Below are 115,343 nucleotides of genomic sequence, written 5' to 3'. Positions count from 1 at the left end.
CAGGCCCCTGACGGCTGCGGAGTGGAAGACCCTGCTGGAATCCGAAGGTTTCGAGGTCGACTGGATCGGCATGGCACCGATGGCCTTGCTGGATGTACGACGCAATGTCGCCGACGAAGGAATAGTCGGGGTGCTGCGAATACTCAGGAACCTGATACGAGACAAGCAGGCGCGTGAACGTGTGATAACGATGAAACGCGCCTTCACCCAATACCGACAGCATATGAACGGCATCGCGGTAGTCGCGCATAAACGATAGGCGTAATACGTACATCAGAGAAAGGGACATCATGAGCGAAAACCACAGGCATCCACACGCACAGGACGAGGAAACATCCTCGACCGGAACAGAACATGCCAAGACTGCACAGACCGTGGGCGGGTCCGAGGCCGTGGAACTCGGCTTCATCCCCGATGTGCGCACGCTAATCAAGGTGCAGGACGAGGCCACGGTCTCTCGGACCATCATGCAGCAACAGGGCGGGAACGTGGTCTTGTTCTCCTTCGACGCAGGCCAGGAACTCAGCGAGCACACGGCGGCCATGCCGGTATTCGTACAGACGATTTCAGGTCATCTCGAAGTCACCGGCTCCGGCGAGACCGTCGATCTGCTCCCAGGCGGACTCGTGTATTTCCCTACACGCCTGCCTCATGCCGTCAAGGCCGTGGAACCCTCCATCATGATGCTGACGATGATTACACCGGCACGCGCTGCAGCTAAGGCACAGTGAGGACGCAGTGAACGACCACATAACACTGCACGCCAGGGATATCCGGTTTCCCCATCCGTGGCGTGCGCATAAGGGCAGAATATGATAACTGCACTAAAAGGACAGCAATTTGGCAATAATCCACCGAAAAAGCTGTCCTTTTAGTGCAGTTATCGCAGTTCAGCCCAGCAACCACTCCTTGACCACAGCGGGGTCGGCATTCATCGAATAGAGGACCTGTGATATCCGCTCCCGCACGGCGGCATCCTGGCCATCGGACCAACAGACGCCGTTAGGATGGTCTGAGGCTATCGGGCACCATCGGTATTGCCCCTGCCTCATATTGGCCACAGGCACCCAGTCGATGCGGTTGACACGCCAAGTACCCTCGGCCCCCCGCTTTCCCGCGAACTGAATACGGGCCGTAATGCCCTGATTGTTGACCACCCGGCTCTGGGGCGCACTCACGGTGACCGCATTGCCCAGACCATAGATAATCCAAGTGCCGTGATAATACTCGACCGGCTGTACGCAATGGCATCCCGCACCGTAAATCACATCGAAGGCTCCGGTATCGGCAAGCTCATGCGCTTCGGACACCTGCCATGAGTCGGCGTAATCGATGTACTCCTGCAATGAGTGCATGGCCATGGCCACCACATCGGCCCCTTGACTGCGAGCCTTGTGAGCCTTGTCCACTGCGCGTTGAATGTCGGCATCATGCTCGGGTTCACCCGATGCCCGAAGCCTGTCGATGCGCCAATCCGTATCGGCAACCATGCCGTTGAGCGACACCGTGCCGGTGACAAGACCGAGCTTTCCGCCGCCGGTCGGCGAATCAATCACCAGAGGTTCCAAGGATTCCTCCTGTGTGAGATACGACCCCGTTTGAGCTATGCCGTGCGAGGCAAGTTCCTGATGGAGCCGTTCAATACCCGCCAATCCCTGGTCCCAGGAATGATTCGTCGCGTGGGTGCAGGCCTTGTAGCCGATACGCGCGGCACTGTCCACCACTTCCGGCGGAATGGCGAACACCGGATACCCTGCATACGGGCCGCCGCGCTTAGCAATTGGCGTTTCGAATTCGCAGACGGCTATATCGGATGATTGGATGTAGGGCTTCATCCCTTCGAAGAGCGGATCGAAATTAAACGCCGTGCCGTCCTTGGCCGCGGTATTTGCGCCGGCGAAGTTGTTCCAAAGGTTCGGATGGAATAGCAAATCCCCGTTCACCATCACCGATATGCAGTCAGTGTCGGGGCAATCAGGGGCGTTGCCCGGATGTCTGAGCACCGGGTCCGGAGCATCTGACGGGCGGTTAAGAGACTCGTGATCCGGCTCCGCCAGCGATGAACCCTGTTGCTGCGACAGTCCGCCACCGGAACGTTGAGAAAAGAATAAGTAGAAGACGAGAGTCGCTATACAGGCAGCTAGGATGACGGACACGGTGATGATTCCGACGATTATCTTGGCCCGAGATATGCGATTACGCTCTGAAACAGCGGCATGCTCTGGTGAATGTCGTCGCCTGACCATAACTGACGTCACTTTCCGGTGGGAAGCCCCGTTTGTGTAGGGATTTATCTATGAACCCGAGTCTACGCCCGGGCCACGCTTGAAATTTCAACGAGCAGTCGCGGTGTCTATTCCAGAATCCCTACACAAACGGCGTTAACTCCCTCATTTCGGCAGAACGTGCCTTCTCCATGAGGGTTTGATAATCAATCCCCGACCATGTGCGTACACCAGCAATGCGCAGGCCACAGCACCGAGCAACACCACCGGCACGATGCTGGCCTCCAAACCGAATTGCCCTCCGGTCAGTATTTCCGGCCCGGACCAGCGAGACACCAACCATGATTGCTGTTCGCCGGTACCGGAAACGACGGAACCGAACACCGGCCCCTGCATAATGTTCCACATCATATGCAGACCGATGCACCACCATAGGGAACGGGTGACGATGTAGATCGCGCCGAACAGCAGACCCGCCTCGATGGCTATGGCGGTGGCACCCCACAGGGTTCCGTCCTGATTCCCGAGATGCATGAATCCGAACAACGCCGCGGAAATAACGATGGCCACCCACGAGCCAAGCCATTCTTCCAGAAGGCGCAGCACTATGCCACGCATGATAATCTCCTCGGCGATACCCGCAGTGAGCCCCAATGTGAGCAAATCCAGCCAAGGATTGTATGAGGTGTCAACCGAGATGATGCGGTAGCTGCCCAGGAGAGCAAGAACCAGGACGCACAATGCCAGACTGAACGACCCCATGGCGCCCCCGCGAAGCAGCCCACCCAAGCGTCCAGGCGCCAACTCGTACGGGATACGTCGCCTCTCCATGAATACGACCACGACAAGATAGGCCATTACAGCGGCAAACAACTCTCCGACAACGGAGATGACCATCACCACGCGATTGGATGTCAACGTCGACGTATCCCCAGCCAATAGGTCATCAATGAAAGCAGGTTCTGCCACGGATGCCACCAGCACGCCTAAAACGCTGATAATGGTCATACCGGCAGCAAGAATCGCCAGGAACACCACTGCACGCAGCGCAATGTTCAACCTGACCCGCTCCCCTCTCTGACCTGAACGTCGAGGATGGTCTTCAGTGAGCATATCCTCATCGCGGAGACGAACGTCGTCCCCGAATATTCCTTGGATAAGCTTGGTGTGCATACTTTGACTCCTTGGCCGGCGATTCGAGTACTGCGACTTCACGCTGAGCAGCGGCACAGGCGAGACGCGGTGGAAGGATTATTCTTCGGCCTCCAAGGCAGCGAGTTGGGTGCGGGCCTTGTGAAGCTTGGCGTAGATCTCGTTGCGTTGCGTCGGATTCTTTGCACGGGCATGGTCTTTGGTGAGTTTGGCGTCCAGAGCACGCAACTCGGCGATGCTCTCTCGTCTGGCGATGCGCTGGTCGAGATTCTGATACTGGGATTTCTCAGACTCGGAGGAACCGAGTATCGCCTGAGCGTTCAAACTCTCCCAGATCTGCTCAATCGTGTCACCGTGAAGCGTCAGCCGGGTGTCGCTCGCCGCCTTCCACTCCCCCACAAACACGGTGTTCTGCTGGACGTGACCGGCTCTGCCAGGGCGTGCGCGCCGCACCGCGAGGGCGCACTCCTCGACGCCTTCATGGATGCTGACGCAGACGAAGAGGATACCCGAGGGTCGCAGTTTGGCGATGTGCTCAAGCGCGTCGACAGGCACGGTCCTGGTGTTCAACAGCACCCCGATGATGAGAATCTCCTTGAGCCGACCTTCGGATGGGGTTCCGGTATTGGAGGCGTTCAGCACGCCGAGGACCGTAATCTCCTTGATGTCATTGACCAAACGCTGCTTGAGTCCTGAAGACACGGGAGTTTTGGCATAGAACATCTGTTTGGGGAGGGAGGCCTTGCTCTCCGGCACTTCAGCCTGCTGGGGAAGACCCAGACTCGATGCGGATATCGAAGCACATGATGCAACTGCCATAGTCCACCTACCTTGTTCGAGGATTGCGAAATATCCGCAAGAACTACTTCCATCCTAACCGCAAACACAGTGTGCGATCTGAGCGAAGCCCACCTCAGACGGCTGGCACACCTCGCTGATGAGATAACTGCACTAAAAGGACAGCAATGTAGCGATAATTTCTCCGAAAAGCTGTCCTTTTAGTGCAGTTATTGTATTCCCGCCTTACCGGACAGTCAGAGGAAGGAAGAATCCGTGAAAACAGGAATCCCGGCAGGGCATATATGCCACTACCGGGATTCAATACCGCGGAGACGAGGAGATTCGAACTCCTGGACCACTTGCGTGATCAACACCTTAGCAGGGTGCCCCTTTCGGCCACTCAGGCACGTCTCCATCACGCCAGCTTATCAGCGAGCGCAACAGCATATTACACTACCAGCATGCGTGGATGGAATCACCCATAGCGCTGAAACAACATGAGCAAGTATGGAAATCGGCAGGTTCTCAGCGTGTCGTAGCACACTGGTCATGAGTGCGACAGTTCATCTCACGCAGTCACTACGCAATCCGACGTTTAGGATGGAGTCATGAGCAACACACCTAGACTGGCCGCAGCCAAACGTGACTGGGGCCATGACGACAGCGGCTGTCATGTGTTGCACATCGATATGGATGCCTTTTTTGCGTCGTGCGAAGTGGCCCGGCACACAGAACTCAAAGGAAAACCGGTCATCATCGGTACCGGTACGCGCTCGGTTGTCAGCGCCGCAAGCTACGAGGCACGCCCCTATGGCATCAACTCCACCATGCCCGTCTCCCGGGCACGCCACCTGTGCCCTCAGGGGATATTCCTTCCCGTTGATATGCGGTATTACCGTGAGATGTCTCGAAGGATATTCAGCGAGGTGTTCGCCAGAATCACCGACAATATCGAACAGGTATCGGTCGATGAGGGCTATATGGACGTTTCCGCAGCGTTGCAGCAGTGGTCCGGCCCGCGCGCCATCGGCGCATGGATACGGCAGCGCGTTTCGGAACAATTCCATGTGACCTGCTCCGTCGGTATCGCCGCCAACAAGCTCGTAGCCAAAATGGCCTCCACGAATGCCAAACCGGACGGCATGCTGCTGATACCCGTATCCATGCACGCCGCATTCGTACAGATGATGCCCCTGCGAGGTATACCCGGAATCGGCCCCTCCCTTGAAAAAAGACTCTCCCAGTGGGGCATCGGCGATGTGGCCGAGCTCGCCAAACTCGATGAGAAAGAGGTCAACCGAGTGGTGGGCTCAAGCACTCTCGGGCATCACCTCTTTCTGGCGGCCCGAGGGCAGGATGAACGCACCCTGAGCACGAAAGCCCGGGAAAAATCCATCGGTGCCGAACGTACTTTTGCGCAGGACACCACCGACCCCAAGACGGTCACCACCCTGCTTCGGCAATGCAGCGACGACGTCGCCTCCTCCTTGCGGAAACACGCCCTGCTGGCACGAACCATCACCGTGAAACTCCGCTTCGCTGACCTGAGCTATGCGACGAAAGCCCATACCCTGGAACGTCCGGTCGATACGGCAAGTGCGATATACCCCGAGGCGATGGAACTCTTCCGACAGATGTTCGCGGAAAACAACGCCACTGATGGAGATTCCTCGGCAAGCCCCTTTCCCGCACTCCCCCGTGCGGTCAGACTCGCGGGCGTGAGCGTATCCGGGCTGAGCAAATCCGATGAAACACCAATCCAACTCACCATCGAGGATTTGATGCCCAAGGAAACAGCGGATGGCACACGTCCGGAACGCTTATCAGAAGCCGAACGAACGCTCGATACCATCAGAAAACGCTACGGCAAGAACGCGGTGCATCTCGGTCTTTGAACCAGATAACTGCACTAAAAGGACAGCTTTGCCGAGAAATTATTACCCCATTGCTGTCCTTTTAGTGCAGTTATCCTATTACCGAACACTCCTGCCCGTCAGGGCGTCACGCCGACAGACGTTCGGCGGCCGCAGCAATCGACTCGTCGCTGGCTGTCACCGAGAATCGCAGAAAATGCCAGTCACCGTAGAATTCGCCCGGACTCGGGACGATTCCCAGCGCGGCCAGGTTATGCATATCATCCCAGCAGTCATCGCCGAGCGCCCTGACCCAGATATACAAACCGCCTTCAGGCATGCGGGCATCATAGCCGTATGCGCTCAATGCCTTCGTCAAGGAATGCAGACGGGCACGATAGCGCCCGATCTGGTCCAGCACACTCTCGCCATCACCCAAAGCGGCGGTCATGGCCGCCTGAACCGGACCGGGAATAATCAGACCTATCTGCTTGCGATAACGTGTCATCGCGGAGACAAGGCGCTCGTCACCTGCGATAAGCGCAGTGCGATACCCTGCCATATTCGACTGTTTACTCAGTGAATACAGGCACAACACGGATTCCGCGTTCCCGCCGCAGACATCATCATCCAGAATGCACGGCGTCGTCTTCGGGGAGCTCTCGGAATCGGCAGAACCCCGCCAATCCATCCTGGCATAGCATTCATCCGAAAGCACCACGGCACCTATCGAACGCGCGGCACGCACGATGCCGCGCAACTGTTCGGAAGTCAGCACCCTGCCCGTAGGATTGCTCGGGGAATTGACCCAAATGGCCCTGACACCCGGAACGTTGACCCAACTGTCCACATCAGCCACATCATCGACCTTGACGACAGCTGCACCCGATATCTGGGTGCCGATTTCATACGTGGGGTATGAGACACGTGGCTGGACCACCACGTCGCCTTCGCCGCAGTGCAGCAGCGCCGCCATCAACGCCACGGCCTCCTTTGAACCCACCGTAGGCACCACCGAAGCGCCGATTCCGCTGAGGTCAACGCCTCTGACGGTGAGGAACCACTGGCGAACAGCCTCGCGCAACGCTTCGGTGCCGATGGTGGCCGGGTATCCGTGCGCGTTGCCGTCATTGGCTGCAGCACTCAAGGCCAGACGCACCGACTGTGGCACCTCGTCAACCGGAGAGCCGACGGAAAAATCCAGGACATCGCCGAACTGCGCCGCCGCATCCCGGTATTGCTGGACGCGAGACCAGTCGTAGGGCGTGCTGAAGGTCATCAATCCCAAGGTTCGACCCTACCTAACTTGTCTCGGAACGCACAGGGCACCACCGCCGTCTGCACATGTGATGTATAAGGTGACGTTCACATTTTCACCTTCAGATTCCTACATTCAGAACGTCGGGTTCAGGAAGCCTTGTTCTGAGGTGGCAGAGCCGCTACGCGTGCGGGGTCGTGGTCGATGGGTCCGGCTCCTGCGGCACCGCCCAGGTCGCCGACCTCGTTGAAGTACTCGACCGCGGCATCGGTATACCACGTCCACTCCTCCGGAACATCATCCTCGTAGAAGATGGCCTCGGTCGGGCAGACAGGCTCGCAGGCACCGCAGTCCACACACTCGTTAGGGTTGATGTAGAGAGAACGCGGGCCCTCGTAGATGCAATCCACCGGGCACTCATCCACGCAGGCTTTGTCCTTGACATCCACGCACGGCTCTGCAATCACATATGGCATAACAGCCTCCCCTCTCAGTCATTCCCGACGACTTCCGGTCCGAATCGGCGCTGCTGCCGACCGGTCCTATTCGGGCGAACACTGTCAGACTACCGCTTCCGCGAGACGCTTCAAGACTATTCGGCAGCGTCACCAGCGGTCGTCGGCAGGGCACCATCGAGCTCGTCACGCCCCAAGCGCGAATGACGATAGGAGTACCCGAAATAGATGGCGAATCCGATGGCTAGCCAAACTACGAATCGCAGCCAGGTGAGCACCGTGAGATTGAGCATCAACCATAGGCAGGCCAGCGCGACCAGCATCGGAATCCAAGGATTCCCGGGCATCTTGAAGGAGCGATGCAGATCAGGGCGCTTACGTCTCATAATCGGGACGGACACCGCGACGAGAGTGAATGCGGAAAGCGTGCCGATATTCACCATGTCGGACAGGACATCCACCTTGAAGCATGCGGCGACGACGGCCACGACAATGCCGCCGACAATCTGAATCTTGGCAGGGGTGCCATGCGAACCGGTCGTCGAAAAGCTGCGTGGCAGCAGGCCGTCACGGCTCATGGCGAACACGATGCGCGTCAGACCGAGCAGCAGCACCATCACCACCGTGGTCAACCCGACGACGATGCCGAAGGAAATAATCTTCGCCGCCCACGTCGCCCCGACCAATTCGAAACCGGTGGCCAGTGACGGACTGTCCGCCTTGGCAAGCTGCTTGTACGACACCATCCCCGTCGTCACGACTGCCACCAGCACATACATGACCGTCACCAGGCACATTCCCATGAAAATCCCTCGCGGCACGGTGCGATGCGGGTCCTTGGCCTCTTCGGAGGCCGTGGCGACAACATCAAAGCCCACGAAGGCGAAGAACACCAGAGCAGCTCCGGAGAGAATTCCCGGAACGCCGTACATACTGGGAGCCATTCCGGTACCCCACTGCCATAGCGGCTCACCGAATACTCCGGACACGGCGCCCTTGGCCGCAGCTGCCGGTTGAGCCGGAGGGATGAAGGGCTGATAGTTACTGGATTTCACATAGAAGAAACCGACGATGATGACGAAGAACACGATGGCGATTTTCAAGATGGTCAGCGCACCGTCCACACGCGCGGACAACTTCGTGCCAAGGACCAGCAGCACGGTGAAAAAGGTCACGATGATAATCGGGGCCACATCGATGTGGAACGACCCCCAGACGATATTGGTATTGAAATCTATGCCCACAAGATGCAGCAGCTCATTGAGATACACCCCCCAATACTTGGAAATCACCGAGCTGGCCATCAGCATTTCCAGAATCAGGTCCCAACCGATAATCCAGGCGATGATTTCACCGACCGTCGTGTAGGTGAAGGTGTATGCGGAGCCCGCAACCGGGAGCATCGAGGCGAATTCCGCGTAGCACATCACCGCCGCTCCGCACACCACGCCGGCGATGATGAAACTCAGAATCACCGCCGGGCCCGCGTGGAAGGCTGCCGCCTGAGCACCCACGGAGAAGATGCCCGCCCCCACGGCAACGGCCACTCCCATAACCGCCATATCCCAAGCGTTCAGCGTACGTTTCAACGTACGTCCGGTTTCGGCGGTTTCGGCGAGTGTCTGTTCGACGGATTTGGTTCTGAAAATGCTCATGCTGCCCCCACAACGATCTGCACATTAGAAGCGGCGGGGTACGACATCAATCTCAGCGCTGGCGGACCACACGACAGCGGCTCAGCGGTCATGGCGGTCGACGGGCGTCCAAGGAACGGTGAATCCTCACGCAACTGTTAACAGCATCACATTCTAATACGGCATCAAGGATTCGGCCATATTCGATATATGACTCTTGTGCGACGTCTCAGTACGCGAGGCTCCCATGCAAAGGCACCGTACGAAAAATCACATTCGTACGGTGCCTGTATCGGGCGATTACCGCGAAGCCGGGAACCATCGCAGAAAGCCCATATGGGCGAGGTTCGTATCAGGACGTGCTGCCGCCGACATCTCCACCCTGGCCGCCGTCACTGCCCGCGCTACCTGGGTTTCCTGCTCCGCCGTCACTGCCGGCATTACCACCATTACCGCTCTGCCCGCCAGCTCCGTCTCCGCCCTGACCTCCATCGCTTCCGGCAGTACCGGTGCTACCTGAGTTGCCGGAACTGCCATCACTTCCCGAACTGCCATCACTGCCGGAGTTGCCGCTATTGCCGCTATTGCCGCCTTGTCCGCTGCCGCGTTGGCCATACCCGTTGCCGCCGCCCATCTGAGGCATGTTGCCCTGATCGGACTGCTGCGTACCACCGCCTGACACCGACGACACAATCAGGCCTCCTGCAAGGCCGCCGACGAGACCACATAACAGAGCCACCACGCTGATGGCGCCTATCACCGTGAGTTTGACCCCCTGCCAGGTACGCGCGGTCTTCGCCTTCGATGCGGCGGCAGCTGGTCCTGGCATTGGGCCGGAGGCCGAAAACTGGGGTTGGCCATTCCAATTGCCCTGTTGACCCGATGAGGGCCGACCCTGTGGCTGCTGGTACACATACCCGGCATTGGCGTTGGGGGATTGCGCCGTTTGACTACGTTGGGGCTGTTGGTACTGCGAATCGTTCGCTTCTGAGTAATCACCCTGGGGCTGGGCCATCGTAACCCTTGGGGAATTGTGCACCGGGAAATTCGCGCCGGTTCCACCTTGAGAGGACTGAGATGACGGTGCAGCAGCCTGTTGCGGTGCATGTTCCGTCTGCTCATTCACTGCTGGTTGCACGACAGTGCCGTCGTCGTCATTTGGAGGTGTCGGATTTGGTCTGCCATTGGATGAGGCATTGGGTGTGCCATTTGCTCTTGCGTCGGTCATTCTAAGTCCTTTCGTCAGCCAATAACGTCTATTACAGCGTTCATGGCTTGCGAATTGCTGTGCTGACTCTGAGGGGCTCCATACATCCTACATGGGTTATCCGTAAGATAGTCTGGGCAAGAGCTGAGCATCTGGAAGCGTTCTCTCAGATAGCGATGCCACCCACCAGCACAGGTTCGGGAACCAATCTGACACCGAATTTCGATTCGACACCGTCGCGTACTGCGACAGCCAAATCAAGAATCTGCGAGCATGACGCATCTCCCCTATTGGTCAGCGCCAAGGTGTGCACGGTCGACAAGGAAGCCCGAGCACCTTCGTACAGCGCGAATCCCTTCCGAAACCCGGCATGATCAATCAGCCAGGCAGCCGAGGTCTTCACTCCCGCCGAGCCGTCCGGCAGCTTCGCCGGAAAACGAGGCGCTTCGAGCGGCAGCAATGCCGCCTGCGTTTGAGAGAGCACCGGATTCATGAAAAAGCTGCCGCAACTGCATCTGTTGCGATCCCATGAGCCGGAGCCGGAAGCGGTGAACCGCTCCAGCGCCGACAGGGCTTGGGCGATATTCTCCGAACGCCGCATCGACTGCATCCATTGCTTCCGATAGCGGTGAGGGTCCTCAAGCATGCCCTTGGCTGCCCTCACTGCGAGCACCTGGTCGCGCAGCAGTTGAGTGGAAACCCTCTCACCGATATCCACGCGCAGCGCACGAGCCAGTTGGTCGAAGGCGACGACACCGGTGTCGCTGTGCCGCAGGGCGAAACTCACCGACAACACCACATATCTGGGCGTTGGAAAATAAGGATTCCCCTGACCCGCCACATTGCCCGCCGAAGCGTACATGCTGCGTTTCAGGGCCGAAGTCCGATACCCGAAACCCATATCCTCGGAGGAGAGCGTACGGACGACCTTGCTCTCCCTGTCCCAGACTTCGACGGCGAAAACGCTCGTGGCGACTTCCTGACCATAAGCGCCGATATTCTGTACCACCGACGCACCGACCGTTCCCGGAATACCGGACAGGCCCTCGATGCCTTCCAGACCAATCTGGATGCTGAAGGCGACCAGGTCATCCCAATTCGTACCGGCATCCGCAGAGATGTGCACCGTGGTGTCGCCACCCTCGACGGGCGCGGCCTCGTCCAGCACCACAATCTCCTGACGTGCATCACGAACCACGATGCCGTCGAAATCCGCATCAGCGACGAGCATATTCGAACCACCGCCGATGACGCACAAGGGGACGCCCTTGCCATCGGCATCCTCGACCGCTTCGATGATGCCTACACGGCTCGTCGGCTGTTCAAAACGTGCGATACGGCCTCCGACACCGATGGTGGTGAGATCCGCGAAAGAAGGTGAGGTAGTCATGGGCTACAGCATAACTCGAATACGAAAAAACCCGACCGAAGTCGGGCTTGTTGTGCGTTGCGCTCCGCGAGTTTCAGCGGGTTTCGCGGTGAACCGTCTGCTTGCCGCAACGTGGGCAGAACTTGTTGAGCTCAAGACGATCCGGAGTGTTACGACGGTTCTTCGTCGTGATGTAGTTGCGCTCTTTGCACACGGTGCACGCCAGCGTTACGCCTGGACGAATATCTGCGGCTTTTGCCATGGTTCACCTCTGTAGTCGTACCTCATCGACTCTTTGCCGATGATTGTAGCGAGGGAGAGACTCGAACTCTCGACCTTACGATTATGAGTCGTACGCTCTAGCCAGCTGAGCTACCCCGCCATAGAGCCTCGAGTGAGAATCGGACTCACGACCTCTTCCTTACCAAGGAAGTGCTCTACCACTGAGCTATCGAGGCGTGGCGGATAGTGGATTCGAACCACTGAAGCATTACGCGGCTGATTTACAGTCAGCTCCCTTTGACCGCTTGGGAAATCCGCCATGCCGCATCCAACCTAAGCCAAAAACGGCAACTTCGTTATCTTGCCACGCTTTCCCATATTCCGCAAGTCGTGGACTCGCCGTGTCGCGGAGAGGTTGACGAAGAGCCGAAGCCGAGCGTGTACGGAACGGCTAGTCGTCCTCAATCCTAAGAGTCAATCGCGCAGCGCTGTTATCGGAACGACGCAAACTCCATCGGGACGGGTATATGCATACGCGGTCATACCGCATACGACGCAGAGCACCGACGGCGGGGTTGCTCGCGGGTCGTCCTGCATGTCGCGCTGCAAGGCCAGGAGCTTCGACGCAGCTTCATCGATTTGATGAGCACCCAACTTGATTTCTATGGCTGCCCATCGACCGTCGGGCACGGTGACGACGGCGTCGATTTCACGGCCCCGACCATCACGGTAATGATATAGCTCTCCCCCTGCGCACTGCGCATAAACCCGCAGGTCACGCTCGCACATGGCCTCGAACAGAAACCCGAAGGTGTTCAAATCGTCAGTAAGCGTCTCCGCCGTCACCCCCAGGGCTGCTGCAGCCAGCGAGGGGTCTGCCAGATGTCGTTTGGGCATTTTTCCCACGCGCACCGAAGAACGCATATTGGGGTTGAATGCCGGCTGGTCATCGATGAGAAACAGACGCCGCAGAGACTCAAGATAATCCGCTATGGTTTTTTCGTCGATTGTCTCGTCGTCATACTCCTGCATATCGTTTTTCAATGTCCTGTTGCTGGCGACGGTGGATTCGTTCCTCGCCAACGAGCGCAGCAGCATCGCTACCCTGTGAGGGCTACGGCTCACGCCGTCAATCCTGCTGATGTCATCGTGTGCCACTGCATAGAGGTAGCCTTCAGACACCTCGTGCGCGGCACTCTGCGACAGCCCAATTGCCCCTGGCCATCCGCCCCTGATGACCTGCTCAATCAGACTGCTTAACTCAACTTCACCGGTTGCACGCGCCTCAAGGGGACCATCAAACACGGCAGCAAGAGATACTTCGCCGCTGGATTCCCCGGATTCAAACAGCGACATAGGGCGCATTCTCGTTACGCCGATACGCCCTGCCCCGCTATGCAGCACCCCTTTGAAATTTGGTGTTGATGAACCGGTGAGGATGTACTTGCCACGCTGTGCCGACTCATCTACCGCGAACCTCACCGCATCCCACAGCGCAGGTACTTCCTGCCATTCGTCAATGACCCTCGGGGCTTCTCCTCTCAGCACCAGTGCCGGGTCGAGTTGTGCCGCACGCCTGTTCTGGAAATTCCCGGCGGGGTCTCCGATGTACACCACGCTGTTGCCGTGATTCAGAGCGGTCCAGGTCTTGCCGCACCATTTCGGCCCATCGACCGCCACAGCACCGAATGCAACGAGCATGTCGTCGATTTTGACGTCAACAAGTCGGCTTCGATACCCTTTACGCCTCATGCTCATTGCAGAAACTCTCCCTATTCCGCCATTTTCCGTGAATTTACTCCGTACTTTTCCTTCATTTTACTCCTGGGAATTCCTCACTGGAATTCCGTTATTTTCCGTCCTCCTGGTTTGGATTGGCCGTTGCCCGACAAATTCAGGAAGCAGCCGGCTCGACACAGTTCAAGGTTTCGCTGTGCATCATCACCAGCCACCGCCATTCCTATGAATCTCGACCGGTCAAAGCATCAAAACGCGATACCCACTCGGCAGCACACCAGTGCCGTTTTCCGGTCTGTAGACCATCCCGGCTGGACCAGACATGTCCGCTCGTGCCACCTAGTCCTGTTCTCTCAACAGGTGTTCTTACTGTCTGTTTCCTTTACCCAGTCACATCTATCCAGTCACATCTACCCAGTCCCCACCACACAGTCCCGGAGGGTATGGAAAAGGTCTGGAACCGAAGACATCCGGTTCCAGACCTTCCAGTAACTTCCGTGGTCAAGCATGACCTCAGAGCAGTCAGGACTTCCTAGAAGTCCCAATCGTCGTCGTCGGTTTCGACGGCCTTGCCCATCACATAGCTCGAACCGGAGCCGGAGAAGAAATCGTGGTTCTCGTCGGCGTTCGGGCTCAACGAGGCGATGATGGCGGGATTCACATCAGTGGTGTCAGATGGGAAGAGCGCAGGGTATCCGAGATTCATCAGCGCCTTGTTGCCGTTGTATCGCAGGAATTTCTCGACATCCTCGACCAGTCCGACGCCTTCATACAGGCTCCGGGTGTATTCCACCTCATTGTCGTAGAGGTCGCTGAGCAGCTCGTAGGTGTAGTCGCTCATCACCTGACGCTCGGAATCGGAAACCTTCTCCAGGCCCTTCTGATACTTGTAACCGATGTAATAGCCATGAACGGCCTCATCGCGGATAATCAGACGAATCACGTCGGCGGTATTGGTCAGCATGGCGTGGCTGGAGAAATACATCGGCAGATAGAAGCCCGAGTAGAACAGGAAAGACTCCAGCAGCGTGGAGGCGACCTTGCGCTTGAGCGGATTGTCACCCTCGTAATAGTCGAGGACAATCTGCGCCTTCTTCTGCAGGAACTCGTTCTCCTCGCTCCACGCGAACGCGCCGTCAATCTCCTTCGTGGAGGCCAGGGTGGAGAAAATCGAAGAATAGGACTTCGCATGCACAGACTCCATGAAGGAGATGTTCGTGTACACGGCTTCCTCATGAGGCGTCAAGGCATCAGGAATCAGCGATACCGCGCCGACGGTGCCCTGGATGGTGTCAAGCAGCGTCAGACCGGTGAACACGCGCATCGTCAGCGTATGCTCGTCATCGCTCATCTTCTGCCAGCTCGGAATGTCGTTACTCACGGGGACCTTCTCCGGCAGCCAGAAATTGCCGGTCAGGCGATCCCAGACCTCAAGGTCCTTCTCATCTTCCAAACGGTTCCAATTGATGGCCGAAACCCGGTCAATCAACTTCAACGGTTGCCTCGGCACTGAAACAGGTACCATAATCTTCCTTCCATCACGTATGTTGACCGGCGCAGCACCCAACCGTGCGCACGGAATCTATCTACAAATCTCAAAAAGAGATAACTGCACTAAAAGTACAGCTTTTTGAGCAGATTTTCACGATTTTGCTGTCCTTTTAGTGCAGTTATCTCGGTGTGGGCGATCGCGCGCGAAAAGTTGCGTTTCCCAGTAGCCTCGTGTGGCGATCGCTTCGCGATCCTTCGCGCCCTTGGCGGGCGCTCACTGTAGCTACGCACAGCCCACAGGGCTGTGCGCTTCACGCGCGATCACAGCCATGATCGCCTTCGCGCCCTTGGCGGGCGCTCACTGTAGCTACGCACAGCCCACCGGGCTGTGCGCTTCACGCTACAGCATGCAGCTTACGCAGCCTTCTACTTCGGTGCCTTCGAGAGCCTGCTGGCGGATGCGGATGTAGTAGAGGGTTTTGATGCCCTTGCGCCATGCGTAGATCTGGGCCTTGTTCAGGTCACGGGTCGTTGCAGTGGACGGGAAGAACAAGGTCAGGGACAAACCCTGATCCACATGCTGCGTCGCCTCGGCGTAGGTGTCGACAATTTTCTGCCAGCCGATTTCGTAAGCGTCCTCGAAGTATTCGAGGTTCTCGTTGGTCATGTACGGCGCCGGGTAATACACCCGCCCCAACTTGCCTTCCTTACGAATCTCAATCTTGGAGGCAATCGGATGAATCGAGCTTGTGGAGTGGTTGATGTAGCTTATCGAACCCGTCGGCGGCACGGCCTGAAGATTCTGATTGTAGATGCCGTCCTTGAGGATCTGGTCTCGCAATTCCTCCCAATCCTGCACGCTCGGAATCTCGATGCCCTTCTCGGCGAAGAGCTCACGAACACGCTCGGTCTTCGGTTCAAGCGAACGACGCCCGTCAGTGTACTTGTCGAAGTAGTTGCCCTGTCCGGCAGGCTTTGCGTAATCCGAAGCCGGGAAGCTCTTGAACGCCGTTCCCTTCTCCACGGCGAGGCTGTGGGATGCCTTGTACGCATGGAAGGCGACCGTCATGAAGTACATATCGGTGAAGTCAAGGCCTTCCGGCGAACCGTAGTGAATCCCCTCGCGAGCGAGGAAACCATGAAGATTCATCTGTCCCAGACCGATTGCATGGCCTTCGTCATTGCCGCGGCGGATGGAAGGAACGGCATCGATGCTGGTATGCTCCGCAACGGAGGTCAAGGCTCGTATGGCGGTCTCCACGGTGTCTGCCAGACCGTTGTCGACGGCTTTGGCGATGTTCAGCGACCCAAGGTTACAGGAGATATCCCGCCCGACATGGGAATACGTCAAATCCTCGTTGTACTTGCTCGGTTCCTGCACCTGCAGAATCTCTGAGCACAGGTTGCTCATCGTGATGCGTCCGTCAATCGGGTTGGCCTTGTTCACCGTGTCTTCGAAGAGAATGTACGGATAGCCGGATTCGAACTGAATCTCCGCGATGGTCATGAAGAATTCTCGGGCGTCGATGTAGCTCTTGCGGATGCGGTCGTCGGCCACCATCGCGTCATAGTTCTCGGAAATCGGGATGTCCGAGAAGGGCTTGCCATACACGCGCTCGACATCGTACGGGCTGAACAGCGCCATGGGCTTGCGCTGCTTGGCGAGCTCGAAGGTGATGTCGGGAATGACCACGCCCAGGGAAAGCGACTTGATGCGAATCTTCTCGTCGGCGTTCTCACGCTTGGTATCCAGAAAACGCATCACATCGGGGTGATGGGCGGAGATATAGACCGCGCCAGCACCCTGCCTGGCTCCGAGCTGATTGGCGTAAGAGAAGGAATCCTCGAGCAGCTTCATCACGGGGATCACACCGGAGGACTGGTTTTCGATGTGCTTGATAGGGGCGCCCAGCTCGCGAAGGTTGCTGAGCAGCAAGGCCACGCCGCCGCCACGCTTGGAAAGCTGGAGTGCCGCGTTGATGCCGCGCGAGATGGACTCCATATTGTCTTCGAGCCTCACCAGGAAGCAGCTCACGGGCTCGCCGCGCTGTGCCTTCCCGAGATTCAGGAAGGTCGGTGTCGCGGGCTGGAAGCTGCCGGAGATGATCTCGTCGGCGTATTTGATGGCCATATCCTCATCACCGGCGGCCAGCTCAAGAGCGACCGCGACGCTGCGCTGAGGGAAATCCTCGAGATACTGCTTGCCGTCGAAGGTCTTGAGCGCATACGAGGAATAGAACTTGAAAGCACCGAGGAAGGTGTCGAACTCAAAGTCCAGCGACTGAGCGTGGGCGTAGATTCTATCGAGGAACTCCGCCGAATACTCGCCGAAAACCTTGGGATTGTAATACTGGTTGTCCACAAGGAACGCGATGCGTTCTGCGGTCGAGGCGAAGGACTTCGTATGCTGCTGCACATGACCGTGCACATATTCGCGCTCGGCGGCCTGATCCTTGTCGAACTGAATGCGACCATTCTCGTCGTAAAGATTGAGCATGGCGTTCAAGGAATGATAATCATGGGCGGAATCGTAGGTCTCCTCCCCCGTGTTATCAAGGCTCAAAGCCGTGTTGTCGATTGCAGTCATCTGCGTTCCCCTTCATTTGTGCCAAGCACGTTGGCGATCCAACAGCAGTTCGATGATGCACGCCGCTTGCTGCGGAACGCACCCTGTCATTAACGATTTCTCATACCACCCCGGCGCCCGGGGCGTTCGGCCTATTGCGTTCGGCCTATTGCCGGTGTCTAGTCGCGATGATTCAGGAAGAAATCGCGCATGCCGTTTCTTACCTTCGTCTCATCCTCCTTCGTGCCCATCAACTCGAAGTAGTACAGGAAAGGCACCTTGCATTTGCGAGCCACGATATCCCCAGCAGCGCAGAAGGCGTCTCCGAAGTTCGTGTTTCCTGACGCGACCACTCCGCGTATCCCCGCGCGATTGTCCGGGTCGTTCAGGAATTTCCTGACCTGAACAGGCACCGCCTTCTTGGCGTTCCCGCCACCATAGGTCGGCACCATCAGCACATACGGCTCGCTCACATGCAGGTCGCCCTGCGAACGCCTCAGCGGTATGCGATAGACATTGATGCCCTCGTCCTGCAGATGACAGTTGGCAACGAACCTCGCCGTGTTCTCCGATGCTGACGAGAAGTACACGATGGCGCCGATCTTCTCGCCCTCTGCCACATGTTCAGGAACGCTCTCCTGCAACTGCGCGGCGGCGACCTCACTCATATTGTTCCTCCTCAGCACTCTTCACGTGAATGCAGAAACCACTATATCTAGTTTCTGATTGTAAAGCGCAAACTATATGTAGTGTTTTATGTGGCGTATATCACACTATTGTCATTTGACCGGGAGTGCAACTTTGAGATGACCACTGCATCAAAAGGAGCTCTTCTCATTTTGGTATGTAAGGACCCGATACGATAACTGCGCTAAAAGGACAGCTTTTCGGAGAAATTATTACCACATTGCTGTCCTTTTAGCGCAGTTATCGCATTGAACGCTCAGTCGACGAGCGCTTTGGAATGTGTGAGAGCAAACACCTGCGCGCAAACGGCGATGACCAGGTCATTGGCCTCGTGTTCGCCGATAGTGATGCGGATACCTTCACCGGAGAACACCCGAACCGACAGTCCGGCCTTCTCGAAGTATCCGGCGATGACGTCGGTCCGTTCCCCCAACTGCAGCCAGAAGAAATTCGCGTTCGGAACGGGAATTCTCCAGCCCTGCCCGCGTAACGTTTCGATGACACGGGCACGCTCGGCGATAAGGGCATCCACGCGTTCCGACAGCTCGTCGTACGCATCCAGGCTCGCCACCGCGGCAACCTGAGCCGCCGCAGACACTCCGAAAGGCAGAGCGACTTTGCGCATTCCGTCAATGACATCCTCTGGCCCGATGGCATACCCTATACGCAGACCGGCCAATCCGTAGGCCTTGGAGAAAGTCTGCGCCACGACCACATTCGGAAACTCCCTGAACAAATCCATACCCACGCATGTATCCGGGTCGGTGTTGAACTGGACATACGCCTCGTCAATCAGCACCAGCACATCTTGCGGTACCGCCGCAAGCAGTCTGCGCACATCGGCATCACTGACCGAAGTCGACGTGGGATTGTTGGGGTTGTTCACAATCACCAAACGGGTCCGGTCATTGACGGCCGCGATCATCGCATCAATGTCGTGGGCGCCTTCCGGCGTCAGTGGAACCTGCACGCTTTCGGCTCCGGCGGTGGTCACGATTATGGGGTATGCCTCAAAGCTTCGCCATGGGTATACGACTTCATCGCCTTTGCCTGCCACGAGATTCACCAGCTGGGTAATGACTTCCGTGGAACCGCATCCGAGTTGGATGTTCTCCGGGCGGACTCCGGTTTCCGCGGCCAGACGCTCCACGACAGCCCACCCCCGCATATCAGGGTATCGGTTGATGCGAGCCAGGGCCTGGTCGGCTATGGCCTGGCGAACACTCGGCAAAGGAGCATATGGATTCTCGTTGCTTGAAATCTTGAAGCTCCTGCGCCCTTCCACCTGCGGCGCAGGCTTGCCCTGCTTGTATGACGGAAGCGTATCGATGACCTGACGATGTCTGAAAACCATGCCTCTATCCTAAGCCGAAATTCAGCCGTGTCGCATATGCCCCCTGCGTCATCGAACGCCCGACAGGGGAACATCCGACCAAGCTTTCGATTGTGTAGGGATTCGCCAGTACAAAGCTGGCTCATGCTCCCTGAAATGGCGGAATGACGGTAGACGTATCCGGCCAGAATACCCAGACTGCGCAGCAATCCCTACACAAACGGCATCCGACCTTGCCGAAGCACTCGATTTGCGAGCGCGTCGGCAGTGCGGCTGTGCCGGCTGCATCGACTGCATCGGGTATTCGTTTTTTCCTATTACGCACTCAAGAAGGTTGGAAAATCAAGGAATTCGCCGCAAACGGCTCTGATGCGACGCACCTCTCGCTGTGGTAAGCATGGGTCATGGCTTCATCCTTCACACATCAGGGCATCACCCGCGACCATCATGAACTCGGTTTCTCAACGCGTTCCATCCATCTGGGGAATGGTACGGATGCGGAAACCGGTGCCATCCGCCGTCCCATCACCTTGGCCAATGCCTACTCGCTGCCGGATGACCCCTCCGACATCAATTGGTCGAGTTCAGACACCAACCTGTACACGCGCAATGGTCATCCGAACCAACGCTATCTCGAAGCGAAAATCGCGAATCTCGAAGGCAGCGAGGATGCGGTGGTCCTCGCTTCCGGCGTGGCGGCGCTGTCGGCGACATTCACCACCGTGCTCAACCGCGGAGACCACGCCATTTTCTCCGACACCACCTATATCGCCGCCTATCGGCTACTGGAACAGATACTCCCCGAGAAATACGGCATCGAGACCAGCATCGTCGACAGCTCCGACCCGGGGAACGTCGCGGCGCAGATTCGTCCCAACACCCGCCTCATCCATATCGAGACGCCCGCGAACCCGACACTGAAGGTTTCGGATATCGCCGCCATCGCCAAACTGACGCATCAGGCCGACCACGAGATTCTGCTCAGCGTGGACAACACCTTCAACACCCCTTTCAACGTTCGGCCGCTTGACCTTGGCGCCGATATCGTCATCGAAAGCCTGACGAAATACATCAACGGCCACGGTGATGCCCTCGGCGGTTCGATTGCTACGCGCAAGGAGCTCACGGAGCAGATACGCTTCACCGCGCAAGTGAATTACGGTGGAATCATCAGCCCCTTCAATGCCTGGCTCATCAATCGCGGTTCCGTGACCCTGCCGCTGAGAATGAGACAGCACAATGCCTCGGCACAGGCCATAGCCGAGCATCTGCAAGCCCACCCGGCCGTGCGCTTCGTCGCATACCCCGGTCTGCCCTCGCACCCGCATCATCAGGTGGCCGCCTCTCAGCTTTCCAGACCGGATTCCGGCTTCGGAGGCGTGCTGAGTTTCGGCCTTCATACCGACCATGCCGGGCATAACCGTTTCGTGAGCAAACTCAATATCGTGACTTCGGCGGTTTCGCTGGGTCATGACGAGAGTCTCATCGTGTTTCTCGGCGAGGACGACGAACGGCAGTATCTGTATCCGGAGGTCTTTCACCAGGGTTTCCTGAGATTCGCGGTCGGTCTGGAAGACACGGATGACCTCATCAACGATCTCGACCAGGCCATCGAGAATGCGGATATCTGAGAGACGGCGATACCACTTCACGATTCCACTTCAACGGAACAACGATTTCGGCAGCAGCCACGCGCGTATTCGGAAGAAGCCGGTCGTTGCCCACCAATGCCGGTGAAGCAGCCGGGAGGTGATTCTCCCCAGCAGCACCTCGACATCCTCGCGCGACGGCAACGGGGCCGAGGTATGGGAGACCGAAGTTTGGGAGACCGAAGAGCAGTCGACCGAGATAGCGCTGGCGGCGTGTTCATCGTAGGAGGGCTGCTTTGCTCCGCCGCCTTCATCCGACGCTCCTCTTCCTGTCGAGAAGGTGCCCTGCACCGCCCCACCTGCTATTGCGAGCAGGAGTCGCGCGTGTTTGGCACCCTCTGTTTCATCGGCATCGAACAAATCGGACAGTTCCCGCGCGAAGGCGATATCGCTGAGAGTATCGGGGAAGTCCAAGCCCGCGTCGATGGCCGTATCCACAATCTCCAGCCAGAGAGCCGACCAGACCCGCGTAACCACGATATCGTCCCCATGACCACCCTCGGGTGTGCTGATACCAGCAGCGGTCTCATCCGACGCACCGGTGCCGGATTGCGTTCCCCAATCGGACCCCAAGGCGGCGTCCAGCAGACGATACCGTCGTCGTCTTCTGCGGCACCGCAACAAGGCCGGAGTCGCAAGCAACAGCCCTGACAACATCACGGCAACGGCGATGCCCAGGGATGTGAACAGCGGGCTCAGGTCCCGATTGCCTTGCGAGGATGATGCCGAGTCGTCGCTCGAAGCGGACGAGGTGTTCGAATCCCCACTTTCCGACACGCTCGGAGCGGCAGAAGAACTTGAGGTCGAAGGAATCGGGGTCTGACTCTGCGCGGGCGAACTCTGATTCGACGAGGATGCATCCGTCGTGGAATCGGCTGTGCCGGAGTCATCGGATGCGGCCGGTGTGACATCGAAGGGCACCCAGCCGATGCCGTCGATATAGGTCTCGACCCATGCGTGCAGCTGTTTTTCAGCTACGGCGTAGGTGCCGTCGCCGACGCTTTGCCCCGGCGTGTAGCCGAGCACCATTCGCGTCGACAGCCCCATGCCCCTGCCGAGCACGGCGAGCGCGGAGGCATAATGCACGCAATACCCGGATTTGCTGCGTAGGAACTCCCCCACCATCGTCATATTGTCTCGGCCATTGCCATCGGGCTCATTCAAGGAGTAGACGAAATCAGGTTGTTTGAAATAGTCGACCAGATATTTCATGGCGGCCAGCTGGCTTGCCGCATCGGCTCCGTCTGTAGGAACCCCCTGACTTCTGGCCTGGCTGATAACCGACCGCACACTGCTGGGCAATGCCGTGGGCAGCGTGCCGTATATGGAGCTCAACCGCCTGCCCGTTCCCGTGTCGTCGCCGATACGCGGGTCCATTGTGGCCAAGGATTCGCTGCTGCCGGAGGAACCGTCGAGCGAATCGGCATTGGTAGCCAACCATACCTTCCGCTTGGCGATGGTCTGCTGCAACTCGTCTATTCTGCCGAAATCCGTGATATTGCCGACCGGCTTGATGTATAGGCTCTGCACACGATATCGCATACCCGACCATGTGCTTTCCTCGTCGCTGCGGTATGCGCCATCCACATTCCTGTGCCAGTTGCCGTCACGGGCGTCTCCGGAATACAGGAGCACTTCGCCGCTTACGGGAAGGTAGCGGGTCCTCAGAGCATTGATGGTGATTGTGGCGTCAAGGACATACCGGCTGGAATCCTGCGACGAGCGGATGAATCGTTGGGATGCGTCATTCGGATCGTTGGCGACGAGATATTTCATCAGCGGTGTGACCCACAGGATGTCGGCATCGTCACCGCCTCCAAGGAGATACCCGTCACCGACCTGAGTGAAATCACCGCCATAGGATGAGGAACGGTTCATGTCTACGGATACTGGCGCACCGAAGGACCATGTATCACCGTCGAATCTGTCCAGTGTCGACAGGCGCGTATATACCGCCGCAGGAGCCCGGTAGGTCAGCGCCGTGGCGTTGGAGCCTTCCTGAAGACCTCGCTTGAGATCGACCATCGGATTGATTGTTCCACTCGAGAAGAGTCCTGCACTGGGCACGATGGGGATGGACACCGCCTGCGCCACGACCAGCATCGGAGCCAGCACGGCGATGCTCAGTGCCGCCACGACAGCGGAAAGCAGCATCGGGGCAGGGAAGGCGATGCGAATGGCCGACGTGCTCCACAGCAGTATCACTCCGGCAAGTATCACCAGAGCTATCGAGGTCGTCTGCGTCGCCTCCCCCGTGACCTGATACGTTGTCGCCATCAGCACGACGGTCATCAGCGCCACGGCCGGCGCGCAACGAAACTGCACCAGCATGATGCGCATCAGCACCATAAGGACCGCCGCCGCCACGATGATCAGCGCATCCGCCTCGGCATTCACATCCACCGGAGGATACTGGGCATATACATGCGAGAATCCTCTGACCATGACATCCCAGAGCGTGGTGGTCACCGGCTCCCAATCCTCTGCCACTTCCCCCGCGCCGACGGTCACCTGCTGGGTGTGGGGGATGAACAGCCAGTAACCCCTGACCTGGTGAACACGAATCATCACCGTAAGCAGAGCCAGAAGCATGACCGCCGCGCAGCAGACGAAGGCCCTCACCAGAGATTGCGCCTGTCTGCGCATGCACCGTCCCACGTCAATCGCGATAACAGCGAATCCGCCCGACAGGAAGTACGGCCACCACGCCTCCTGCCCGTCGAATACACCACCCATCGTTCGGATGGTCACCCAGGCGAGCACCCCGAGGCAGGCTATGGTCGTCAAGGTCTTGACGACGTCGAATCCCCGTTCCGACGGTCTCCGTTCCGACGGAGGACGGTTATCGCTGAGGTCCCCGGAAGAAGGGGCCGCCTTCATATCGCCCGAATGTTTGGAACCTTGTTCTGCGGAACGCCCGCCGACCAGAGCGGGAGCATACCCCTCGTCGTCCATGTCCGGCAGCGCAATCACCTCGGCATCGGGTGCGCTTACGGGGTGCAGTATCCGATAACCACTGCGTTGGCCCGAGGACGCCATCATCGTGGCGACATCGTCCTCCGGGCTCGTGCTCACCATGCTTATCACGGGATGGGGAATCGTATTGTCTCTGAAGGCTCGGATGACGTCCGGCAACGATGCCCAAGGCACCGGAGCCTCAACATCAGCGGACCGAGGATGGTGCACAGCCGCCAACTGGCGCAATATCGGCATCGTTTCGCGATAGATGCCGGTACCGTCCGAATACATCATGGCATCGGAACGCGGCATGGATGAGTGCAGATGAGCGAGCAGCTCGATAACGCAGGATTCCAGGTCAGCATCCGCCGGGTCCAGAAGCCATAGGGTGTCGGCCGATTGCTCCTGCATGCTTTCCCTGGTCATCAGCTCACCACGATGTGCCGTGTATTTCCATGCAATCATCCGTGGGGAATCACCGTATTCGTAATTCCTCACTCCGCTCATGCTCTGATGGTCCCCCGCTGCAAGAGCCGAAGGAAGCTTGGTCGTTTTGTCGGCCGCATACCCCACATCGGGAAGCAGCACCATCTCGTCTCCACTGCGGGCGATGTTCCTGCGCGCCTTCCACAGGCCGAAGGGGTCGCTCCATGTGACCATCAACGATTCCAGGCGGAACAGTCCTCGCGTTCGGGGCAAGGTCGCATGGAAGCGTGCGACGACCCTCCCCCGATGGTCGAGCCGCACCCACTGCTCCGCAAGTGGCATGTCGCGAGGCAGCAGCAGACGCCGCAGCAGTCCACCCCGTCGAACATCCAGGCGGAACCGTGGATTGAAATCATCGAGAGTACTCACCAAAGAGGGTGCGAATATCAGCCACTGCACCATGGTGAGCACACCGGACAGCAACAACGCGAATATCATGGCTGTGGACGCCGCCAGCAACACCCTATCGTCGAAGGACAATCCGAAAACCATGCAGGCGACGGCGACGATCGACAGCACCGCAGCGGCCAACGTGGGGCGGAACATCTGCCGTCGTCGGCCAAACCGCCGCGACATCCGAATCCCTCGCCCCATCATCGTCGCTCACCTCCTGAACAGGGAGAACGGCTTCGCATGCCCATCGCGTTCACGCGCCGCACTGGGTATCGCGAGCTGTGAAAGCACCCTGTCCACGATTCCTCTGCGGCGTTCGAGCGCTGAAGACCCTCGAGAATCCTTGACAATCAGCCGATGTGCAAGCACGGGCTGAGCCAAGGCCACCACATCGTCAGGAGTCACATAATCGCGGTCATGCACCAGTGCTCGCGCCTTCGCCATGGAAGCCAACGCGAAGCCCGCTCGCGGCGAGGCTCCGAGGACAATCTCATCATCGTGCCTGGTACGGTTCAGTATTGCCACGATGTAGTCGGCAATCTCCGGAGCGACAAATACCCTCGCGGACCGGGCTCTCAGTTCGCGCACATCCTCCAGAGCGCAAACGGCTTCGAGACCATTCAGCGGGTCCTCCCCCGAGACTCTCGCTATCGCACGGCTTTCGACGTCAGCCGGCGGATACCCCATGCTCGTGCAGGCGGTGAAACGATCCAACTGAGCCTCGGGAAGGGGATATGTGCCCTCGAGCTCGACAGGGTTCTGAGTCGCTATGACGATGAAGGGCTCGGGCAAGGTGTAGGTGTTCCCGTCCACGCTCACATTGCCTTCGCCCATGGCTTCAAGCATGGCCGACTGCGTTTTGGGATTCGCACGATTCACCTCGTCCGCAATGACGACGTTGGCGAACAGCGGCCCTTCACGGAACACGAACTCCTGTGAACGCTGGTCGAAAATACTCACGCCGGTCAGATCGCTCGGTAGCATATCCGGCGTGAACTGTATGCGATTGGCATCACCGGATATGGCTTTGGCAAGAGCCTTGGCCATGGTGGTCTTGCCCACTCCCGGCACATCCTCCAGAAGCAGATGCCCACCCGCACAGATTGTGGTCACGGCAAGCTCGATAACCGCCTGCGGGCAGGACAGCACAGTGTCAAGCGCGTTGACCAGACGGTTCGCCAGATGGCCTGTTTCCATATCAATCCCCCGCAATGCACGCATCGGATGCCCCGACATCTGCCCTTATTCTACGCAATGACCCCGTCGAAAGCCTTACGGCAATCAACGGGGTCATCGGCAACATTGCTGTGCTATGCATCTGACCGGCAACGGTCTGCACCGTGCCGGGAATCGCGCATACCAGCGGAATCTTCCGCCGTCGTCCGCGCGATAAGGAAGCTAGTTCAGCACGGCCAGAACGTCGCGTGCAGAGACGATCAGGTAATCCTCGCCCTGATAGCGAACTTCGGTGCCGCCGTACTTGGAGTACAGCACCTTGTCGCCTTCCTTGACATCGACGGGAACGCGCTCGCCCTTATCGTCGCGACGTCCAGGCCCCACGGCAAGCACTTCGCCCTGCTGCGGCTTTTCCTTGGCGGTGTCGGGGATGACCAGACCTGAAGCGGTCGTGGTCTCGGCAGCTGCCTGCTTGATGACAATCTTGTCTTCCAACGGTGTGAGTGAGATCGACACTGTGGACCTCCTCTTTCTTATAAGAGAATCGATTATTTCCGCGCCAGAGCAGCGTCGAGAGGCTGACGGGACACTCCACGGATGTTCTGTTGCGCTACAGGTCATGGTAGCGCGTAATTAGCACTCTGCCAACTTGAGTGCTAATGCTTTCGCTCACCGAGAGCACGGTCCGAGGGGATACGTGCCCGGTGCCGTGACGCGGCGCTCAAGAATCGAAGCCCGAGCATCACTCCTGCAGAAATTCCTGCAGACACAGCGTCAACGAGGCCTTCGCCCAATTCAATGGCGCTATGGGACTCGGGACCGCCCAGGTGAAGACCTTCCCGTCATCATGCCGGGCAACGATGCGGTTATAGCTTTCTGGCAGCAAATCCGGTCCGACGGGTTTGCCGTCAGCCGAAACCATGCCATCGCCGGTGATTTGCCCTAGAGCACGGTTCAGATGCCTCACTGCCGCCTCGCGAAGCATCACCGGTGACATCGAGGCACCTGCAGGCAGGCCGGTCCGCATACCGTCGGCTTCCATCTCCTTGGCGACCACCAGACAGCACGTGGCGTACCACGAGTCGAAGAACCACTCGGCTTCGGTTCCCCGCACGAACTCGGCCTCGCGTTTGGCATGACTTTCCGGATCGGCATCCGGTTTGATGTCGTGCCACCAGAAATTCGCCGATTGATAGGTGTCGTGAAGATAACGCCTGATACCGAAATCCCCGATAAGGGAGCCGACTATCTGCAGGATGTGCAGCTCTTCAGCAAGATTGAGCTCCTTCGGCCTGCAAGGATAAATCAGTGACAGCAAAGCCGCATCAGCCTGACGATACCTGGCGTCTTCCACCGGATAATCCGGTGATTCGCCGCCCATGCGGAGTTGACGATGAAGGACCTCGTTCCCTTCCACGATAAGCGTCGAGATGGACTCTGCGTCCGCAAGACCCTCCAGATGCAGAGCGGATACTACAGCCCCATACGCCCGTGCCAGGGAACTCCGCTCTTGACGTGCCGGTGATTGGTGCTCGACCACCGCTCCGCCCAGCAGAGCACGCAAGTCCTCAAGCGCCGACACCACAATGCCTATGGAGGACGTATTGCGTCTGGGCTGCTCCTCCCATGCGCCGGAATCCTCCATCTCCTGAAATTTCACCGCATGGAGGTAGGCGACGAGGCGCACAAGACCCGCAAGACGTGAATTCAGCGCTGGATGGGCGGCCGCGTCCCGCGTCGAAGCGGATGGCGCGTCATTTTCGGAGCATGCCTTCGAGCCCGGCACGGGGACAGGCACCGACAGCTCATCAAGCGTGACTGAGCCGTCTCGGAGCGCATGGACGCTGGCGGCGATTACCAATCCAAGTGCGTCGTTCTGCTTGTGGGTCCAGGGTTGGGCTTCACCGTGCTCCGTCACATCCGCATAGTCCGGCGACTGAGCGTCAAAGCGGATGTGGACGGCATTCATCGAGCCGACGGGCTCGGGCATATCGAGCAGTTCCGGTCTTGCGATGACCCGGTCCATACGCTCGGACTGCGAAGCCAGATACGACAGCTGCGTCAACAGGACGGCTTTGGCGTCCTGTTCCCTGCCCGCTTCAGCAGCAAGCGCGTAGTACCCCCAGATGGAATCTCTGACCCAGACCGCATCATAGTTGGTTGCGGAAGCCTCGTCCTGCGAATCGAAGGATGCGGCGTTGATGAAAGTCCCCCATGGTTGTTCGACAACCTGAATACGGCGAATACCCGCGGTTTTGGAAAGCAGGACGGCAATATCGGATTGCGAATACTCCGCGCGCAGAAGCGTTGCCATCCCCGCGTTGTGAATCCTCACACGGTACTGGTCATGGGAGCCGGCCATTGCTTCATCGCCAACTGCCTGGGATGGGATCAGCACATCCCTGCCCACCGGAACGACCCCATTATCCAAAGCCTTTGCAAAGGCACCGAAATCCGAATACATTCCGCTCCAATCGTCGCTCGACACTGTGCACCGCCGACCGTATCGTCTAACCGTTCCAGCGAATAACCGTTCTCCATGCCGTCATTGGCAGGCCACATGGCCACATATACCTACGAGAATAGCAATATGGGCTTGCAGAGGCCCCCCATGCGAATATGTAGGGATTTCATCGAATGTAACACCACTACGTCAACAGAAGTGTTGGCATGCCAACACTTCTGATACCCACCGGCTGCATTGGCGCCGTCAATCCCTACACAAACGTGGCAGGAACCACCGATTGACCTCAGGACCTGCTTCGGCGAGCAAGAATGGATTCAAGATTGACTCCCAAGGAGTCCGAAGTCTGTTCAGGCGCATCGACAGCGGCATGTGATTCGGCTTCATGGAAACCCGAGGCATCCTTTGGAACCTCATCGTCTGCATCGCGTTTCGCAGATGCACTCTGCGAATCTTTCCCACTTGCGCTCTCACGGGAACCATGCTGCGGTGCCGATACGGCTTCCTTCGGCACAGCGGTGGCAACTTGACGAACGGACTTTATCTCAAGGCTTTCGACTTCCTCGGCCGGTACAGGCTCCTTGCCGCGGGCCTCTCCAAGAGAGAATGAAATCAAATCCTGAGCGGCAGCCATTTCGAAGGCATCGAGAGCCGGCGAGGGTGAAATCCTGCTGAGTTCGTTGGTAGCGTCAGGAATCTCGTCATCGGCCGTCCGCACGGCAGATTGCGAAGTCTGCTGTACCTTCTGACCCTGTACCTTCTGACCTCGTGTCCTCTCGCTCAGAGCCTTGTCCTCGTGCTCCGCATCTGCGTCAGCAGCTGCATCAGACCGGTCTGCATCGTCACGGACAGCTTCGGCACCGTGGCTCTCGACACCGAGGCTCTCCTCCTCCTGACGAAGCATGGCTTCTTTGCGCTCCGCACGCTTCCGGCGAAGGGCCAAGGCCTGCCGCTTGTCCTGCTCGGCCTGCCGAAGGATGTCGTGTACATCACCGGCTGCAATCACCGCGGTGGAGCTGTCGTCCTCAAGCTGAGCATCGGGGGCGGTGGCGCCCAAAGCCCCGTCAACGGTCATGTACACGGGCTCGGGGTCCTTGGGCGTCTGCGCCCTTGGGTCCTGCTTGGAACCGTCGGCGTGGCTTCTGCGTTCCACCTCATGGGTCCGCGCCGCTTTCCTGACAACCTTGTTTCTATTGGCTTCCGAGAGCTCCTGCTCCCAGCGACGTGCATCGCTGGATGCTTTGGCACCCAGAACCAGCACGGTGACCGTGGCCAAGGCGGGAATCAGCGCGAAGAAGGGACTGAACTGCATGGAGAAGGCCAGAACAATCACCACTACGGTGACGGCGACGAGAGCGGCAACGAGTATCTGACGCCTACGAACCGCTTGGCGCCTCATCGTTCTGATGCGGGCGACCCTCTCCTGTGAGAACGCGGAATCGTGTCGTTGCTGCTGTGACTCCATGGACAAACCTTTCGTTTGTTGCGAATCCTCATCACTGAACCGTGTCGCATGCCTTGCGTCAACGATGTGCAAAGAGGACGAATACCGGTCCTCCCGATGTTCGGATGCCCGCTTCATACCCCGAGTCGTGCGTTTCGGCAACCACCCCAGAATGAGGACTGCGGCCATCACCGCCAGCACGACGCTGCTCAGTGACTCGTAATCCATACGCCCCACGATAGTTGAGAGAAGTGCGGAATGAAAAGATTTGCATGGTGTGTCGGCAATTATCTCAGCTTTGCAGACGTGTGGTGAGCGACTCGCCTATCGCTTCGGCGGACAGCACGTAGAGTTCATGGTCTCTCCACTCACCGTTGATGTACATGTATTTCCTGCGAACACCTTCGTAATCCAGTCCCAACTTCTCGACCACCCGCTTTGAACGTCGATTCTCAGGCAGAATGGCGATTTCGATACGATGCAGATGGGGCCCCTCCGGATCGAGCATCGCCCAGTCCGAGGCCATGGCGACCGCCAAGGGAGTGAAGCCGTGACCGGCCCATGCCTGATCCACCCAGTATCCCAATGTGGCGATCCGCATGGAACCGTAGGATATGGCGCCCAGGGAAAGCTGCCCGACGATGCTCCCACGGAACCTCATCATGAACACCACGCCCGTTCCGGCATCCTCGCCTTGCCGCTCGTGATGCACCCATTGCGCAAAACTCATCCCCGCCCCATGCATGGGGTCGCCTGATTCCCAAGGACTCAGCCATTCCCTGTTGCTCCAACGCAGTTCATTCCACTCTTTCTGGTCGTCAAGCGTCAACCGCGACAGACTCAAAGCCTCGAATCCCGCAGGCGCGGTGATCTCGTCGGGAATATGCAGTGCCGTGGACTGCGGGTGAGGCTGCAGTGCGGCCTTCAAGCTTTGAAAGACAGACATATGGACCATTGTCGCATTCGCACCGTCCGGCAGCCACCATTGCTCGGGCGAGCCGTCATATGTGCAGATGCCCGCACGCTGCATGCGGATATTCACATGATCCCGCCGCCTGCCTGGAACCTGCCGAAGGAGGCAACACCCTCCATGCACATCGATTGTCCGATGACAGATGCCCATGCCAGATGCCCCATGACACCTCGGCGTTACCGTACCTGCTGGTACAACGGGCATATGGATGCTGTTCAAGGAATGCACGAGACCAAAGACGCGGCGCGAAGCAAGGCGCTGTCGCTGCGCGAAGGTCTCGGCGACGCCGTTCGCCTGCAAGCCGGACTGCGCATACGTGACACCCTGCGCAAATCGTCGCTGGCATCGTCCGTCGGCACGGTGGCGGCCTATGTCTCCATGGGCACGGAAGCCTCGACGCTCCCCTTGCTGGATTGGCTGTTGGAAAGCGGTCACACGCTGCTGGTGCCCCGACTTGGCACAGGACGGGAGCTGCTGTGGGGAAGACTCGACGATATGGGTTCTCTTAAGGACGCGGGTACGCATCGACCCAAAGAACCCGATTCGGAGGTGCTCCCTCCCGAGATTCTGAGTAAGGCGGATATCATCCTCGTCCCGGCTCTGGCGGTGGACCGTCAAGGCAACCGGCTGGGGCGTGGAGCCGCTTGGTACGATCAGGCGCTGCGGCATCGCTCCCCCACGGCATTGACGCTTGCCGTCTGCTGGCCATGGGAATTCCAGAAGGAAACCCTGCCCGCGGAACCGCATGATGTGCGCATGGACGGCGTACTCACTCCAGACGGTTTCACGCTCCTAGCCACTCGGATGCCGTAGGATGCGAAGAAGTGCAATAATACGGTGTTGGAAGCAAGCGCCCTCACAGGACGCCGCCAAGATGAACGCCGAATAGTTAACGAAGGACGGAAGCGGTGCCTACCTACCATTACCGTTGCAAGAACTGCCAGTATGATTTCACCGAATATCAGTCATTCGATGACGAGCCTATAACCGTATGCCCTCGTTGCGGGGAACAACAGGTGCGCAAGGTCTTCTCCGCAGTACCCATAGAGTTCAAAGGGCATGGATTCTACCGGACCGACGGCGGTTCGAGCAGCTCCAAGAAGTAACAGGAGGCGGCGCGCCTGCGCTGTTGTAGATAACTGCATCAAAAGAACAGCAATCTGGGAAAAATTCTCGGAAAAGCTGTCCTGTTGATGCAGTTATCGTGTTTGGCGAGCCATTACATGCCAAGCGGGTTCATCCAGCTTCGATTCACGCGAGCGCCGCGCCGCTGATTGTGCATGTCGTCCCATTCGTCCACATGACCCAATCCAGGCAGTGGCATATTCCGCGTGGCGGCAATATAGCGCTATGTTGCCTTTCCGCTTAGGTCGTGCCGACCTCCCCATCACCGACGGTCTCAAACACCGACGAATTCGTCATCACCTGCGCCGCCTCGTCTGTGCCGTGCTGCTGGCGCTGTGCGTGTATTCCCTGATGCAATATATATCCGCGTTGAGCGCGGACACCGTGCCGTTGCTCGTGGCCAGACGAGATATACGACGTGGCGACATCCTCGACGGGTCTTCACTGGTGCAGGTTCAGGCGCCGCGCAATGATGCCCTGCGAGGCGCGCTGACTGCCGAGAGCGAAGGAGCGCATCTCACGGCGCTTATCGACATCGCCAAAGGACAGGCAATCTACCGGGAGGCACTGACCACCAGTGTCGAGGCGGGACGAGGCCTGACGAAGATTCGCATCAGGCTTGCCAGCCTCCCCGGCGACCTGCGAATCGGCGAAAAGGTCCGACTGGTCACGTCAGGAACATGTGCGTCGAAGGGCGAGACGACTCCGGACGAGGCAACCGAAGAGACCTCACCCGTTGATGAATCTGCTGATTTCGGAACGTCAGAGGAGCCCTGCTCGCTCAGCGAGGAAGCGCTGGTGGTCAGCTTCCCGGAAGAAGACGGGGATTCCGGACTGTTCTCCGCCGTGCGCGACGAGGAGGCAGGCTACGCCTCGGTGGAGTTCGCACTGCCCCCACAGGATGCATTGGCCGTCATATCCCATCAGAGCTCACGGCCCATCCTTGCAGTGACCACGCATTAGTGAGTTTCCTCATGTTTGAGCGATTCAACACACGAAACAGTCACATTCGACCATAATATGGCAGTGAGATCCATTTGTAGATTCATTGTTTAGCACGGCATTATGCCGTAGAAGGAGCAATCATGGCTTCAAGAAGTTCGTCGCACAGCATGACCGACAAGGCCCTCAACGCTTCACAGCAACTTTCCGCATTGACCGACAAGGGCCCTCTGGGAGGGTTCAAGAAGTTCATCTCCCGCGGTTCCATGGTTGATATGGCTGTCGGCGTGGTCATGGGCGCCGCCGTGACCGCCGTGGTCAACTCCATCGTCAAGTCCTTCATCAGCCCGCTGATCGCCATGATTTTCGGCAAGGCCGACATGTCCAAGCTGCTGACCCTGACCTACAACGGCGCCACCATCTCATTCGGTGCGATCATCGGTGAAATCATCAACTTCCTGATCGTCGCCGCCGCCGTGTACTTCTGCATTATTCTGCCGATCAACAAGCTGCGCGATATGACCCGCGCCGCCACCGGAGTCGAGGAAGAGGAATCACCGGCAGAGCCCAGCCCGGAAGAACAGACCGTCGTGCTGCTTCAGGAGATTCGCGACCAGTTGAACAACGGTTCGCCGAGCAGTCCGAGCGCCATCAATCCTTCTCTGCGCTGAACACACCCCAGTGAGGTGGAAGCTCGCCCAGGATACGCTGATCGTCATCGGCGTCCTGGGCGCTTTTCGTTGTCATGTCACCCGGTTCTTCCTTCACGCCGTCCGCGTCGAAGCGTTCGGTGCCTTTCAGAACCACACGCCTGTGCGCTTTCCTCGGTGAAGAGGGCTGCCCTGCTGCGCTCATTGAAGATCACCATACATCTGGGCCAGCTGAGCGACGATGCGGTCCACCTCTTTCTCGGGATTCACGAATGCAGCCACACTCCAGACCGTGATGACTGACCAGCCGAGCATCTGCAGATCCTCCGTGATGAAACGATGCCGTGCCCGAGTCGATTGAATGCTCATGAAATCAGCGTTGTCGGTCAGAACGGCGAGTCCGAAGGCCTTGCCTTTGATTCCCACGACCAGCGGAATCCTCGGCCCCTTCTCGCTGCCGTAATCAACGGCTACCTGCAGACCTCTTGCCTTGATGCGCTCCGCAAGATCGTTGAGGAGAATATCGGAACCCGATTCATGCGCGACGGGAAGCCCCTCGGTACCTGCATGATTCAATTGCTCCGCCCAGGCCAACAGCACCTTCAGCAGCTGCGGCCCGGATTGGTGAATTCGCTCGTCCTCCAGGTCCTGCGATGAGAAGGAACTGACGATATCAAGGTTGCGATTGGCAAGCGCCAAAGCGTCAAGAAGCATTCCCTGACCACCTTCGCCCTCAAGCTCGCCGAACTGCTGCAACAGACGACCATGCATGGTCTTGGCGAATCCGAGGGACAGAATCACGTCGCTCGCCCGCGCACCCGCCACCTCGTCGAGTCCGATGATTCTGACATGTCTAAGGAAAGCCCCGAAAGCCTTGTCCTTTGCCGCGCATGACTTCAACTCCGCACCCAACCTGGTGCGGTGAGTGGGAGACAAGGTCACCACGCTGAGCAGATAGGAGGCCGGAACGATGGTAAAGCTGCGCGCACGATGCCTGAGCATCTCGACGACCTTGTCGATCTCCTGCTGGCTGGATTCGACCAGCCCCGAGGACATCACCGGGACGCCGCTGCCTTCGACACGGGTGTACGTCACCACTCCGCGAGCATTCTCCGAAGCCGGGTCTACCTGCAGCTCGCCATAGCCATGGTCGCGCAGGAAGCCCGACAACTGCGGCGCTCGGCGATCGGGCCTGGTACGCACGGGAACTCGTATCAGCATGCCCATCAATGCCTTGAGACCCTCCGAGGTCACCGTCGGACCATGGGCGATGACGACCACCTGACGAACACGGCTGAGAATGCTCAGCAACTCGATCGACGGGACGTGGGCAGCTGCATCGATTATGGCCACATCGGTCAGCTGTTCGGGCTCGGTGAGAGCCGCAAGCGTTGCGGGAGTAGCTATCAGAATGGGCTTGGCGGCAGAGAACAGGGTCGGATGCGCCTGACGCAACTTGCTCAGCGGCAGCTTATGTCTCCCGGCAAGCAGCGTGTGCAGCTGATTCGCTTCCTGGGTACGCGCGAACAGCTGTTCCGAAAGCCTCCTGGTAGCCTCCTGAGCGACCATCGCGCCCACGCTGCGCACATGCTCGGTATCGACTTGGTTGAAGCGCTCGGCGGCATTGGACAAGGCCGAACCGTCCTGGTTCGAGATGATTGCCGAGGAACGTACGATGTCCTCGAAGACGGTGGTCCACCAGGCGAGTTGCAGTTCCGCCGCGACACCTTCACGTTTGACGCGACGTGCGTGCAGATCCTCCACCAGCTCACCGAGCCCCATGGTCTGGAAATCGCGTTCGAGCGTGCTGCGTTCAGGCAAGGATTCGAGAGCCAGATGGTCCTCGAACAAGCGCCTGAGTCTGTTCTCCACATCGTTGAGGCCGATGGACTCCAAATCACCGCCTTCAGGCGTGGATGCAAGAACGACGTTCAGGGCGGTCATATCGCGTGAGACCGCATCCTCGGTCTCGATGATGTCATCCAGACGATTCGGTAGAACGGGCCAGCCTCCATGAGGCACCAGGGTGCGCCACTGCGCCGACTGCTTGGCCACGACGACCAGGGCATCGTGCAGATTCTCGACCTGCGCGCCCGCTCTCAGCAGACTCTTGGCCTCCTTAACATGACGGCGGCGCTCCCAGAATCCCATCGAGGTGCCTTCGGTCTTGCGCTTCGCCTTCGACTTCGATGCCTCTATCATCGCGGCGATGTCGCGTTCGAAAATCTCCGGCTGGAACACGTCGAGCACGCGCCTGAGATTCTTGAGGACGGCGACTTGCCGGCTCCAGTCCTGGGCTGTTGCGGGAACGGGGAAACCGCAGGTGTTGACCGTCGCGGCGACCTGCGTGCGTGTGGCGGGGAGCAGGTTCTCCAGCATCCGCACCACGCGCTCATACGCGCCCACGGCTTCATCCTCGGTGAACAGCCCTGCGTGATACCACGCCGTGTCGTCCGGGCCGATGGTGAACTCTCCGAGTTCTGCGGCACGCTCGAGTTTCTGACACCACTGCTTCATCGAAGAGACCAGGCTTCGCGTGGTCTGCGGACTCAACCTGACGTGCGTTGCCGGATGAGAGGGCAGCGCGGCGATATTGGCCAGATTCTGAATGGTCTGGTATGCGCTGACGCCCCACTGCTCGCTAATCCCGTGCAAATCACCAAGATACCGGGTGAGCCGTGAACGCACGCCGACAAGCTCGTCGGCGAGTTGGTCGAAATGCGCCGAAGCGCTCCCCGGCTGGAATCCCACCGCGTTGATGAGCTGGCGGTCTATGGCCTTGTTGGTATCGCCTTCGGTGATGTCCAGCATCAAATCGTTCATTTCGCTGCTGCGCAGTTCCTGAGCGAATTGCCTCTTCTGATCTGCCACACAGGGCACGTAGAGCACGCTTCTGCCATTCATCACGCACCGCGAGGCGATTGCCGCAGCGTGCACTGCGCCCGCCTTGCCATTAGGTTCGTCGACGAATACGGACTTGCCTGCCGCGGCCAGGAAGGAGGCGTATCTCACGGAGTTGTCTACATCGCCTATATCGAATTCCGCATGGGGATCGGCGTCGAAAGGACTGAATTCCGGCACTTCCTGATGACTGAGTTCCTCGATGGACTTGCGGTCACCCGCCAGCGCGTCCAGAACCGTATTGCCCAAGGGGCCGTCTTCAAGGTCGTCGATGATCTGCAGGCTCTCACCCATCAGCAGAGCAGAGGGCTCTACGAAGCAGCCCAGAATCACCTTACGGTCAATGGTGAAGTCCTGAATCAGATGCTGCGCCTGCCCCGAAATCACACTGAACAGGGCGGATGTCTCAGGCGTTCCGCCCTCGTAATGAGAAGAGTCGAAAAGCTCCTTCGAATCTATCCCGATTCCTCGTTCGCGCAGTGCGGACACCAGAGCGCTGTTGATGCCGACTTTGCCGGTGAAGCGGATGGATGATTTGGAGAAGGAGGCCGCGTTTCTCTCGATGGTCACGGGGTACAGCAGCACCGGCATGGAGTTGCCCTGCCATGTGGCGACTCCGATGATAAGCGACAATTCGGCGCAGCCGCTGATGCGTTCCTTGGTTGCCCTGTCATCCAACACCCGTTCCAAACGACGGTTCGCAGCTCTCAGCATGCCGTTATCACGGAACAGTCCATCCAGATGCACCTGCCCGCTGGCGAAAAGCTGCGCTATGCCGGAAGGGTGTGCATGGGTCAGGTCGAGGCTGGCGGAGAGTTGTGAAATATCCTCCAGAGGTGTGGAACCGACGCCCGCTTGGTATGAGCGGCGCCACTGACGAATGCGTTCAAGCGAAAGCGGCTCATTACTCGGCGCGCCCGTTGCTTCCGTCTCGGAGATACCCTGTGATTCACTCATTCATTACTCACTTCCGTGTCGCCGCCAAATACTCCTGATATCCCTTGTTCTTGGACAGGGCGGTATCCACATCTTGATTGCCTTGAGCAGACAGCCAGGCATACAAATCGTCGTATAAAGCCACATTCATGGCCAGGAAAGGCAGCAGCTCCGGGTGTTTGGCCATCTCGAACTGCTCCGCGAAATCCCTGGTGTTCCGGGCATCGTCGGAGGTCATGCCCTCCACTTCCACCACAGGCTGGTGCTGGTCGAAATCGCCCTGAGACACACGCTCAAAAACAGAGCCCGGCTCGTATATCGCCGAGGACTGCAGAACCGCGCTCGTCGGCTGACCCGCATCCGAATGTTCGAAGGCTTCCTGCTCACGGGACTGTTCCTGCGACGAAAGCCGAGCGGCCGCCAGGGGTTCGAAGTGCACGGCATTCGCGGCCGTCTGTGCCGCTGCGGCACCTTGAGCCACCGCCGTTGGCAGCATCGTCGCGGAATCGTTGTCCGCGCTCGCTGCCGCACTCTTCACATTGCCTTCCTGAATACCGGCATCACCGGCATCACCGGCGAATACGCCATCCAACGCGTCGGCGAAGAGATCGCGCTGTGCATGGTCCGCGGGGTTCGCAACGTCATCCGCAGGCACGGTATCCTCCGACCCGGATGATTCCTGGTCATGTGAGGGGGCAGCCTGAACATCCGCCAGCTGCGGCTCGGAGCCTGCCGCTGGGACTCGATTCTCGTCAGCGCCCTCGGCATCGTCGGCGCCTTCACCCGTGGCGATGTCCTCGCCTGCGGCCTGTCCGTCGCTCCTGGTCGTCTGCTCATCATCCCGCTGCCCGGAGTCATCTGACTGGGTTCCCGCCAGAGGGTTGGAAGACGGTGACGAAGCAGCGACGGCCTTCGCTGCGCCATCGCGGATAGGTGACATGACCGTGGTGCTCTCCGCCTCATCATGGGCGGCATCCGACAGCCCTTGTTCCCGGGACTGCTCCTGTGACTCCGGAGCGCCGGACAACTTCGCCTGGATACCGGCCTGAACGCTGTTGTTCTGCAGAGGATGCGCGGCATCGCCCTCGGACGGCTCCTGGCCATACTCCTGCTGGTCCCTTATCGCCTGGTCGTGCAGGGCATGAATTCTGCTTCGCACGCTGCTGGCGTCGAATGCGCTCGTCGGTTCACCGGCACGCAGGTCCAGGATGTCATCAACGGACATATCTGCGGCATCCGGTTCTTTGGCCGCTTCGGACGTGGCATAGGTAAACAGGTCGGCAACGCTCTGAGCTGGCTTATCGTCGCGGGCGACCGAGACTTTGACGAAATCGACGGGCACGTCCCCGAACTGGAAACGCATCGGCGAACGCGGGAGCAGAAAGTCGGTATCCAGGGGCACCCTGATCAAACCGCCGTCGTTGCGCACGATGTAGGAACCGTTCGTGGAGCCACAGTCACGAAGCGTCGCCGAACCCGAAACCGTCACCGTGAAAACGGCATGACGTTTCGACATGGATTTGGTGCTGTCCGGAACATCAAGACGCCGGACATCATCGCCCGCTATGGGACGCATCGGCTTTCTGCCGATTTCGATACTCTCGCCAGGCGCCACTGAGACGTCTTCCGCACCACTGACTTTGACGATCCACTGCTGCGACGGTCGCTGCTCACCACTCACTGCTGTCGTCCTCCCTGAAAAATGTCCAAGACTACACACTACCTGTCATTGTGTCATGAAAACACTGGATGGTGAGGGATATTGGCGGCATTCTCCCATAATCATTGAATTCGACACCACTCTTGCACCCCCTTGACCGCATCAGAGGCTTCGCTAGCCGTGAAATAGCTGCCGTATTGCAAATTCGAGGGGTTTTGAGACCGAAGACATACATAAGTTGCGTTTGTGTAGGGATTTCTATGTACAACCGCGCATGATGGGGCGAATTTCCGAGGAATTCCGTCAATGTGAATCAGACGGACGGTATCTCATCGCAGAAATCCCTACACAAACGACAGACACCGACATATATTGACATCGTCAGCTCTCAAATTGTGCGTACGCATGCAAAAACCCCGCGTACATTCGCCATTCGCAAGGAACAGTGAGCGCATGCGGGGTTTTGGACAGCGATAACTACTTGAGTTCGACAGTCGCGCCGGCCTCTTCGAGAGCGGCCTTGGCCTTGTCGGCGTCTTCCTTCTTGGCCTTCTCGAGAACAGCCTTAGGAGCTGAGTCAACGAGACCCTTCGCCTCGGCGAGACCAAGGTTGGTCAGGGCGCGAACGGCCTTGATGACCTGGATCTTCTTGTCACCGACGGAGGACAGGATGACGTCGAACTCATCCTTCTCTTCCTCGGCAGCACCTGCGGCTGCACCGGGGGCAGCGGCGACGGCGGCTACGGGAGCAGCAGCTTCGACGTCGAATTCGTCCTCGAACTTCTTGACGAAGTCAGAGAGCTCGACCAGGGTCATTTCCTTGAACGCGTCAAGGAGCTCATCAGCAGAGAGCTTAGCCATAATGGCTTCCTTTCATTCATACGATTCCACACCCTACGGTGCGAATCGCCACATCTTCTTGTTGTTACCAGTGAGACAGCCAAAGCCACGGAATACACCGCGGTGATTATCAGGCGGCCTGCTCCTGCTTCTCGCGCAGCGCATCGATCGTACGTACGGCCTTGGTAGGCAGTGCGACGAAGGCGAATGCCGCCTTGGCCATCGTGCCCTTGAGCGCGCCGGCCATCTTGGAAAGCAGAACCTCGCGGGATTCGAGATCCGCGAGCTTGGTTACACCCTCGGCGTCATAGATGGTTCCGTCTGCGAAACCGCCCTTGACGACGAGCTGTTTGTTTGCCTTGTTGAAGTCACGCAAGGTCTTTGCTGCCTGGACATAATCGCCCTTGACGAAGGTGATGGCGGTGGGTCCGGCGAGCAATTCGTCGAGTCCGTCTACACCAGCCTCCTTGGCTGCAATGCGTGCGAGCGTGTTCTTCGCCACGGCATAGGAAGTATCGCGGCCTAGTTTGTCACGCAGGTCTGCGATCTGCGGGACACTGAGCCCGCGGTACTCGGTGAGCAGGATTGCGTCGGCATCACGGAATTTACCCGTAAGCTCTGCAACCACCTCTTCCTTTTCGGGCCTTTTCATGGCGTTCCTTCCTAAAGCGGCCGTCAATCGGATTGCATTCGCAACCAGTGATGCACGCACATCTGATAAGCGCAAATCAGGGCAATAAAAAAGCCCCGCACGCAGGCGGAGCATCAATCTCGGTTCGTTTTGCGCTCTCGCGCCACGAACACCCGTGAAGGGCAATCAATCTCAACCTGCGATGGCTTGGCGAACCAAACTTCGTGAACCAAATAGTTCCAACCAACGGTCTGTGGTTTACATCGTGCGACTCTACACGCAGTTGCCGACCACCGCAAGTTCACGGATGTTCCCGGCCGCCCCGAGCGTGTGCGACACCAGAGAGTTAGATAACTGCACTAAAAGGACAGCAATATGGTAAAAATTTCTCCGAAAAGCTGTCCTTTTAGTGCAGTTATCGTATTAGATGGCCCCATACACGCCGAAAAGTCATTTGTCTCAGGTTCAGAGCTGCGTGAGAATCCGGATGACCAGACGCGCGGCGGTATCCGCATATTCGCTGATGTCGAATTCCTTGAACACCTCGTAATCGGTATCGGCGTTATCACTGAGCGCACGGATCACCAGAGCCGGCACCTCGTTGCGTGCGGCGACATGAGCGACGGCCGCGCCTTCCATCTCCACCGCGTCGGCACCGGTCTCCCGGACGACCTGTTGCGTCTTCTCCGGAGTATCGACGAAATAATCGCCTGAGGCGATGATGCCCACGATATGGGTGATGTCCATCTGCGACAGCGCTCTATCGGCCACATCCAGCAGATGACCGTCGGAATGGAATTCCTCGGTTTTGGGTGCGAACTGCCCGATAAGACGCATATCCGAATCCAGATAGCGCAAGGTGCCGCCGAGCACCACATCGTTGATATGCAGGGAAGGATTCAGATTGCCCGCTATACCGGAGAAGATGACCGCTCCGGGCCGATACACGTCGATGAGATGCTGCGTCGTCGCTGCGGCGTTGACCGTGCCCATGCCGCCAACCGTCGCGACCACCCTGATGTCGCCGCCGTCATCCTTGTGAAGCGTCCCGCTGACCACGTCGAGACCCGCCCGTCGTGAGGCTTCCATGTGCTCGACGTCATGAAGCGACCGGGCGATAAGATTCACTTCTTCTTCCAGAGCGCCGATAATCGCCACCGCCTGCTGCGAAGCGCCGACCTGCCGTGAAGTTTCAGTGCCTTGCTGTTCCGTCATACCAATTCTCCTGTTCTACGCTCATTCGAGCATAGCCGGGGGAATACCGGAAACGAAGGAGCGCGTGTATACGGTTCGTCTTGCGCCTAATTCCATCGGCGAGTGCTGACCGCATCGGCCAACTCCCGAAGAAGCCGTTCGGTATCCGGCCAGGAAATACACCTGTCGGTGATGGACTTGCCGTACACCAGCTGAGCGAGGGGTGCGGCGGGCTGATTGCCGCCCTCGATGAAGCTCTCCATCATCAGACCGGTGATGCCCTGCTCCCCTGCGGCGATACGCGAGGCGATATTGCGCACGACCTGCATCTGACGGTGCTCGTCCTTGCCGGAATTGCCGTGGGAGGCATCGATTACCAGGCCATGCGCGGCGGCTGATTGCGCGGGCAACTCCCTCCGCACGCTCTTCATGGCCTCACGCACCGAAGCCTGGTCGAAATTCGGGCCGTGCGACGAACCACGCAGGACCACATGGCAATCCGGGTTGCCGAGCGTCTCGACGGCCGCCGCACGTCCCTCGTGGTCAATGCCGAAGAAGGTGTGCTGCTGTGCTGCCGTGAAGCACCCGTCCACAGCGGCCTTCACGCTGCCGTCGGTGGCGTTCTTGAAGCCGACGGGCATGGACAGACCACTGGCGAGCTGGCGGTGAATCTGGCTTTCGGTGTTGCGAGCGCCAATCGCCCCCCAGGTGATGGCATCGGAAATGAACTGCGGGGATGTCGGTTCCAGAAACTCCGTCGCCGCAGGCAGTCCTGTGCTCAGAACGTCCAGAAGAATCTTTCGCGCAAGAAGCAGACCCTTGCGGATGCGATGGCTGCCATCGATGTCCGGATCGTTGATCAACCCCTTCCATCCGACGGTGGTGCGCGGCTTCTCGAAATACACCCGCATCACGATCATCAGTTCCCCTTCGAGCTCCTTCTTCAGACGTGCCAGGCGTTGAGCATAGTCGAGGGCCGCACGAGGATCATGAACCGAGCAGGGGCCGACGATCACCAGCAGCCGATCGTCCTGCCCGTAGAGGCAGGCACGCAATTCATCGCGCGAATATGCGACCACATCGCGCGAAGCCTGCGTCAGCGGCAGATCGCTGAGTACACGAGCCGGTGTGGGCAAGGGGTCGAGTTCCAGCACGCGCCGGTTGACGATGGGGTCTATGCCGACTTCATCCTCCCAACGGGGAACCCCGTCGATCGACAGGGGATTCTCCCCGGCGGCTATCGCCTTGCGTACGGCGTCATGCTGCTCGGATTCATTCTCGGTGCGACTGCCATCCATCGGCTCCTCCATTCCCGACCTAGTGTACCCAACAGAGACAACTGCATCATCAGTGAAGTTATTTCCCTTAATTATGCTGATTGAACTTCACTGATGGTGCAGTTATCTGCCTGATTCCAGGTGACGTCGCGAGGTCACGGCATCTGCCAATGTGTGCAGGAGCTGATTGGTGCGTTCCCAGGGAATGCAAGGGTCGGTCACCGATTTCCCGTATACGAGTTGCGACAGGGGAGCCGGCTGCTGATTGCCCGCTTCGATGAAGCTTTCCATCATGATGCCCGAAATTCCGGTTTCGCCTGCGGCAAGCCTTGCCGCGATGCGCTCGACCACATCGGCCTCGATGACTTCGTCCTTGCCGGAATTGCCATGCGCTGCATCGATGATGAGCCCGTGCAGACTCGGCCCGCTGGCTTGGGAACGGCCCAGAGCCTGCATCGCGCTGCGGACCGATTCCGCATCATAGTTCGGACCGTGTGAGGAACCACGAAGTATCAGGTGGCAATCCGGATTACCCCGCGTCTCGGCGGCTATGACATGGCCGTCGAGGTTGATGGACAGGAAGTGATGCTCTGATGCGGCAGCAAAACAAGAATCGGCTGCAGCCTTCACGTTGCCGTCCGTCGAATTCTTGAAGCCTACCGGCATCGACAGTCCGCTGGCCAATTCACGATGGACCTGGCTTTCGGTGTTGCGCGCACCGATGGCACCCCAGCTCACCGCGTCCGAGAGATACTGCGGAGTGATCGGGTCCAGCCATTCAGTGGCGGCCGGTATGCCCGCGTCGAGCACATCGAGCAGGGTTCTGCGGGCGAGCCACATGCCTTTGCGGATATCGTACGTGCCATCGAGATCAGGGTCGTTGATAAGGCCCTTCCATCCAACGGTGGTTCGGGGCTTTTCGAAATACACGCGCATCACCATGACCAGACGGTCGCCAAGCTCATGGCTGACGGTGGCCAGGCGGCGCGCATAGTCCTTGGCGGCCGCGGGATCATGAATGGAACAGGGCCCTACGATCACCAGAAGGCGATCATCGCTGCCGCCGAGCACATGACGTACATCGTGGCGGGATTTCAGAACCAGATTCGCCTGTTCCGCGCCCAATGGCAGCTCCTTGATGAAGGAACGCGGAGCCGGAATGGGATCGAGCTGACGAATGTTCACGTCGACGGTTTCGGGAAAGACCGCCTGTTCGCCCAACCGTCGACGCTTCACATCTTCCGAACTGTCAGGCCCACGCAGCTCCGCCATCACATCTCCTCAACGACCGACTATTGTCAACAGCTTGTCCGGGCTCTCTCACTGCGAGGAGCCCTGATATCGCGACTCCCCACAATAGCGGATGTCAAGGCCTTCGCGCACCGAACATCCATACTCCATCCATACTCCATCCACACTGCGCATATGACGATGCGCACGACGGTGAGGGGCTGACATGTCACAGCCACTCGCATCGTCATGCGCATCTTCATCCAAGCCCTTGTCGACTTGTTGCCGTTCGGGGCATTCGCTCAGGCGAGCGCACCCATCGGGTCCCAGGCAGGAAGCATGATGGCAGGCTCTTCGAGAGCGTCAAGATATTCCTTCGGCAGCATCGACTTCGGTACGGCGACCTCATACACGAACTCGCTGAACCAAGGGTCGTCCATCGTGAAGTAGCCCTTATCGGCGATCTTGCATCCCCATGAGTTCTCCACCCTCCAGCGGCGGGTGGTGGAGCCGTCGTCAGCGACATCCACACCGACGAACGCCATCGCGTGGTTCATCGCCGAATCGGCGAAGCGCACACGCTGCTCCTTGTCCAAATCGAAATCGACGCCGTAGACGCGACCGTATTCGAAAAGATCCGTCGCCCATGCGCCGTTCTTCCGGTCCATCATCGGGTGGCAATCCGCGCCGAACCAGACCGGAATACCCTGCTCGCTGAGAATCTTGCGCACACAGTCCTTCATGAACTGTCCGGGAACGTTCAGATACTCGGTTGCAGCACCACCGACGACATTGCCCAGATGCTCGATGCCGATTTTGCGCCCCTTGGGATGTTCCGCACGAGGGTCGTCCACGAGGCATACATAGTCCTCGAGACCGGCGTCCACATACTTGTGCCAGAACTGCTGCGGTGTGACGCTGCCATCCCTGTGGAACTCGCCATCCGCATCGGTCCACTCCCAGTCGAAGCTCGTCGGCGGCGTGCCGAGGTGGATGGTGAGCATGCGATGCCCAGCCTCGACGGTGTCCTTCATGATGCGCTCGATGTCGGCGCCCTCGGCATACATATGGGCAACGGCCTGGTGCAGCAGCGCACGGAGCTGATGATTCATCTCGGTGGTGTTCTTGGATGACGCTGTCTCAGGGAAGAGATCCTTCGGCACCGCACCATACTTGGTGTAGACGTTCATGGCCATCGTCCACTGTCCGCCGTCACCCATCACGTCCTGCAGCAGATGCTGAATCAGACGGGAATCGCTGGGCTCGCCCTGACGTATCAGCGCCGCGACGTCCTGTACGAAATAGTTGATGCGCTCCAGCTTGTCGAAGTACATCGCATAGTTCTGCGAAAACTCGAATTCCTTGAGATTCAGCGCGCGCTTGGCGATGAACCGTGCTACGTTCAGCGAGCTGAACAGCCAGCAACGGCCCGAACGCTCCTGCGAGGTCACCTCCCCGTTATCGACCGTCACGGAGAAGCGACGTTGAAGCAGACGGGATCTGTCGTAATTGCGGGAGACCTCGCCTATGCCTGCCGCCGTCACCGCATTCATCGCCACTCTGTTGGCGGAGCTCGAAGCGAATTGCGTATTCAACCCGGTCAGCGTCTGTTGATCCAAGGGCTTAAGGGTATCTGTCATTTGATGTTATTCCTTCATCTACACATAATTCATTTACATATGATTCATCCGCACGGCACTCCCCACACAGTGCTCATACGGACAGTGCTTATCGCCCGTATCGGATGATCCCTGTGCCATCCTATATCACGTTTATACCGGCTCAATAATTGACGTATGCACTCGCTTTGTGTTACCTTTATCATTATGAGTAATTCTACAACGTTGACCATCAGGTTGGATGCAGACATCAAGGATGCGGCACGTCGCCGTGCGCAGCGCCTGGGTATCTCGCTCGGCACACTCGTTGAAAATGATTTGCGACGTTTCATTAACGGACACCCTATCGTCATTGACGACGATTCCTTCGTCCCTACCGAACGGCTGCTAGCAGACATCGATAAAGCGGAGGGCGAACTACGCGACGGCGAAACCACATCCGTGCCAGCCAGCGACATCGGTCAATATCTTGATAACTTGTCTGGGAAAAGCCAGTGAAGATAGATCGCTTTGAAACGACGAAGCAATTCAATCGATCGTTTATCAAGCTCAGGCAGGGAGAACAGGCAAGAGTCAAGGCCTCACTAGTGAAAGCCAGTATCAACGTTAGGCAACTGTGCAAAGAGGCACATGAAGCCACGTAATTCTCGCGCTTCATATGCCTCTTCGTACAGTTACGACCTGGAATGCATTCACCACACGGTTCTCGTCTCAGTCGTTGTCCTGGTCAGGCACCTTGTTCACAACCGGCACATCGGGGCCGTCCTCGTGACCCTGCTCGGATTCCTGGTCCCCCGCTTTGCCGGAGTCCTCATTGCGCGATGAATTGCGCGATGAATTGTGCGATGCGTCCTGCGACGAGTCGTCGTCCAAGGAAAATGCCCCGAAGGACTTTGCGAAGATGGAGCGCAGCTCATCGACCCTTGCGGTGATGGTCGCCTCGCGCTGCTGCAATTTGGCGATTCTGCCGTTCAGACCTTCCAGCTCCTCCTGAGCGGCGGTACGGCGTTCATCGACCAAGGCTTGAGCCTGCTCCTCGGCCTTGTGCAACATGGCCGCTGATTCATGCTCGGCCTGGGCACGTTTCTCCGCCGCATATGCGTCCGCCTCCTCACGGGAGGCCTTGGCCTGGCCAAGAAGGTCCTCGGTCTCCTTTGCCGTCTGCACCCTGCGCTCTTCGAGATGCTTGAGCAGTTCGTTGACCTTCGCCGTGGCCTCATCTTGCTGAGCCGAAATATCCGCACGAATCTGCTGAACCTCTGCGGAGACCTTGGACATCGTATCCGCACGTGTCACGACAGCCTCGTCCACAATCTGCTGGGCTTTGGCGCGTGCATCGTCGGTGATCTCGCCCGCCTTGCGCTTGGCGTCCGTCAGGGTCTTCGAGACCTGCTCGCGCACATCGCCCAGACGCTTGTTCGCTTCGGCAAGCGCCTGTTGAATCTGGTCGTTGGCCTCTCCCTTAAGCCGGGTGATCTCGGCATCAGCCTGCTGGCGCTGTTCCGCGATCTTGCGAGCCGCTTCAGCCTGAGAGACGGAAATCTCATGCTCCTGGGACGCCCGTTCCGCAGCCAGACGCTTCGTATGCTCCTCACGTGAATTCTGCAGTTCCAAGTCAAGTGCCTGACGCTGCTCGGCGACGGTTTTGGCGGCGCTGGACTTCTGCTGTTCAGCCTGCTGCCGTGCGGCGGTCGTAATCGTCTTGGCCTGATCCTCGGCATTGCTGATAATCGACTTGGATTTGGCCTGCGTCTCGTCCATCAGACGACGCGAATCGATTTTCGCGTTATTGATGAGGGTATCCGCCTCCTCCTGCGCCGAACGTCGAGTGGTGGCGGCATCCTGCTTGGCACGGTTGAGCAGTTCCGTGCTGGTCTGCTCGGCGGAAGCCAGAAGCTGCTGTGCGTTGGCGCCCAGAGACGCGAACGAGTCCTTCGACCCTTTGCTCTTCCTTGCCTTCTCCTCCTGCAGTTCGGCTTCCAATTTCAGCACGCGCTCGTCATACGCACGTATCTGTTCCCTAAGACGCGCTATGTTCTCCTGCAGACCGGAAAGCGCGGCATCCACCCGTTCCTTGTCATAGCCGCGTAACGCAATCGGAAAATTGTCCGCCATATTCACTCCTGTCACCATCACTGTGCTTGCGCCGACCGCCCATTAGCCGACGTACATCCATGTCAGCACTGTAGCTCACAAAACGCGAAAAGTTCTTCAATGATTTCCATCCGACACATTCTCAGCGCAACACGCCGCACAGCCTCCGTGCAGTCGATTCGCAACGCTCCCGACGGATTCGCGCCAGCATCTCACACCAGCAGAATATCCGACGCGGTCGGCTCCTGGAAGTAGCGCACGCTCCTGCTGACGACCGCCTGCCCTGCAGCTATCTGCTGTTTCAACGGCAGGCCGTATTCGTGACTCGCGGACTCGTTGACGAGAGGGAAACTGACGAAGCCTGAAAGCACATGCTCCTGTTGTGAGGTCCAGTTGAGCAGATTGTAGAACAGGCTGTTGCACACATAGGTACCGGCATCCGAACTCAGGGTCGCGGGAATGCCATGCGAACTGAAATCGGAGAGTATGGAGCGCAGAGGCAGTCGGGTCCAGTACGCGGCCGGGCCGTCGGGCCTAACGGGAATCAGGTCACCGGTACTCTGGTCGTGCTCGTCGTTTGACGCGTCACGAAGGTTGGTGGCGCATCGTTCGAGGGCGATTCCACGCGCGGCGTGCTTCAAGCCTGTCGCCACCACCACGTTGGGATGCACCCGGTCAAGCACCTGTCTGAGCATCGGCCAGGCCTGCGAGAAGCTTACGGGCAGACTTACGGCCGTGATGGTGACATCCACGCCTTCCAGAGCGCCGTCATCGCCGGAAAGCGGCATCAGACCCTGATTCTCAAGTGCCCTGGGCACCTCGTATGAGGGGTTGACCTCGACATCCTCATATCGGTCGAACCCGGAAACCACGACGTTGAACTTCTCCATGCCCCAAGTCTATATCGAATAACGTCCGTCGTCGGAAGGCCATTGGGAGATAACTGCACTAAAAGGACAGCAATCAGGCAATAATTTCTCCGAAAAGCTGTCCTTTTAGTGCAGTTATCTCTTGCGAGCATCCGATGCACGCCTTGAGGGAATCCGCTACGCCCTCTTCGTTGTGCAAATGTTCACTAACGTCGAATCTTTGCGGGTTCATCGCCAGACCATTCCTTCCACCGGCGATGCCTGTCAAGCACCGGGCCGTTTATGACTCGTCCAACCGTCGCCTTCGGTGCCGTGCATGTTCTCAGATTCCTGGAGAGGGTTCTCCCAAGGCCTGTTCGAGCATCCGATGCACCACTCCTCTGGCATCGGCCCGTTTGCGTTCCTCGGCGATGTGCTCGGCACGGGGAATATCCTCTTTGCGGGTGATTTTCATGTTGTCGGGCGAACCGGCAACGACCGCCACCTCCACTTCGGGCAGATACTCGACCACCGCACGCGTGTCGTCGGTGGGATGAAACTCCTCGTCGGAGGAGGCGAGCTCGTAGGCTCGCACAATGGTACGGAACCTGAAGGCCTGCGGGGTTTGCGCGCGAAAGGTGCTCTCGCGTTCCGGCACGCTCCCGATGACTCTGCGATCCCCCGAATCATGTGTGATGAGCACGGTGTCGGTGGATTGCACGGCCAAAGTGGCCGCATCGTATGCGTCAAGCGCGTCGATGCATGAAATGATGGCATCACCGGTGACGAAGGGCCGCGCAGCATCGTGAATCAGAATCTTCGCCTGTGCGGGGATGCCTGCGGAGGACAATGTCTGCAAGGCTTCCATGGTACTGTCCGCACGCTCGGCACCGCCTGGAATCACCATACGCACTTTGACGTAATCCTTCAGCGCTTGCTCCACCTGCTCTCGCACCTGGGGATTCACTACAACAACCACATCACTCACCTGCGGGCACTTGTCAAAAGCCTCGACGGACCAGGACACAAGTGTCTTGCCATCGATTTCCAGCAGCTGCTTGGGCTGCTGAGCATCGAAACGGGTCCCGAATCCTGCGGCCAGCACCACCGCGACCACCGGAACGGTCTCCTGGCCGTCAAGGTCGCGGGGTTTGACGTCGTCACCCATTGCACTGTTGGCATCGTCTGCGTTCATAAGACACAGCGTAAAAAACTCCAGACCTCAAACCGGCACCTCGGACTGCATCTGCACCGAACATGCATGTTCTGCTGTACCTCGGATTCTCAAACAGTTAGCGACGACGACAGGGGGGGGGAACTCCGTGCCCGAGGAGGCTAGGAACGCATGATGAGGGCGAGCATGCGCCCTTCCTGCGGCCTGTTATGCAACGACGATGCCCGATGCGAGTACCACAGTGGATTCTCGAGCGTGCACAGACTGTGCCGCATGTGCTGCAGACGCACATCCAAGGCCTCGCCACCGTCGGATTCGCACAGCGAGCGCAGTTCCTCATCACCGTTGAGATATTGGGTGGCGGCGTCCACACGAGGTTGCGAGGATACGATCTGAGTCACCCCGGCGCTTTGCAATGATTGTACGGCGGCGCCGGCAATGTCGACTCCCGGTCCGCCGAAACGTGTGACCGTCCTGGTCCCCGGGAAATGCTCGTCGAAATCCGCAGCTATCGCCTCACCCACCTCGTAGCAGTCAGCGCATATGCATGGGCCGCATGTGGCGACGATCCGCCGACGATCCGCACCACGTGCAACCATCAGGTCCACGGTTTCGCCGATGATGCCGCGAAGCAATCCCATTCGCCCGCAATGGGCGGCCGCAATAAGACCGGTCTCGGGGTCGGCCATCAACACCGGCAGACAATCCGCCGCAAACACACCGACCGCAACATGACTGCTGGCAGACACCTGACCGTCGGCGGCAATCGTATAGGCCTCCGCCTGCTGCGCGGCATCGCCGAGATTCTCCTGAAGACCGCCTTCCAGCTGCGTTAGCAAGGACGAGCCACTGGCGTCAAAGCCATAGGGGGCGTTACGTTCCCATACCTCGTCAGCATCTATCGCTTTGCCCGAATGCACCTGGCTCACCAAGGACAGGTCTCTGCCTATCTCCTGAGCGAGCGCCATACGGTTGGCAACCACATTGAGCAAATCATCGCCGCCTTTGCCCCAAGATTCAAGGAAGCGAAATCGCCGTGGGAGCCGCCGCCGAGTCTGGTCGTGTAGACGACCTTGATACCGGGCGCGAGGTCAATCGGAATGGTCACCGGCACGGGGGTGCCGTCCTGATGATGGCTTGGCACGGTGCTGTCGTCGAGAATCTCCGCATCGCCGTGGTCGCCTTCAGGACCGCCAGTCGAATCTTCAATCGTGATGCCCTCGGCGGTCATCTGCTCGCACGCCTGCACTCCCAGCTCCTCACTGACCGGAACGCTGAGGTCTCTGAACACCCTGGTACGGAATCCCATCCTGTTCGCGTCCACGGCGGTTTCCTTCACGCAATGAGACAGCGCAATCCCCACCACATCAACCTCGGTGATCCCGTGCCGGCGCAGTGCATCTTCCAGATTGCGATGCTGTTCCCACGCGTCTTCGACCGCTTCACGCGAAGGCACATCCACATCATCCACCAGCGAGACACCCTCGAAACCCGAGTAGGCGGCCGCATACTGGCCCTTCTTGTAGTGGTTGCTGATGCCCAAAGCCTCTATCTCCGGGTGCAGGCGCGCCTGCGCGCTGCCGGCCACTCCGTGCGGAGGCCAGCTATCCACGAAATCGGGGGTCGCGGAGAAATGCTCGCCAGGCTCGATGTGCCAGTCCTGCGTGGTCGCCACGAAATCGTAGGAGCCCCCACTCTCGCGTACATACTGCGCGATACGCCGCGCTGTCTCGTTACCACCCTCGACGGCCAGTTCACCGCCTTCGCAAAAGGTTGGTTGCACATCCACGATAATCAATGCGCGAGAACGCCTGGAATTCATAATCGCCGCCGCTTTCCGCTCGTCAGGTTTTCCTTCGCCTTCCACGACCGATATACGGTCGCGGTCAAGATCTGTCTCAGCCGAGCTTCGCCAATTCGTCTATGGTCAATTCAAGCTCGCCCGCCTGCAGAGAGTCGAGAATCGTCGCAGGACGGTGCGCACCGGGTATGACGAAGACGTGCCTGCCCTTGCTGAGCTCCCATGCAAGCACTACTTGCTGGTAGCTGACCCCATGCTGCCGGGCGACCTGCCGGAACACTTCGAACACCGTATCGTCCTTGGCCTTGCGGAAACCGCCCAGAGGACTCCAGCACACGAATGCCAGACCCTTTTCGGCCGTATACGCCAAGGTGTCCTCGCTTTCACGGAATACCGGGGAATACTGATTCTGCACGGCAACCAGGTCATCGCCGAGAATACCGAGCGCGATATCGATCTGGTCAACGCTCGCATTGGAGATGCCTATGGTTTTGGCAACACCTTCATCGACGAGCTGCTTCATGGCCTCGATGGATTGTTCGTATGGCACTTTGGGGTCGGGCCGATGGAAGTACAGCAGATCGATGCTGTCCACACCGAGAGCCTTCGCCGACTCCTTGCCTCGTCGAATCAGGTTCTCGGGACTGCCGTCCACATCCCACGTAGGTCTGCCGTCGGTGAAGTTCCTGAAATGCCCGACTTTGGTTGCCACCAGCACGTCCTGCCGCGGACCGCTCCAGGATTGGAGGGCCTGATGCACCAACTTTTCACCGGTCTGTTCCTCACCACCCGACTCGTAATACGCCCAAGCGGTATCAATATGTCGGCATCCCGCGTCCAGAGCGGCATGGATGGTCTCGATTGCCTGCTCCAAATCCGGTTTACCTTCGATGGTCAGCGGCATTTCACCGAGACCCACGGCCGTGGTGGTGTATGGTCCAAGATTCCTGGCGAGCAATGTCATCAGCATTCCCTTTCGAGTTGACGATTCCTATTCGAGTTGACGATTCCTAACAACTATTGTGTCGGAAAATTCCTCAGGGCGGCTGCGGTTATCCTTCTGGGAAAGAGGAGGCATCGTGGCCTCACCGACCACCGAAGGAGCCACCGCCCGAACCACCGCCACCGCCGGCGAAGCCACCGCCACCGAAGGAGCCCCCGGAGGACGAGGATGGTGCCGCAGCCTGGATGGTGGAATGAATGGAAGCGAAGCTTGACGTCAACTGTCCGCCCAAATCGCCGAAACCACCACCGAAGGCGGTACCGGCTGCCATTGCGCCCGGCGTCCGGTCCACGCCCCCTCCCATGCCGTATCCATATGCGGCTCCGGCGAATGCCCAAGGCCGGTACGTCCAGTACAGCAGCGATCCCGAGGCGTTGGCATCGAGCCACTGGGGGTCGCTCAGCTGCGGGTATGCCAGCGCCAACTGTTTGAGAGCCTGGTTGCTGATGCCAAAGGCCGCCGCGTAGACGAGGTAACGATCCCAGAGAGTGAGATCATCCACCCCGCGTTCCTGGAAGGCGCTGAATTCCAACAGATAGCGTCGCAGACCCTGAACCTGACCGGCATATTCCTGGCCACGCTCACTCAAACCCGTGGATTTGCCGTAAGCCAGAGCGAAGGACGAAGTCAGCAGCAACACGAAGCCTATGAGCAGACCGACCCCGAGGGTCCCCCCTCCCGTGAACACGGCGAAAGCGAGCGCCAGAACACCGAGTGCCACACCGGTGACGCCCCAGCCAACCGAGGACATCAAGGGGTAGGTGGCTTTCAACTGAAGGAATTCACTCGCCATCGCATTGGAGAGACGTTCCTGCTCCTTGTACCCGGATTCCCACTTCTTGAAACTCTGCTGCATCTGCTTGAGGTCGAACACCGGGGACTGCAATCGTCCTGCGGCGACCTCGAGCAGGCGCAGGGCGGCGTCCTCGGAAGCGCTGAGATTCAGGGAGCTTCGGTTCTCGGAGCATACCGGCCGTATGACCAGGGTGGAGGTGGAGTTGAAAGCCTTCTGGGAACGCTGGTCCTGGTTCGACAGCATCCCCGAGATGCTCGCGTCGGGCGTATTGAGCAGATCAACGCCGAAATATGACGACACCGGACCGGGATATATCGAAATGGCCCGCTTCGATGCCAATGACAGCACGCTTGCCGCCATCTGTCTGGATGACTGGTTGCTTGCGGAGCCTTGCAGCATGTCGTTGAGTTGAGCGGCCGATGCAGGACTCATCTCAGGCGGGTCTCGCCAGTATTCCACGTCTCCGCTGTACCGGGATTTACGATAGGTGACGAATGCCGAACGGACGGCTTTGTATCCCACGAAGAGGGCGAGAATGGCGGAGATAATCCACACGGCGATTATCACGCGTGCGCGTGTACGAGCCGAATTCCTTGCCTTCGTCTCCTGCTGGGTCTCATCGTCGATGATGCGCTGTTTCGCATTCGTGTTGCTGGTGCGTTCCACCTGATCGCTCGCGGAGGAGTCGAACATCGCGACGACATCGAGATGCTCGCCTGGACTCACCTGTTGCGCGGTGAGCTTCAGCGTGCCGTCCGATGCCCGGGACGTTTGCGAGACTCCTGCGTAGTGCAACCATGCCCAGGAATTGTCCGCATCGATGCCATCGGGGAATCGTACGGATGCGGACACCTTCTCTATCGGAATCTGGTTGCTGGCTCCGAAAGGTTCCCATTGGAAGCTGGTGACATCAGGATGCGCCGTGCTGACGCCGTGGAAGGTCATGGAGACATCGAATACCAGGCTGTCGGCCTCGTCGGTCTGCGGGATGTTCCACCCGATTTCAACCGGATATTTGCCGTTGTCGCCGCTGGTGCCGGGAGTGTATGAGCTGGGATTGCTCGAATCGCTGACATCGGCGATATACCAGTGCCCTGCTTGCTGCTGATCCCAATCCGCAGTGCTCTGGACCTGGCTGGGTGCTATCGGGTCGGTCTGCGTATACGTCTGGTTGTCGCTGACATTGCGCACGGATACGTCCGAAATCGACGTGAGGTTGTCGGGATTGATCGTATATTGCTGGTAGAGCTGACGCCAGGGTTTGGTGTCGCCGTCATCATCTTCACGATGACCGAGCCTGATGTTGATTCGCTGCTTGATTCGCAGGTCGCCGTTCTTCAACACCTGGGTGTCATAGTCCAGCGAGGTGTAGCTCATGTCCCCGTTGCCGACACCGCCTGCACTGATGCCCAGGGCCAGCACGGACAGGACTGCCGCGACCACCAGCGCGATTACGGCGCTGACGATGAACCGTCCCGTATTCCACGTCAGACCCCGTTTGTGCACCGGTCGGCCTGCATCCCCTGTTGAATCCTTCGTCGCTGGCATCCTCTGCCTCCCCATATTCGACAACCTCTCCTCGCATTCCGCCAGGAAGGAGGCCCTCAAGTCTGCTCTTCGTCCTCAGGCCTGCACCCGCGAGAGACTCCTCATCTCCCCCGCACCGTCCCGACACGCAAGGGTGCAGACCTTGATGCACACGGCCGTGTGCCCTCCACCGTATTCAGGCTTCCCTGACCGCCACGGCATTGCGCTACTTGGCGAAGCTGACCAGCGGCACCGCGCGATCCTGTTCGGCGGCCTCGAAGAACTGCGCCTCCTTGAAATGGAAGAGACCGGCGATGATATTGCTGGGCACGCTCTGAATCTTCGTATTGAACTTCTGCACCACATCGTTGTAGAACTGACGGGCGTACGCGATTTTCTGCTCCAACTGGTTGAGCTGATTCTGCAGATCCATGAAGTTCTGATTCGCCTGAAGTTGCGGATAAGCTTCGGCGGTCGCCTGCAGGTTGACCAGAGCCCTGCTCAGTTCGCCTTCGGCCTGCGCACGCTGCTCCGGGTTGCCGTTCTGCGCGGCTTCAACCGCATGAGACCTGGCTTCAGTCACTTTCTGGAAGACCTCGGACTCGTGACCGGCATAGCCTTTTACCGTCTCCACAAGGTTGGGAACGAGATCGGCTCGCTGCTTGAGTTGGACATCGATCTGAGCCCAGCCGTTGGCGACGCGGTTGCGCAGATCCACGAGAGAGTTATACGCTCCGACACCCCACAGAACCACGAGGACTATCAGCACGACGATGACGATGAGTGTAATGGTTAATCCGTTCATACCCCCCATTGTCTCATACCCCTTGTCTCATAGCCCGATTCGGGCGGCATCGCCCGACCCTGCTGCAGACAAGCGAACAGGCACGTGGCGCGCCGGAATGTTCGGCCTGCCACGTGCCTGTTCGCACGTTATTGCTAATACCTCAGCGAGAGGTATTCAGCTCACTCGTTGTCGAAGGGATCGAAGTCACGGCGTACACGACGACGCGGGCGCTCGCTGCGCTCTTCGCGGTCCGCACGGTACTCGTCATAATGCTCATCAGCGGCATAGTGAACATTCTCGCGACGACCACGGTAACCGCCACGGTCAGAACCGCGACGCTCATCACGTCCGCCACGGCGGTCGTCACGACGGTCGGCATGCTCGGAACGCTCATTGCGATCACGACGGTCATAACCCTCCGAACGGTCGGAACGCTCAGAACGGTCCGAACGGTCGAAATCGCGGTCATCACGACGATGACGCGGACGATCGTCACGGCCACCACGGTCGTCATATCGCCCTGAACGCTCGCCACGACCTGAACGGTGGTCGTCACGACCACGCCCGCCACGACGGTCATCACGGCGATCATCACGATCACGGCCGCCACGACCCGAGGAAGCATGAGAGCTTTCCTGATCCTCGAATCCCGGAATGGCGAGGGAAATCTTGCCACGGTCGTCCACACCCTGGACGACCACCTCGACGGCATCGCCCTCCTTGAGCACATCCTCGACGGCATCGACGCGCTCGCCGTTGGTGAGGTTGCGAATCTGCGAGATGTGCAGCAGACCATCGGTACCTGGCGTGAGGTTCACGAAAGCGCCGAAGCTCGTGGTCTTCACGACTTTGCCGTTGTACGTTTCACCTGCGGAAGGAACATGCGGGTTGGCGATCTGGTCGATGATCTCCTTGGCCTTCTGTGCGGCTTCGCCGCCTTCGGAGGAGATGAACACCGTACCGTCATCCTCGATGCTGACATCGGCGCCGGTATCTTCCTGAATCTGGTTGATCATCTTGCCCTTGGGCCCGATGACCTCACCGATCTTGTCCACAGGAACGTTGGTGGTGATGATGCGAGGAGCGGTGGAGTTCATTTCGGCAGGTTCGTCGATGCACTCGTTGATGACCTCGAGAATCGTCGTACGAGCTTCCTTGGCCTGCTGCAGGGCCGCCGCAAGGATGTCGGCAGGAATGCCGTCAAGCTTGGTGTCGAGCTGCAGGGCCGTGATGAACTCGGATGTTCCGGCGACCTTGAAGTCCATATCGCCGAAGGCGTCCTCTGCACCGAGGATATCGGTGAGGGTCTTGAAGATGTGCTGTCCGTCGACATCACCCGAGACCAGACCCATGGCGATGCCCGCGACGGGAGCCTTCAGCGGCACGCCGGAGGCGAGCAGCGACAGCGTCGAGGCGCAGACGGAGCCCATAGATGTGGAACCGTTCGAACCGATGGCCTCAGACACCTGACGGATGGCGTATGGGAAGTCTTCGCGGCTAGGCAGCACGGGGAGCAAGGCACGTTCGGCCAATGCACCGTGGCCGATTTCGCGGCGCTTCGGTGAACCCACACGACCGGTCTCACCGGTCGAATACGGCGGCATTTCGTAATTATGCATGTAGCGCTTGGAAGTCGGGCCGGAAAGCGCATCGACCTGCTGCTCCATCTTGAGCATGTTCAGCGTCGTGACACCCAGAATCTGGGTCTCACCGCGCTGGAAGAGCGCGGAACCGTGAACGCGCGGAACGATGTCGACCTCGGCGGACAGCGTACGAATGTCGCGCAGACCACGACCGTCGATGCGGTAATCCTGGGTCAGGATGCGGCGACGAACAATCTGACGCTGCAGCTCCTTGAAGGCATTGCCAATTTCCTTGTCCTTCTCGGCATCGTCCATATCGGTGAACTCGCCGGCCAACGTCTCCTTGACCACGGACTTGATCTCGCTGATGCGCTCCTGCCGAGGCAGCTTCTCCGCGATGGACAGCGCCTCATCCAAATCACCATGGGCGATCTGGTCGATGCGGTTGTAGAGGTCCTCGGTGTACTCCGGGAAGAGCTGGAAGTCCTTGGTGTCCTTCGCGGCCTTGGACTTGAGTTCGTCCTGAGCCTCGCAGATGACCTTGATGAAAGGCTTGGCGGCCTCAAGACCCTGGGCGACCACATCTTCGTCGGGCTTGATCTGACCTTCGTCGTAAATCAGCGTCCAGGCGTTCTTGCCTGCACCCGCCTCGATCATGGCGATGGCGACATCTCCGCCTTCGACCACACGACCGGCGACGACGATTTCGAATACTGCGCGTTCACGCTCGCTCCAGCGAGGGAAGGCGACCCACTGGCCGTTGATCAGTGCCAGACGGACACCGGAGACCGGGCCGCTGAAGGGCAGTCCGGAAATCAGAGTCGACGCGGAAGCGGCGTTCAGGGCGATCATGTCGTAGGAGTCTTCAGGGTCCAGCGCGAGGATGGTCTCCACGACCTGAACCTCATTGCGCAGGGTATGCGGGAAGAGCGGACGAAGCGGACGGTCGATGATACGGCATGCCAGAATGGCCTCGGTCGAAGGACGACCTTCACGACGGAAGAACGAACCCGGAATCTTTCCCGCGGCATACATCTTCTCTTCCACATCGACGGTCAGCGGGAAGAAGTCGTAATTCGCCTTCGGGCTTGAACCGGCCGTGGTGGTGGACAACACCATCGAATCATCATCAAGATAAGCGGCAACTGCCCCATCCGCCTGCTGGGCGAGACGACCCGTCTCGAAGCGCAATGTGCGCGTGCCAAATGAACCATTGTCAATAACGGCCTCTACGGCCTTGATTTCGGGACCCTCCACGGGTTCCTCCTTCTATAACTGTGCAATCATCTATTCCATCGCCTATGAACCCCGTGTCCATAAGCTGCTCTTGCAACGGACGGATTGCTTGCCTACCGTCCAACGGGCATATTCACCGAATGTGCCCGACATGCTGGGCGCGGCATACCTGGCCGCGTAATCCTCGCCGGAGATTCCTCGTGAATCTGTTGTAATTCGTCGTTGGCCCTCATGACCTGTGTTCACCTGTCTGAATGCCAGCATGCAAAAGCGCCCGAGCACAAGGCCCGGGCGGAAGATTTCAATTATCGGCGCAAACCGAGACGCTCAATCAGCGAGCGGTAGCGTTCGATGTCAACGCGCTTGAGGTAATCAAGCAGACGACGACGATCGCCAACCATGAGCAGCAGACCACGACGTGAGTGGTGATCGTGCTTGTGCTCCTTGAGATGCTCGGTGAGATCCGTGATGCGCTTAGTCAGCAACGCAACCTGAACCTCGGGAGAACCCGTGTCGCCTTCATGCGTCGCATACTTGGTGACGATCTCTTGCTTTTCTTCGGTCGTAAGTGCCACGACTCCTCCTTATATCTGCTGCGCGGTGCCACGGCCCAATGCCGAAACGCTCTGTATCCGCGGGCGGAAACACGCCACCCGCCAGTATACACACAACCCCTCACCATATTCGGGGGATGGAATCTGAATTCAGCAGGCCGGAGACCACGTTTCAGGCCAGCGGCTTCGTTTGTGTAGGGATTTCTACGATGAGATACCGCACGCAAGACTCACCTTGACGGAATTCCGCGGAAATTCGCCCCATCTTGCGGGGTTGTACTTAGACATCCCTACACAAACGCGCATTGGGCCTCAAACGACCGTCAACAGCCCTCCAAAAAGGACAATGAGCAGCGCAAGAACCTCAATAACGGTGAATACCGACAACGCCACCCAGCTGCGGGTCAGGATGTTCAGCGGAGAGTCCTTCTTCACCAGCACGAGAATCGCGACGAACAGCACCGCGAACACCGCCGCGCCGAGACCAGCGGCGATGATTCCCAGATTGGCGGCGTTGGCCAGGTAGGCCTTGTCGCCGAAAACCACATAGGTGCTGTACCAGAAGGACATCTTCAACAGACACAGCCCGGCGATGAACTGTTCCGCCGAGACGGTGACCAGCAGGAGTATCCGCCATGTCCAGGAACGTGCCTCGATGATGCACATCGCTATGCTCACGATGGCGAGGAATGCCGCGACCCAAGCTATCAGGGCGATGCCGCGAGGTTCGAAGACGTCGAGGTAGCGAACCAGCATCCCCGTGTGCCTCACCGCCAGGAATCGGCCTACGCCGTATGGAGCAACGATGGCGATCAGCAATCCGATGATGAAGAACACCCAGCCCAGAGGCTTGGAGCGCCTACGCTCGATATCGGCAAGGGAAAGTTTGCGATCCGTCATCTGCTCAGCGGAAAAAGAGTCTTCCGCGCCGGAACTTTCCTGTCGTTTCGAGCCGGAAGATTCCTGCATATGGGTTCCGGTCGCTCCATGGGCATCGTTCAAGACATCACCCTCATTCCGTGTCATATCTTTTCACCAACCCGATTGTCCATAACCACACTCATTCGCGCAGCGCGCATTCGCAGACAGACTACCACGAGCTCCGGGAAGGAAAATGAGCATTCGACGGCTCATATCTCACAGATACCGAACGTCATCTGCACTGCCACGGCAAAGCTGCATCGCCAAGCCGGCAAACGCCGCATGAGTGTCCGTCTCATACTCAAGTCGTCAAACGAAGCGGCCCTGTCCTCAGCAGAGGACAGGGCCGGAACCATGTTGGACGGCAACCCTCAGTACACGAATGGTTGCAAATCGAAAATGCCGATGATCAGCGTGGCAATGAGCACCAGCACCGAGATGATGATGCCCACAACAGCGAAGATGTAGGTGATTCGGTTACGGTCCTCACCTTTTTCGGGAATCAGCAACCCGACCACCGACATCACCAATCCGACCGTGCCGAATGGGTTGAGATACCTGTTGTACTGCCAGACCACCACGAACAGACCAATGAGTGCGAGGATGAAGCCTGCGATGGCGAATCCCTTGGCCGCGCTGCCCTTGGCCTTCTCATACTGAACCGGCATCAGCGGTGCCTGCGGCTGAATCGGAGCTCCGGCCGGACGCGGCGCATACATGGGTCTGGCTCCCGCGTTCGTGTTCATAGGATTCGCGACGGGACGCTGCCCGTTTTGCCGATACCCCGAAGGATTGGGATTGGTGTTGCCTTGATTGGCTCCTGAGACATTGCCCCCCTGGTTGTTCTGAGGAATAGGCGTTTGCCCTTCAGTCATCTTGTACCTCTCTCCCTTGCGTTGTTGCCCTAGACATACGGGAAGCGACGAATCGTTCCCCCAATGCTCGGACCTCGTGCTCCTATCGTACCCGAACGGAGCTAGTTTTTCCCTACCGCCGCTGCGTGGAAAGCACCGCAGCGACCTACACAGAAAAACATCAGACAGCCATGACACACTTGCGAAGTCATGATGCACAATCCGGAACAGGCAACCGCCGTGGCCGCCGACATCGGCCCGGAATCACCATCGCTGACCATAAACGCCAAGGCCGCACTCGCTACACCCGCATCGCAGGCAAGAAGGAACACGCATAATGGTTGAGACCGCCGCAAGCACGGGTGACGACCTGTCGACAATCTTCGGCACCATATGGACTGCCTCGACGACCGCACTTGAACAGCCGGATTCCCGGACAATGCTCATCGCCCTTGCCATAAGCCTGATACTGATTCTGCTACGGCCTCTATGGCGGATTGCTCGCAATGTCATCACCATCGCCCATGAGGGAGGCCATGCCGTCGCGGCACTCCTTACCGGCAGACGGCTCTCGGGCATTCAACTGCATTCCGACACTTCAGGACTCACCGTCAGCTACGGCAGAACCCGAGGATTCGGCTTTTGGCTGACCTGCTTCTCGGGGTATCTCGCACCGATGCTGTGGGGCCTGGGCTGCGCCGCCCTGGTGTCATCAGGGTACGCCACCGGCGCTTTGTGGCTGCTGGTGCTGCTCCTGGCGCTGATGCTTACCCGAATTCGTAATATATATGGAGCGTTCTGCATCATCTGCGTTCTGGCGGCGGTTATCGCACTGTCCTGGTGGGGCTCGCCGCAACTTCGCCTGCTCAGCGCCACCAGTCTGGCATTCTTTCTTCAACTCGGCTCGATACGGCCACTACTGGAACTGCAATCCCAACGCGCCAAAGGCCAGGCTGGACGCTCCGACGCGGACCAGCTTGCAGAATTGACCCGAATTCCCGCCTTGGCGTGGATAATCCTGTGGTCTCTACTCGCTTTCCTGGGCATCGCACTGTCAGCGAGCTGGATGGGTTTGAGAATCTGAAAGCACTTCGGCTGTCGCAATTGCCCCCCACCGAGATGACGACATTTCACAAGACCGTCACTCGCAACGCCGGAATTTAGCCATCGCCGACCAGCCATAGACGACAATGCCCGCCCGATAGTCTTCCAGACACAACGAAAGACGAAAAGGGCGGGCGGCAGTCTCGCAGAATCTCAGCCTCTGCGGAGAGGAAGCGTGGCGCAGCGGAATCCGCCGGGGAACTTCGTCACTTCGGAGAAATCGAGCGGCACCGGCTCCACGCCGTGCGCACGCAATGCTTCGGCCAAGCGGGTTGCCCTAGCGTCGATGATGATTCTGTCAGGAGCAAGCGCGACGGTATTGACCATCAGCGACCGGGCTTCTGCGACATCCGCTTCGATGAGATCGAAGCGGGCGGCAATCAGACTGCGCGAATACGGAGTCAGCGCGGCGGAATGGATATAGCCGAGCCTGGGCCCGACCATCGTGAACTTGGTGTCCAGATGCACCACTCCCCTGCCGGAGAACTCGATGGGCACAATCTCCCTGTCGATGCCGGCATGGACGAAGCATTCACGGAGCGCGCTGACACCCTGGAGGTTGGTCGCTTCACTCAACCCCACGAACACCACATCATCGGTGACCATCACGTCACCGCCTTCGATATGGCCGGAGGCAATGCGCTCCACTTTCGAGAAGCGCGGGAGGAAGGACTCAAGCGCCCTCTGCTCCTTCTGCCTGATGGGATCGCGGGAGCGAGACAGGAAAATCGTATCGTCAACGGCGAAGGCGATGTCCCTGGGATACAGCTGTATGTCCACGTCGGGAACCGAGGGCAGGGCATGCACCTCGGCACCGGCATCCACAAGCGTCTGGACCAGCCGTTCGTGCTGGCGACGGGCAATTCGGTGATCGGGTACTTTGACGGTGTTGTTCTCCACATATCTCAGGCTGGCGAGATCGGGGTAACGCAGCGAACCCCATATGAGATTCCACCAGTTGAAGGTTTTGTATGGGCCGACGATGACTTCCCGGAGTTCCGCGATATCACTGGGATTGGAAATCTGGATCATGAAATGCTTACCATCCTTTGCTTCCGTGTGGGCGATCCGCGATGTTGCCATTACGGCGCATATGAGTGCTGACGAGATGGCCGATAACGTATATTGGCCATTTGTCCAATGTAAATGAAACGCGAAATCACGTCAAGCTCATTCGCACACCCGGTGATACCCACTCAGTATGCTTACATTCATGAGCAAGATCGTGAATCATGCGGAGCGCCGTCTGGAAATCGCCGATGCCTGTCTCGCCGTCGTATCCCGTGCCGGTCTGTCCGGTGCAACGACTCGCGAGATAGCCAAGGAGGCAGGCGTCTCGCACGGCATCATCGCCCATTATTTCAACAGCAAGAACGACATCCTGCGAGCGGCGCTGCAACGCTCGTACCAGCAGCTCGCCGAACGCATAGACGCGAACCTCAATGGTCTGTCAGGCACCGAAGCCCTGCGGCAGGCCATACACGACGCGCTTCCCAACGACGAGGAGGGACGCATCGGCGAGCAGATAGAACTGGCATTCTGGGCATACGGTCTAGGGAACCATGACATAGCCGAGGAACGCTGGCGCTCGTATACCGAGTGGCGCAGAGCACTTGAACTCCTCATCAGAGGAGCCCAGGCGGAGCAGCACCTCAGCGCTCCGGACCCGTCCCTGATCGCCGAAACCATCATCTGCACGCTCGATGGACTGGGAGCTCAGGTGGCGCTGTACCCCGACCGCATATCCTCTGACCGCATGTTCGCCATCATGAATGCGACCCTGGCCGGTTTCGGTTTCGTTACAGACAACGACCACTGAGGTTAATTCAGTGTCAAGAAGCGACCAGGCACCGGACAGGTGATTTATATTGGCCATATGGTCAATATAAAATCTGCATCCTTTGCTTCTTCGACAGCTCGAATCGGGCACGCATGAGCGCGGCCATCGAAGGCGCCGTCACCGACCGGCCCGCCATCGGTCGCGGCTACTACCCCGCCCTCGTCGCCGCCAGCACGGCCATGTGGGCAATCATTCTGGGCCCCGTCCTCAGCACCATCCCCACCCAGGTCAACACTCTGGCACCGACGAACAAAGTCTATGCCCTGGCCCTCGTGACCGGGGTCGCCGGAGCAATCGGCATCATCACCAATCCCCTAATCGGCCATCTCAGCGATATCACCAGAACCCGATTCGGCAGACGCATTCCCTGGCTCATCGCAGGAACGGCGGTCATCCTCCCCGTATGCGTCATGATTGGCGAGTCGCAATCCATCGGCGAACTCGCCCTGTGGTGGGCACTGCTGCAAGTGGGCGCCAACATGCTCTTGGCACCGACATCGGCCACCATCGCCGACGTCGTTCCCGAGGGAAGAAGAGGCATGGCTTCGGCATGCACGGGGATAGCGGCCGCCGTGGCGCCCGTACTGGGCACCGGCGTGCAAAGCTGGGTTTCATCCCCTGCCAGCGTCTATATGATTCTGGGCGTCCTGATCGCCGTCACGCAGATGCTGTTCATCGTCACATTACGAGGCGACCGCATCCAACCTCAGGCAAGGATTCGGCAGAGGCGAAAACTGCGCGATATCGCCGCACACAACTCCGATTTCTGGCTGGTGTGCCTGCATCGAATTCTCTTCGGACTCGGGCAGAACATGGCCTTGGCGTATCTCTTCTACTACCTGCAGGATGTGATTCACTACGCCGACCGGCATCCCGGGCAATCCACCGATGACGGCGTGCTGATACTCACCGCTGTCTACGCGCCCTGCGTTGTGGTCGCCGCAGTGGTATCAGGTGGGATGACCGACCGCACACGCCGCTTCAAATGGAATCTGGTGTCGGCGACACTCGTCTTCGCCATCGGCGCTGTTCTCGGCGCCGTCACCGGCAGCTGGACAGGAGTCCTCACACTGGCGGTTCTCACAGGCATCGGTTACGGCGCATACGCGTCGGCGAGCACCGCCCTGGCCGTTCATCTGCTGCCCGACGACAACAGGAGGGCGAGCGATTTGAGCCTCATCAATGTGGCCGATCTGAGTTCGATAGCGCTCGGACCCATCATCGCCGCCGTCGGAATCGCCATATCCGGATATTCGGCGGTATTCATCGCATCAGGACTATTGGTGATTGTCAGCGGCATCATCGTCACCGTCATCAAAGCAGCCCGCTGACCGGCGGGCTTCCAGGGTACGCACCGCCGCTCGTCAATCTCCGCCGCCGCTCTGGGGATGTGGTCCGACTTCAGTGTCGCCACATCCCGTCACCTCAGTTAAGCCCGAGGAACCGCGACGGGCTTGTGCTCGTCCTCGGCATTGGTTTCGCCAGCCTGAACCTCGGCGGAGGCGTCAGCGTCGACACCGTGCGAGGAATCGTCCTCCTCGGTGTTCACCAAGCGCGAGATGCTGCGTTCGAGGTCGTTGAAATGTTCGCTGTTCACATCCCTGTTCTCGGGAAGATCAATGGTGACGATTTCTCTGATATGACCCGGAACGTTCTTCGCGGCTCCGCCGGTCATCACCACGACCCTGTCCGCCAGAAGCACGGCCTCCTCTATGGAGTGGGTGATGAATATGACCGTGGTCTTGATGTCACGATGCAAGTGCGACAGCTGCTCCTGCATGCCGCGTCTCGTCAGAGCATCCAAGGCTCCGAAGGGCTCGTCCATCAGCATCACCGAGGGTTCGTTCGCCAGTACCCTAGCGATAGACACCCGCTGCTGCATACCGCCGGACAGCTCATGCGGGTAACGATCGGCGAACAGCTCAAGACCGACCGCGCCGATGTACTTGTCGCAACGCTCCTTCACCAGACTGGTTTTCAGGTGAGCCTGCTTGGGCCCCCAGGCGACGTTTTCGCGCACCGTCAGCCATGGGAACAGCCCGTAATCCTGAAACACCACACCTCGCGAGGGACTCGGCCCCAGCACTTCCTCCGTATCGACGGCGATGCTGCCGGTCGTCGCTTTCTCAAAGCCCGCGACGAGCCTGAGCAGCGTACTCTTCCCGCATCCGCTGGTCCCTACGACACAGATGAACTCTCCGGCCTTGATGGACAAATCCATCGGGGCCATCGCCTTCACTGTGCCACGGGCCGTGGTGTATTCCTTGCTCAGCCCCTTGATGTCAATGGCTGCCGGGGTGTTCTGACGCACCTCTCCGATATGTACGGCCACGATGCTCTCCTTTTTCACGATTCGTCGGTTCTTCCGAGTGCTGCGAGTGGATGACGGCTCAGGTCAGTGTGGGGCGGTTGCGTGTGACGACCTTCATCAGCAGCAACAGCACACGATCGGCCAGAAAACCGACCAGACCGATGATCAGCATGGTGGCTATGACCAAATCGGTTTTCGACATATCCCTCGCCTGTGTAATCAACGACCCCAGACCGATGCTGATGCCCACCTGTTCGGCGACGACCAGAATGACCCAAGCCTGCCCCAGCGCAAGGCGCAGACCGCTGATGATGGATTGCAACGCCGCAGGGAAGACGACTTTGTAGAGCTGCTGAAATTTTGGGGTTCCCAGCATCGACGACGCTTCAATCAGGCGTTCGGGAACCTGTTTCACCCCTGCGATGGTATTGATCAGAATCGGGAAGAAGCACGCGATGAACACCAGGAATATCGTGGCCTTGTCGCCGAAGCCTATGATCAGCAGCGCCAGGGGAACCCATGCGGTGACGGGAATCGGACGCAGCAGATTCAACAGCGGGTCGAGCATGTCGTTCGCCAGAGCCACGCGCCCCATGATGATGCCCAGTGGCACGGCGATAACGGTGGCGATGAGGAAGCCGCTCAACGCTCGCTGCGTGCTCGCCCACAGATGCAGAATCAAGGTATGGCTGAAGGTGTCGTCGAATATTCCTCCGAACGCCAGGTCGTAGATTCGCTTGACCACTTCCCCGGGAGACGAGAGATAGGCCATTTTGATGCCCATCGGGAGCTCCCACTTCTGCGCGACACCAAGATGCCACAAATACAGTATTAGCAGTGGTATCGGCAGTGCCAGCAGCGCTTGCCGCAACACATGACCCGCCGCCTTCAGCGGTGCGCCCATGGTTTTTGTCGATGCGCTCATGGTTCTTCCCCCCTGCCGGGCCGATCCATCTCGGCCCGGCACTGATGTGCGTTTGCCATGCCACTATGAGGTGGCATCGGTGATTGACTATGACAGTTTGGCGACGAAGGTGTCGTTCACCAGGGTCGAGACGGGAACCGACTTGTCGATCTGCTTGAATTCCACCATCTCTGAAACCGTGCTCTCAAGCTGCTTCTTGTATGCGGCGTCGATGGTCCAGCTGGGCCAGATGTTCTTGACCGCAAGATCCACCACATCCTTGTCGACACCGAAGGTCTTGGATACATCTGCGGCGACCTGCTCCGGGTGGTCCTTCATGTAGTCGACGGCTTTGGAATGCGTTTCCACGACTTTCTGCACCAGCTCCGGATTCTTTTTGATCAGCGCGTTGGTCGTGGTCAGCACGATGTTGGACTTGCCGAGGTCGGTGTCATATGCGGAAGCGATTTCGTGCGCTCCCTTCGTTTTGGCGATTGAGGGACCGTTCTCGGCGCTGATGAAGGCATCGACACGACCGGACTCGTATGCGGTCGCCATATCCGAGAACGGCAGGTTGACCAGAGTCACGTCCTTGTTCATGTCGATTCCGGCCTTCTGCAGGGTCAAGTACAGCAGTATCTCCTGTGTGGAGCCCTTCGGATATCCGACCTTCTTGCCTTTGAGATCCGCGAGCGAAGTGATGTCCGGCTTGCCTACGATGGCGGTTCCTCCGTTCGTCGCACTGGCGACGATGGCGATATCCTGACCGGATGAGGCACCGGAGATGGCCGACGACGCCCCTTCGACGCCGAAGTCGATGGCACCGCTGACCACGGCGTTCTTGATGTCTGGCGAGGAATCGAAGAGCACCGTTTCGAACTTCACGCCGCTGGGCGCATATTTCTCGTAATAGTAAGGCTCGTACAAATGCGGCTGGTTCTTCAGAGTGCCGATTTTCACCGTCGTGGTTTCCCCGCTGGATGACGTGGAAGTAGCCGCGGAATCGGGAGAGCAACCTGCCCCCAATACCAGCAGTGAGGCTGCCGCCACAGCGGCCAAGAGCTTGTGTACCTTCTTCATGATGTTTCTCCTTATAACCTTTTCCAATTACGCGTGACATTTCAGACAGCAGCACAGCAATGAGCGTTGAGAACAGCTCATCCGGCCGCTTCTGCGTAGCTCAGCCAATCCTCCAGTTCGGAGATATTCGTCTCCTCCCCCGGAATCACGCTGCCGCAGAGAAAACCGAGCACATACCTCCCGTCGCTCAACTCGACAGGACCGATAGACAGAGGCTGGCGAACCATCTGTGCGAATCGAGCGAAGGCATTCACGGGAACGTTCCAGAGCTCGCCGGTTATCGATTCGCCGGCCTCGCCTTCGACAAGTCGAACACGGGGATACCCTGTCCCGGGCATAACCCCCATCACGTAATGCGGAGCGGTGCTCACGGTGCTGAGATATCGTGCCTGCAGCTGCGTAAGCTGCGAATTCAACGCCTGCCCCCGTCTGTGAGCGCCGAAAACCAGGATGGGCACAGACCCCTGTTCGATATCCGATTCGGGAAGCTGCTCATCCGCGAGTTCAGCCACGATACGAATGGCCTCGGCATCGTGCAGTGCGGGCACCAGAAGCGTGGCACCGCACTCCCCTTCCGCAGTCGAAGCCACCGGGAAAGCAATTCCCGCCATATCGAGCAGATTGACGAATGTCGTGAACAGCCCGAGTTCGGAGTTCACCGCAATCGGCTGCGCGGCGACTTCCGACATCGTGGGATGTCTGCCTGTCGTAGGCACCAGCAGGCCTTCGCACTCGGAGAACAAGGGCAGGGTCTCCCCGATGCGACGGGCAAGCAAGTCCTTCTCCCGGACGTATCGGTATGCGGGCGGCTCCTTGGCATTCAGCACGATATGCTCCACGCTGGGGTCCGCGTGCTCATGATGATGCTCCATGAACTCCCCGACGGCCGCATAGCGTTCCGCCACCAGCGCGCCTTCATACAGCAGCTTGCCGCTCTCGAAGAAGGGCGTCATATCGACGGGCACCAACTGGTAGCCGTGGCTCTGAACGTCTGCAAGGCATTTCTCGAACTCTTCCCTGAATATTGGGCTGAGAGAGGCGAGATCCTCCTCGCGGGGTACGGCCAGTCGACGCGTCCGATGTATCGGCGCCATGGCTGCCTCGTCACCACGTCCCCTTGCCGGGAACTTCGGGTCCAACAGGGTTCTGTACACCAGAGACCCCGTTGCGAAATCCTTGGCGAACACCGATACGCAATCGAATGATTCGCAGGCTGGCACAACACCCTCAACCACCGTCACTCCACACGTGGGTTTAAAGCCGTAGATGTGGTTGAACGCCGCAGGCACCCTACCCGAACCGGCGGTATCCGTCCCCAGCGAGAAATCAACGAAATCCTTGGCGACGGAGACTGCGGAACCCGATGAGGAACCCCCCGAGACCCTGTCGGGGAAGGTGTCACTGTGCACCGCGCCATATGGGCTTCGCGACCCGGTCAGTCCGGTGGCGAACTGATCCATGTTGGTCTTTCCGAGGGCGATTGCGCCGGCCTGCTCCAGAGCGGCCACGACTGCGGAGGAGCGCTCTGGCATATGACTGAAGTCCGGGTGGGCGGCAGTCGTAGCGAAGCCTGCGACGTCGATATTGTCTTTGGCGGCGAAGAACAGCCCGGCCAGCGGCATCGACTCGCCCGAATCCAAAGCGTCACCGACTCTGGCTATCTCCTGTTCCAAACGCTCCTGCGAAGTCAAGGATATCCAGACCTCACTGCCCAGCGATTCCTGTTGCGCCCCGATACGGGACATCAGGCTTCGGGCCTTGTGCTCCAACGACGTTCTATCCATTTCAGATTCCCTCCCCAAAAAGACGCGGCAACGACAAGGCGTGACTTGATTGTTCGAGCACCACCTGTTCAGAGACCATGATGTGTGTGGACAAGGCTTCGATTGCTTCCTCGTAGCGCTCGGACACGATGAGGTCGATGATGGCCAGGTGCTCGTCAACCGTGGCCTGCATGCGGTCCTCGCTCAGATAATCGAACATGCGCACCGGTCTGATTTTGCGGTTGACGTCCTTGAGCACCGTCACCAGCGAGGCGTTGCCTGCGGATTGGAGCGTCATGACGTGGAAGGATTCGTCTTCCGATACAAAGCTCGCATCTGGTCTGGGCCTGTCATTCCGGTGGCTTTCCCAGTGCTCGTGAATCTGAGTGAGCAGAGTGAGGTCGGAGCGGCCCAAACCCTCCTGAATACGGCGAATCCCCTGCTTTTCGAGCAGAATCCGCAGCTCGTACAATTCCTTCAGGTCCCCGTAACTCGGCACATACGGATAGATACCGGAGTTCCTGCGCATCAGCAGACCGTCGGACACGAGTCGCGTAATCGCCTCACGCACCGGGGTGCGAGAGACCTCATAACGGTCCGCAAGCGCGATTTCAGTGATGCGCTCCAGAGGAGACACCTTCCCCTGCATCAAACGGTCGCGCAGGTCGGCGTAAATCGCATCCGCGTGAACCACACGGGACGATGTATCCGAGGTGCGAGTCCTGGGATTCTCTTGTGTCATATTGTGCAAACTTTCTCACGGAAGCGTGGAGACGCGCAGGCCGAAGCCGTGGGAAGGCTACTCCCCGTAAGCTTCGGCACTGTATGTACCGGTGTATGTAATGATGTATACAATGATGTATGCAAGTTTCAGGCGATGATTTTTTCTGTTTCCTGATTGTTACGCGTCGCGTGATTATCGACTCTCTGAGGTCGAGATGGCCAACGATGTGATGAGCCGACGGCGTGAGGAACAGTCACGACATAGATACGCCGCATGTACCCGACGAGGGGAATTTCTGCAATAGCCTGGCGTAGAACATTGGAATGCCGCAGCGTTGCAGCTCCGTGAGTGGAGCGGGCGACGGGAATCGAACCCGCGTAATCAGTTTGGAAGACTGAGGCTCTACCATTGAGCTACGCCCGCGAGGCGTGTTGTTCATAAACAACCTGAGTCATTATACACAATGCAACGACCAAACCCCAGCGACCATGCAATCCTCTGCAAATCTCCAGGGCGCGTGGCACTCGAGTACAGCGCTTGGGCCACTGCACGCCGCCATCATCGAGGCACCTGTCGATAACACTCGCATCAGTGCCGTATCGCAGGCCTTATTGCAGTACCAGGTGCGCGGCAAGCAACACCATGACGATGCCGATGGTCGTATCGAGGGCAATCCAGGCGAGACGGTTGTTGAAGAGCTTCGCCATTTTGCTCGATACGAAACCAAGCAGCAGGAACCATACGATGCTGCACAGCATCGCACCTGTGGCGAAGGACCACCGCAGGTCGCTGCCGTAGGTCGCGGCGATGCTGCCCAGCAGCACGATAGAGTCCAGATACACGCTTGGGTTGAGGAAAGTGAACCCCAGGCAGGACAGCACACTCTTTTTCAGGGATGTTTGCGCTGGCTTCATGGCCACCGTCGAGGAAGAGCCGCCCTGCTCCGAAGCACCGACCGGCGCGCCGTCGTTCCCGGCCTGTTCGACGGTGGAACCATCCCCCGTGGCTTCGCCAGGCATCCTGCGACGTTCCGCTCGCATGGCTCTCAGCTGTATCCACGCTCTTCGGAATCCGAAGATGCCGTAGAGCAACAGCACGGCCGCTCCCGCCCAGGTCAGCCCCTTGATGACGAGAGGGTGGCTCTGCACGATCTGACCCATGCCCTGTGTTCCCAAGGTAATCATCAGCAGGTCGGCGGCGATGCAAATCATCAGGATTGCGGGCACATGCGAGCGGGCGATGCCCTGTCGGATGATGAAGGTGTTCTGTGCACCGACCGCGACTATCAGACCTGCCTGGCTGAGGAAACCCGAGATGATTATCGGGAGGAACAAGGAATTCATACTTGGAGAATAGCTTCGCGCGACAGGTAAGTCCAAGTAAATATATTTATATTATATTAGTATTGCTTATATGAACGAATATCGCGGAGACTCACCGAACTCTGCCGCAAACATCCCCGGAGCCGGCAGCTCCCCCACCGACGGCATCTCCTTGCTGGAAGCCCACGACCTTTCCGCACGCATCAGGGCCATACCCATCGAACAGCTGATGGCGCTCCAAAGCATCATCGAGGAAGGCAGCTTCGACGCCGCCGCCGACGTCATGCACATCTCGCAGTCTGCCATCAGCCAACGCATCAAATCACTGGAATCCCAAGTCGGCCATATCGTCATCCAAAGGAGCAAACCGGTGCAGGCAACGGCAATGGGCCAGCTCCTGCTGCGTTTGGCTCGGCAAATCACCCTGGCCCAGGAGGAAGCCGCGCAACGCATCGAAAGCGAACAACGCAGCAGCACCGTCAACATCCGCATCGCCGTCAATGCGGATTCATTGGAAGGCTGGGTCTTGCCCGCCCTCGCTCCCGTGGTCAAACAGTCCATCGCCATCGACATCAAACGTCAGGACGAGCACATCTCGACACGGCTGCTGCGCTCCGGAGAGGCGATGGCGGCCATCACCGCCGAAGACACGCCCGTGCAGGGCTGCACGATGACCAAACTCGGTTCGATGGCCTATTTCGCCGCAGCCACTCCGGAATTCGCCGAACGCTGGTTCCCCGAAGGGCTCACACGCGAGTCGCTTGAAGTCGCGCCACTCGTGCAATACGACCGCGACGATCAGCTGCAATACCATTTCATCCGGCGCATCACCCGAGCCAAAGTGCATCCGCCGATGCACTTCGTGCCCACATCCACGGGCTACAACGATGCCGTGTCGCTCGGATTCGGCTGGGGATTGATTCCATCCACCAGTTTCGCAGCATACCCGCGCAATACCCTGGTCCGGCTGTCCCCACAGGAACCATTGCTGCTCCCCCTGTTCTGGCAGCAGTGGAAACTCTCGTCACCCGCACTCGACACGGTGGCCCAAGCCATCATCCGGGCCAGCGCCAACGCTCTGGTTCAGGATTGAGCCCGCTTCACAGAGACATCTGCGATGGCTGAGACACCTGCGATAGCTGCGATAACTGCGGCACCAGCGGAGCTGCTCCGCATTCCTGCACGCAATCACCTCCACCGCTATCGCAGCCATCTGCTCAGGATGCCGAAGAAGCCCCCAGATAATCGGATTCCTCGGTCGGACTCGACGCGACCGCATGACCGTGCGTGACTATGCCCAGGCCCGCAAGGTAGGCCTCTCTCCCCGCCTGCACGGCATGTTTGAACGCTCGGGCCATCACCGGGATATTCCTCGCGCTGGCAATCGCCGTATACGCCATAATGGCGTCGGCACCCATTTCCATGGCCTGAGCAGCCTGGCTGGGACGGCCTATCCCCGCATCGATAATCACCGGAACAGAAGCGTTGTCGATGATGACCTCGATGAGATCACGCGCTCCCAGACCCTTGTTCGACCCTATCAACGACCCCAAAGGCATCACGCACGCCGCACCGGCATCCTCCAGTTGCGTCGCGGCCAAAGGGTCGGGAAGCATATAGGGCATCACCACGAAGCCTTCGGCCGCGAGTATCTCGGTCGCCTTAATCGTCTCGGCATTGTCCGGCAGAAGATACCTGCTTTCATGCTCGATTTCGACCTTGATGAAATCCGTGCCGCACACCTCTCTGGCCAGTCTGGCTATGCGAACCGCCTCACCTGCATCATGTGCACCGGAGGTGTTGGGAAGCAGCGTGATGCCGTCCGGGATGTAGTCAAGCAGATTGTTCTCCGCAGTCCTGCAGCGACGCAAGGCCATCGTGATGATCTGCGTCCCGGCGTTCTCGATGGCCGCCTCGATCAGGGAAAGATCATAGCGTCCGGAACCGAGAATGAAGCGGCTGGAGAATGCGTGGCCGCCGAGCATCAGCGGATCCTGCTCCCCTGTCGCCAGATCATCGAAGGCGTGTTTGTTCGGTGCGGGCAGCAGAGCGGTGTTGGTGGCCGAGCCGACGAGTTCGTCGAGCTGCAACGCGCCCGAGGAGGTCCCCTGCGCGCAGGAGCTAGCGACATCAGCCTGCGCCGTGGTGTGTTCCGAAGTCATACTGTTCATCATCATGCTTTCTCTTCGACCGAAGATGCCATCAACGGTCATATCGACATTCAGGCTTCATCCTGTCCGAGGATGAGTCTGGTGATCATATTGGCCTCATGGCATGCGACCACGCCGACCCTGGGAGCCATAAGCCCGTTGCCCGGCGTGGGTGCGGTCACACCGTCGCCACAGAAATAGAAGCCTTCGGAAACCCTCCTGGTAACGATGCTGTTGGCACTGCCGAAACCGGCCATGCCCGATGCGGACAGCAGCTTTGCAGCGGGCAAATGCTCCAAAACACCGTTCACCAGAATGCTTTTGTTTTCAGGCACATCGAAAGCCTCCGCAATGATGTCGTCATCGGCGAACAAGGAGGCGACATTATGCTCATCGACGGCCACGGAATCAATCCGCACATCGATGAAAGGGTTTATCTGGGCAAGATTGCCTTGCAGAGCCTCGGTTTTCAAACGGCCGAGATCCCTGAGAAAATACTGCTGCCGGTTGAGATTCGACATGTCAACCCGGTCGAAGTCCACAAGATGCAGATGCCCGACGCCGATGCGGGTCAATGCGACCGCAATGGTCGACCCCAGACCACCAAGGCCAGCAATGGCCACATGGGCCGCGTCAAGCCTATCCTGCACCTGCTTGGTATGGCGCTCATACAGGGCGTCATACAGCTCCTGCCTATCCACCATGTCTTTGGGATTCCCGGCGTCGCGCACCGCCCTGCACCGCGTCTCCTCACGTCGTGCCGCAGCGACGTTCTGAGCTTCCTGGATACCCATCCTCAGCCTCCTTGAACGAAGGTGACGATTTCGATGCTATCGCCGTCTCGGAGCATCGTTTCGGCGTGCCTGCGCAGCGGGACGATATCACCTTGACCTCGACCGCCACTCGTTGCGCCTGCATCCCACGCTCACGAAGCAGGTCGGACACACTGACCTCACCGGTCTGCGTGCACTGCTTTCCATTGACAATCACTGCTGTCTCCCCCTATTCCCGAAGAGTGCGCTCGATAGCGGCGCGTGCGCATCCCCAAGGATGGCGCGCAATCGGTACCGAATCACGGGAACGCGAGCACTGACAGCAAGCCCGTCGGACGGCTTGAGCGATATGAAGCTCTTCGGTCATGACGTCCATCGGCATGATGGAGCATCGACGGGAGTTTCGTGTCACCTACGTCGAACGACGGGATACAAGAGTTGACGTCATGAGACGTCGAATAACCATGTCCTTACGGCGGCATTACCCGCATCAAGTTCTCGGTCGAAGTCAGAGACTTCCTCTCAGCCTGTTCAGGCTCCCGTTCGATTACAAGTCTGATATTCGCCTCACGCGTCGACATTCGAGCAAAGGCATACTTCTGCGGCACGGACGCGACATCCAGAAGACAACACACGAATCCGCAATGTCCCGCGCCTTGGCAAGATGTAAGCATGAGCACAGCACCCGCATCAGGCAGCACCGGGACCACCGGCCGCGACGATTCCGCATCCCCTTCCGCCGAGGCATCCCCTTCCGTCGAAGAGCAGCGTATCCGCAACCGCGAGGTGGTCGAGCGTTTTCTGCATTCGGGACACGGCGAGTCTCTGCTGCGCCGACACGAACTCTTCTGCGAGGACGGCATAGCCGGTCTTTGGACATCCGACAGCGGTGAACCGGTGTTCGCACAGGGCCGGGACGACATCGCCCTCTACGACGTGTGGTCGTCCGAGCATTTCCCGGATTGGCAGTGGAGCAATATCCGCATATGGTCGACCGACGACGTCAACCAGTTCTGGGCGGAATGCGACGGCGGCGGAACGCTGATGCTCCCCGGTCATGAAGCCGTTCCGTACCAGAACCATTTCATCTACTCCTTCGAAATGCGCGCGGGAAGGATTGCGAGAGAACGCGAATTCATGAATCCCATCACCGAGATGAAGGCTCTGGGTATGCAGACGCCCAGCATAGAGCTCGGTGATTTCCCGCAAGGCGATTCCCCCGTTGCCGAATCCACTCCGGATGTTTCCATTGGAGAGGCTTCCACTCAAGATGCTTCGCAAACTCATATAGCAGGTCGCTGATGGCCACGTCATCAATGCATAGGATGAACTTCGCGGGAGTCGACATCCCACGTCTGGGCATGGGATGCATGGCGCTGTCCATCGAAGGACGCCCCGAACGAGACACCGCCATCACCACCATCCACAGCGCTCTGGATGCGGGAGTGCGTTATCTTGACACCGCCTGGTCATACTACCTGCCTGAATACCGTCCGGCCCGGTCCGCTCAGACGCCATCCTGGCATCAATCCCCGGCTACGAGCGGGGGAAACGATTATCGTTCGGACTACGGCGAGCGCTTGGTGCACGACGCGCTGAGCACATGGAAGGGCGCGCAGGACGAGGTTCTGGTGGCGAGCAAAATCGGATGGTCCCGAACCGTGGACGCCCAAGGCCGGTACGGCTGGAAAGCCGACGCGCGTCCGGAAACGATTATCTCGCAGGCGAAGGAATCGGCGCATCGTCTGGGCGTGGAGAGCTTCGGGCTGCTGTATTCACATTGCAACGACCCGCAGGTCCCCTATGACGAGCAGATGGAGGCCTTTCGCCGCTTGGTCGATGAGGGCGTGGCCCGCGCCATCGGTATCTCAAGAGTCGATAACGCCGATATCGACGTAGCCCTGCGCGTTCTCGGCAAGGACCTCATCGCCGTACAGAACCAGTTCTCACCGTCATATCCCGACCCTCTGCACACCATGGAGCACTGCGAGAAACACGACCTGGCCTTCGTATGCTGGTCTCCCCTGGGAGGATTCCTCGACCCGGTGGACGCGCAGGCCTACGAAGCATTCAAGGCCATCGCCGCGGAATGTGGTGTCTCATATCAGCGCGTGGTGCTCGCCTGGGAGCTGTCGAAATACGACCGACTGATCACCATTCCCAGCGCACGCAACCCTCATGAGATACGGGATTCCTTCGCTGCCACACAGCTGACGCTCAGCGACGAGGAGCTGCGGAGATTGCCCTGAGCTCCGAGCCCTGTGCCGCCGAAAATCTCAGGCGTTCCGGCAGCACAGGGCGACCGCGGAAGCGATGGGACCGTCATGGCTGAGCGACAGATGCCAGACGATGTCTGCCTGCCCGGCAATGCGGCCATCCTCGCCGGAGCCGCTGCCGCAACCCAAGGATTCATGCAACCGTCGCTCCACACCATCGGAAAGCACCACATGCGGACGCCCCCTGGAATCATCCAGAATCTCGATGCGCGACCAGGGAATGGATTCGACGTCATATGGCGCAGGCAGCTCCCCGAGAGCTTCGTCCCAGGCTTTGATGACGGCCTCCTTGCCCGCCCAGCGGGCTGCAAGATGGCATGCTTCACCGTCTCCCTTGAGTTGAGCACGCATGGCGCATTGCCTGCGTTCACGCACCGAGAACAGTGCCATGAACGTGGAACCAGGCATATCGAGTTGCTCTCCGAAGGCCTGCACATCCACCACATCATGCCCCAGTCCGAGAACCCGCGCTGCGGGCAGATCGTCAATGCTCATAATTCCATTCTCCCGCCACGCGCAGCAAGAATCACTATGCAAACGGCAACACCACAAAAAAACTGTGCACATCGGCACGCGGACACCTCAACAACAGGTGTCTTGCGTGCGGGTGTGCACAGTTTCAGAAAACACTCGGACCGGTCAGATCAGCGCTCGTAGTAGCCGCTGTCACCCAGACGGGCTTCGGGGTCGAGCAACATGGCCTTCTCGACCTCGTGACCGTCGTAACCGTGGCCGTCCTCATGGAAACGACGGTTGTCAATCGGCGTATACAGCTCGGCGCGGCCCATCATACCTTCGATGAAGTGACGCTGACCGGATGCCAGACGGGCATTCGCCTTCTCGCGCCATTCCTCCAAAGCCTTCTTGCCTGCGGTGTTCGCCACTGCGGCTTCGAAAGCACCCGGGTTGACGATGGCTCCGAAACCGGAGACGTGACCGAAGCCGAGAGAGGTGACCAGACCCGCCTTGACCGTACCGACGTGCAATGGCTTGGTCAGCCAGACCATGTGGTCGTCTCGCCGCAGCTTCGGGTCGACACAGTCCAGCGAGGCATTCGCAGGAATCACACCCGATTTGAAGAGCTGGGTCAGACCGTTGATCTGGAAGATGCAGGCACCGCCCTTGGCATGGCCGGTAAGGCTCTTCTGGGAAATCACGAAGAGCGGGTTGCCGTCGGCACGACCGATGGCGTGAGCCAGGGTGTTGTGCAGTTCGGACTCGTTCGGGTCGTTGGCGTTCGTTGAGGTGTCATGCTTCGATACCACGCCGATCTCATCGGGTGAAACGCCCAGCGCATCCAGGTCGCGGACCAGCTTGGAATCCTTGCCGCCGAGACCCGCTGCGAGCGCACCCAACCCGGGGGCGGGAATCGAGGTGTGACCACCGTCGGCGAAGGAGTGGATGTATCCGACGACTCCGGCGACGGGCAATCCCATGCGCAGCGCAATGTCGCCACGAGTGACCAGAATCGTGCCGCCACCCTGTGATTCGAGGAATCCACCGCGACGGCGATCGTTGGCGCGTGAGAAGAAGCGCGGGCTGATGCCCTTCGCCAGCATCTCGGAGGCATCGGCGGTGGCGTTCATGTTGCCGAAGCCGATCACCGATTCCACGCCGATGTCGTCTATCGCGCCGGTCACCACGAAGTCGGCCTTGCCCAGAGCGATTTTGTCGACACCCTCTTCAAGGGAGACCGCGGCGGTGGCGCAGGCGGATACGGGCTGCACCATGCTGCCGTAACCACCGATATAGGACTGCATCACATGCGCGGCGACCACGTTCGGCAGCGCTTCCTGCAGGATGTCCGTCGGGACCTCCTTGTTGAGGAAACGGTCGAGATAGAGCTTGCGCATCGAGGACATACCGCCGAAACCGGTGCCCTGCGTGCTGGCGACCATTGACGGATGCACGGCCTGCAGAATCTCGACAGGCGAGAATCCTGCGGAGATGTAGGCATCCACTGCGGTGACGATATTCCACAGTGCAATCTTGTCGACAGCACCGACCATCGAGGCGGGAATACCCCACTTGAGCGGGTCGAAGCCCTTCGGGAACTGTCCGCCGACCGTTCTGCTCATCGTCGCACGACGAGGAACGCGCACCACGGAACCCTGATGACGGGTGACCACCCATTCGCCGGACTCGTCATCCGGACGGATGGAGGTATGGGATTCATCCAGCTTCACATACTCCCTGGCGACCGCCTCGGTCGGTACCGAGAACTCCACATCGTGGTCGAGGAAGACATCTGCCTCTTCCTCATCGGTGCCGTCCTTGTAGTCGTTGCCCATGCCTTCCTCGAAGGGACGAATACCGGAGCGTGCCACGACTTCGTCGTGATAGCGCTCGGCGATGTCCTCTTCGGGGACCAGATTGCCATCGGCGTCGTACCAACCGGCCTTCGGGCTGTCCTGCCATACGAGCAGACCCATGTTCCAGGCGAGTTCAAGCACGCCGGCCGCGGTGAGTTCCACCCGTCCGTCGGAGTGAATGCCCAACTCGGCTTCGAAGCGAGTACGCCCCGAACCCCAGGGGCCGAGCTCGCCCACGGAAACGATGACTATCTCGTCCTCGGGCTTGGCGCTCACGCGCTTCCACTCGGAGAGATTCACATGCGGCTGGCTTGGCACATGCGGTGTCGGCAGAGCCTTGATGACTGCCTCCGGGGCATCGCCCAGCGAAGCGTCGTTCTCGGACGAGCCTTGCACATGCTCCCCTGTCGAGGATCGTGCGGCTTCATCGTGTGCGGCATCCGCCATGGCCTCCGCACGAAGCGCCTTGATATCAATCGGGGCATCGCCGAGACCACCGGTGAGGTCCACGTTCAATGGCCCATTGATGGCCTTGATGCGGGCGTCCACCGTGCACAGATCAAGCAGTTCGGAGGAAATCTGCTCCGTGGAGTAGGTCTTCAATCCATGGCGTTCCACGACCTCGACCAATGGGTCGTTGCCGCCCATCAGTCCGGTGCCGCGTACCCAGCCGATTCTCGGATGGGCGAAGGTCACTCGGTCGGACCAGTTCTTTTCGGCACGAGCACGATTCACGATGGCATCGAAGGCCGACTTGACCTCGCCGTAAGCGCCGTCACCGCCGAAAATGCCACGGTTCGGAGACCCGGGCAGCACCACATGCATCTTGTGCTGAACGTCGATGCTTGAACCGAGGGCCGCAAAGCCGCCGATCGCGCGCTCGACGCCCCACAGCATCAGCCTTGCCTGGGATTCGAAGAGCTCTCCCGAATCGGCCAAGGTGCCGTGCACCGGAGGTGCAGCGAAGGGGAAGAACAGGCTTGGTTCGTAGGCGGGCTTGAGAATCGTGGTGGTCGCGCCTGTGGTTTTCTTCTGCTCGTTGCCGACCCAGGAAACCAAGGCATCCACATCGCGATAGCTCGAAAGATTCGCCGGGACGATCCAGAGCTTGGCTCCGCCGACCGCATGGTCGCGGTATGTGCGCTTCGCCCATTCGACGATGGAAGGCTTGAAGCTGTGCGAGGTCGCCACGACGGTGGCTCCTCCGGCCAGCAATCCTGCGACCACCTGGGCGGCGATGGAGTTCGGTGCAACGCCCGTCACCACCGCGACGTCCTTGGCGAATCGTGAAGCCGAGGCATCCTGCAATGTGGACTGTCCGGCCTCCTGAGCGATACGCATGAAGGTCTGCGCCAAGTCGTCGTCACCGGACTTGCGGGACTTGGTGGCATACCATGTCGCTTGTTCCTGCACCTGCTGACCGGCACCGAGGAAGCTCAGCGAGCCGACCGTGGTGTCTCGGTTGTAGAAGATGCGCGCAAGATCCTCGCGGGCGGTGGCCCACCGGTCATCGAGCAATATGGCCTTGCGGTCGTCGAAACGCGGAGCCACCTGCTGAGGCCAGTCGGCTCCCAACTCGCTTTGCACCGCTTCCACCACCGCTGCGCTCTCATCCTCATCCTGCTCAGACCAGAGTGCCTTGCACACCGAGCTGACTGAGAACGAAGCGTGCGGTCGAGGCGAGGACGCCCTTCGAACCCGTAACCTGCTGGGCGAAGGCATCCAAAGCCGCCGAGTCGACGACCGCACCACCGGCCGCACCACCGGCGTTCGGCAGACCCACACTCACGCCATGCGCCTGTGCGACCTTCTGCACCGCCTGGTCGATGAGGTCGTTCGCGGCTGCGACCGTGGAAACCGGGTCGGATGACAGCGTCGCCAGATCGCCACCACGTGAGGACGCCCCTTCGCGGGTATCGAGCAGCAGTGCGGCAACGGTGAAGTACGCCCATCCCGAGCCGAGCTGCCACACATCGGTGACGCGCTTCTCGATCTGCTGAAGCTTCACCCCGGCGGCGCCGAAGAGCGCGCGCAGACGGTCACGCACGATGTCCGCGAGCACCGGCCCGAAGGCCTTGTAATTCGGTGCGACCTTGTTCACCAGAGCATTCAGGGCAGCGATATCAGCTTCGGCGGCACCGTCGACGCTGGCAACGCCCAGTTCGGAGCTGATGTCCATCAGCAGCTGGTTGCGTCGTGACGATACGCCGTTGGTCAAGGTGTCGGTGGTGTCGTTCTCACCGATCTGATCGAGTCGCACCTTGGCGGAGTAAGCGAGCAGCGTGGCTATGGCATCGGAGGCCTTGAACGGAATATCCGCCGGGCGTTCGCCGCTTGCCGCGACGGGAGCGGATGCTGCGGGAGCCGCGGACTGAGCAGGCTGGCTCGCAGCTGCGGGCTGAGCGCTCTGTGCAGGTGCCGCCGATTGCGTCGGGGCCGCATCCTCCACCACATCGTCATCGACATCCTGCGCCAATGAATCGGAATCGGTCATATATACGCGACCCTCGTCACGGCCGACGTTGTACACCGTCACGTGACGACCCGAGAACTCAGGAAGCGCAAGTGTCTTGGCTCCGAGGTTCGCCAGGGTCGGGGCATTGCCGAGACCGACCTCGACGTATTCCTCAACACCCAGACCGCCTTGCGTGCCAGCTCCGAAGAGCAGCGCCTGCGTTTCAATCCAACGAACCGGTGAGGCGAACTGCCATGACAGCAGTTCGGTCAGCAGCAGACGGCCGAGCTTCTGGTCATCGGCGGCGTATTCGTTCCACACGGCGTCGTCATCAAGGGCCTGTTGGATGCGTTCGGAAGGCACGACTTCGAGAATCCTGCGGGCGAAGTCCTTCGTCATCGCGAAGGGCACGGCCACCAGATTCGGGATATAGCGTCCCTCCAGACGGGCGTAGTCGATATGCTGCGGCAGCAGCGCATCGAGCTTGTCCCTAAACTCAGGCACGCCCTTGCGCAGCAGTGTGGAATGGAAGGGCACATCTATGCCGGGAACCATCATGAACGGCGGCTTGCCACCATATTCCTTCGCACGGCGCGATGCGTCCGCCTGAAGGTATTTGAGACCCGCGATCGTACCTGCAATGGCGTATTGCTGACCTGCGAGGTTGTAATTGACGATTTCCAGGAACTCGCCCGAAGCGTCGGAAACGCTCTTGATGTAATCCTTGATGCCGTCGTCGCCCAGACCGAACTGGTTAGGACGCAGGGCGCCCATGCGGTAGTTGGAACGGCCGCGTTCGTCACGGTCGATCAGGTGATGCATCGTGGAGCCACGGTGGAACACCAGCTCAAGGACGGTCTCCAGAGGGATGATGCCCGCGAAGGAGCTCAGGGCATTGTATTCTCCCAGGGAATGACCCGCGAAGTAGGCAGGCCAGATATCCGAACCCGCCTCTCGCAAGCGTGCGGTCTGAGCGAAAGCGACGGTTGCCAAAGCCACCTGGGTGAACTGCGTCAGATTCAGCAGTCCTTCAGGGTGGCGGTAGGTCACGCCGTTGGCAGTGAGTTCCTTCGGGTTATCGCGCACCACGGCGAGGATGGAGAAGCCAAGCTTCTCACGGGTCAGCGCATCGGCGCGTTCCCAGGTCTCGCGGGCGGCCGCCGACTTGGCACGCTCGTCGAGGACCATGCCCTGCTTCTGAATACCCTGACCGGGGTAGACGAATGCGGATTTGGGTGCCAGTGCGATGGCCGTGCCGCGGGACACCAGTTGTCCGTCGATGCGGCTGGTGACTTCGAGCACGAGCCCGCCATGGTTGACCTTGCCGACTCGTTCGACGGAAATTTCGACTTGATCGTCCAACTGCACCATGCCGTACATGTTGTAGGTCCATCCGGCGATTTCGTAATGCGTGCCGGTGTCGTCGAAGGCCTGGGCGATGTGTTGCGCGGTGGCGGAAAGCCACATGCCGTGCACCAGAGGCGCGCTCAGACCGGATACCGCCGCTCCGCGCTTCGAGGTGTGAATCGGGTTGAAGTCGCCTGAGGTCCTTGCGAAGGCCGTCATATCGTGCGGTGCAGTGACCTTGACACGACGCAGCAGACGACGGGGCGTGCCCAGGGTCTCCTCTTCGATGCCGCCGTACTCAGGTGCCTCGGGAGGAAGCGCGTCGCTGTAGGCGCGGCCGCGTATGGCGAAACGCTCCGTTTCACGGGCGAGCACCGTACCGTCCAAAGCGCTGTGGACGACATTGATGGTCACCACGCGTCCCGATGCGGATTCCAGATAATCCTCCGCCCAGCTGGTCAGAGTGATCTGCTCGCCGACGTGGTCGAGCAGCTCGTTCTCGGTGACCTCGAGTCGAATCAGATGGTCAAGATGCACCGCGTTGAGCAGACCTTCGATAACAGGGAAGCCCTTGACATACACCGAACCCAATGCCGTATAAATGGCCGGCCATGCCGGACCGACCAAGGCGTCCGGGGCGATGCGTGAAGGCACCAGACCGGAAGACAGTGCGCCGCCCGTGGCCGCCTCGTGGTCGAATCCAAGATTCGCCGAGAAGGTGTACGAGGTGTGAGCCATGCCGAAGGGATATGTTTCGGTGTCCTCGACGGCTTCGATCTGCGGCATCTCGCTCAGCACATCACCGGTGATGGTGGTGTTGCCGATGCCAGCGGTCGCCGCCAGCATCGCATAGACGTGCTGCGGCAGACGGTTGCGATCCACGACGGGGAACAGCCCCGCCTGGGTGCCGTCGACCACCAGCGGAATCACGATGTCACGCACCGCGTGCTTGCTGACTCCATGGTCCGGATCGTTGTCCCAGAAGGTGTCGAGGTGCAGGTCCAGATCGAAGAGTTCACCGGATTCGTCCTGACCGATTCTGGTGATCTCGTAGAAGGGATCACCCACTTCGGTTCCGAAGGCGGGATTCGCCATCAGATGGCCGACCCAGGAGATATGCGGGCTGCGGCGAATGAATTCCTCTGCGCTTGCGGCGCAGGAAAGCTCGCAGAAGGCTTCGGTGCTGTTGGCTGAGGCACCTTCGGCCGTATCGCCTTCGGCATCTCTGGCCTCACGGACGCGTTCCAGCGCCGCCTGCTCGAAACGACCGAGAATGCTCGCCACGGGTTCATCGACCGTGGTGATGCCGCCGACCGAGATGGGGCCGGGGATAATGCGCACCGAATCGGCGGAGTATCGAGGATCTTCCGACTGCCACAACTGATCCTGTCCCCACCAGCGGAGCAGATCGTTGTCTATGACAGGCACGAAGGGCATCGGCTTGGGATACTCGCGTACAAGCGTCGGGAACCAAGCCACATCAGTAGGAGTGATGAGCAGGGTCGCCGTTTGCGGATAGGTGCTTTCCAGACGTTCCAAGGCCTGGTTCGGGTCGCTCACGTCTGCGCGATCGGCGAAGAGCGAGGTGAATTCACCGCTCTCCTGATCGCAGACACGGGCTTCGATGCGGTGCAGCAGATGCAGGAATCGGTCGACGTAGGTGCCATCGGCCCAAGGGTAGGCGAGTTCGGCGAAACGCTGCGCCCACTGCAGGTAGGTCATGCTTTCCAGATCCCCGAAGTACGGCTTGGCGGTTTTGCCCAGCGCTTCGATGACCTCGTCACGACGGGTCTCGATCTCCTCCGGGTGCTTCATCATCCGCACCAGCAGGCGTCCGCATTGTGCTGAAGCGTTCTCCAGCTCATAGATGTCGGCGTGCAGATGGCTCAGACCGGAGGTCACGCCACCGACCGAATGGCCGCTCGGCACCCACTTCTCGCCCAGGGGCGCGAAGGGGTCGGCGTCGACGCCCGTATCGACGATTCCAGGTGTGTCAACGAGCATCTGCTTGACCTGAGGACTGGTGTGAGCCTCTTTCGCGGTCATCGCGGCGGTACCGACCAGCACACCGTCAACAGGCATGTTCGGCATGCCGTAGCTCTGCGACCAGTCACCGGAAATATAGTCTGCGGCGCGCTCGGGCGTGCCGATGCCTCCGCCGACCACCAGGACCAGGTTCTCGCAGGAACGCATCTCGGCATATGTACTGACCAGCAGGTCATCCAGCGATTCCCAGGAGTGATGGCCACCTGCGGCACCGCCCTCGACCTCGATGAGGATCTTGGTGGGTGCCACGGCCTTGGCGATACGTACGACCTGTCGAATCTGGTCGATTGTGCCGGGCTTGAAGGAAACGTAGGGGAATCCGTCCGCCTGCAACGAGGCGATGAGTTCCTTGGCCTCGTCGAGCTCGGGAATGCCTGCGGATATCACCACGCCGTCAATCGGCGTGCCTGATGAACGCTTCTTGGGCACGATGCGCTGGGTGCCGAATTGCAGATTCCACAGGTAGCGGTCCATGAACATGGCGTTGAACTGGACCGTACGTCCTTCTTCAAGCTCCTGCTCCAGGCGCTCGACATGCTGGTCGAAGACCTCGGCGGTCACCTGACCGCCGCCGGCCAGCTCGGCCCAGTATCCTGCATTCGCCGCAGCGGCGACGATCTCGGGCTCAACGGTTGTGGGAGTCATGCCCGCGAGAAGCACCGGAGCCTTGCCGGTGAGCTCGCTGAATCGTGTACGAATCTTGTCCCCTGCCGGGGTGCTGATCACACCTGGAGCGAAACGCTTCCAGTCCTGTGTGCGGGCAGGCTCACCCTCCAGAGTGGACAACTTGGCGCGGTCGGCACTTGATGCCGCCTCGACGATGCCGACGCCGCTGCCCTGCACCAAAGCGCCGACGAGCTTGCCGAGCGTGACGCCCGGACCCATATCCACGATCCACAGTTGGGTGGGATCGTTCTGGTCGAGCAGCTCTTGAATCTGGCCGACCCAGTCGACTTCGTTGAGCAGTACTTCGGATGCCAGCAGACGCGCGCGCCTGGAGTCGAGTCCGCACTCGGTGGCCCAGGAGACCGTCTGCTCTACCGCGTCCGTCATCAACGGCGAATGGAAGGGCAGCGTGACCTCAAGATATTCGAGTACGGGAGCGAACACCGCTCCACCACGGACCTTCTCCTCACGGAGCTTGGCCTGACGAAGGTGTTCCTTCTCGACCTCCACCGAAAATGCGGCGAGATCCTCCGGGTAGCCCGACAGCACGTGGTGGCGGGGAGCGTTCGTGACCGCGATGGCGATGGGGCCGCGAGAATCGGTGACTCGTGAAATGAGCTGGTCCACCTGTGCGCGAGTCGCACCCTTGATGGAAAGCATCGGAGTCGCCTCGCCTTGTGCGATGAGACCCAGCTGTCTGGTCTGACGAGTTCCGGCAGCTCCGATGAGTGTGGCGACGGCCAGAATCTCATCGATTCCTGCGGCGGCCTTGGCGAAGGACCCTGCAGCAGCGATGTCATGGACCATGTGGGCCGCGAGAATGCCCTGCGAATGGCCGAGCACGGCCTTCGGCGTGACGCTGGCGACGTCATATCCGAGATTCGCGGCATCCAGCAGAGCCCCCAGCTGAGAGAGCGCGATGCCGGGGACACTGACCGTGGCGGCTGCTGCGGCACCCAGAGCTGCGGGATTCGGCGCGAAAGCGAAGAGGTCGGTGGGCTTGCCGGTGGTTGCGAGCAACTCGGCGGCAACCGGCGAGAGCAGACGAGTCGCGGAATCGATGTGTCCTCTCAGCGCTTCATCGATCGTAGGGTCTGCCACCAGCTCGGACAACGCCACGGTCCAGGGCGTTGACTGCCCGGCGAATACCAGGGCATGAGGCTGTGATGCCAGACGATTCAGGAAAAAGGTGCTACTCATTGTGTTCCTTTTGTTATTCGGTTGCTCTTGAGAGAAGTCGATTGGGGTGATGCCGTCGGACGGCCTTGCTGAAGCGGGTGAAGAATCTGCCGAGTTGGTCTGCGTCATAGAGGCTGGTTCCCGTGGTGCTTATCGGTGCGCCTGATGCGCCGTTTGCTGGCGAGCATGCCGAGCGATTCCTCGATGACCTCACGAGTCTGCTCGGGGTCGATCATCGCGTCAATCTCACCCATTTCCAGGGAAAGGTTGGCGTTGACCGTGCTGGCCTCGTATTCCGACGCCAGTCTGTCACGCAGAGCGTCGACGTCCTGTCCGGCTTCCTTGGCCTTCTGCATGTCCTTACGGTGAATGATGTTGACGGCTCCCGTCGCACCAAGCACCGCTATCTGGGAGGTGGGCCAGGCGAAATTCATATCCGCGCCAATGGCCTTTGAACCCATCACGATGTATGCGCCGCCGAAGGCCTTGCGCAGAATCACCGTCACCATGGGCACCTGGGCGTTGGCGTAGGCATAGATGACTTTGGCGCCGCGGCGGATGATGCCCGCATGCTCCTGGTCGCTTCCCGGTTTGTACCCGGGTACGTCGACCAAGGTCACCACGGGGAGGTTGAATGCGTCGCACAGTCTGACGAAACGCGCCACCTTTTCCGAGGCGTCCACATCGAGAATGCCCGCGCTGACGGCAGGCTGATTGGCGACGATGCCTACGGGCTTCCCGGCGATGCAGGCAAAGCCGACGACCGCCGACTGGGCGAAGAGTTCATGGACCTGGACGAATTCGCCGTAATCCACGATGCCTCGAATCACGTCAAGCACATCATAGGGTTGCCTGTCGTTTTCCGGAACGATGGTTTTCAGCCGTTTGGCGGCCTCTCGCTCGGCATGCCCGGAGGCGTAGGCGTAGGTCGGTGCCTGTTGGTCGCTGCTGGACGGCAGATACGCCAGGACGCTTCTGGCATAGTCGATGGCATCCGCCTCGTCCTCGCCGAGGTAATGCGCGACACCGGATTTCGTGCTGTGCACATATCCGCCGCCGAGTTCGTCCATGCTGATGGTCTCGCCGGTCGCGGCTTTCACCACATCCGGACCGGTGACGAACATATTCGAGTTTTCCTTGGTCATTACGATCAGATCGGTCAAGGCCGGGCAATACACCGCACCGCCCGCGCAGGGGCCGAGGATGACGGAAATCTGCGGGATGAACCCGCTGGCTTCGCAGGTCTTGCGGAAGATACGCCCGTATTGCGTGAGCGCGGCCACACCCTCCTGAATGCGAGCGCCGCCCGAATCGATCAGGGAGACGACAGGGACCTTCATGTCGAGGGCCATATCCATCAGATGGCAGATCTTGATGCCTTCAGCCGTGCCGAGCGTGCCTCCGCGAACGGAGAAGTCCTGCGCGTACACACCCACCTTGCGTCCGTATATCTCACCGAAACCGGTGATGACCGCGGAACCGGCCTTGCCTTTGGCGATATCCCCGCCTGCGAAGCGACCGATCTCCTGGAAGGTGTCTGTATCGAACAGCAGGTCGAGGCGTTCACGGGCCGTGTGCTTGCCCTTGGCATGCTGACGTCCCCGTGCGTGCTCCTCTGCTCCGCGCGCCAATTCGGCGGCACGGATGATGGCCTCGCGCACCGGCTGTTTTTTCACTTCGTCTGCCGTGGCGCCCCGAGCCGCCGACTGCCGGGGAGCGATGGATACGGAAAGGTCGGCGGGTTTGGTATTCGCCATATCGATGATGTCGGTCATGCTGTTGCACCTTCCTCTGTCGCGTCCTGTTCGGTCGAAGCCGGCTCCTGCGAGTCGCTGCCGTCGCCGGTCTGGCCGTCATCGCTTCCCTTGCCGGCTGCTGAGGCCTGAACGTCCAGCTTCACCAGCGTCTCGCCCGGGTCGACGCCGTCCGCCACGGAAATCTCGACTTCGCTCACGGTGCCGCTGCATGGCGCGTAGACGTAGTTTTCCATTTTCATGGATTCGAGCACGACCAGCAGATCACCTTTGTCGACCTTCTGGCCTTGTGCCACATTGATTCTGGTGACGACGGCCTGCATGGTGGCGACGATCACCCCGGACCGGCTGGAATCCGTATGCTGGGTCTGCTTGGCCACGTCGTGCAGACCATGTCCGCGCAGAGGCTGCGTTGGTCGGCGGGCACCACGCGACGAAGCGGAACCAGCGCCCATACCGGCGAACATCGTCTGGGGAACCGCCAGTTTCACACGCTTGTCGTCCACTTCGATGGTGAAGGTCTCGACGCTGTCCTTGTTACGGCTCTCGCCTTCGCCGCTGACCGAAGCAGGCTGCCCGGCCGTGGTCGTCTTGGGCTCGACGTTGAGGTAGTTCCGCTCCAACCATTTGGTCGACACATCGAAGGAGTGGTCCTCGGCGGTGAATTCGGGATTCGTGAAAATCTTCTGGAACAGGCTGGCCGGTGTGGGCACGCCCTCTATGCTCATCTCTCGCAGCGCACGACGGACGCGTGCGACAGCCGCCAAGCGGTTCTGTGCGGTGATGATCACCTTGCCCATCATCGAATCGTCCTTCGGGGAGACCGTGTCCCCCACTTCGACGCCCGAATCCACGCGAATTCCGGGACCGGTAGGCCAGCTGATACCTTCGAGCGTTCCTGCGCTCGGCGTCAGATTGGTCGCCGGGTCCTCACTGGTAATGCGCAATTCAAAGCTGTGCCCGCGTGGTGCCGGAGCCTGCGTCAGATTGCCGCCGTCGGCGATGTTCAGCTGTTCACGGACCAGGTCCAGACCGCACACCTCTTCGCTCACGGTGTGCTCCACCTGCAGACGGGGGTTGACCTCCATGAAGTAGACCTTGTTCGCCGGAGTGACCAGGAACTCGCAGGTGCCCAGACCCACATAGCCGACCGTGTCGAACAGTCGATGCGAGAATCCCTCAAGCTGGGCGATGGTGTCTTTGGGGAGGAAGGGCGCCGGCGCCTCCTCGACCAGTTTCTGGTTTCGACGCTGCACCGAGCAGTCGCGGGTTGAGTACACGGTGAAGTTGCCGTGGGAATCCCTGCCCGACTGGGTTTCCACATGACGTGCACGGTCGACGAACTTCTCGATGAAGTAGTCGCCCAGGTCTCCGCCCTGGAGCGCATCGTGATTCATGTAGAAGGCGCGAAGCTCGTCATCGTTGCGAATCAGCGTGATGCCGCGTCCGCCGCCGCCGTCGGCCTTTTTCATCATCACCGGATAGCCGCTGGTATTGGCGAAATCCAGCAATGTGCGCATATTACTGACAGGCTCGGCGATGCCCGGGACCACAGGCACCTTCGCCCGTTCCGCCACCTTGCAGGCGGTGATTTTGTCGCCCAGTTCGTCAAGCACGCTCGGGTCGGGGCCGACCCACGAGATTCCGGCATTCTTCACCTTGGCGGCGAAGGATGAGAATTCGGATAGGAAGCCGTACCCGGGGTGCAAGGCATCCGCACCGGCGCGATCGGCGACCGACACGATCAGGTCCTCGTTGAGATAGGTCTGGATATTCGTGTCACCCGGCAGCAGATAGGCTTCATCGGCCATCTGCGCATAGGGCGCGTTGCGATCCTGTTCGGCGTACACCGCCACGGTCGCGATTCCCATCTCCTGCGCGGTGCGCACGACGCGCAACGCGATTTCCCCTCGGTTGGCAATTAGCAGCTTCTTCATACAATCCTTTCTGGATTCCGCTCGTCTGGTAGCCTCGACCCTTCATATTCGGCATTGGATTTGAATGCATGAGTGCGATTATTCACGGCACGACCCTTGAAAACCGCAGATTCCTGTTCGCCCGTCACCCTGGCAGCACCCCGACATCGCCTGTGGTGACCGTGCGTTCCGACCCGTCGTGGCACTTGATGACCAGCGAAGCATCGTCGTCAATGCGCAATGCTCTGCCGATAACGCTTTCTCCGGAGGCAAGGCTGGCTTTCACCTGTCGCCCGATGGTCCAGCTCTCCGTACTCAGCATGTCGTGCGACTGCAGGGCATAGCCCTCGGGATCGTCATAGAATGCGGCGAGTCGATTGTGCAGTTCCACGCTGATCGCCGCAGCGAGCCTGTCTCGTAACTCTTCGTAAGCGGGCAGCGGCGCGTATTCCAACTGCAGGGATGTGGCGAGGTCAATCGGCAGATCGGCCTGGCCCATGAACATGTTGATACCTACGCCGAAGAGGACCGCCGACCATTGTTCGTCGATCGGCACCATCTCGCTGAGGATACCGCCCAACTTACGACCGTTGACGAAAATGTCGTTAGGCCATTTCAACGACAGTTCGGATTCTTCGCGCAAGGCCTGCGCCCCGCACGAGCTCAGGACCTCTCTGATCCCTGCCTGAACGGATAATCCGGCGATCATCGTCAGCCACCCGACGTATTCCCCCTGCACTATTGAGCAGGGAGCGGGCAACACCCAGGACACCATGAAGGATTCACCGGGCTTGTTCGACCAGGGCCGTCCCAAACGTCCGTGGCATTGGGTCTGCACATCGGAAGTCGCCACACTGATCGGCAGGGAATCCTCCGACGGGGTGCTTCCCGCACCCTCCCCGCTCTGGTCGAACAGACCGGCTATCAGCGAGCGGGCATCTCTGCGGTCGCCCAGAGTAAGGGCCCGACGCAGCAGTGAATTGGTCGAATCGACACTGTCCATCACCTTGATCGAAGACACCACCGCCGCCGTCCGGGGTGCCGCAGAGGCCATAACTCGATCTTGATAAGACATAGATTCCAAAGTATCAATTCGAGGAATCGTGAGAAAGCCCACAATATACAAATCAGGTGGGGTCATTTTGTACAATCCCACAAAAGGGCCGTTGCGATGAACTTCTAGGATTGGGGCGATCGCTTGGAAGCACACTTCCAAACGCCCCGACTCACAGAAAGCGTCACGCATGACCACTCACCGTTTCGACAACCGAGATCTCGCCAGAATAGCCGTCTTCACCGCCATTCTCGCAGCCTTCAGCTTCATCCGCATCCCGATTGGACCGGTGCCCATCACGATGCAGAATCTTGCCGTAATGCTCGCCGGCACTGTTCTCGGACCGTGGCTCGGTGCTTTGGCCGTGCTACTCTTCCTGGCTTTGGTACTCGTCGGATTGCCACTGCTGGGAGGCAACGGAGGCTTCGCGGTATTCGTCGGTCCAACCGCCGGATATCTACTCGGTTTTGCGCTCGGAGCACTGATCGTGGGACTCATCGCACATCAGGGGCACCGTCTGACATGGTGGAAGACGGCCCTCGCCTGCGTCTGCGGAGGCATGCTTGTTCCATATCTCTGCGGCATACCGGTCACCGCCGCGGTCCTCGGGCAGAACATCGCCAACACTGCTTGGAGCGCGGCGGCCTTCGTACCCGGTGACATCGTCAAAATCGTTCTGGCCACGGTGATCACAGGAGCGTTGTGGAAGGCGTATCCCTCGGCGTTCCCGGCATCCTTGCGTCGGCGCATCGCCTGAACATATCACCAGCTACGATCATCCCGAGCAAGCGCATACATCAAGGTCTCTGCCTCCGGCATGTTCAGCGCAGGCCGACTACGCTCGGGATAACGTACGCCACCGCCGCAGTATTGCGCAAGTTCAAAGGAGCATGATGAACTCGGCAGAAATCGCGTTCCAAGACGTCAGTTACCGTGTCGACGGCAACAGCATCATCACTGATCTCAGCTGTCGTCTGCAGGTGTCACGACTTGCCGTGCTCGGCACCAATGGCTCCGGAAAATCCAGCTTCCTGAGGCTCATCGACGGTCTGGAACAGGCATCGTCGGGCACCATATCGGTTATGGGCATCAACCCTGCCAAACAGGCCAAGGACCTGCACCGACGCGTAGGCTTCGTGTTCACCAACCCTGACACCCAGATCATCATGCCCACGGTTCGTGAGGATGTCGCCTTTTCCCTGCGCGGCATGAAACTCAGCAAAGAGGCCGGCGAACTCCGAGTCGAGCAGTGTCTGCGCACATTCGGATTGTCGGAACACGCGCAGACGCCGGCGCACAGTCTGTCCGGAGGACAGAAGCAGATGCTCGCCCTGGCTTCGGTGCTGCTGCGAGGCCCTGAACTCGTCATCGCCGATGAGCCGACCACCATGCTCGACCTGCCGAACGCACAACTGATCGGCGACTATCTTATCGACCATCTCGCTCGTCCGGTCATCATCGCCACACACGATCTGGCGCTGGCTTCACGTTGTGATTACGCGGTGCGATTCGCAAACGGCCGACTCGTGGAGGAAGGTCCCGCGCAGGAGGTCATCGAGCACTATCGTCAGGACTGCGCACAGCGGTACCGGCAATTCACCGCCCAGTCCCCCGAGGTCTTCCGATGATTGCCTCGCTCTATCGCCCAGGTGACAGCCCCTTGCACCGATGCCCCGCGCTCTGGAAACTGCTCGTCCTATTCGTCGCCGGGGTAAGTCTGGCCATCCCCTTCGCGCGATGGTGGGTTCTGGGCGCGGTGAGCGTGCTGTGCGTCATCGCATTCATCATCGGCGGATTCGGCATCACGGAATTGTTCAGACAAGCCTGGAATGCGAGATGGATTCTGGCATTCACCATCATCGCGCAGGTTTTTTTCCAATCATGGCAACGGATGAGCGCCAATACCCTGCGAGTGCTCGACGTGGTGCTGCTCGCATCGTTGGTCACTTTGAGCACACCCGTATCCGAGTTGCTCGACGGGATGCTCTCATTGTTACGGCCTCTGAGCCGCCTGGGCGTCAACACCGACGCCATCGCCCTGGTGACCGCCCTGACCTTGAGCGCCATCCCGCTGGTAAGCGCCGATATGCGTGCCGTTCGTGAAGCGCATATCGCCCGCGGCGGGCATGGCGGCGTGATGGCATGGGCCGTCCCGCTGCTGGTCATCAGTCTCAAACAGGCCGATGAACTCGCGGACGCCATGGATGCGAGAGGCATCTGACTCATAGCACTGCGCATTTGGCGTGCACGGGCCACCGAATACGATAACTGCACTAAAAGGACAGCTTTTTCGGGAAATTCCTACCCCAAAGCTGTCCTTTTAGTGCAGTTATCATCTCGCAATCCGCCAGGCTAAGCGCCGGGCAGCCGGTGACCCTGTGAACCCTTTGCTGCAGGCAGTAGAATCGGATGCGATGATCAAGACAGCACGACAGCAATCCGGCAACGCCGAGGTCACAGCAGTCACGAAAGCGGCGACCGAACAGGACCATCTCAACAGACTCCATTCGAGGTCGCTTTCCTTCACGGGAACGCTCCGTTGGGGAATCTGCGTACTGGCTTGCGCATGGATTGCGCTGTGCACGGCCATCGGCCCCATCTATCGCGCCAACGCTTCAATTCTCGACTTCTCCTGGCATAACCTGCTGCTCTTCATCTGCACCTTCGCGGTGTGCTTCGCGGGAATGGTCGTCCTATACCTATGGGCACGCCGTGCCGAGCACAGGCGGCGTGAACGAGAGCACAACGGAAACGAGACGCATCGAGGGCCCCGGAACGCTGCAGCGCCGAGCGAGCGCCGAACGAGCTCAGGACTTCGTCTTCGTATTCAGGCCCTCGAAGTACGCATGAGGAATGTTGCGCACGATCATCCACGGCTCCACAGCTTCGGACAGAATGCCAGTCGTCTCATCATCCGATGCACAGACCGGTGGTGGAAAATCGCCATCATCCTCTGCGTCGGCTGGCTCTGGGCCTATGTGACCCTACTGGTCGCCTTCGGAGCGGATGTGCGCGCACAAGTCAACGAATTCAACCTGTGGTGGGCGAATCTGCATGGCATCGTGCTTCCCTACAAGCAGGGCTTCACGCAGATGGACATCTACCCCACGGCTCACTATCTCTGGCCTGAACAGGCGACGTATCTCACCAATCAGCACAATATCGTGCTCACCATGGTCTACGGCGGCATCGTGGCCGTTTGCCGTGCGCTCAGCGGTTCCGACGACCTCGGTCTGGTAGTCCTTGCAGGAACGCAGTATCTCTTCGCAGCTTTCTGCCTTTCGGTCACGGCACACCGGATACTCACCTTCGGCAAGCCATACCGGCACCAGGGCAACAGCATGAAAGCGCAAGCGGGAGCGCTGCCGCGAATCCTGATTCTGGTCTTTCTGCTGTGTTGCCCGCTTGTGGTGTTCAGCACGATTTCGATCACCAAATCGCCGCTGTTCGCCTTCGCCTTCGTGTGGTGGCTCGGTATCTGGTACCAACTGCTGCGTATGAGGTCTGACCGCATGGAGGACACCAAGGATGAACGACGCCGGGCTGCACATGACTCCGGAGAGGGCCGCAGAACGCCGACCTACCGCATTCCCGGACGTCTGACTCTGGCGATGGCGGTATCCACGGTGGTCATGCTCATCTCCGTGAAGTACGCGCTGTACATCGTCGCCATCCAGTTGCTGGTGTTCCTGATTGCGGATAGAAAACGTTGGAGGTTTTATATCGTCTCCCTTGCCGTGCCGCTCGTGGTGTTTCAAGTGACGATCAACACCCTGGTGGGCACCGGAACCATCATCACCGGGGACCCCATCGAGAGCAAAGGCGTGCAATTGCAGCAGATAGCGCGCGTCGCTCAGCGCAATCCGCAAGGCATTCCCGAGGATGCCCGCAAGGCGCTCGAACCGATACTCGACCTCCAAGCCATGGGACAGGAGTACTTCCCCAACGATGCCGACCGCGTGAAATCCTCAGGGACCATGGGCAAGGTCACCACGTACAAGTGGCGCACGGTGACCGCCCACGATATGAAGGCCTTCAACAAGGCTTGGCTGGAAATCGGTTTGCGCAATCCCGTGCTGTACCTTGATGCCTTCCTCGCCAAATCCTATGGGTATTTCGATGTGACCGATCCACCATATGTGGCGATGAACTACTACGTGAACAACACCTATGTGCAGGATTCGACGGTCTGGATTAAAGGATGGTCGCACGATTGGCGAAACAGCGTCGCGGAACACACCACCGCCTGGGGAAACACGCCCTTCTGGGGCTGGTTCACGCACGGCAATTTCTGGGTGGTTCTCACTCTGGTCATGCTCGGCTCCGAACTGCTTCTGAGACGATGGCGCTCCCTTGCCTACCAGCTGCCACTCCTGCTGCTGATGGGGGTTATGGTTGTGGCCCCTGCGAACAACTTCGAGAGGCATATGCTGCCGATAGCATTCTCCTTCGTGTTCATCGCCATCGCCTTCTGGCAGGAAAGCCACTGTGGAGAACAGCAATGTGGAGAAAAGCAATGTGGAGAACAGCAATGTGGAGAACAGCAATGTGGAGAACAGCAATGTGGAAACAATCGCAGCCGCGACATCCACAGCCCGGAATGCGACCGTCCGGAATGCCGATCTCGAGAACTCAGCGACCGTGACGTGCCCGACGACGATAAGCTGGCATCATGAGCCGTAGCAAATCATCCAAGCCGAAAGAACGGTCCAACGCCGGGACCCTGGCGAAAGTAGCCCATGATGCGGTCGCCCTGTTCAACCCCGAGCTGCGTCGATCCGGAGAAAATTCGGCAGATGCGCATGAAGAACGCGCCAAACACCGCGACACCGGCAACCATAAGTCCGATGGCGAAGGCGGCGGCACCTCCGGCAAAGAGCAATCAACTTCGGCAAGACGGCGAAAACGCCGCAATACCGCTTCGCAACCGGACGAGGACAAGAATCAGGAGACCGTCGAATCACAGCTGGACCATGTTGTGGCTTTGAGCGACACACAGGAAGTCGCCGACCGCATGAGTCTCAAAACTCAGCATGACAGTTCTCCCGAGCTTCCTGAAGGTGTCCAGAAGGCCGTCGACAAGGCCATCCTGCATCTCGATCGCGACCTAGCCTGGCACAGCAATCTGAGCACACAGGACAAGGAACTGCTGAACCTCATCATCGAAACGGCTGTATCCGATTTCCTGGCTTGGATGAAGGAATTCAGGAAAAGCACCGATTCTTCCACCGGGCCGCGCCCGTCGACGGACCATATCTTCTTCGTCGCCCCTTTGGAATTCACCAAAGCGATTAGTCTGAAGCAGGCTCTTGAAGTCACCCGTCTCATAGTCGATATTCTGGAGCGCAATATATCCGGCTTCAGCGAACCCGAGGATGAGCAGGAAATACGCAACGGCATGCTCTACTACGCCCGCGAAGTGGCCTTCTCCGCGGCATCCGTGTATGCCACCTCCGCCGAGGCACGCGGCGATTGGGACACTCGCATCGAGACTCTCACCATCGAGGACCTCATCGACAACGTCACCGACCATCATGTCACCTCGCGCATGGGCATGCTCGGCTGGACGAATGATTATCGTTGCTTCGCGGTCGTAGGAAAGCTCGCGGACGGCAGAGAGCTGGAATCCGGTCTGGTCCAGCGTCGCATACGTGGAACCATCCGTGCGCAAGGTGGAGAATGCCTGCTGTCGAACCATGACGGCCTTCTTGTAGTGCTGGTCGATCCGCGGGACAAGGGCACCGCCGAGGAATTCCTCGAACCCCTGATGAGATACTTCGACGAGGGACCGTTGTGCCTGGGCCCCTTGCGTCATCAGGTCTCGGGCGCAGCCGAGAGCATCCGTGCCGCCTTGATGACCTACCAGACCGCTCCGGCGATGACAGGGCTGAATGAGTCCACGGGTATACCTCGGCCTCTGCGCGCCGACGACGTCCTTCCCGAACGTGCGTTGTTCGGGGACGCTATCGCGAGACAGGAACTCTACACTTCCGTCTACGCGAGCCTCCGTGGCGAAGATGCGAGCAATCCCCTGCTGAAAACCCTGAGCACCTTCCTGCTGTCAGGGAGCTCGTTGGAAATCACCGCACGGGAACTCAACGTCCATCCCAATACGGTGCGGTACCGGTTGAAGCGCTCTGTCGAAATCACCGGTTGGGACCCGATGAATCCACGGGAAGCCTATGTGCTGCTCACCGCAGTGAAAATCGGGCTCATCGAGGATTCCCGGAGCTGAGCGACGATGCACTCGCAAAGAGCCCTCCTAATACGATAACTGCACTAAAAGGACAGCTTTCCCGAGAAATTATTGCCCAATTGCTGTCCTTTTAGTGCAGTTATCTATTTCGACGTGGTGTTGCGCACAGTTAGTACAAGGGTCCAGACTGCCGGGAACGCAGGAGGGCCCGGACGGTAAACCGTCCGGGCCCTCGCATTTGCAGCGTTTCGGTATTAGCCGAGAATCGAAGGATCGAGAGGAACTCCCGGTCCCATCGTCGAGGTGATGGTCGCCTTGGTGATGTAGCGGCCCTTCACCGTGCTGGGCTTCAGACGCTTGACTTCATCGGCAACGGCCTTGAAGTTCTCGTCCAGAGCGCTCTCCTCGAAGGAGAGCTTGCCGATGAGGAAGCTCAAGTTGCCGTGCTTGTCCACGCGGAACTCGATCTTTCCACCCTTGATTTCGGTTACGGCCTTCGCGACATCCATCGTGACGGTTCCGGTCTTCGGGTTCGGCATCAGACCACGGGGTCCGAGCACACGGCCCAGACGACCGACCTTGCCCATCATGTCGGGTGTTGCCACCACGGCATCGAAATCGGTGTAGCCGTCGGCCACCTTGGCGATCAGATCGTCATCTCCGACCTCGTCGGCGCCTGCTTCGAGAGCTGCGGTCGCCTGAGGACCACGAGCGAAGACCACCACGCGGGCGGTTTTGCCGGTTCCGTGAGGAAGGTTGACGGTACCACGTACCAGCTGGTCGGCCTTGCGAGGATCGACATTAAGGCGGTACACGGCCTCTACGGTCTCGTCGAAGCCACGCTTCGGCAGACCCTTGAGCAGTGCGATTGCCTCATTCGCTGTGTACAGGTTGTTGCGATCGACCTTCTCGGCCGCCTCGCGATATTTCTTGGAACGCTTTGCCATCTGCTTCTCCTATTCAGCAGTCGCGGTGCGGGCAAGCGTTTGCCCTTCCGCTCATTACGAATAAATTCAGTCGGTTACGGTGATTCCCATCGAGCGGGCTGAGCCCTCGATGATCTTCATTCCGGCTTCAACGTCGCGTGCAGACAAATCAGGCATCTTGATCTCTGCGATCTCCCTGACCTGCGCCTTGGTGACGGATCCGACCTTGGTGGTCAAAGGATTGCCAGCGCCCTTGGAAACACCTGCAGCCTTGCGAAGCAAATCCGCTGCCGGAGGGGTCTTCAGGATGAAGGTGAAGCTGCGATCTTCGAAAACGGTGATCTCAACAGGCACGACCTGGCCCATCTTGTCCTTCGTGGCATCGTTGTATGCCTTGCAGAAGTCCATGATGTTTACGCCATGCGAACCCAAAGCAGGACCCAGTGGCGGGGCCGGATTGGCCTTGCCTGCCTGAATCTCGAGCTTGATCAGCGCTGAGACTTTCTTCTTAGGAGCCATATTCTGGTTCTTCTTTCTGTGAAGCGGTGCGAACGGAAGCGCTGCTTCCTCCCGCAACTGATAGTTCTTCTGTAACCGCGAAACATCCGCTGGTCACAAGCTTTCTTATTGTGCCAAAGGCACCGGACAACATACCCAGTGCCGCACACTTACACACCTTATGCGCATGCTGTGTCAACGCTTGCGAAAGGAGGATGTACAAAGGTACATCAACTGCGACAAGCGGCAGACAACCCACCGCCGAAGATGCACACTTAAACGCCTTCCGCGCGTGCGGTGTCAACGCAAGCCAAAGGAAGGTGTACAAAGGTACATCGACTGCGGCATGCGGCAGACAACGCACCGCGGAAGGTGTTTAAGAGAGTTTTTCGACCTGCTCGAAGCTAAGCTCCACCGGCGTATCGCGTCCGAAGATGGATACGAGGACGGTGATCTTCTGAGTGGATGCCTCGACGTCGGAGACGACGGCAGGCATGGTGGCGAATGGGCCATCGATAACGGTGACCTGATCGCCGATGGCGAAGGAAACCTCGACCTGACGCTTCTTGGCCGCAGCAGGCTTGTCTCCGGCTTCTTTGAGAGCCTCGGAGGCAATCATAGGAGCCATCATGTTCACGACTTCTTTGCGGCTGAGCGGTGCCGGCTCTTGGGATGGGCCCACGAATCCGGTGACGGCTTCGGTCTCACGAACGATACGACGAGCATCCTCGTCAGGCCACATACGAATGAGGACGTATCCGGGAATCCGCACGCGTGTGACAATCTTCTTGCCTTTGTCGGTGTGCTTCTCGACCTCTTCCATAGGAATCTCAACCTGGAAGATCTTGTCTTCAAGACCGAATGAGGACACGCGGGACTCGACATTGGCTTTCACGCGCTTTTCGTAGCCTGAATAGGTGTGGAGAACGTACCACTTGCCCTCCAGCGTGCGCAACTGCTTCGAGAAGGCCTTGACTGCGAGTTCTCCGGCGTCCTGAGCCTCATCATCTTCAACGTCGTCGGAAGCGTCTGCATCAGAGCCATCGGACTTCACATCGGTTGCGGGTTGTGTTTCGTCGGCGACGGCGGCATCCGCAACATCGCTGTCTGCAGTGCTCTCGGACTGTGCATCCGAAATGACGTCCTCATCCAAATCACCCGACTCGGTGCCTTCAACCTCACCAAGCGCGTTCTGGTCCGGCGTCGGTTCTACAGGCGTATCGAGCCCTGCCTCAACCTGTGCGGCATCGTTGAGTTCTTCGTCGGCGATTGGCGTAGCATCGCCTGCAACTGCGTCTTCCACAGCCGAAGTATCTTCAACATTCTGATCATCAGTCATTATCTAAATCCCTTTGCACAAATCGCATATCACCCGAACAGCCACAGCACAAGTTTGCCAAGTCCGAAGTCCATGGCCGTAACGAACAGCATCAGCAGCACCACGAAGATGAACACGGCGACCGACCAGAGCAGGAGCTCCTTGCGGGTCGGGGTGACCACCTTGCGCAACTCGTCAATTATCTGCTTGATGAACAGACCGATGCGCATAAAGAAGTTCGGCTTGAGTGACTTTTCATCGGACCCAGTTGCCTTCGCCATATCTGTCCTTTGCTTGCTGGTGGCCAATCCATTGGCAGGGAAGGCGGGACTCGAACCCACAACCTACGGTTTTGGAGACCGTTGCGCTACCAATTGCGCCACTTCCCTAGGAGAACTTTGCCCATCGTACTCGCATCTCACGAAAACGGTCTCACGAAGCTGGGCAAAACCGCCAAGTGAACAGTCTAGCGTGGCTGAGTGAATTCGTCCACTCAGCCTCATATACGAGTGTTCAGCCTCATACTCGGCAGACGCTCAACAGACACTCAACAGACACTCCAAGCTCCTGGCCCGGCAATCTCCCCGTCAGGCGGTGACCCACTCATGCATGCGCCGCATGCCCTCTGCCAAATCGGCGTCGGCAAGCGCGTAGGAAAAACGCAGATATCCCGGAGCGCCGAAGGCCTCACCGGGCACAGCGGCGATATGCGCCTCGTCAAGCAGCAGGGCAGCCAATTCGGCGGAGCTCGCCGCGATGCTCCCTTTGGGCCCCAAAGCCCTGTTCAACAGCGCCTCGACGTTGGGGAAGGCATAGAACGCCCCCTGCGGCGTGGGACAGGACACGCCGGGGATGGCGTTCAACGCAGTCGTAATCGCTTTACGCCTCACGTCGAACGCCTCTCGCATATGACCGACCTCGTCCAAGGGACCGGCAACCGCGCAGAGAGCCGCCCGTTGGGAAACATTCGAAACATTCGACGTCATATGCCCCTGCAACTTGGACGCGGCTTTGGCCACGTCAACAGGAGCGACCATCCAGCCGACCCTCCAACCCGTCATCGCATAGGTTTTGGCAACGCCGTTCAGCACAATCAGCTGGTCCCTCAATTCGGGAAGCAATTCGCCCACATACGAGGTTCGCACCCCGTCATAGGTCAGATGCTCATAGATTTCATCGGAAATCACCCAAAGATGATTGTCGAGCGCCCACTTCCCGACCTCACGTACCAGTTCCTCGTCCCATACCGCGCCAGTGGGGTTCGAGGGGGAATTGAGAATAATCGCCTTTGTTCGGGGAGTGCGGGCAGCTTCAAGTTGCTCCACCGTAGGGATGAAGCCCTGCTCGTGGCCGGAGAATACCTCTACCGGATTTCCACCGGCGAGCTTCACCACTTCGGGGTAACTGGTCCAGAAGGGTGCGGGGATGATGACCTCATCGCCTTCATCGAGCAGAATCTGAAAGACCTCATACACGGCTTGTTTGCCGCCATTGGTCACGACGACCTGATTCGCATCCACCTGATAGGAGGAATCGCGCAGGGTTTTGGCGGCAATCGCTTCGCGGAGCTCCGGCAATCCGGCCGTAGGCGTGTAGCGGTGATTTTTGGGGTCACGGCAGGCAGTGGCGGCGGTGTCCACGATGTTCTGCGGGGTGGGAAAATTCGGTTCTCCGGCTCCGAAACCGATGACGTCAACACCCGCAGCCTTCATAGCCTTGGCTTTGGAATCGACAGCCAGGGTTGCGCTTGGGGAGACGATATTGATGCGGTCACTTAGGGTTTGCCATGATGCCATGCTCATGGCTTACACTCTAACGCTTGCATACGAAAAGGTGACGCGCCGTTCAGCACACGCAACAGGTCATACCAGCACCAAATCATCGCGGTGGACCAGAGGATGCGCATACTCGTTGCCGAACTCCTTGCGCAGACGCGAACTGTTCGCGCCCAGCATCGGCGGTATCTCTTCGGAGTCGAATCCCGCCAGACCTTTGGCCAGATGTGCACCCTGCTCGTTGCTGATCCACACGGGATCACCTGCCGAGAATTCGCCGTCGACACCTACGACGCCTGCAGCCAGCAGACTCGCGCGGCCCGTCTGAATGGCCTTGGCCGCCCCCTCGTCGACAATGAGGTCGCCCCTCGGCGAAGCTGCGAAGGCAATCCACAGGCGTCTGGACGAACCACGACGCTTCACCGGTGCGAAGACCGTGCCCACGGGGTCGCCCAGCATCGCCGGACCGGCGTTTTCGGCGCATGTCAGCACGGCAGGAATGCCCGAGGCCGTGGCCACGTGAACGGCTTCGAGTTTGGTGACCATCCCGCCGGTACCCACATGCGAGCCGGAACCGGCGACCTCGATGTCATCAAGGACACCCAGCACATCCGGAACGTAGGAGATGCGTGTAGCTCCGGGATGCGATGGCGGGGCGGTGTACAGCCCATCAACATCGGTGAGGAGCACCAATGCGTCGGCACGAACGATATTGGCCACCAGAGCAGACAGCCGATCATTGTCTCCGAAGCGTATCTCATTGCTCGCAAGAGCATCGTTTTCGTTGACTATCGGCACCACCGACAGATCGAGCAGACGTTCCAGGGTTCGCTGCGCGTTGCGGTACTGAGTGGCTCTGATGGTGTCCTGGGCGGTGATGAGTATCTGCCCCACGCGTATCCCGAAACGTCCGAAGGCAGACTCGTAATGGGCCATAAGCAGGCCCTGACCCACGGAGGCGGCAGCCTGCTGGGTTGCCACATCAGTGGGCCGCGCGGGGAATCCCAGGGGGCCGAAGCCTGCGGCGATGGCACCCGAAGACACCAAGACCACTCGGGCCCCCAGCATCGACATCTGGGCCAGAGCGCCGGTGAGCTTCGTCAGACGCTGCACGTCGAGATGCCCGGTAGCGGACGTCAGAGAGCTGGAACCGACTTTGACCACGATTGTGCGCGCCTGCGCGATGCGTGAGCGTATCTGCTGTTGCGATGGGGTCGCCATATGACCCGTTCCCTTCCCTGAATGATGCCGACACGGGTATTGCCGCTTGTGCTGACAAAGGTCGAGGCATTACCGCCTCTCAATATCAGTCTTCGCTGTCGCCCTGCGCGGATTGCTGGTCGGAATCCGTGGTGCTGGAATCCGCAGTGCCGGCGGCGCCCTTGATGCCGAAATGTTTGCCTTCAGGGTCGTCCTTGACTGCGGGATCGGCCCAATGACCGGCCTTCCGCTCAGCCATCATCGCGTCCCTGACCGCCTGGCGGGCGTCCATCATTTCGTGGTATTGCTCTCGGCGCTCGGTGTTGCTGCGTCTGCGGGCGTACCCGTCCTGGTCCATCAGGCGCAGGTCCTTGCCGCGTGAAACCATCGGCTCACCGTCCAGCATCTCCGCACCGGCGATGATGGTGGGGTCCCAATCGAATTCGACCGAGTTCTTGCCCTGGCCAATATGTACTTCATCCCCGGGATGAGCCCCTGCGCGACGCAGAGCATCCTCGACACCCAGCTTTGCGAGTCGGTCACCGAGATAACCGACCGCCTCATCGTTATCGAAGTTCGTTTGCATGACCCAACGTTCTGGCTTGGTGCCGGTGACGACGAACCAATGGTTGCCGTTCCGGTCCTGTTCGCGCTTGATGGAGAATTCCGAAGCGAATCCGGTCTCGTCGTTTCTACGGCGTGGACGACCCGTTTCAAGAGGACGTATGACCACACGCTCCTGCTCCTGGTCACGCTCCTGCTCGGCGAGCTTCTCACGCAACTTGGAGACAAGCTCGGAGAGTGCGAAACGCAGCTCTTTGAGACCCTCATGGGATGCGGTCGACACTTCGAATACGCGCAGGCCCATGGCTTCGAATTCCGGACGAACGAATTCCGCGAGTTCCTTCGCTTCGGGCACATCGCATTTGTTCAACACCACGATGCGCGGTCTGTCGGCGATGGGGATGACTCCCAGCGGGAGATCCAAGGCATCCGCATAGGCTGACAGCTCGTTCTCCAAGGCGTGGTAGTCGGCTATCGGGTCGCGGTCCGGTTCAAGAGTGGCGCAATCAATGACATGCGCGATGATCTCGGTGCGCTCGATATGCCTGAGGAACTCGAGTCCCAGACCCTTGCCCTGTGACGCTCCGGGAATCAGCCCCGGCACATCCGCTATGGTGAAACGCTGGTCTCCTGCTTCGACGACGCCAAGGTTCGGCACCAAAGTAGTGAAGGGATAGTCGGCTATCTTCGGCTTCGCCGAGCTCATCGCGGCGATAAGGCTTGACTTGCCTGCGCTGGGGAATCCCACCAACGCCACATCGGCGATGGATTTGAGTTCAAGCAGAATATCCCGTTCTTCGCCGGGTTCACCGAGCAGGGCGAAGCCGGGTGCTCTTCGGGTGCGATTGGCCAGAGACCTGTTCCCCAGACCTCCGTTGCCGCCGTGAGCCGCGATGAACTGCTCTCCTGGGTGACGCAGGTCGGCGAGCGGTTTCGCCGTCTTGGCTTTCCTGCCGTCCTTCACGTCCCCGGCATCGAATACGACCGTTCCGATCGGCACGGGCAGCAGCACGTCCTCGCCTTTGCTGCCGTCCTTGTCTCCCCCGAGACCCATCGTGCCGGAATCCGCGGAACGGTGCGGCAGGAATCGATAGTCCAGAAGACTCGTGGCATTCGAGTCGGCGACGAAGATCACCGACCCGCCGTCACCACCGTTGCCACCGTCGGGACCTGCCAGCGGCTTGTATTTCTCGCGTCTGATCGAAGATGCGCCGTTACCGCCGTCACCACCGCGAACATGGACCGTAACCCGGTCTACAAATGCACTCATACTTATGTACCTTACTGAAATATTTGTTGCGGTCAGCGGAATCTCTGCAGTTTCACACACTGAATGTTCCATCCGCACCTTGCGCGCGGCAGACTGGGCTCGGGGAAGCTCCTCGAGCCTATTACGAAGTATCTTGGGTTAAAAACAAACAAGCCGCGTCCTCAGAGGGCGCGGCTTGCCAAAGCTACAACTGTGGTTCAGGCGGAAACGACATCCACAACCTTGCGGTCGCGGCGAACGCCGAACTGCACGTTGCCATCAGCCAAAGCGAACAGTGTATGGTCCTTGCCGATGCCGACATTCTGACCAGGATGGAAGTTGGTGCCGCGCTGACGCACGATGATGTTGCCAGCGATGACAGACTCGCCGCCGAACTTCTTCACACCGAGGTACTGTGCATTTGAATCGCGCCCGTTACGTGATGCGGACGCTCCCTTCTTATGTGCCATGTCTGTTCCTTTCCGGAAAGTCTTGTATCAGGCGATCGCAGTGATCTTGACGACCGTCAGCTTCTGACGATGGCCCTGCTTGCGAGCGACGCCAGTCTTGTTCTTGAATTTTTGGATGCGGATCTTGGGGCCTTTGGCCTCGTCGTCGACAACCTCGGCCTTGACCGAAATCTTGGCGAGATCCTTCGCGGCAACCGTCACCTTGGCACCGTCAACGACCAGCGCGACCGGGAATTCGACGGTCTCACCGTTCTTGCTGTCAAGACGATTGACGCTGATAACGTCTCCGACCTCGACCTTTTCCTGATGGCCACCGGCCTTCACAATCGCGTACATAGCCCTACCTTGCCTGTGTTCTTAAAGCTGCTTGTTGGTCTAGCATCCTGACATGACGAAAGGCATGGCTAGACACCGACTATCCAACATACACGCTCCCATGGATTTCCGTCAAGTCCATGTTCCGTCAAGTCCATACGCCTGAAACACCAGGACCGTTCCGTACAGCGCTGAAATGCCATACAATTGAATAGCTTTCTCTTGGAAACGAAGGAAGGCTCCAAGCCGCCGGGGGTATTCCCCCGGCAATCTCTTTGTCTGCGAGGAAGCAGCATGTCCGAGCTGAGCATCATGTGTGACGAGTCAGGCGAATGGGGCAAGCTCTCGGAGTATTATCTCATCACTCTGGTGTTTCATGACCAATCCGATGACTTGGGAACCCATATAGCGAAGTATGAAGCTCACCTTGGCAACGCGGGTCTGCCGGATATTCCCTTTCACGCGGGGCCCCTGCTCAACGGGCACGGTGACTACGAGGGCATGCAGATGCGGGAACGCAAGCGCCTGTTGGTGGCGTTTCTTACGCTGGTGAGGAACATGCCCTTCACCTATGTCACCTTCGCCCACAAGAAAAGCGAGTTCGATGACAACAGACAACGTTTCGAGGCGCAACTGAAACGTGATCTCGCCGACTATCTGCTCTCCCATCTCGAACGTTTCCAAACCTACGGAACCGTCAAAGTGTATTACGACAACGGGCAGCAGGTCGTCACCGACGCGTTGAAAAGCTCCATCAGTTACGCGTTGTCGAAAGAGGCAATCGTCTACCGCGAGACTTGTGTCAGGGATTATCGTCTGGAGCAGTCGGCCGACCTGTTGTGCACATTGGAACTGACTGCCTTAAAATACGCTGCCAACACACAGACCGCCACGGACCTCAAAATCTTCGGCAATGCAAGAGCATTCAAAATGAACTATCTCAAAGCAGTCAGGAAGAAACTGCGCAGCTGACCGGGCACGGTTTCGAGCGGACGTACTTCGCCGGAGGTTTCGTCGTGAATACGATGGTCACAGATAGCATTCACGCGGATAACTGCACTAAAAGGACAGCTTTCCGGAGAATTTTTTACCATATTGCTGTCCTTTTAGTGCAGTTATCTGCGGTTCAGTCGGCATCCTCCGATGACGACTGAGCCGCCACACCGTCAACAGACAGGTACAGCGTGCCTGACTGAGGTGTGGTGAGCGACCCCACGGGCGCGAAGGCTGCGGTTCAGTCGGCATCCTCCGATGACGACTGAGCCACCACACCGTCAACAGACAGGCACGGTGTGCCTGACTGAGGTGTGGTGAGCGCCCCCACGGGCGCGAAGGCTGCGGTTCAGTCGGCATCCTCCGATGACGACTGAGCCGCAGCAGCAATCTTTGCCAGCTTGGCCTTGACGTCAGGGGACGAACCCTTGGGGGCCGCGCTGTCCTTGGGCTGCGCATGGTGCTTGGGAGTCGACTTGATGAAGGGGTCTCCACCCTTCACCGCATACGGGTCGTCAGACGACGCGGAAATGGTCGGCTCGTCATGGAGAATGAAGCCACGTCCCTTGCAGGTCGGGCACTCCTCGGAGAAGGCCTCCACAAGCCCCTGGCCGACGCGTTTGCGTGTCATCTGCACCAAACCGAGGGAGGTCACTTCGGCGACCTGATGCTTGGTCCGGTCTCGTGCAAGGCATTCGACCAGGCGTCGCAGCACGAGGTCACGGTTGGCCTGCATCACCATGTCCACGTAATCAATCATGACCATGCCGCCGATATCTCTGAGCCTGAGCTGTCGGGCGATTTCCTCGGAGGCTTCGAGGTTGCAGCGCGTAACCGTTTCCTCAAGGGACTTGCCTTTGCCGATGAAGCGTCCTGTGTTGACGTCGATGGTGGTCATGGCTTCGGTACGGTCGATGACCAGCGAGCCTCCGCTGGGCAGATACACCTGACGTTCCATGCCTTTACGCAACTGTCCGTCAATCTGCCAACGGTCGAATACATCTGCTCCCTCATGGTCCGCCGGGTCCCACTTGGTGAGTTTCTCGCGCAAGTCGGGAGCCATCGAATCGAGATATTCGCTGATTCGTTCGTAGACCTTGTCGCCTTCGACGATGAGTTCGTTGAAGTCATCGTTGAAAATATCGCGCACGACGCGGATGGCCACATCCGGTTCTCCCTTGAGGAGTTTCGGCTTCTTATGGTTCTTCGCCGAGTCGCGCTTGCTTTCGACGCTTTCCCACTGCCTCACCAGGTTTTCGAGGTCTTTGGTGATGGCTTCCTCGCTGGCGTGATCGGCAGCCGTACGGATGATGACACCCATATCCTTGGGCGCGATCTTGGTGACGATGCCCTTGAGGCGTGAACGTTCATGCTCGGACAGCTTGCGGCTGACGCCGGTCATGCCTCCCGAGGGGACCAACACGAGGAAGCGGCCTGCGAGCGTCACCTGTGAAGTCAGGCGTGCGCCCTTATGCCCGATGGGGTCTTTGGTGACCTGCACGAGCACAGGGTCACCGGATTTGAACGCCAGTTCGATGCGGCGAGGCTGTCCGTCAAGACGTGCGCTGTCCCAGTTGACCTCACCGGCGTACAGCACGCCGTTGCGGGCCTGCCCGATGTCCACGAAGGCGGCTTCCATGCTCGGCAGGACGTTCTGCACGCGACCGAGATAGATGTTGCCTACCGTGGCCACTTCCTGGATGTCCGAGACGTAATGTTCCACCAGTATGTTGTCTTCGACAACCGAAATCTGGGTGTGCTGTTCCTTTTCGCGCACCACCATGGCCCGGTCGACGTTCTCGCGGCGTGCTAGGAAATCCTGTTCTATGAGCTGCGTCTGCCGTGAACGGTCGCGACGGTTGTCCCGACGGCGCTGACGTTTTGCTTCGAGACGGGTGGACCCTTCGATGTTGGTGATTTCATCGATGTACTGCTGCTTGCGCGAGCGTTTCGAACCGCTCTGCTCCGAGCTTTCCTCTTCCGACGCCTTCACGCTGCCGCGGCGGCGACGACGGCGACGTGTGACGGTGGAATCATTGTCATCGTCATCCGTGTCTCTGCTGTACGAGCGGTGTTTTCTGCCATCGCCTTGTTCTTCATCCTGCTCGGACTCAGAGTGCCGAGCATGACGTGTGGTGTTTTCTTCAGCTTCGGAGGAACGTGTACGCGAACGTCTGGATCGTTTGGCCGCACGGGTGTCGTCATCGATGGGGTCGTATGGTATCTCGTCGTATTCGAGGTCGTCCTCAATCTGCCCGACCTCGGCTGCGGCACGACGTTCCTGTGCGTTCATTCTGCGAGAACGGCGTGAATGCCCGGAATGCTCCTCGTCCCTGTTGTCGTCCTCGTCGGTGTTCTCCGTCGAGTCGTAGTCGCGGGCATCGGCTGAATCGTGGATGCTCTTGCCTCCACGTTCGATGATTTCGATCGTGGTTTCATGACGCCGGTGATTCCTGCCTCGTTTGGCGTTACCCCTTCGTGAAGCGCTAGGGCTTTCCTCAGTGTCGTCGCTGTCGCTGTGGTCAGTGTCGACTGGGTGGCTGGATGCGGCAGGCAGAACGGGTTCTTGGAACAGCGGGGAGATCATCGGCTTGCTGTGCGAAGCCTTATGGTCGGTCTGCTTGTCTGCGGAGTGTGCGGTGTCGACTTGCAGGAATTTGATGGCATCGACAGCCTTGGCGGCCCGCTGACTGCGGTCCTGCGGGTCTTCGGTCTGCTGCTCGTGGGCGCGGCCACGGCCACGACGCCTGCCACGGGACTCTTCATCTTCGACGACGGGCTCTTCAAATTCCACGATATCGGCGCGTGCCCGGCTCTTCGAAGACGACGCCTGCCGTCCTGATGTCGGATTCTGTGCGCTTTTTCCTCGTCTGGATGAGCTTCTGCCCGTGGCATCGATACGACCGGGCTCATCATCCTTGCTCTCCGACGCTGCTGATGGAGCATCGGTTTTACGCCCGGCATCGCTATCCGCGTTTACCTGTGATGAGGTCTTTCGACGGCTCCTACGACGCTTCGGCTCTGACGCATGAGCTTCTGCCTGCCCCTCACTATGACGGTCGTTTCCGTCGGCCTGGCTGCCTTGCTGCGTCGCGTCGGAATTCTCCGCGTGTTCGGCCTTCGGATGCGGCGCACCTTCGACCTTAACGGGCACGGCGGCTCCTGCAGCCCCGGCCACACGCACCACGCGTCGTCCTGTTCTGCGTCGTTTGCTTCCTGTTGCCGCCGAATTCGTGGAGTCTGCAGCAGCGTTCGAATTCGCTTCATTCACGGATTCGTTGCCTGCTGAATCGGCATTCATATTGTTGGCGTCAGCGTTGCCGAGGCCGTTGTTCTGTTCCTTGGGCACAATGCTCCTTGCGGCACGCTGCAACGTACCGTCATCCTGGCCTTCGATACATTCTCACACCACGCTCTCACCGTGGCCGCATCTCTGCGCTGCATCATCAGGCTACAAAAAAGTCATCTAAGGCGAAAGCGGACACCATCGTTTGCAAACGCTCATTGCGGCTGTTGCAAGGGGATCGACGCCATCGCTAGTGGTGGCTTTGCAGTTCCACCGCTATCTAGTATCGCACACTCCTAGGCGATACATGTAATACGCCAGACCCACGCGACCACATTCACCCGCATATCGCTGATACGGTGCCGTAGTTGCGCACGCGACACGTTTCTGCGAATGAGTAGAACTGTGCATATGAGCACGCGAAGCACTCTGATTTGCTGGCTTTGTGTGCTGCTTTGCACAGTTTCACCCGTGAGTTCCAGATAACTGCACTAAAAGGACAGCAATTCGGCAATAATTCACCGGAAAAGCTGTCCTTTTAGTGCAGTTATCTCTTTGCGCCGCGTCCGGAACGGTTCATATGAGGATGTTGGCGGTGGCTTCGGCCCGGTGGGACAGGTAGTACGGGCGTACCGCGAACACCAGGAACACGCCGCCGATAATCAGCAGGAGCAGGATGCCGACGCCACCCGTGTACGGCAGGTTCGTCAGACTCTTCGACGGGTCGGCCACCGTCACGCTGCGCCCATCCTGAGACACATACGCGAGGTTCGTGCCACCGGTGCGATACGAGGCCACCGTCACCTCGCTGGCATCCGCATTCCACACCGGCACCACCTCCACCATGAAATCGGACACCGTGAAGTAGCCCGACGGGGCCTGGGTCTCCCTGAAGGAGAGTTCACGGGCCTCCACACCCAGCAACGTGAGCATGCCATCCGTATGCGTCACCACCTCGGTACCGCCCGAGGCATCCAAGCGATACACGCCAGCAGACACCTTCGTGAACTTGAGCGCCTGCCCGCCACGACTCACCTCGAACTTCGCGCCGCCAAGAGCTGTCGAGGTGTCGTCCTTGTCCACCTTCACCAGGTCCACTTTGAACGCATACGCGTTCGCCGACGCGGTCCTCGACTCCGTATCACCGTCGCTCGTGGAACGCGTCAGCGTCACAGTGTTCTCATTCGGGTCCAACCCGCCACCACCGGGAGCGGAAAACGACGCGCCCGTGTTCAGCACCGCCGCATAGCGGATGCGCATCAGGGAACCCACAGGAATCGTGGCCATGTTCGCCACATGACCACCCGAATCCTCAGCGAACACGGCCTTCAACCCGTTTACAGTCAATATCTGACCAGACACACCGATAGACAACCCACTCGTATTCGTCACATCGGTGTCCGGCGACGGCACATCCACCAACACTTTCACCCCGGACGCGGCAGGCAACGTCAACCCGGGTGCAGCCGTGTCCTCGACCTTGAACTCATACGCGTCATACGTGACACCAGACAACCCACTCAAATCAGGCACCCGCAACGCAATCTCAAACTCCACCTCTGAGCCCACATCGAAACCATCCAACCCCGCATCATTCACCACACGCTTGGACACATCCGTGACGCTCGTCTTCAACACGGCCTGACCCAATCGAGGCTTGCCCTTCACACCCGCGTCAGCGAAATCCACCATCCCGTCCTCGACCACATCCTCCAACGCCTCGTTGAACACCTTCGACCCCACGATAATCGGCAGAGAACCACCAGACGACTGCGTCGAATCCACGATCAGATACAAGCCCGGACCAGACACCGTAAGCGTCTCCGTCCTCAGCGTCGAGAACGTGCCAGCAGGCAGACTCCCCGCAGAAGCACCCAAACCCCCGGTATCCTTCGCCAACTCCTGGGCGAACACCTGCAAACTCCCCGCATACGGGCTAAACGCCGAAGTCACATCATCCGACAACGGGTCAGTCGGATACCCAAGCCACCGAGACGCCACCCAACCAACAGGATTATCCGCATCCACATCACCACCACCAGCAGACTCGGCAGTATCCTTCAACACCGTGCCTAAGCCAGACGGCGTATTCAACATCACACTCTTGAGCGCACCAGTCTGGTCGAACACCTCATCCCTGTACTCACCGATTCTGTACGCCGTCAACGCACCATCAGACCGACCCGTCAACTCGATACCATAGGAAGGAATCGTGAACGTCAGCGATGTCATCTGCGGCTCGGTAGCCCTGTTCGACCAACCAGTATCCGCGCTCCCGTTCTCCTGACCCCACCAATACACGTCATACGCCTTACCAGACACCACACCCGGCAGCTCGGACACGTCTACCACACCAGAAGCCGACAACCCGGACGCCACAACCTTCGTAGGTTCAGCAGGATCAACAAGTTTGAACCCGAAACCATCCTGCAAGCCATGCGAACCAGACAACGTCAACCTGCTCTTCACCGCCACGGCCGATGCATTACTCAAGGAACCAGCTGCACCATCCACAAACGTCAACCGCAACGAATCTGACGAGGACAGAACCTGGGTTTGATTCATACCGTTCGCTGACAACAACAGATTATCCAAACGCACTCGCACAGCAGGACGCAATCCGTTCTCAGATTCATTCGTCGCCCCGCCGTCTGGATGTCCCGTCCGCTCCACATCAAATACAAAATATCCCACAATCATCGTGTAATTAGCGGTTCGTAGCCAATACCCTTCAGTTTCATTTGCGCAATTCTCTGATGGACACGACAAATTCGGGTCGCTTTGATGATCATTCCCGGTCGTGTGGTCGAGATATTTAGCCAAATCACCACTAGATAGAGGGAATGCCGAGTATTGAAAATTCGAATCACTCAAGATTGGGGCGGTGGCGTTAAGACATCCATCAGCCGGGGACTCCGTGCAAACACCCTCAATCGGTGCCGTACGCAACTGTGACACCTCGATAGGGGAATAATTGTAATCGACGATATCTGTTTTTGTCCCATAGCCATCTATGCTGTTATTCGCTGTCGAGGTAATAGCAAGTTGTGATTGATACGACGAACCAATACCTGCCCAATCAAAAACGTTGCATGAGGGTCCAGAATTATTGGTACAACCCCAAGTCGAACTAAAATATCTAGGAATTTCGAACTGTACGCCAGGAGTCACTACATCCTCCGCGAACAACAAAACTTCATCCGCAGCAACCGATGTCGTCCCACTTGCTGCATATGATCCTTGTGCAACCGTACTGAAATCGGCCATGACACTGGCAATACCTGTGTTCCCGCCGTATCCCAAAGTCTTATATCCGCCAGACACCTCAGCACCTGCGTAAGTGCCAGAAGTTCCTTGTTTACCAAACTCTATACGGCGCGTATTCGCCCAACCGTTTGAAGCGACGGGTGTCGCACCAGCCGACAAGGTGCTGAAATATCCATCAGGCCCCAGCTCAAGCGAATCAGCCTCTGCCTGCTCTGCCGGCAATGCCACCATCACCCCCGTAAGCAGCATGAGGATGGAAAGCGCGAATGCAATACCAGCAAGAACACCCCGACGTGACTCGCTCCCCCGGGATACTGAAAAGAAAGCAACAAACGCATACAACCGACCCATGAGAGCACCACCACCGAAGCGAAAACAGCACCCCCCCCCCCGCGACCGTTCTTAACCCAGCGGAACGCCTGGAATCAGCGAAAGGAACATGCGACGAACATGATGAACAATATAGTACAGCATGTTCGTATTTACTCCCGAAGCTGATGCTGGCCTCACATCACCGGCGGCGAAACCTCAGTTCCCACGGTCATCTCCACAGTCACTGCTCACATCCAGTCGTCACAGTCAGCTCTCACCCTCAGTTCTCGCGGCTGAGCCACT

The 115,343-nt window shown here is 59.0% G+C and carries 86 protein-coding genes, 6 tRNA genes, 5 pseudogenes and 1 riboswitch (1 of these 98 running past the window's edge); of the genes and pseudogenes, 22 read left to right on the top strand and 75 right to left on the bottom strand.

Features of this window, described 5'->3' with window-relative positions; all coding sequences use genetic code 11:
* A protein-coding gene (locus tag DB51_RS02700) for a class I SAM-dependent methyltransferase (protein WP_051867217.1) crosses the window boundary here: on the top strand, nt 1-259 show its 3' portion. The gene continues 581 nt to the left of window position 1, outside the view; 259 of the gene's 840 nt are visible here — the last part of the coding sequence; its start codon lies beyond the left edge, outside the window; the stop codon is at nt 257-259.
* A gap of 31 nt (nt 260-290) precedes the next feature.
* Nucleotides 291-731 carry a cupin domain-containing protein gene (locus tag DB51_RS02695; RefSeq protein ID WP_156958204.1) on the top strand — a complete coding sequence of 147 codons (441 nt, stop codon included), beginning with the start codon at nt 291-293 and terminating at the stop codon, nt 729-731.
* Nucleotides 732-890: 159 nt separating this feature from the next.
* Here DB51_RS02695 and DB51_RS02690 read toward each other — a convergent pair whose 3' ends face one another.
* From DB51_RS02690 to DB51_RS02675, 4 genes are all read right to left on the bottom strand, one after another.
* Nucleotides 891-2,156, bottom strand: a complete 1,266-nt coding sequence (locus tag DB51_RS02690; protein ID WP_432762347.1) for a CapA family protein — start codon at nt 2,154-2,156, stop codon at nt 891-893.
* Between the two features lie 234 nt (nt 2,157-2,390).
* Nucleotides 2,391-3,398 (bottom strand): CPBP family intramembrane glutamic endopeptidase, encoded by a 1,008-nt coding sequence (locus tag DB51_RS02685; protein ID WP_051867216.1) that lies wholly within the window; start codon nt 3,396-3,398, stop codon nt 2,391-2,393.
* Between the two features lie 78 nt (nt 3,399-3,476).
* Nucleotides 3,477-4,196, bottom strand: coding sequence for a DUF4391 domain-containing protein (locus DB51_RS02680; protein ID WP_034251515.1), 720 nt, complete (start codon nt 4,194-4,196; stop codon nt 3,477-3,479).
* 288 nt (nt 4,197-4,484) lie between these two features.
* Nucleotides 4,485-4,571: transfer RNA gene (locus tag DB51_RS02675), tRNA-Ser, on the bottom strand.
* A gap of 194 nt (nt 4,572-4,765) precedes the next feature.
* Between DB51_RS02675 and dinB the strand changes: the two genes are divergently transcribed.
* Nucleotides 4,766-6,052, top strand: a complete 1,287-nt coding sequence (dinB, locus tag DB51_RS02670; protein WP_034251512.1) for a DNA polymerase IV — start codon at nt 4,766-4,768, stop codon at nt 6,050-6,052.
* Between the two features lie 106 nt (nt 6,053-6,158).
* Here the strand turns inward: dinB and dapC are convergent, their stop codons facing one another.
* From dapC to DB51_RS02600, 14 genes are all read right to left on the bottom strand, one after another.
* A complete protein-coding gene (gene dapC / locus DB51_RS02665; protein WP_034251509.1) occupies nt 6,159-7,298 on the bottom strand; it encodes a succinyldiaminopimelate transaminase in 1,140 nt (379 codons plus the stop codon).
* Nucleotides 7,299-7,417: 119 nt separating this feature from the next.
* On the bottom strand, nt 7,418-7,744 hold the full coding sequence (gene fdxA / locus DB51_RS02660; RefSeq protein ID WP_034251507.1) for a ferredoxin: 327 nt from the start codon (nt 7,742-7,744) through the stop codon (nt 7,418-7,420).
* A 116-nt stretch (nt 7,745-7,860) separates the two neighbouring features.
* Nucleotides 7,861-9,378 (bottom strand): amino acid permease, encoded by a 1,518-nt coding sequence (locus DB51_RS02655; protein ID WP_034251504.1) that lies wholly within the window; start codon nt 9,376-9,378, stop codon nt 7,861-7,863.
* Between the two features lie 331 nt (nt 9,379-9,709).
* Nucleotides 9,710-10,585 carry a hypothetical protein gene (locus DB51_RS10160; RefSeq protein WP_156958203.1) on the bottom strand — a complete coding sequence of 292 codons (876 nt, stop codon included), beginning with the start codon at nt 10,583-10,585 and terminating at the stop codon, nt 9,710-9,712.
* Between the two features lie 145 nt (nt 10,586-10,730).
* On the bottom strand, nt 10,731-11,954 hold the full coding sequence (locus DB51_RS02645; RefSeq protein ID WP_034251501.1) for an FAD-binding protein: 1,224 nt from the start codon (nt 11,952-11,954) through the stop codon (nt 10,731-10,733).
* A gap of 73 nt (nt 11,955-12,027) precedes the next feature.
* Nucleotides 12,028-12,195 (bottom strand): 50S ribosomal protein L33, encoded by a 168-nt coding sequence (rpmG, locus tag DB51_RS02640; protein ID WP_034251499.1) that lies wholly within the window; start codon nt 12,193-12,195, stop codon nt 12,028-12,030.
* 46 nt (nt 12,196-12,241) lie between these two features.
* A tRNA-Met gene (locus tag DB51_RS02635) sits at nt 12,242-12,315 on the bottom strand.
* A 4-nt stretch (nt 12,316-12,319) separates the two neighbouring features.
* Nucleotides 12,320-12,391: transfer RNA gene (locus DB51_RS02630), tRNA-Thr, on the bottom strand.
* A gap of 1 nt (nt 12,392) precedes the next feature.
* Nucleotides 12,393-12,474: transfer RNA gene (locus DB51_RS02625), tRNA-Tyr, on the bottom strand.
* Between the two features lie 155 nt (nt 12,475-12,629).
* Entirely contained in the window at nt 12,630-13,913 is a 1,284-nt protein-coding gene (locus DB51_RS02620) for an ATP-binding protein (RefSeq protein WP_202961987.1), read from the bottom strand.
* A 511-nt stretch (nt 13,914-14,424) separates the two neighbouring features.
* Nucleotides 14,425-15,417 carry a class 1b ribonucleoside-diphosphate reductase subunit beta gene (gene nrdF / locus DB51_RS02615; RefSeq protein ID WP_034251495.1) on the bottom strand — a complete coding sequence of 331 codons (993 nt, stop codon included), beginning with the start codon at nt 15,415-15,417 and terminating at the stop codon, nt 14,425-14,427.
* 366 nt (nt 15,418-15,783) lie between these two features.
* Nucleotides 15,784-17,970 (bottom strand): class 1b ribonucleoside-diphosphate reductase subunit alpha, encoded by a 2,187-nt coding sequence (gene nrdE / locus DB51_RS02610; RefSeq protein WP_034251492.1) that lies wholly within the window; start codon nt 17,968-17,970, stop codon nt 15,784-15,786.
* A gap of 158 nt (nt 17,971-18,128) precedes the next feature.
* On the bottom strand, nt 18,129-18,617 hold the full coding sequence (nrdI, locus tag DB51_RS02605) for a class Ib ribonucleoside-diphosphate reductase assembly flavoprotein NrdI (protein ID WP_034251490.1): 489 nt from the start codon (nt 18,615-18,617) through the stop codon (nt 18,129-18,131).
* A 275-nt stretch (nt 18,618-18,892) separates the two neighbouring features.
* Nucleotides 18,893-19,990: a histidinol-phosphate transaminase gene (locus DB51_RS02600; RefSeq protein ID WP_034251488.1), complete on the bottom strand. Its 1,098-nt coding sequence runs from the start codon at nt 19,988-19,990 to the stop codon at nt 18,893-18,895.
* 383 nt (nt 19,991-20,373) lie between these two features.
* On the opposite strand from DB51_RS02600, the gene DB51_RS02595 reads away from it, so the two are divergent.
* On the top strand, nt 20,374-21,600 hold the full coding sequence (locus DB51_RS02595; protein ID WP_034251486.1) for a trans-sulfuration enzyme family protein: 1,227 nt from the start codon (nt 20,374-20,376) through the stop codon (nt 21,598-21,600).
* 30 nt (nt 21,601-21,630) lie between these two features.
* Here DB51_RS02595 and DB51_RS02590 read toward each other — a convergent pair whose 3' ends face one another.
* The 6 genes from DB51_RS02590 to DB51_RS02565 form a co-directional block, all read right to left on the bottom strand.
* Nucleotides 21,631-25,638, bottom strand: coding sequence for a transglutaminaseTgpA domain-containing protein (locus DB51_RS02590; RefSeq protein WP_162174611.1), 4,008 nt, complete (start codon nt 25,636-25,638; stop codon nt 21,631-21,633).
* Nucleotides 25,639-25,665: 27 nt separating this feature from the next.
* The gene (locus tag DB51_RS02585) at nt 25,666-26,691 is read right to left on the bottom strand and encodes an AAA family ATPase (protein ID WP_156958202.1); all 1,026 of its coding nucleotides are present in this window, start codon (nt 26,689-26,691) and stop codon (nt 25,666-25,668) included.
* A gap of 162 nt (nt 26,692-26,853) precedes the next feature.
* Nucleotides 26,854-27,147 carry a co-chaperone GroES gene (gene groES, locus DB51_RS02580; protein WP_034251480.1) on the bottom strand — a complete coding sequence of 98 codons (294 nt, stop codon included), beginning with the start codon at nt 27,145-27,147 and terminating at the stop codon, nt 26,854-26,856.
* Between the two features lie 226 nt (nt 27,148-27,373).
* Nucleotides 27,374-29,119, bottom strand: coding sequence for a hypothetical protein (locus DB51_RS02575; RefSeq protein ID WP_156958201.1), 1,746 nt, complete (start codon nt 29,117-29,119; stop codon nt 27,374-27,376).
* 262 nt (nt 29,120-29,381) lie between these two features.
* Entirely contained in the window at nt 29,382-30,767 is a 1,386-nt protein-coding gene (locus tag DB51_RS02570) for a hypothetical protein (RefSeq protein ID WP_034251478.1), read from the bottom strand.
* A gap of 64 nt (nt 30,768-30,831) precedes the next feature.
* The gene (locus DB51_RS02565) at nt 30,832-31,485 is read right to left on the bottom strand and encodes a GNAT family N-acetyltransferase (protein WP_034253467.1); all 654 of its coding nucleotides are present in this window, start codon (nt 31,483-31,485) and stop codon (nt 30,832-30,834) included.
* Between the two features lie 231 nt (nt 31,486-31,716).
* Between DB51_RS02565 and DB51_RS02560 the strand changes: the two genes are divergently transcribed.
* The 4 genes from DB51_RS02560 (at nt 31,717) to mscL (ending at nt 34,250) form a co-directional block, all read left to right on the top strand.
* Nucleotides 31,717-32,325, top strand: coding sequence for a 5-formyltetrahydrofolate cyclo-ligase (locus tag DB51_RS02560; RefSeq protein ID WP_034251476.1), 609 nt, complete (start codon nt 31,717-31,719; stop codon nt 32,323-32,325).
* Between the two features lie 95 nt (nt 32,326-32,420).
* The gene (locus tag DB51_RS02555; RefSeq protein ID WP_034251474.1) at nt 32,421-32,618 is read left to right on the top strand and encodes an FmdB family zinc ribbon protein; all 198 of its coding nucleotides are present in this window, start codon (nt 32,421-32,423) and stop codon (nt 32,616-32,618) included.
* Nucleotides 32,619-32,988: 370 nt separating this feature from the next.
* Nucleotides 32,989-33,600: an SAF domain-containing protein gene (locus DB51_RS02550; protein WP_162174610.1), complete on the top strand. Its 612-nt coding sequence runs from the start codon at nt 32,989-32,991 to the stop codon at nt 33,598-33,600.
* 122 nt (nt 33,601-33,722) lie between these two features.
* Nucleotides 33,723-34,250, top strand: a complete 528-nt coding sequence (gene mscL, locus DB51_RS02545; RefSeq protein WP_034251470.1) for a large conductance mechanosensitive channel protein MscL — start codon at nt 33,723-33,725, stop codon at nt 34,248-34,250.
* On the opposite strand, the gene DB51_RS02540 is transcribed toward mscL, so the two are convergent.
* The 9 genes from DB51_RS02540 to DB51_RS02500 all read right to left on the bottom strand — a co-directional run bounded on the left by DB51_RS02540 (nt 34,231) and on the right by DB51_RS02500 (nt 46,538).
* Nucleotides 34,231-34,434 (bottom strand): hypothetical protein, encoded by a 204-nt coding sequence (locus DB51_RS02540; RefSeq protein ID WP_034251467.1) that lies wholly within the window; start codon nt 34,432-34,434, stop codon nt 34,231-34,233. The genes mscL and DB51_RS02540 overlap by 20 nt on opposite strands.
* Nucleotides 34,431-38,087, bottom strand: a complete 3,657-nt coding sequence (locus DB51_RS02535) for a hypothetical protein (protein WP_051867212.1) — start codon at nt 38,085-38,087, stop codon at nt 34,431-34,433. Before DB51_RS02535 ends, DB51_RS02540 begins: the two co-directional genes overlap by 4 nt.
* 7 nt (nt 38,088-38,094) lie before the next feature.
* Nucleotides 38,095-39,747 (bottom strand): variant leucine-rich repeat-containing protein, encoded by a 1,653-nt coding sequence (locus DB51_RS02530; RefSeq protein WP_034251465.1) that lies wholly within the window; start codon nt 39,745-39,747, stop codon nt 38,095-38,097.
* A 456-nt stretch (nt 39,748-40,203) separates the two neighbouring features.
* Nucleotides 40,204-40,587 carry a 50S ribosomal protein L7/L12 gene (gene rplL / locus DB51_RS02525; RefSeq protein WP_034251463.1) on the bottom strand — a complete coding sequence of 128 codons (384 nt, stop codon included), beginning with the start codon at nt 40,585-40,587 and terminating at the stop codon, nt 40,204-40,206.
* Between the two features lie 109 nt (nt 40,588-40,696).
* A complete protein-coding gene (gene rplJ / locus DB51_RS02520) occupies nt 40,697-41,218 on the bottom strand; it encodes a 50S ribosomal protein L10 (RefSeq protein WP_034251460.1) in 522 nt (173 codons plus the stop codon).
* Between the two features lie 444 nt (nt 41,219-41,662).
* Nucleotides 41,663-42,412, bottom strand: a complete 750-nt coding sequence (mtnN, locus tag DB51_RS02515; protein ID WP_051867211.1) for a 5'-methylthioadenosine/S-adenosylhomocysteine nucleosidase — start codon at nt 42,410-42,412, stop codon at nt 41,663-41,665.
* 86 nt (nt 42,413-42,498) lie between these two features.
* The gene (locus DB51_RS02510; RefSeq protein ID WP_034251456.1) at nt 42,499-43,689 is read right to left on the bottom strand and encodes a 3-deoxy-7-phosphoheptulonate synthase; all 1,191 of its coding nucleotides are present in this window, start codon (nt 43,687-43,689) and stop codon (nt 42,499-42,501) included.
* A gap of 102 nt (nt 43,690-43,791) precedes the next feature.
* Nucleotides 43,792-44,940, bottom strand: a complete 1,149-nt coding sequence (locus tag DB51_RS02505; RefSeq protein WP_034251453.1) for a 3-deoxy-7-phosphoheptulonate synthase — start codon at nt 44,938-44,940, stop codon at nt 43,792-43,794.
* 260 nt (nt 44,941-45,200) lie between these two features.
* Nucleotides 45,201-46,538, bottom strand: coding sequence for a C1 family peptidase (locus tag DB51_RS02500; RefSeq protein WP_034251450.1), 1,338 nt, complete (start codon nt 46,536-46,538; stop codon nt 45,201-45,203).
* 186 nt (nt 46,539-46,724) lie between these two features.
* Between DB51_RS02500 and DB51_RS02495 the strand changes: the two genes are divergently transcribed.
* Entirely contained in the window at nt 46,725-47,015 is a 291-nt protein-coding gene (locus tag DB51_RS02495; RefSeq protein ID WP_156958199.1) for a hypothetical protein, read from the top strand.
* Between the two features lie 213 nt (nt 47,016-47,228).
* Here the strand turns inward: DB51_RS02495 and DB51_RS02490 are convergent, their stop codons facing one another.
* The 12 genes and pseudogenes from DB51_RS02490 to DB51_RS02435 all read right to left on the bottom strand — a co-directional run bounded on the left by DB51_RS02490 (nt 47,229) and on the right by DB51_RS02435 (nt 61,716).
* Nucleotides 47,229-48,632, bottom strand: coding sequence for a DivIVA domain-containing protein (locus DB51_RS02490; RefSeq protein ID WP_156958198.1), 1,404 nt, complete (start codon nt 48,630-48,632; stop codon nt 47,229-47,231).
* Between the two features lie 191 nt (nt 48,633-48,823).
* The gene (locus DB51_RS02485) at nt 48,824-49,501 is read right to left on the bottom strand and encodes a pyroglutamyl-peptidase I (RefSeq protein ID WP_034251443.1); all 678 of its coding nucleotides are present in this window, start codon (nt 49,499-49,501) and stop codon (nt 48,824-48,826) included.
* A gap of 301 nt (nt 49,502-49,802) precedes the next feature.
* On the bottom strand, nt 49,803-50,627 hold the full coding sequence (gene ispD / locus DB51_RS02480; RefSeq protein WP_051867440.1) for a 2-C-methyl-D-erythritol 4-phosphate cytidylyltransferase: 825 nt from the start codon (nt 50,625-50,627) through the stop codon (nt 49,803-49,805).
* 167 nt (nt 50,628-50,794) lie between these two features.
* Nucleotides 50,795-51,777: pseudogene (locus DB51_RS02475) on the bottom strand (purine nucleoside phosphorylase YfiH/LACC1 family protein).
* 54 nt (nt 51,778-51,831) lie between these two features.
* A pseudogene (locus DB51_RS10285) lies at nt 51,832-52,455 on the bottom strand (isochorismatase family protein); the annotation flags it as partial.
* A gap of 76 nt (nt 52,456-52,531) precedes the next feature.
* Nucleotides 52,532-53,398, bottom strand: a complete 867-nt coding sequence (locus tag DB51_RS02465) for an aldo/keto reductase (RefSeq protein ID WP_034253451.1) — start codon at nt 53,396-53,398, stop codon at nt 52,532-52,534.
* 121 nt (nt 53,399-53,519) lie between these two features.
* Nucleotides 53,520-55,781 carry a DUF2207 domain-containing protein gene (locus tag DB51_RS02460; RefSeq protein ID WP_051867208.1) on the bottom strand — a complete coding sequence of 754 codons (2,262 nt, stop codon included), beginning with the start codon at nt 55,779-55,781 and terminating at the stop codon, nt 53,520-53,522.
* 205 nt (nt 55,782-55,986) lie between these two features.
* Nucleotides 55,987-56,565 carry a LemA family protein gene (locus DB51_RS02455; RefSeq protein WP_034251440.1) on the bottom strand — a complete coding sequence of 193 codons (579 nt, stop codon included), beginning with the start codon at nt 56,563-56,565 and terminating at the stop codon, nt 55,987-55,989.
* Nucleotides 56,566-56,726: 161 nt separating this feature from the next.
* Nucleotides 56,727-59,387, bottom strand: a complete 2,661-nt coding sequence (locus DB51_RS02450) for a polyribonucleotide nucleotidyltransferase (RefSeq protein WP_034251437.1) — start codon at nt 59,385-59,387, stop codon at nt 56,727-56,729.
* 284 nt (nt 59,388-59,671) lie between these two features.
* The gene (rpsO, locus tag DB51_RS02445; protein ID WP_034251434.1) at nt 59,672-59,941 is read right to left on the bottom strand and encodes a 30S ribosomal protein S15; all 270 of its coding nucleotides are present in this window, start codon (nt 59,939-59,941) and stop codon (nt 59,672-59,674) included.
* A gap of 291 nt (nt 59,942-60,232) precedes the next feature.
* Nucleotides 60,233-60,946 (bottom strand): hypothetical protein, encoded by a 714-nt coding sequence (locus tag DB51_RS02440; RefSeq protein ID WP_051867207.1) that lies wholly within the window; start codon nt 60,944-60,946, stop codon nt 60,233-60,235.
* Between the two features lie 266 nt (nt 60,947-61,212).
* A complete protein-coding gene (locus DB51_RS02435) occupies nt 61,213-61,716 on the bottom strand; it encodes a hypothetical protein (protein WP_034251430.1) in 504 nt (167 codons plus the stop codon).
* A gap of 189 nt (nt 61,717-61,905) precedes the next feature.
* On the opposite strand from DB51_RS02435, the gene DB51_RS10505 reads away from it, so the two are divergent.
* A complete protein-coding gene (locus DB51_RS10505) occupies nt 61,906-62,040 on the top strand; it encodes a hypothetical protein (RefSeq protein WP_272866980.1) in 135 nt (44 codons plus the stop codon).
* On the top strand, nt 62,033-62,779 hold the full coding sequence (locus tag DB51_RS02430) for a M50 family metallopeptidase (protein WP_051867206.1): 747 nt from the start codon (nt 62,033-62,035) through the stop codon (nt 62,777-62,779). Before DB51_RS10505 ends, DB51_RS02430 begins: the two co-directional genes overlap by 8 nt.
* 173 nt (nt 62,780-62,952) lie before the next feature.
* On the opposite strand, the gene DB51_RS02425 is transcribed toward DB51_RS02430, so the two are convergent.
* A complete protein-coding gene (locus DB51_RS02425) occupies nt 62,953-63,882 on the bottom strand; it encodes a dimethylarginine dimethylaminohydrolase family protein (protein WP_084674517.1) in 930 nt (309 codons plus the stop codon).
* A 130-nt stretch (nt 63,883-64,012) separates the two neighbouring features.
* Between DB51_RS02425 and DB51_RS09695 the strand changes: the two genes are divergently transcribed.
* Both DB51_RS09695 and DB51_RS02415 read left to right on the top strand, forming a co-directional pair.
* A complete protein-coding gene (locus DB51_RS09695; RefSeq protein WP_162174609.1) occupies nt 64,013-64,618 on the top strand; it encodes a TetR/AcrR family transcriptional regulator in 606 nt (201 codons plus the stop codon).
* A gap of 113 nt (nt 64,619-64,731) precedes the next feature.
* Nucleotides 64,732-65,970 carry an MFS transporter gene (locus tag DB51_RS02415; RefSeq protein WP_034251426.1) on the top strand — a complete coding sequence of 413 codons (1,239 nt, stop codon included), beginning with the start codon at nt 64,732-64,734 and terminating at the stop codon, nt 65,968-65,970.
* 98 nt (nt 65,971-66,068) lie between these two features.
* Here the strand turns inward: DB51_RS02415 and DB51_RS02410 are convergent, their stop codons facing one another.
* From DB51_RS02410 to DB51_RS02380, 7 genes are all read right to left on the bottom strand, one after another.
* Nucleotides 66,069-66,971 (bottom strand): ABC transporter ATP-binding protein, encoded by a 903-nt coding sequence (locus DB51_RS02410; RefSeq protein ID WP_202961986.1) that lies wholly within the window; start codon nt 66,969-66,971, stop codon nt 66,069-66,071.
* A 58-nt stretch (nt 66,972-67,029) separates the two neighbouring features.
* Nucleotides 67,030-67,875 carry an ABC transporter permease gene (locus DB51_RS02405; RefSeq protein WP_238548283.1) on the bottom strand — a complete coding sequence of 282 codons (846 nt, stop codon included), beginning with the start codon at nt 67,873-67,875 and terminating at the stop codon, nt 67,030-67,032.
* A gap of 87 nt (nt 67,876-67,962) precedes the next feature.
* On the bottom strand, nt 67,963-68,934 hold the full coding sequence (locus DB51_RS02400) for an ABC transporter substrate-binding protein (RefSeq protein WP_034251422.1): 972 nt from the start codon (nt 68,932-68,934) through the stop codon (nt 67,963-67,965).
* 77 nt (nt 68,935-69,011) lie between these two features.
* Nucleotides 69,012-70,718 carry an allophanate hydrolase gene (gene atzF, locus DB51_RS02395; protein WP_051867203.1) on the bottom strand — a complete coding sequence of 569 codons (1,707 nt, stop codon included), beginning with the start codon at nt 70,716-70,718 and terminating at the stop codon, nt 69,012-69,014.
* Between the two features lies 1 nt (nt 70,719).
* Nucleotides 70,720-71,439 carry a GntR family transcriptional regulator gene (locus DB51_RS02390; RefSeq protein WP_084674516.1) on the bottom strand — a complete coding sequence of 240 codons (720 nt, stop codon included), beginning with the start codon at nt 71,437-71,439 and terminating at the stop codon, nt 70,720-70,722.
* Nucleotides 71,440-71,770: 331 nt separating this feature from the next.
* A tRNA-Gly gene (locus DB51_RS02385) sits at nt 71,771-71,844 on the bottom strand.
* Between the two features lie 185 nt (nt 71,845-72,029).
* Complete coding sequence (locus tag DB51_RS02380; RefSeq protein ID WP_051867202.1) at nt 72,030-72,764, bottom strand: LysE/ArgO family amino acid transporter; 735 nt, start codon at nt 72,762-72,764, stop codon at nt 72,030-72,032.
* Nucleotides 72,765-72,834: 70 nt separating this feature from the next.
* On the opposite strand from DB51_RS02380, the gene DB51_RS02375 reads away from it, so the two are divergent.
* Nucleotides 72,835-73,836: a LysR family transcriptional regulator ArgP gene (locus DB51_RS02375; protein ID WP_084674515.1), complete on the top strand. Its 1,002-nt coding sequence runs from the start codon at nt 72,835-72,837 to the stop codon at nt 73,834-73,836.
* A 124-nt stretch (nt 73,837-73,960) separates the two neighbouring features.
* Here DB51_RS02375 and DB51_RS02370 read toward each other — a convergent pair whose 3' ends face one another.
* From DB51_RS02370 to DB51_RS10590, 3 genes are read right to left on the bottom strand one after another with little or no spacing between them, the layout of a single operon-like run.
* Nucleotides 73,961-74,905 (bottom strand): thiazole synthase, encoded by a 945-nt coding sequence (locus tag DB51_RS02370; RefSeq protein WP_084674681.1) that lies wholly within the window; start codon nt 74,903-74,905, stop codon nt 73,961-73,963.
* Nucleotides 74,906-74,964: 59 nt separating this feature from the next.
* A complete protein-coding gene (thiF, locus tag DB51_RS02365) occupies nt 74,965-75,687 on the bottom strand; it encodes a sulfur carrier protein ThiS adenylyltransferase ThiF (RefSeq protein WP_034251417.1) in 723 nt (240 codons plus the stop codon).
* Nucleotides 75,644-75,883 (bottom strand): hypothetical protein, encoded by a 240-nt coding sequence (locus DB51_RS10590; protein WP_432762346.1) that lies wholly within the window; start codon nt 75,881-75,883, stop codon nt 75,644-75,646. Before DB51_RS10590 ends, thiF begins: the two co-directional genes overlap by 44 nt.
* Nucleotides 75,884-76,115: 232 nt before the next feature.
* A riboswitch (TPP riboswitch) is annotated at nt 76,116-76,219 on the bottom strand.
* 119 nt (nt 76,220-76,338) lie between these two features.
* Here DB51_RS10590 and DB51_RS02360 point away from each other — a divergent pair.
* Together DB51_RS02360 and DB51_RS02355 are read left to right on the top strand one after the other, a co-directional pair.
* Nucleotides 76,339-76,968 carry a PhzA/PhzB family protein gene (locus DB51_RS02360; protein ID WP_084674514.1) on the top strand — a complete coding sequence of 210 codons (630 nt, stop codon included), beginning with the start codon at nt 76,339-76,341 and terminating at the stop codon, nt 76,966-76,968.
* Nucleotides 76,968-77,915 carry an aldo/keto reductase gene (locus DB51_RS02355; RefSeq protein ID WP_034251414.1) on the top strand — a complete coding sequence of 316 codons (948 nt, stop codon included), beginning with the start codon at nt 76,968-76,970 and terminating at the stop codon, nt 77,913-77,915. The genes DB51_RS02360 and DB51_RS02355 overlap by 1 nt, the downstream gene beginning before the upstream one ends.
* Nucleotides 77,916-77,942: 27 nt before the next feature.
* On the opposite strand, the gene DB51_RS02350 is transcribed toward DB51_RS02355, so the two are convergent.
* From DB51_RS02350 to DB51_RS02330, 7 genes and pseudogenes are all read right to left on the bottom strand, one after another.
* The gene (locus DB51_RS02350) at nt 77,943-78,437 is read right to left on the bottom strand and encodes a holo-ACP synthase (RefSeq protein WP_034251410.1); all 495 of its coding nucleotides are present in this window, start codon (nt 78,435-78,437) and stop codon (nt 77,943-77,945) included.
* A gap of 149 nt (nt 78,438-78,586) precedes the next feature.
* Nucleotides 78,587-81,550, bottom strand: a pseudogene (locus DB51_RS10585) (beta-ketoacyl synthase N-terminal-like domain-containing protein); the annotation flags it as partial.
* 167 nt (nt 81,551-81,717) lie between these two features.
* A pseudogene (locus tag DB51_RS10580) lies at nt 81,718-85,214 on the bottom strand (acyltransferase domain-containing protein); the annotation flags it as partial.
* A gap of 77 nt (nt 85,215-85,291) precedes the next feature.
* Nucleotides 85,292-87,968 (bottom strand): annotated as a pseudogene (locus DB51_RS10575) (fatty acid synthase subunit beta domain-containing protein); the annotation flags it as partial.
* A 104-nt stretch (nt 87,969-88,072) separates the two neighbouring features.
* Nucleotides 88,073-89,722, bottom strand: coding sequence for an acyl-CoA carboxylase subunit beta (locus DB51_RS02340; protein ID WP_034251407.1), 1,650 nt, complete (start codon nt 89,720-89,722; stop codon nt 88,073-88,075).
* Entirely contained in the window at nt 89,719-91,638 is a 1,920-nt protein-coding gene (locus tag DB51_RS02335) for an ATP-binding protein (RefSeq protein WP_051867201.1), read from the bottom strand. The genes DB51_RS02340 and DB51_RS02335 overlap by 4 nt, the downstream gene beginning before the upstream one ends.
* Nucleotides 91,639-91,762: 124 nt before the next feature.
* Nucleotides 91,763-92,692, bottom strand: coding sequence for a biotin--[acetyl-CoA-carboxylase] ligase (locus DB51_RS02330; RefSeq protein ID WP_162174608.1), 930 nt, complete (start codon nt 92,690-92,692; stop codon nt 91,763-91,765).
* Between the two features lie 169 nt (nt 92,693-92,861).
* Between DB51_RS02330 and DB51_RS02325 the strand changes: the two genes are divergently transcribed.
* The 5 genes from DB51_RS02325 (at nt 92,862) to DB51_RS02305 (ending at nt 98,906) form a co-directional block, all read left to right on the top strand.
* Nucleotides 92,862-93,428, top strand: a complete 567-nt coding sequence (locus tag DB51_RS02325) for a biotin transporter BioY (RefSeq protein WP_034251405.1) — start codon at nt 92,862-92,864, stop codon at nt 93,426-93,428.
* A gap of 133 nt (nt 93,429-93,561) precedes the next feature.
* A complete protein-coding gene (locus DB51_RS02320) occupies nt 93,562-94,299 on the top strand; it encodes an energy-coupling factor ABC transporter ATP-binding protein (RefSeq protein WP_238548282.1) in 738 nt (245 codons plus the stop codon).
* On the top strand, nt 94,296-94,892 hold the full coding sequence (locus tag DB51_RS02315) for an energy-coupling factor transporter transmembrane component T family protein (RefSeq protein ID WP_238548281.1): 597 nt from the start codon (nt 94,296-94,298) through the stop codon (nt 94,890-94,892). Before DB51_RS02320 ends, DB51_RS02315 begins: the two co-directional genes overlap by 4 nt.
* Nucleotides 94,893-95,085: 193 nt before the next feature.
* Nucleotides 95,086-97,347 carry a DUF6020 family protein gene (locus DB51_RS02310; RefSeq protein WP_051867198.1) on the top strand — a complete coding sequence of 754 codons (2,262 nt, stop codon included), beginning with the start codon at nt 95,086-95,088 and terminating at the stop codon, nt 97,345-97,347.
* On the top strand, nt 97,344-98,906 hold the full coding sequence (locus DB51_RS02305) for a PucR family transcriptional regulator (RefSeq protein ID WP_034251403.1): 1,563 nt from the start codon (nt 97,344-97,346) through the stop codon (nt 98,904-98,906). Before DB51_RS02310 ends, DB51_RS02305 begins: the two co-directional genes overlap by 4 nt.
* A gap of 215 nt (nt 98,907-99,121) precedes the next feature.
* On the opposite strand, the gene rplA is transcribed toward DB51_RS02305, so the two are convergent.
* From rplA to rplU, 10 genes are all read right to left on the bottom strand, one after another.
* Nucleotides 99,122-99,814, bottom strand: a complete 693-nt coding sequence (rplA, locus tag DB51_RS02300; RefSeq protein WP_034251401.1) for a 50S ribosomal protein L1 — start codon at nt 99,812-99,814, stop codon at nt 99,122-99,124.
* A gap of 66 nt (nt 99,815-99,880) precedes the next feature.
* Entirely contained in the window at nt 99,881-100,312 is a 432-nt protein-coding gene (rplK, locus tag DB51_RS02295) for a 50S ribosomal protein L11 (protein ID WP_034251398.1), read from the bottom strand.
* A gap of 355 nt (nt 100,313-100,667) precedes the next feature.
* Nucleotides 100,668-101,630, bottom strand: a complete 963-nt coding sequence (gene nusG, locus DB51_RS02290; protein ID WP_034251395.1) for a transcription termination/antitermination protein NusG — start codon at nt 101,628-101,630, stop codon at nt 100,668-100,670.
* A 29-nt stretch (nt 101,631-101,659) separates the two neighbouring features.
* Nucleotides 101,660-101,890, bottom strand: a complete 231-nt coding sequence (gene secE, locus DB51_RS02285) for a preprotein translocase subunit SecE (protein WP_034251392.1) — start codon at nt 101,888-101,890, stop codon at nt 101,660-101,662.
* A 32-nt stretch (nt 101,891-101,922) separates the two neighbouring features.
* Nucleotides 101,923-101,998, bottom strand: a tRNA-Trp gene (locus tag DB51_RS02280).
* 198 nt (nt 101,999-102,196) lie between these two features.
* Nucleotides 102,197-103,405 carry a pyridoxal phosphate-dependent aminotransferase gene (locus DB51_RS02275; protein ID WP_034253400.1) on the bottom strand — a complete coding sequence of 403 codons (1,209 nt, stop codon included), beginning with the start codon at nt 103,403-103,405 and terminating at the stop codon, nt 102,197-102,199.
* A 66-nt stretch (nt 103,406-103,471) separates the two neighbouring features.
* Nucleotides 103,472-104,605 carry a glutamate 5-kinase gene (gene proB / locus DB51_RS02270; protein WP_034251389.1) on the bottom strand — a complete coding sequence of 378 codons (1,134 nt, stop codon included), beginning with the start codon at nt 104,603-104,605 and terminating at the stop codon, nt 103,472-103,474.
* Nucleotides 104,606-104,690: 85 nt separating this feature from the next.
* On the bottom strand, nt 104,691-106,418 hold the full coding sequence (gene obgE / locus DB51_RS02265) for a GTPase ObgE (protein WP_034251386.1): 1,728 nt from the start codon (nt 106,416-106,418) through the stop codon (nt 104,691-104,693).
* A gap of 197 nt (nt 106,419-106,615) precedes the next feature.
* Nucleotides 106,616-106,867: a 50S ribosomal protein L27 gene (rpmA, locus tag DB51_RS02260; protein ID WP_034251383.1), complete on the bottom strand. Its 252-nt coding sequence runs from the start codon at nt 106,865-106,867 to the stop codon at nt 106,616-106,618.
* A 27-nt stretch (nt 106,868-106,894) separates the two neighbouring features.
* Entirely contained in the window at nt 106,895-107,203 is a 309-nt protein-coding gene (rplU, locus tag DB51_RS02255) for a 50S ribosomal protein L21 (RefSeq protein ID WP_034251380.1), read from the bottom strand.
* A gap of 273 nt (nt 107,204-107,476) precedes the next feature.
* On the opposite strand from rplU, the gene DB51_RS02250 reads away from it, so the two are divergent.
* Nucleotides 107,477-108,154, top strand: coding sequence for a hypothetical protein (locus DB51_RS02250; RefSeq protein WP_034251376.1), 678 nt, complete (start codon nt 107,477-107,479; stop codon nt 108,152-108,154).
* A 370-nt stretch (nt 108,155-108,524) separates the two neighbouring features.
* On the opposite strand, the gene DB51_RS02245 is transcribed toward DB51_RS02250, so the two are convergent.
* A complete protein-coding gene (locus tag DB51_RS02245) occupies nt 108,525-111,524 on the bottom strand; it encodes an Rne/Rng family ribonuclease (protein WP_432762345.1) in 3,000 nt (999 codons plus the stop codon).
* A 513-nt stretch (nt 111,525-112,037) separates the two neighbouring features.
* The gene (locus tag DB51_RS02240; protein ID WP_162174607.1) at nt 112,038-114,041 is read right to left on the bottom strand and encodes an isopeptide-forming domain-containing fimbrial protein; all 2,004 of its coding nucleotides are present in this window, start codon (nt 114,039-114,041) and stop codon (nt 112,038-112,040) included.
* Nucleotides 114,042-115,343: the final 1,302 nt, after the last annotated feature.

The sequence above is a fragment of the Bifidobacterium crudilactis genome (assembly GCF_000738005.1).
Taxonomy (GTDB): Bacteria; Actinomycetota; Actinomycetes; order Actinomycetales; family Bifidobacteriaceae; genus Bombiscardovia; species Bombiscardovia crudilactis.
This window is presented reverse-complemented; position numbering and strand designations above follow the sequence as displayed.

Bases quoted from the DNA above. Each gene is read 5' to 3' on its own strand.
- DB51_RS02460 (WP_051867208.1), bottom strand. From the start codon at position 55,781: ATGCCAGCGACGAAGGATTCAACAGGGGATGCAGGCCGACCGGTGCAC.
- rplA (WP_034251401.1), bottom strand. From the start codon at position 99,814: ATGGCAAAGCGTTCCAAGAAATATCGCGAGGCGGCCGAGAAGGTCGAT.
- ispD (WP_051867440.1), bottom strand. From the start codon at position 50,627: ATGGGTGACGACGTCAAACCCCGCGACCTTGACGGCCAGGAGACCGTT.
- DB51_RS02540 (WP_034251467.1), bottom strand. From the start codon at position 34,434: ATGAGCGCAGCAGGGCAGCCCTCTTCACCGAGGAAAGCGCACAGGCGT.
- DB51_RS02355 (WP_034251414.1), top strand. From the start codon at position 76,968: ATGGCCACGTCATCAATGCATAGGATGAACTTCGCGGGAGTCGACATC.
- atzF (WP_051867203.1), bottom strand. From the start codon at position 70,718: ATGGATAGAACGTCGTTGGAGCACAAGGCCCGAAGCCTGATGTCCCGT.
- DB51_RS02310 (WP_051867198.1), top strand. From the start codon at position 95,086: ATGATCAAGACAGCACGACAGCAATCCGGCAACGCCGAGGTCACAGCA.
- DB51_RS02405 (WP_238548283.1), bottom strand. From the start codon at position 67,875: ATGAGCGCATCGACAAAAACCATGGGCGCACCGCTGAAGGCGGCGGGT.
- DB51_RS02565 (WP_034253467.1), bottom strand. From the start codon at position 31,485: ATGTCTGTCTTTCAAAGCTTGAAGGCCGCACTGCAGCCTCACCCGCAG.
- DB51_RS02350 (WP_034251410.1), bottom strand. From the start codon at position 78,437: ATGAGCATTGACGATCTGCCCGCAGCGCGGGTTCTCGGACTGGGGCAT.
- proB (WP_034251389.1), bottom strand. From the start codon at position 104,605: ATGGCGACCCCATCGCAACAGCAGATACGCTCACGCATCGCGCAGGCG.
- DB51_RS02425 (WP_084674517.1), bottom strand. From the start codon at position 63,882: ATGGCAACATCGCGGATCGCCCACACGGAAGCAAAGGATGGTAAGCAT.
- mscL (WP_034251470.1), top strand. From the start codon at position 33,723: ATGGCTTCAAGAAGTTCGTCGCACAGCATGACCGACAAGGCCCTCAAC.
- DB51_RS02680 (WP_034251515.1), bottom strand. From the start codon at position 4,196: ATGGCAGTTGCATCATGTGCTTCGATATCCGCATCGAGTCTGGGTCTT.
- DB51_RS02455 (WP_034251440.1), bottom strand. From the start codon at position 56,565: ATGAACGGATTAACCATTACACTCATCGTCATCGTCGTGCTGATAGTC.
- thiF (WP_034251417.1), bottom strand. From the start codon at position 75,687: ATGGGTATCCAGGAAGCTCAGAACGTCGCTGCGGCACGACGTGAGGAG.
- DB51_RS02430 (WP_051867206.1), top strand. From the start codon at position 62,033: ATGGTTGAGACCGCCGCAAGCACGGGTGACGACCTGTCGACAATCTTC.
- DB51_RS02325 (WP_034251405.1), top strand. From the start codon at position 92,862: ATGACCACTCACCGTTTCGACAACCGAGATCTCGCCAGAATAGCCGTC.
- DB51_RS02370 (WP_084674681.1), bottom strand. From the start codon at position 74,905: ATGACTTCGGAACACACCACGGCGCAGGCTGATGTCGCTAGCTCCTGC.
- nrdI (WP_034251490.1), bottom strand. From the start codon at position 18,617: ATGAGTGAGGTCGCCGCCGCGCAGTTGCAGGAGAGCGTTCCTGAACAT.
- DB51_RS10505 (WP_272866980.1), top strand. From the start codon at position 61,906: ATGATGCACAATCCGGAACAGGCAACCGCCGTGGCCGCCGACATCGGC.
- DB51_RS02315 (WP_238548281.1), top strand. From the start codon at position 94,296: ATGATTGCCTCGCTCTATCGCCCAGGTGACAGCCCCTTGCACCGATGC.
- DB51_RS02560 (WP_034251476.1), top strand. From the start codon at position 31,717: ATGGATGCTGTTCAAGGAATGCACGAGACCAAAGACGCGGCGCGAAGC.
- mtnN (WP_051867211.1), bottom strand. From the start codon at position 42,412: ATGACGGAACAGCAAGGCACTGAAACTTCACGGCAGGTCGGCGCTTCG.
- rplU (WP_034251380.1), bottom strand. From the start codon at position 107,203: ATGTACGCGATTGTGAAGGCCGGTGGCCATCAGGAAAAGGTCGAGGTC.
- rplL (WP_034251463.1), bottom strand. From the start codon at position 40,587: ATGGCTAAGCTCTCTGCTGATGAGCTCCTTGACGCGTTCAAGGAAATG.
- DB51_RS02505 (WP_034251453.1), bottom strand. From the start codon at position 44,940: ATGGCGGAGCTGCGTGGGCCTGACAGTTCGGAAGATGTGAAGCGTCGA.
- DB51_RS02465 (WP_034253451.1), bottom strand. From the start codon at position 53,398: ATGACATTGCTCGCCAGGAATCTTGGACCATACACCACCACGGCCGTG.
- DB51_RS02375 (WP_084674515.1), top strand. From the start codon at position 72,835: ATGAACGAATATCGCGGAGACTCACCGAACTCTGCCGCAAACATCCCC.
- DB51_RS02645 (WP_034251501.1), bottom strand. From the start codon at position 11,954: ATGACTACCTCACCTTCTTTCGCGGATCTCACCACCATCGGTGTCGGA.
- DB51_RS02335 (WP_051867201.1), bottom strand. From the start codon at position 91,638: ATGAAGAAGCTGCTAATTGCCAACCGAGGGGAAATCGCGTTGCGCGTC.
- nrdF (WP_034251495.1), bottom strand. From the start codon at position 15,417: ATGGTACCTGTTTCAGTGCCGAGGCAACCGTTGAAGTTGATTGACCGG.
- rpmG (WP_034251499.1), bottom strand. From the start codon at position 12,195: ATGGCAAAAGCCGCAGATATTCGTCCAGGCGTAACGCTGGCGTGCACC.
- DB51_RS02655 (WP_034251504.1), bottom strand. From the start codon at position 9,378: ATGAGCATTTTCAGAACCAAATCCGTCGAACAGACACTCGCCGAAACC.
- DB51_RS02595 (WP_034251486.1), top strand. From the start codon at position 20,374: ATGGCTTCATCCTTCACACATCAGGGCATCACCCGCGACCATCATGAA.
- DB51_RS02360 (WP_084674514.1), top strand. From the start codon at position 76,339: ATGAGCACAGCACCCGCATCAGGCAGCACCGGGACCACCGGCCGCGAC.
- rplK (WP_034251398.1), bottom strand. From the start codon at position 100,312: ATGGCTCCTAAGAAGAAAGTCTCAGCGCTGATCAAGCTCGAGATTCAG.
- nusG (WP_034251395.1), bottom strand. From the start codon at position 101,630: ATGACTGATGATCAGAATGTTGAAGATACTTCGGCTGTGGAAGACGCA.
- DB51_RS10160 (WP_156958203.1), bottom strand. From the start codon at position 10,585: ATGACCGACGCAAGAGCAAATGGCACACCCAATGCCTCATCCAATGGC.
- DB51_RS02500 (WP_034251450.1), bottom strand. From the start codon at position 46,538: ATGACAGATACCCTTAAGCCCTTGGATCAACAGACGCTGACCGGGTTG.
- DB51_RS02495 (WP_156958199.1), top strand. From the start codon at position 46,725: ATGAGTAATTCTACAACGTTGACCATCAGGTTGGATGCAGACATCAAG.
- rplJ (WP_034251460.1), bottom strand. From the start codon at position 41,218: ATGAAAAGGCCCGAAAAGGAAGAGGTGGTTGCAGAGCTTACGGGTAAA.
- DB51_RS02620 (WP_202961987.1), bottom strand. From the start codon at position 13,913: ATGAGCATGAGGCGTAAAGGGTATCGAAGCCGACTTGTTGACGTCAAA.
- DB51_RS02510 (WP_034251456.1), bottom strand. From the start codon at position 43,689: ATGGATGGCAGTCGCACCGAGAATGAATCCGAGCAGCATGACGCCGTA.
- DB51_RS02535 (WP_051867212.1), bottom strand. From the start codon at position 38,087: ATGAGTGAATCACAGGGTATCTCCGAGACGGAAGCAACGGGCGCGCCG.
- DB51_RS02685 (WP_051867216.1), bottom strand. From the start codon at position 3,398: ATGCACACCAAGCTTATCCAAGGAATATTCGGGGACGACGTTCGTCTC.
- obgE (WP_034251386.1), bottom strand. From the start codon at position 106,418: ATGAGTGCATTTGTAGACCGGGTTACGGTCCATGTTCGCGGTGGTGAC.
- nrdE (WP_034251492.1), bottom strand. From the start codon at position 17,970: ATGACTGCAATCGACAACACGGCTTTGAGCCTTGATAACACGGGGGAG.
- DB51_RS02340 (WP_034251407.1), bottom strand. From the start codon at position 89,722: ATGACCGACATCATCGATATGGCGAATACCAAACCCGCCGACCTTTCC.
- DB51_RS02380 (WP_051867202.1), bottom strand. From the start codon at position 72,764: ATGAATTCCTTGTTCCTCCCGATAATCATCTCGGGTTTCCTCAGCCAG.
- DB51_RS02550 (WP_162174610.1), top strand. From the start codon at position 32,989: ATGCAATATATATCCGCGTTGAGCGCGGACACCGTGCCGTTGCTCGTG.
- DB51_RS02695 (WP_156958204.1), top strand. From the start codon at position 291: ATGAGCGAAAACCACAGGCATCCACACGCACAGGACGAGGAAACATCC.
- DB51_RS02585 (WP_156958202.1), bottom strand. From the start codon at position 26,691: ATGTCGGGGCATCCGATGCGTGCATTGCGGGGGATTGATATGGAAACA.
- rpmA (WP_034251383.1), bottom strand. From the start codon at position 106,867: ATGGCACATAAGAAGGGAGCGTCCGCATCACGTAACGGGCGCGATTCA.
- DB51_RS02390 (WP_084674516.1), bottom strand. From the start codon at position 71,439: ATGACACAAGAGAATCCCAGGACTCGCACCTCGGATACATCGTCCCGT.
- DB51_RS02570 (WP_034251478.1), bottom strand. From the start codon at position 30,767: ATGGATTACGAGTCACTGAGCAGCGTCGTGCTGGCGGTGATGGCCGCA.
- DB51_RS02600 (WP_034251488.1), bottom strand. From the start codon at position 19,990: ATGGTTTTCAGACATCGTCAGGTCATCGATACGCTTCCGTCATACAAG.
- DB51_RS02330 (WP_162174608.1), bottom strand. From the start codon at position 92,692: ATGTCTTATCAAGATCGAGTTATGGCCTCTGCGGCACCCCGGACGGCG.
- DB51_RS02415 (WP_034251426.1), top strand. From the start codon at position 64,732: ATGAGCGCGGCCATCGAAGGCGCCGTCACCGACCGGCCCGCCATCGGT.
- DB51_RS02400 (WP_034251422.1), bottom strand. From the start codon at position 68,934: ATGAAGAAGGTACACAAGCTCTTGGCCGCTGTGGCGGCAGCCTCACTG.
- secE (WP_034251392.1), bottom strand. From the start codon at position 101,890: ATGGCGAAGGCAACTGGGTCCGATGAAAAGTCACTCAAGCCGAACTTC.
- DB51_RS02250 (WP_034251376.1), top strand. From the start codon at position 107,477: ATGTCCGAGCTGAGCATCATGTGTGACGAGTCAGGCGAATGGGGCAAG.
- DB51_RS02485 (WP_034251443.1), bottom strand. From the start codon at position 49,501: ATGGAGAAGTTCAACGTCGTGGTTTCCGGGTTCGACCGATATGAGGAT.
- DB51_RS09695 (WP_162174609.1), top strand. From the start codon at position 64,013: ATGAGCAAGATCGTGAATCATGCGGAGCGCCGTCTGGAAATCGCCGAT.
- DB51_RS02440 (WP_051867207.1), bottom strand. From the start codon at position 60,946: ATGACACGGAATGAGGGTGATGTCTTGAACGATGCCCATGGAGCGACC.
- DB51_RS02435 (WP_034251430.1), bottom strand. From the start codon at position 61,716: ATGACTGAAGGGCAAACGCCTATTCCTCAGAACAACCAGGGGGGCAAT.
- DB51_RS02305 (WP_034251403.1), top strand. From the start codon at position 97,344: ATGAGCCGTAGCAAATCATCCAAGCCGAAAGAACGGTCCAACGCCGGG.
- DB51_RS02320 (WP_238548282.1), top strand. From the start codon at position 93,562: ATGATGAACTCGGCAGAAATCGCGTTCCAAGACGTCAGTTACCGTGTC.
- dinB (WP_034251512.1), top strand. From the start codon at position 4,766: ATGAGCAACACACCTAGACTGGCCGCAGCCAAACGTGACTGGGGCCAT.
- fdxA (WP_034251507.1), bottom strand. From the start codon at position 7,744: ATGCCATATGTGATTGCAGAGCCGTGCGTGGATGTCAAGGACAAAGCC.
- DB51_RS02590 (WP_162174611.1), bottom strand. From the start codon at position 25,638: ATGTCGCGGCGGTTTGGCCGACGACGGCAGATGTTCCGCCCCACGTTG.
- DB51_RS02275 (WP_034253400.1), bottom strand. From the start codon at position 103,405: ATGGCATCATGGCAAACCCTAAGTGACCGCATCAATATCGTCTCCCCA.
- DB51_RS02490 (WP_156958198.1), bottom strand. From the start codon at position 48,632: ATGGCGGACAATTTTCCGATTGCGTTACGCGGCTATGACAAGGAACGG.